Raw genomic sequence first — 111,402 nt, 5'->3', positions numbered from 1 at the left:
TTCTCCCTCAGGTCGCGGGTGACTTCGGAGTCTCCATCCCGACGGCCGGATTCCTGGTGACGGGCTACGCCGTCGGCGTCATGCTCGGCGCCCCGCTGATGACCGTCCTGGGCACCAAGATCCCCCGCAAGCGGATGCTGATGGTGCTGATGGGCTTCTTCATCGTCGGCAACCTGCTCTCCGCCGTGGCCCCCGTCTTCGCCGTCATGCTGATCGGCCGTGTGGTCGCCTCGCTCGCCCACGGCGCGTTCTTCGGCATCGGCTCGGTCGTCGCCGCCGAACTGGTCGCCCCGCAGAAGAAGGCCGGAGCGATCGCCATGATGTTCACCGGCCTGACCGTGGCCAACGTCGTCGGCGTCCCGCTCGGCACCCTCATCGGCCAGAACATCGGCTGGCGCGTGACCTTCGCGATCGTCGCCGCGCTCGGTGTCATCGGTCTGGCCGGCATCGCCAAGCTCGTACCGGACATGCCCAAGCCCGAGGGCGTGCACCTCCGGCATGAGATCGCCGCCTTCAAGAACGTGCAGGTCCTGCTCGCCATGGCGATGACCGTGCTCGGCTTCGGCGGTGTCTTCGCGGCGATCACCTACATCACTCCGATGATGACCAACGTCGCCGGATTCGCCGAGTCCTCCGTGACCTGGCTGCTCGTCCTCTTCGGACTCGGCATGGTGGGCGGCAATCTCGTCGGCGGCAAGTTCGCCGACCGCGCCCTGATGCCGATGCTGTACGTCTCCCTGGGCGCCCTCGCCCTCGTGCTCGGCCTCTTCACGGTCACCGCGCACAACAAGTTCCTGGCCGCGATCACCATCGCCCTGATCGGCGCGCTCGGCTTCGCGACCGTGCCGCCGCTGCAGAAGCGGGTCCTCGACCAGGCGTCCGGCGCCCCGACGCTCGCCTCGGCGGTCAACATCGGCGCCTTCAACGCGGGCAACGCGCTGTCCGCCTGGCTCGGCGGCATCGTGATCTCCGCGGGGCTCGGCTACACCGCCCCCAACTGGGTCGGTGCCGCCCTCGCGGCCGGCGCCCTCGTCCTCGCCGTCGTGTCGGCCGTCCTGGAGCGCCGCACGGCCGCGCCGAGCCTCGTCGTCGCGGGCGCCGGGCAGCGGCAGGCCGAGCCGGTCCACCACTGACCGCAGCCCCGGCCTCCCGGCCACCTCTGACCACTCACCGAAGCAATCCGCACCAACCAGCAGCACCTCGCAAGGAGCACCCCCTCATGACCACCCCCACCGCTGTCGCGCCCCTCACCATCGACGACGCCGAGAAGCTCGTCTCCGTCGCCCGCGCCGCCGCCGAGGCGGCCGGTGTGCCCGTCAGCGTCACCGTCCTCGACGCCGGCGGCCACCTCCTGGCCTTCCGCCGCGACGACCGCGCCGTCCTCATCTCCGGCGAGACCAGCACGCGCAAGGCGTACACCGCGCTGCAGCTCGGCGCCCCGACCGCCGACCTCGTCGACCTGGTCAAGCCGGACGGGCCGTTCCACAGCCTGCCCACCGCCCTCGACCAGCCGCTGCTGTTCATCGCCGGCGGACTCCCGGTCCACCGCGACGGCCGTCTCATCGGCGCCGTCGGGGTCGGTGGCGGTGCGCCCGAGCAGGACCACGGCTTCGCCACCGAGGCCGTCGACACCCTCGCCTGAGCCTCCTCAGGCAACAGCCGCACGCGGAGCAGTCCGCACATGGAGCAGCCCCCGAGCCCCGCATCGCGCGGGCGCCCGGGGGCTGTGCCGTGTCCGGAGCGGTCCGACTCAGCCCGCCGCGACCGTCAGCGGGGCGAACCGGCGGGTCCAGTCACCGGGCAGTTCCGGGGTGCCGTAGGTCATCACCGCGTTGAAGGCGACCCCTTCGAGGCCACGCTCCTTCACCCACGCCAGCAGCTCCTCGTGGCGTACGTCGATGTCGGTGCGCAGCGGCCGGTCCGTGCCCGCCGCCAGCGAGGCCACCAGCGCCTTCGCGGTCTCGGTGTCACGGGCGATCAGCGGGCCGACGACATGCGTGTCCATGTTGGGCCAGGCCGCCGCGTAGCCGATCAGCTCGCCGCCCTTCTCCGCCACACGCAGCTGGTCCGCGAAGGCCGGCAGCCGCGTGAGGACATGCGTGCGGTCCGGGCCGAACACCTCGGCGTCCAGACGCAGGATCGCCGAGAGGTCCTCGGCGGTGGCCGGGCGCGTGGCGACGCTGTCGCTGTGGCCGTCCGCGGTGAAGCGGCCGCGCACCATCTCGGCCCGGCCGGTGACCTTGAACCCCAGCTCCTCGTAGAGCGGCCGCCCGTTGGGCGTCGCGTGCAGCGTCAGCGGTGTCGGCCCCGCCTGCCCGACGACGTACTGCATCAGGCGCCTGCCGACCCCCTGGCGCGCATGGCGTTCGGCGACCAGGACCATGCCGATCGCGCCGAGCTCTGGCCGTCGCCCCGGCCCGTATTCGGTCACCACGCAGGCGCCGACGAGACCACCTGCGGGGTCGTCGATGCCGTAGCCGGTACCGGCACTCAGCAGCAGACCCCACTTGTGTTCTTCGCGGGGCCAACCACGGTCCTCCGAGAGGTCGGCGCAGGCGTGGAGGTCGCCGCGGGTGAGGCGGCGGATGGGCAGGTCGGAGAGGGAAGGTGTCGACACGCAGGTCAGGCTGTCGGACTTGGCCCGTGCCGTCCACCACTTTGCCCGCAGTGACCCGGTGCTTTCGGCCACGTCGGCGCCGGACGGGGCCCGCGGGCCGGGCGTCGCGAGTGTCGCGTTTCACGTGAAACACCGCGCGCGGACCGTTCCTCGCAGCCCACAGGACACCAGGAGCGGCCCAGAAGGTTAGCGTCGGCGACCATGACGCGACCGAGACTTCATCTCTTCGACCTCGACGGGACGCTGCTGCCCGGAACGACGGCGCCCGTACAGATATCCCGGCAGCTCGGTCTGGAGGCCGAGGCGCTGGCGCTGGACGCCGAGATCGGCGCGCAGCGCATCGGCCCGCCCGAGTACGCGCTGCGCATCCACGCCCTGTGGTCCCGGCTGCAGGACGCCCATGTCGAGGCCGCGTTCGAGGGGGCGCCCTGGCTGGGCGGGATCCGGGAGACCTGGGCCCGGATCCGCGAGGGCGGCGACTACTGCGCGGTCATCTCACTGTCGCCGTCCTTCTTCGTGGAGCGGCTGACGGCGTGGGGCGCGCACGCGGCGTACGGATCGCGCTTCCCGGCCGTTCCGTTCACCGAGCCCGTCGACCCCGCCGGGGTGCTCAGCGCCGCGGCCAAAGTGAAGATCGCGGACCGCCTCTGCGAAGAGCTCGGAGTGGGCCGACAGGACTGTATTGCGTACGGCGATTCGCAGTCGGACGTGGAACTCTTCGGTGCCGTTCCGGTATCCGTCGCGGTCAATGCGGATCACCATGTCGCGGGGCTCGCCACGCACTCCTATAGGGGCAGTGATCTCCGCCAGGCGTACGAATTGGTGCGGCCCGCCCGTTAATTGAACGAATTGCAGGAGTGCGCGGGCCACCGTATTCGGTGGTGGTGGGGGGAGGGGCCCGTGGCCTCGGCAGCTGCCGGTATGGTCGCTTCCGGTTTCCGTCCGAACCGGGCCGGGCCATGGCCCGGCCGGAGCCCGCGACGCACGCAGGCCGACGCAGCCTAACTGTACGGAGAGATCGAATACCGGCATTTTCCGTTATGCGTTCTGCTAATTGAGATCAGGTGGCAGGCTGCGGAGAGAAGACTGCGGACAATGTCACATTCACGCCTTACTTGTCCGTAGCGGGCCGGAATGCAGTGTTCAATGTGGCGCCGCATTGGCAGCCGAAAACGTTCGAGGCGAGGCACAGCATGGACGCTCCGACCACTGCGTCGGCCGATTCCGGTCCGGACGGCGGGAGCGGCTGGTTCCTGCCGCGCGGGACCCCGGGACCGGACACCGGCGGCCCCGCGCAGGAAGCCGCCGACGCTCACCTACCCGGGCCCCGTCCCGTGCAGGCGCTGGGCGACAACGCCTCCCCGGACGCGCTTCTCGTGCGGCGCACGATGGAGGAGATCGGGCCCGTCGCCGACCAGGCCACGTCGTACTTCTACGCGCTGCTCTTCGTGCGCCACCCGGAACTGCGCCAGCTCTTCCCCGCCGCGATGGACGCCCAGCGCGACCGGCTGCTGCGGGCGCTGCTGACCGCCGCCGAGCACATCGACAACAAACTCGTCCTCGTCCCGTACCTGAAGAACCTGGGGCGTGGGCACCGCAAGTACGGCACCCGGCCCGAGCACTACCCGGCCGTGGGCGAGTGCCTCATCACCGCACTGACCCACTACGCCCCCGCCACCTGGAGCGCGGAGGCGGAGGCCGCCTGGGTCCGTACGTACACGACGATCTCCCAGATCATGATCGACGCGGCGGCGGAGGACGAGCTGAAGGCACCCGCCTGGTGGCTCGGCGAGGTCGTCGCGCACGATCTGCGCACCCCCGACATCGCGGTGGTGACCGTACGGACCGACCATCCGTACCCGTTCCTGGCCGGGCAGTACACGACCCTGGAGACACCGTGGTGGCCGCGGATCTGGCGGCACTACTCGTTCGCCTCGGCGCCCCGCTCCGACGGGCTGCTCTCGTTCCACGTGAAGGCGGTCCCGGCCGGCTGGGTCTCCAACGCCCTGGTGCACCGGGCCCGCCCCGGCGACGTGCTGCGCCTCGGCCCGCCCGCGGGCTCCATGACGGTCGACCACTCCACCGACAGCGGGCTGCTGTGCCTGGGCGGCGGCACCGGTATCGCGCCCATCAAAGCGCTGGTGGAGGACGTCGCCGAGCACGGCGAGCGGCGCCCGGTCGAGGTCTTCTACGGCGCCCGCACCGACCACGACCTGTACGACATCGACACGATGCTGCGCCTCCAGCGGAGCCACCCCTGGCTCGCGGTCCGGCCGGTCGTGGACCAGCGGCGCCGCCTTCTGCTCCCGGACGCGGTGCGGGAGTACGGCCCCTGGAACGAGTACGACGCCTATCTCTCGGGCCCGCCCGGCATGATCCGCAGTGGGGTCGACGCCCTGCGCTCCATCGGCATCCCGGGCAGCCGCATCCGGCACGACGCGCTGGAGGAGCTCGTCGCGGCCGCGGACTGAATCGCGTACGGACAGCACGGACAGCACCGGCAGCACGGACAGCGAAGAGCCGGGCGCGGGGTCTCAGCCCAGATCGGGCGCGTGCATCGCCCGTACGCCCTCGATGTTGCCGTCCAGGTAGTGGCGCAGCGAGAGCGGCACCAGGTGGACCGAGGCGATGCCGACGCGGGTGAAGGGCACCCGTACGACCTCGTACTCGCCGCAGGGCTCGTCGATCTCGGGACCGTGTCGCTGGCCGAGGTCCATGGACTCCAGGCGGCAGACGAAGAAGTGCTGGACCTTCACGCCGGTGGCGCCACCGTCCTCGCCGATGTGCTCGACGGTGTCCACGAAGCAGGGCACCACATCGGTGATCTTGGCGCCGAGTTCCTCGTGCACCTCACGGTGCAGGGCGTCCACGACGGTCGTGTCCTCCGGCTCCACTCCGCCACCGGGAGTCAGCCAGTACGGATCGATGCCGGGCTTGGTCCGCTTGATCAGAATCAGGTCGTCGCCATCCAGCAGAACGGCGCGTGCGGTGCGCTTGACCACGGGTCGGACGGTCATGGGAGAAATGTGGCCCGACTGGTTCCACGTGAAACATTCCGCACCGCGTGCGCTCCCCCTCACGACCAGTCGACGGCAGCGCGCAGCAACCACTCGTGCGCCCGCGCGATGTGCGGCAGGGCGAGTGTGCCGGTCCGCACGACGAGGAAGTAGGTGCGCAGCGGTGGCACCGGCGGATCCAGCAGGGCGACGATCTCGCCGCTCTCCAGGGCCGGATCGCACAGATAGCGCGGCAGAACGGCGAGCCCCGCGCCCGCGATCACACAGGCCAGCACCGCCCGTAGATCGGGCACGACGACCGTGCCGGTGACGACGGGTCGGGCATCGAAGACCCCGGCCCAGTACCGCGTGACGAGGGGCAGCGATTCGTGCACCTCGACCACCGGGAACTTCTCCAGCGAGGGCGCCGCGTCGCGGTGCAGCTTTCCGGAGCCGATCCGGGCGGCCCAGCGTGGCGCGGCGACCAGGACGTGCTCCTCGTCGCAGAGCGGAGTCGCCGTGAGCAGCGGGCCCCGCGGACGGGCCGTCGTGATGGCCAGATCATGATGTCCGGCGCCGAGCCCCTCCAAGGTCTCCTCCGCGGTGCCGAAAGAGGCTCGCAGGGTGACGCTCTGGCCGTCGTCCCTGGTCAGTGCGGTGAGAGCGGGCAGGGCGCGCTCGGCGGTGAACTCGGGCGGGCCCGCGAGGTGCAGTGTGCGGACGGCGGACTCCTCGTCGAGCCCGGTCTCGGTGATCTCCACGAGGGCGTCGAGGTGCGGGGCCGCCTTGTGCGCCAGCTCGTCGCCGATGCTCGTCGGTGTCACGCCGCGCGCCTGACGCAGGAACAACGGACGCCCCAACTGCCGCTCCAGCGTGCGGATCTGGGAGGTCACCGCCGGCTGCGACAGCCCCAGCAGGGCTGCGGCGCGCGTGAAGGAACCGGCCCGATGGACCGTCACAAAGGTGCGCAGCAGGGCGATGTCCATGGCGGTGCCCCTCCCTCCCGGCCCCCGGTTCGCGCCCAACTATAAATAAGTCGATAGGTCTCTGTCGCTACCGTGATTGGACACTGACACAGAGTCAACTAGCCTTGTTTGCGCGGTTCTTCGCGCGCAGAACCGAGGACGGTCCGAGCCACGAGGGGGGAGGCTCGGACCGTCCGTTGTACGTAGCCCGGTACTAGATGGCACGTGAAATCACCGGGGAACGGATCAGTCCGTGGCCTCCTTCAGCGCACGGAGCACATCCGTCACCAGGTCCTCGGTGTTCTCGATGCCCGCGGAGAAACGGATGAACCCGTCCGGGACGGCGTCGCCGCCCCAGCGCCCGCGCCGCTCGGCGGTCGACCGTACGCCGCCGAAGCTCGTCGCGTCGTCGACCAGTGACAGGGCGTCCAGGAAACGCTCGGCCCGCGCGCGTGAGGGAAGTTCGAAGGAGACGACGCAGCCGAAGTGGCGCATCTGGCGGGCGGCGACGGCATGCGACGGGTCGTCGGGCAGCCCCGGGTGCCGCAGGCCGGTGACGTGTCCGCGCAGCGCCTCGGCCACCGCCAGCGCGTTGGCGCTCTGCCGCGCCACCCGCAGTTCGAGGGTGGCCAGCGACCGGTGGGCGAGCCAGGTCTCCATCGGCCCCGGGATCGCCCCGACGATCTTGCGCCAGCCCCGCACCGGCGCCATCAGGGCGGCGTCCGCACAGGCCACGTAGCCGAGAAGCAGATCCCCGTGGCCGGTGAGCTGCTTGGTGGCGCTGGCCACCGAGAAGTCCGCGCCGAGTGCGAGCGGGCGCTGCCCGAGCGGGGTGGCGAGGGTGTTGTCGACGGCGACCAGCGCCCCGCGCGCGTGGGCGGCGTCGACGAGCCCGCGGATGTCGCACACGTCGAGCCCGGGGTTGGACGGAGTCTCCAGCCACAGCAGCCGCGCCCCGTCCAGGACGTCCAGCTGGGCGCCACCGGCGGTCGGCGCGGTGCGCACCTCGATGCCGTACGCCGTGAGCTGTTCGCGCACCAGCGGGAAGACCTGGTAGCCGTCGGACGGCAGCACCACCGCGTCGCCCGCGCGCAGCTGCGAGAAGAGCACCGCGGAGATCGCGGCCATCCCCGAGGCGAACGCCAGACAGGAGACGTCGGAGCGACCCGGCGCCTCCAGCTCGGCGACGGCGCGCTCCAGATGGGTCCAGGTCGGGTTCTCGTCCCGCCCGTACCTGTAGGGCCCCGACACATCGCCCGGGAGGTGGAAGTGTGCGGCGAACACCGGCCCGGGAAGGGTGGGTTCGTTCTTGACCGCATCGGGCAGTCCCGCCCGTACCGCCCGTGTCCCGTCTCCCACGCTTCCCGGCTCCGTCATGCGGCTCTGCCCTCCACTGCCTCGCGCACGGCGTCGAGGAGGCCGTCGCCCGCCGCCTCGACCATCTTCAGACACTCCTCGAAGCCGTCCATGTCGCCGTAGTACGGGTCGGGGACGTCCATGTCGTCAGGGTCGGCCGCGGGATCGTAGGAGCGCAACAGCCGTACCTTCTCGGCGTCCTGCGGGGTCGGGGCGATCCGGCGCAGGGTGCGCAGATGGCCGGCGTCGAGGGCGATCACCAGGTCGAGCCGGTCGAACCAGTCGCGGCGGAACTGACGGGCCGTGTGCTCGCCGGTGTAGCCGCCCTCCTCCAGGACCCGCACGGTGCGCGGGTCGGCGCCGTCGCCCTCGTGCCAGCCATCGGTGCCCGCGCTGTCGACCTCGACGAGGCCGTCGAGCCCCGCCTCCTCGACGTACGAACGGAAGACGTGCTCGGCCATGGGCGAGCGGCAGATGTTGCCGGTGCAGACGAAACAGACGCGGAACGGTGCGGTCATGGCGGCGGCTCAGTCCTCGTCGGGCAGCACGATGTGCAGCGCCCAGGAGACCACCGAGATGATCAGGCCGCCGAGGATCGCGGTCCACAGGCCGTCGACGTGGAAGGCCAGGTCGAGCCGGCCGGCCAGCCACGAGGTCAGCAGCAGCATCAGGGCGTTCACGATCAGCGTGATCAGGCCGAGCGTGAGGAGGAAGAGCGGGAACGTCAGCACCTTCACGATCGGCTTCACGATGAAGTTGACCAGGCCGAAGATGAGCGCGACCAGCAGCAGCGTGCCGACCTTCTTGGGCGTGCTGTCGCCGGTCAGGGTGATCTTGTCGAGCACCCAGACCGCGACGGCCAGGGCGCCCGCGTTGGCGATCGTCTTGACTACGAAATTCTTCATGTGTCTGATCGTGGCAGACGGGACCGGTGGCGCGACGGGCGACGACCGGTGCGGACCGACGACGAGCGTGACGGCGAGGGCTACGAGGGCGATGAAGGCATTCCGGCTGGACGAACTGGAGGCGGAGCGGGTCGCCAACGACGGCGCGTATCTGCAGTTCCTGCGCGAGCGGAACATGTCGGTCGGGCTGTACGCGCTGGACGCGGGGGAGCACGACTCCCAGCAGCCGCACCGGCAGGACGAGGTCTACCTCGTGGTCAGCGGCCGGGCCTCGATCACTGTCGGCATGGAGACCACGCAGGTGGGAAGGGGCAGCGTGGTCTACGTCCCGGCCGGCGTCGCCCACAAGTTCCACCACATCAGCGAGGACCTGAGGGTCCTGGTCGTCTTCTCTCCGCCGGAGAGCTGACCCCGGACCCGGAGACTCCCTAAGGGTCGGGTCAGGGGAGGACAAGGGCTCCGGGGGGCCCGTTCCGGCCCGCGGCGTGCCAGCATTCAAGACAGGAAGACAGCAGGTTCCCGACAGGGGACATCGGAGGAGTCCCGCAGCGGGACAAGAAGAAGGAGCGATGGCGATGCGAGAGATATTCGCGGGCATGCCGTGGTGGGTGAAGTGGGTCGCGGTGCCGGTCATCGCCCTCGTCGTGTTCGGCGGGCTGATCGCCAGCGTCGTCGGCTTCGTGGTCTGGCTGCTCTTCAAGGTGCTGGTGTTCGCCGCGCTGGTCGGTGGACTCATCTACCTGGTCCGCCGGTTCATGGCGGGGTCCTCGTCCTCGCGCGGCAGCGACTGGTGATCTTGCGCACGAAATCCCGTGCGGGATGCGGTGGTTGTTCCGTGAGACGGTTCGCACGACCGGGGGAAGTTTCGGTTCCGGGACCGCACCAAGCGGTGGCCAAGGGTTAAAGTCCAGAATCCGACGGCTTTGCCCCCGTGAGCCCCGGGTGCGCGGGGGGACCCCACGTGCACCGGGAGTGAACCTTGGCCACGGCTGACCCCGCACCCGCCACCTCGCAGACGACGCTCATCGGCTCGGTCCAACGGGCCATGCGTCTGCTGGAAGCGGTCGCCTCGCATGAAGAAGGGGCTCCCGCCAAGCAGCTCGCCAGGGAGGCCGGCCTCGCCCTCCCCACGGCGTACCACCTGCTGCGCACGCTCACCCACGAGGGATATCTCCGCAAGGAGAAGGGCGTCTTCGTGTTCGGTGACGCGGCTGAGCGGTTGAGCAGCAGCGGAGCGCAGCAGAAACGTCGCAGCATGATCACTGAGGCGATCGAGCACTGGCGCGACACCCTCGGGGTCCCGGTCTACTTCTCGGTCTATCGCGACGGCGAGATCGAGGTGGTGGCCGTCGCCGACACCCCGGGCAACCCCGCCGTCGAGGAGTGGGCCGACTTCCGGGAGACCGGCCATGCCCACGCCATCGGCCAGTGTCTGCTCTCACAGCTCGACGAAGAGGCCCGCCTCGACCACCTCGACCGCTATCCCGCGCGGTCCATCACCCCGTACTCGGTCCGCGACGACCGCTCCCTCCTGCGCAAACTGGGCACCCTGGGGCGCATGGAACCCGTCATGGAGCGGCAGGAGTACGCGCTCGGCACGGCCTGCGCCGCGTTCCCGATCACCGTCGGATCCACCGCCGCCACTTTGGCCATTTCTGTGCCTTCCCACCAGACCGAGAAACTGCTTCCCGCCACACGCCAGTTGCAGAGAGAGATCGGAAAGCTCGTAGGGACACTCGCCTTCTCTATCAGCATCTGAAAACTCACTCCTTGTGATCCCCTGTGTACGTTGAGCAAGATGCCAGCAGCGTCAGGAAGGTCATTCCTGGCCAATCGACGGCAAGTTGACGGGGTAGGCGATGCGCGAGTCGGTACAAGCAGTTCAGGCAGAGGTCATGATGAGCTTTCTCGTCTCCGAGGAGCTCTCGTTCCGCATTCCGGTGGAGCTCCGGTACGAATCCACCGATCCGTACGCGGTGCGGCTGACCTTCCATCTTCCCGGAGACGCACCCGTGACCTGGGCGTTCGGCCGGGAACTCCTCGTCGACGGGGTCAACGGGGCGGCGGGCGACGGCGATGTACGGGTCTCCCCCGTGGAGCGGGCCGGAGGCGGGGGCACCGGCGAGATGCCGGGCGAGGTGCACATCAGGCTCCAGGTCGGCAGCGATCAGGCGCTGTTCCGGGCCGGGGTCGCGCCGATCATCGCGTTCCTCGACCGCACCGACAAGCTCGTCCCGCTCGGCCAGGAGCAGGCCCTCGCCGACTTCGAGGCCGACCTCGACGAGGCGCTGGACCGGATCCTCGCCGAGGAGCAGAGCGCCGGCTGACTCCCCAGCAGCCCGGTCCGGCATCGACGTAACGCTTCAGCAGTGCGGTGCACCCGAGCAGTACCGCCCGGCCCCCGCGTTCACGTCTTGCGCCTACGGCCCCTGCCGCCGCGTCCAGGAGCGGCCAGGGCGGGCGCCCCGGCCTCCGAGCGGTCGGCGGAGACCACCAGGGCCGCCAGCGCGGTCGTCACCGGCACGGAGGCGACCAGACCGATCGAGCCGACCAGCGTGCGGACGATCTCCTCGGCCACCAGCTCGCTGTTGGCCACGTCCATCACGCTGCTCTGAGCGATCGAGAAGAGCAGCAACAGCGGCAGCGCCGCGCCCGCGTACGCCAGCACCAGGGTGTTGACGACGGACGCGATGTGGTCGCGGCCGATCCGGATGGCCGCGCGGTACAGCCCGCGCCAGCCCATCGACGGATTGGCCTCGTGCAGCTCCCAGACCGCCGACGTCTGGGTCACTGTCACGTCGTCGAGGACACCGAGCGAGCCGATGATGACGCCCGCGAGGAGCAGGCCGCTCATGTCGATGTCCGGGTACAGGCCGTGGATCAGGCCGGTGTTGTCGTCCGTGTTGCCCGTCAGGGCGGCCCAGCCGATGAACAGCGAGCCCAACAGGCCGATCAGCAGCAGCGACACGAGGGTGCCGAGCACGGCGACGGAGGTGCGTGCCGTCAGCCCGTGGCACATGTAGAGCGCGATCAGCATGATGGCGCTCGCCCCGATGACCGCCACCACCAGGGGATTCGAGCCCTGGAGGATCGCGGGCAGGATGAAGAAGGTCAGGATCAGGAAACTGACCGCGAGGGCGACCAGCGCCATGACCCCGCGCAGGCGTCCCACCAGCACCACGGCCAGGGCGAAGATGCCGGCCAGGATCGCGATCGGGATCTTCCGGTTCACATCGGTGACCGAGTACTGGAGATTCTCCGGGGCGTCCGGCGCGTAGGCGACGATCACCTTCTGGCCCTCGTGCAACTGCCGTGGTGAGTCCGGCTGGACGACCTCCGTGAACGTACGGCCCTTGTCCTGGCCCGTGTCGACGCGGATCGTGGCGTTCTCGCAGGTGCCGGCGGCCTGTTGCTGAGCCGCTGAGCCCTTGGCCGTGGACGTGTCACCGGTCGGCGTCTGTCCCGACGCGTTCACGGACGAGCAGGGGACCTTCTCGACCTTGGTCACGGTGGCCTGCTGCGTCTGGCGGTCGAAGCCGACGCCGGTGCGCTGGTGCGGCGGGGCGCCGCCCGGCCACAGCACCGCGAGGCCCACAACCACCGCCACCGAGAAGGGAATCAGCACCGCCGCGATCACCTTGCGCAGGTGCTTCGAGACGGGCGCGGCCGGGCCGTGGCTGTGGCTGTGGGAGTGGCCGTGCCCGGCGTCGGACGGCCCGTGTCCATGAGGCGGTCGGGACGGCGGAGGCGGGGGCTGCTGGGTGCTGGTCACCGCCCGATCATCGCAAGAACGAAGGGGGCCCTCTGTTCAACGCGTCCGACATGACGCTAGCGTGGAGGCACTTTGCAAACGCGGGAGCTCGGAGCACCGGGCTGAGAGGGCGCTGACCTTCGTCCCAGCACACGTTTCACGTGAAACCGTGAAACGTGGCGTGCTGGGGAACGAACAACGCTGCGTCGACCGCCGAACCTGTTACCGGGTAATGCCGGCGTAGGGAGTAGGTCTCATGACCACAACGGACGCACGCACGCCTGCCTCCAGCCAGGGCGAGAGCCCGAACGAGGCCGGGAAGTCCATCGGCTGGCACAAGGGATACGTCGAGGGCTCGCGCCCCGACCTCCGGGTGCCGGTCCGCCAGGTGCATCTCACCAACGGGCAGTCGGTGACGCTCTACGACACCTCGGGCCCGTACACCGATCCGACCGTCGACACCGATGTCCGCCGGGGACTCGCACCCCTCCGGGAGAACTGGATCATCGCCCGCGGGGACACCGAGGAGTACGTGGGACGCCCCGTCCGCCCCGAGGACGACGGCATCAAGCACACCTCGCCGCGCGGCGGACTGCGCAACCTGGACGCGGTCTTCCCGGGCCGCCCGCGCCAGCCGCGGCGCGGCCGTGATGGCCAGGCCGTGACCCAACTCGCGTACGCGCGACGGGGCGAGATCACCCCGGAGATGGAGTACGTGGCCATCCGGGAGAACGTCGCGCCCGAGGTCGTCCGCGACGAGATCGCGGCCGGACGCGCGGTCCTGCCGGCCAACGTCAACCACCCGGAGATCGAGCCGATGATCATCGGCAAGCGGTTCCTGGTGAAGGTCAACGCCAACATCGGCAATTCCGCGGTCACTTCGTCCATCGAGGAAGAGGTGGAGAAGATGACGTGGGCGACCCGCTGGGGCGCCGACACCGTCATGGACCTCTCCACCGGCCGCAACATCCACACCACCCGCGAGTGGGTGCTGCGCAACTCCCCCGTCCCGATCGGCACCGTGCCGCTCTACCAGGCCCTCGAAAAGGTCGACGGCAGGGCCGAGGAACTGACCTGGGAGATCTACAAGGACACCGTCATCGAGCAGGCCGAGCAGGGCGTGGACTACATGACGGTCCACGCCGGCGTCCGCCTCCCGTACGTCCCGCTGACCGCCAACCGCAAGACCGGCATCGTCTCGCGCGGCGGCTCGATCATGGCCGCGTGGTGCCTCGCGCACCACAAGGAGAGCTTCCTCTACGAGAACTTCGAGGAGCTCTGCGAGATCCTCGCGGCGTACGACGTCACGTACTCGCTCGGCGACGGTCTGCGTCCCGGCTCCATCGCGGACGCCAACGACGAGGCCCAATTCGCGGAGCTGCGTACGCTCGGCGAGCTCAACTCGATCGCCAAGCGGCACAACGTGCAGACGATGATCGAGGGCCCGGGCCACGTCCCGATGCACAAGATCAAGGAGAACATCGACTTCCAGCAGGAGATCTGCGAGGAGGCGCCGTTCTACACGCTCGGCCCGCTGACCACCGATGTCGCCCCGGCCTACGACCACATCACGTCCGGGATCGGCGCCGCGATGATCGCCTGGTGGGGCACGGCGATGCTCTGCTACGTCACGCCCAAGGAGCACCTGGGCCTGCCGAACAGGGACGACGTGAAGACCGGCGTCATCACGTACAAGATCGCGGCGCACGCGGCGGACCTCGCCAAGGGGCACCCGGGCGCACAGGAGTGGGACGACGCGCTGAGCGACGCCCGCTTCGAGTTCCGCTGGGAGGACCAGTTCAACCTGGCCCTGGACCCGGACACGGCACGGGAGTTCCACGACGAGACGCTGCCGGCGGAGCCCGCGAAGACCGCGCACTTCTGCTCGATGTGCGGTCCGAAGTTCTGCTCGATGAAGATCTCGCAAGACATCCGCCGCGAACACGGCACGGCGCTGTCGGAGCGGTCCGAGATCGAGGCGGGCATGGAGCAGAAGTCGAAGGAGTTCGCGCAGGCCGGCAACCGCGTCTATCTGCCGATCGCCGACTGACGCGTACGCGCGCACGACGACGGGCTCGGGGCTGGTGCACAGTGCCCCGAGCCGAGGTCATGGCCCCGTGCTCCGCCGGAGGTCAGTCCGGCTGGTGCTCGGGGCCGCCGAAGTCCGGGCTCGAGAAGTCCGGGCTGGAGAAGCCGGCGCGCTGCCCGGTGGCGGTTCCGCCGCCGTCCGGGCTGCTGAACCCCGGCCTGTTGTAGCCGAGCTGGGGCATCCGGCCGACGGAGCCGGGGCGGCCGCCGAGCGCGCCGCCCCCTGCCGAGGGCGGGTCGGCGAGCGCCTCCCGCAGGAACGGCAGGATGCCTCGCTCGAGCAGGGCCCTGGTCCAGGCTTCCCTGGCCTGTGCCACCGCCTCGTTGGACTCGCCGTGCGCGTCGGCCTGGAGTGACGTCGCCCCGTTGCGCAGGGCCGCGAGGAGCAGGCAGACCGCCGCGACGAGGATGCCCGCCGCGGTGAGCGCGCCGAAGATCCAGCCGGTCGACAGCAGGGTGCCGGCGAAGTCCGGTGGCGGGTTGAGCATCTTCAGGATGTAGCCGACCAGCAGAAAGATCGCGGCGGCCGTCCCGGCGAGCACCGGGAAGAGGACGACGGCGACCGCGGCGATGCCGGGCCCTGTCGTCTCCGCGACTTCACTCACGGTCGCGGCGAAGCCCATCGGGCTGCCGCCGCTGGATTCCGAGGTCGTGCCGGAAGCGGTGCCTCCTTCGTGGAGTGGCTGAGGCCGCGGGGCGGTGCGCAGATCCTCGCGGACCGATATGTAGTGCTGGTACTCGCTGGCTGCCGCCGCACTGATCAGTGCGGCCGCGTTGAGCGCCATGGTGCGCAGCTGTTCGGGGTTGAGCCGCTGGCCCACTGCGGCGAGATCAGGCCGGTTCGGTGCGGTACGCAGCGCCTCATCGAGGATCCGCTCGAACTCGGGGCGGTCCTCGTTCAGCAAATGCGGAGCGCTGTTCATGTGCATCCCCCGATGCTCCGTAGGGCTTGGTGGCTCGCATGGGTACGAGCCGTCGGGCAGAAACGGAGGGGAGCCTGCTACGGATAAGCCGATGGTAGAGCTGTCACGGCACGCGGTGACAGGGGGTTTCCGGAAATTGGCCTTGTGGCCAGCCGGATCCTCCGCTTACCGCGCCTGCCCGATCAACTCTCAGATATCCATCGGCAGTTGCTGGACCAGCAGCTTTCCGGCCATGGTCACGCCGCCGTCCATGGCGATGGCGAGACCGCCCGCGTAGACGTGCGGACCCTCGACGACGGGACCGCTGTCCTCGCCGTCGCCGTCTTCGCCACCGACCTCACCGAGGAGGTACGGGATCGGGCTGTGGCCGTGCACCACGCGGCTGCCGCCGTAGGCGTCGAGCAGCTCGCGCACGGCGCCGGGGCCCGACTCCTCGTCCCGGAAGGCGAACCGCTTGGTGAACTTGCGGAACAGGTCCCAGCACTCGTCCGCGTCGTTACGCGTGAGCGTCTCGCGGATCGTGTCGTTGACCGCCTCGATCGAGTCGCCGTAGTCGAGGTAGGCGGTGGTGTCGGAGTGCATCAGCAGGTGGTCGTCCTCGATCTCGATCGCGTCGAGCCGGGACATCCACTGCAGATGCACGTCCTGGAGGCGGTCCATGTCGGACTTCTGCCCGCCGTTGAGCAGCCAGGCCGCCTGGAAGGTGGCGGTGCCCGCCCCCGAGTTGACGGGGGTGTCGGCGAAGCGCTTGGCGCCGAGCAGCAGCAGCTCGTGGTTGCCCATGAGTGCCTTGCAGTAGCCGCCCGCCGCGGCGGCCTCCGCCGAGAGCCGCATCACGAGGTCGATGACGCCGATGCCGTCCGGGCCGCGGTCGGTGAAGTCGCCGAGGAACCACAGCCGCGCGGTGCCCGCCGCCCAGTTGCCCTCGGCGTCGATCAGACCCTTCTCCTGGAGGGCGGCGATCAGCTCGTCGAGGTAGCCGTGCACGTCGCCGACGACGAACAGCGGGCCGGGTCCGTCCGTCGGCTGGGGCGCCGGCTGAGCGGGCTGAGCGGCCTCTTCCGGCACCCGGACCTGCACCGTGTCACCTCGGTTGATGACGGGCAGATCGCGCTCGGTGGGCGTGTACCCGTCGGGGAAGGCGTCGGGATTCTCCGGGCCGGGGGCGGGCTCGGTCGGCACCACGTTCGCCGGTACGTCATGGACGTACGCGGGAACGCGGAAATCACGCAGCGTCTCCGTGCGCGCTGCGGGTCCCTGACCGGCCCCCTGAGTCATCGACCCCTCCACCATTGCGCCGCCTGTGCACCGGATCGGACTGCCTGGTCGCAGCGGCCCGCGGTGTCGTGCGCCCATCATAGGAATGCGGCTCGTGCTGTGTGATGCACCAGGGGTGGTGAATCGGTGACGGGGGGCTGTTCGCCACGGATTTCTCCCGAATTGGTGCGGACTTTTCCTTGACGACTTCTCTCCGGCTCCCCACGGATCTCCGAGGATTCCGGGGCCGCCCCCGCGGGAGCGGGGGCGGCGAAAGCGGTCAGCTCTGCTTCGGGGAGCGTGGCGGACTGACCGTGGTGCGGGAAGGACGCCGTTGCGACGAGGTCCGCACGATCAGTTCCGTCGGTATCACCTGCTCGACCGGTTGGTCCGAATCGACCCCTTCGATGGCGTCGATGAGCAGCTGGACGACGGCCGTGCCGATGCGCCGCGGTTTGAGCGAGAGCGTCGTGATGGGCGGCTCGGTGTTGGAGTAGACGTTGGACTCGCTGCAGCACACCAGCAGCAGGTCGTCCGGGACGCGCAGGCCGTACCGACGGGCGGCGGCGAGCAGGTCCGTGCCGTTGGGGTCGAACAGACCGTAGACGGCGTCGGGGCGGTCGGGCCGGGCGAGCAGCCGGTCGGCGGCGACGGCGCCCGCGCACGGGTCGTGCGCGGGGTACGACTCGTAGACCGGTTCCTGCCCGACCGTCTCGCACCAGCGCAGGTACGCGGAGGTGGAGAGGTGGGTGTACGTGTCGGTGGTGGTGCCCGTGAGCAGGCCGATGCGGCGGGCGCCGGCCTCGGCGAGATGGTCGAGGATGCCGAGCACGGCGGCCTCGTGGTCGTTGTCGACCCAGGCGGTCACGGGCAGGGTGCCCGCGGGACGTCCGTCCGAGACGACGGGCAGGCCCTGGCGGACCAGCTCGCTGACGACCGGGTCGTGGTCGGAGGGGTCGATGACGACGGTGCCGTCGAGCGCGACGTTCGACCACACGTCGTGGCGTGAGGTGGCGGGCAGGATGACGAGGGCGTACCCGCGGGCGAGTGCGGCCGATGTGGCGGCCCTCGCCATCTCCGCGAAGTACGCGAATTCGGTGAAGGTGAAAGGTTCATCCCCGTACGTCGTGACAGTCAGGCCGATCAGCCCTGACTTGCCGGTACGGAGCGTTCGGGCCGCCGCGGACGGGCGATAGCCCAGTCGGTCGGCGACCTCGCGGACATGGCGTCGGGTGGCGTCGGGGAGCCGGCCCTTGCCGTTGAGTGCATCGGAGACAGTCGTGATCGAGACCCCGGCAGCGGCGGCAACGTCTCTGATGCCTGCCCGGCCCGGCCGGGTGCCTCTGCGGGTCGTCTCCGCCCGGCTCACCTGGTGCTTCCCTGCTGCTGTCATGGCGAGCCGATAGTAGGGCTCATGCGGCTGCATGGCGGGGGCGCATATGCCGGGGTTGACAGGCACGTTTCTGCAAGGTGACGAGCCGTCAATGACCATGGAATACAGGGGAGTTGAAGGTCAAGACTCTTATACGTCACTTGTCGGCACGCATGAGCCTGCCAAGTCGACGATGTTGCGAGTAGGTCTCAACTCACCTTCACGGGTGATGCGCGCCACGGCGCGAGCCACCGGCGCGCGCCAGGGCGGGGAGCGCTCCCCCTCCGTCGTACGCCTTCGAGGGGCTCCGCGAGGCGGTGGGGCCCGGCCCATTGGGGCGGGCGGCGAATCCTCTTAAGGTGAGCAGTATTGGAACGGTGGCCACAAGGAGGACTGCGGTGAGCGAGAAGTACCCCAAGCTGCGTGCGGAGCTGGAGGGGGTTCCCACCTACAAGCCGGGCAAGCCGGCCGCCACCGGGGGCCCGGCGGCGTTCAAGCTGTCCTCCAACGAGAACCCGTACCCCCCGCTGCCCGGGGTCATGGAGCAGGCGATCGCCGCGGCCGGGACCTTCAACCGCTACCCGGACATGGCCTGCACGGGCCTGATGAACGAGCTGTCCGAGCGGTTCGGCGTGCCGCTGACGCACCTGGCCACGGGCACCGGCTCGGTCGGTGTCGCGCAGCAGCTGCTCCAGGCGACCAGCGGACCGGGCGACGAGGTCATCTACGCCTGGCGGTCCTTCGAGGCGTACCCGATCATCACCCAGATCAGCGGGGCGACCTCGGTGAAGGTGCCGCTGACCGACGGCGAGGTGCACGACCTGGACGCGATGGCCGACGCCATCACCGACCGGACGCGCCTGATCTTCGTCTGCAACCCCAACAACCCCACCGGCACCGTGGTGCGCCGTGCCGAGCTGGAGCGGTTCCTCGACCGGGTGCCCTCCGACGTCCTGGTCGTCCTCGACGAGGCGTACCGCGAGTTCATCCGCGACGCCGAGGTGCCGGACGGCGTGGAGATCTACCGCGACCGGCCGAACGTGGCGGTGCTGCGGACCTTCTCGAAGGCGTACGGGCTCGCGGGGCTGCGCGTCGGGTTCGCCGTCGCCCATGAGCCGGTGGCCGCCGCGCTGCGCAAGACGGCCGTGCCGTTCGGCGTCAGCCAGCTGGCGCAGGACGCGGCCGTCGCTTCGCTGCGCGCCGAGGACGAACTGCTGGGCCGTGTGGGCTCGTTGGTGGGCGAGCGCGCCCGGGTCGTCGATGCGCTGCGGGGGCAGGGCTGGACCGTCCCCGAGACCCAGGCCAACTTCGTGTGGCTGCGGCTCGGGGAGAAGACGATGGACTTCGCGGCTGCGTGTGAGGCGGCCGGCGTGGTCGTGCGGCCGTTCGCCGGCGAGGGGATGCGGGCCACGATCGGCGAGACCGAGGCCAACGACATCTTCCTGAAGACGGCGGAGGCGTTCCGCAAGGAGCTCTAGGTCTGGGCTCCGGGCTCTGCGACCCGGGTGCCCGGCCGGAGCGGGCTCGACGCGGACCGGGCCGCCGTCGCGCACGGTCCCGAGCGTGCGCGGGTTCCCGTCGAGCCGGCCGAGCAGATCGCACGGACTCGCGAGGCGGCATGCGTCGCCTCGCGAGGTCGGTGGGGAGGCCGTAGGGGAGGGCGAGCGCGTCGCCGTCCGTCCAGAAGCCCACCGTGCCGGGTTCCACCGCCTGTCGGGCGCCGTCCCCGCGCGGGACGCCGACGCCCGTGTCGAACCCGCGTCGAAGTGGACCTCCTCGCCCCGGATGCGCGCCGTCGCGGCGAGCGGAAGTGTCGTGAGCAGGGCGCGCGTTGTCGGAGTGTCCTCGACCGTCGCCGTGAGATGTCCGGCCGGCCAGACGATGCGGATGCGGGTCTGAGGCCGTTCTGCCGTCGGCCGCGGGCGGCGAGCTCAACAATGTGTTGAATCCCCTCGGAACCCCCTTGCGGTCAGGGGGATGTGGCGTTCCTCGCAGTAAGGGGACCCCCCTTCGGATCCCGACAACCAGTACGACATAATGCTTGTGAATGTGAACGCGTTCACAAGCGTGTCCCGGTTCCTCCCGGGATTTGTGGGATTAAAGGGGCAAACTGCCGCTGTGACCACAGCGATGTAAGGAGAAGACGCAGTGGACCTGGCTCTGGCGCCGGAGACCCTGGCGCGATGGCAGTTCGGCATCACGACCGTCTACCACTTCCTGTTCGTCCCCCTGACGATCTCGCTCGCGGCGCTCGTCGCCGGGCTGCAGACCGCCTGGGTGCGCACGGAGAAGGAGAAGTACCTCAGAGCCACGAAGTTCTGGGGAAAGCTGTTTCTGATCAATATCGCGATGGGTGTCGTCACCGGCATCGTTCAGGAGTTCCAGTTCGGCATGAACTGGTCGGACTACTCCCGCTTCGTCGGTGACATCTTCGGGGCGCCGCTGGCCTTCGAGGCGCTGATCGCGTTCTTCTTCGAGTCCACCTTCATCGGGCTGTGGATCTTCGGCTGGGACAAGCTGCCGAAGAAGCTCCACCTCGCCTGCATCTGGATGGTCTCCATCGGCACCGTCCTGTCCGCGTACTTCATCCTGGCGGCCAACTCCTGGATGCAGCACCCGGTCGGCTACAAGTACAACAAGGCCAACGGACGCGCGGAGCTCACCGACTTCTGGCACGTGCTGACGCAGAACACCGCGCTCACGCAGGCCTTCCACACGCTCACCGCCTCGTTCCTCACGGGCGGCGCGTTCATGGTCGGCATCGCCGCCTTCCACCTGGCACGCAAGAAGCACATCGCCACCATGAAGACCTCGCTGCGGCTCGGCCTGGTCACCGTCGTCATCGCCGGTCTGCTCACCGCCGTCAGCGGTGACCTGCTCGGCAAGGTCATGTTCAAGCAGCAGCCGATGAAGATGGCCGCCGCCGAGGCCCTGTGGGACGGCCAGAACTCCGCGCCGTTCTCGATCTTCGCCTACGGGGACGTGAGCAAGGGGCACAACACCGTCGAGCTCTCCATCCCCGGGATACTGTCCTTCCTCGCCGACGACAACTTCAACTCGTACGTCCCCGGCATCAACGACACCAACAAGGCCGAGCAGGAAAAGTACGGGCCCGGCGACTACCGCCCGATCATCCCCGTCACCTTCTGGGCGTTCCGCTGGATGATCGGCTTCGGGATGGCGTCCTTCGCGCTCGGCATCCTCGGGCTGTGGCTCACCCGCAAGAAGTTCATGCTGCCGCAGCACATGAGGGTGGGTGAGGACGAAGTGCCGAACCTGGTGCTCTTCAAGAACAAGGCCCTCAGCCCGAAGTTCACCAAGCTCTACTGGCTCGCGGCCCTGTGGACCCTCGGGTTCCCGCTGATCGCCAACTCCTGGGGCTGGATCTTCACCGAGATGGGCCGCCAGCCGTGGGTCGTCTACGGCGTCCTGCAGACGCGTGACGCGGTCTCCCCCGGTGTCTCGCAGGGCGAGGTCATCACGTCGATGACCGTCTTCACGCTGCTGTACGCGGTGCTCGCCGTCATCGAGGTCAAGCTGCTGGTCAAGTACATCAAGGCCGGTCCGCCCGAGCTCACCGAGGACGATCTCAACCCGCCCACCAAGATCGGCGGGGACCGTGACGCCGACAAGCCGATGGCCTTCTCCTACTAGGCCCAGGGAGCTGACGAGTCATGGAACTTCACGACGTCTGGTTCGTACTCATCGCGGTCCTGTGGACCGGGTACTTCTTCTTGGAGGGCTTCGACTTCGGGGTCGGCATCCTCACCAAGTTGCTGGCCCGTGACCGCACCGAGAAGCGGGTCCTGATCAACACGATCGGCCCGGTCTGGGACGGCAACGAGGTGTGGCTGCTGACCGCCGGCGGCGCGACCTTCGCCGCCTTCCCCGAGTGGTACGCGACCCTGTTCTCCGGCTTCTACCTGCCGCTGCTGATCATCCTGGTCTGCCTCATCGTCCGCGGTGTGGCCTTCGAGTACCGGGCGAAGCGGCCCGAGGAGAAGTGGCAGACCAACTGGGAACACGCCATCTTCTGGACCTCGTTGATCCCGGCGCTGCTGTGGGGTGTGGCCTTCGGCAACATCGTGCGCGGCGTGAAGATCGACAAGAACTTCGAGTACGTGGGCAACTTCTGGGATCTGCTCAACCCGTACGCGATCCTGGGCGGCCTGGTCACCCTGACCCTGTTCACCTTCCACGGCGCGGTGTTCACCGCGCTGAAGACCCTGGGGGACATCCGGGAGCGGGCGCGCAAGCTGGCGCTCACCCTCGGCCTGGTGACCGCGGTGCTCGCGCTCGTCTTCCTGATCTGGACCCAGGTGGACAACGGCGACGGCGGCTCGCTCGCAGCGATGATCGTGGCCGTGGTCGCGCTGGTCGGTGCCATCGGGGCCAACCAGCGCGGGCGCGAGGGCTGGGCGTTCGCCCTGTCCGGCGTCACGATCGCGGCGGCCGTCGCGATGCTCTTCCTGACGCTGTTCCCGAACGTCATGCCGTCCTCGCTCAACCCGGACTGGAGCCTGACGGTCACCAACGCCTCCTCCAGCCCGTACACCCTGAAGATCATGACCTGGTGCGCCGGCATCGCGACCCCGATCGTGCTGCTCTACCAGTCGTGGACCTACTGGGTGTTCCGCAAGCGCATCGGCACCAAGAACATCGCCGATGCCGCGCACTGAGTCCTCTGGCTCGACCCGCCTGATGTGAGGGTGTGTTTCACGTGAAACCGATCGACCAGCGTCTGCTCCGGTACGCCCGGGCCACCCGCTTCTTCCTGCTCGCGGTGGTCGTTCTCGGCGCCGCCGGGGCGGGCCTGGTCATCGCTCAGGCGATGCTCGTCGCCGAGGTGGTGGTGGGCGCCTTCCAGCACGGCTTCGACGTGGGTGAACTGACCACGCCGCTGGTTCTGCTGGCGGTCGTCGCGGCCGGCCGGGGACTCGTCTCCTGGCTGACCGAGCTGGCCGCGCACCGGGCGAGCGCGGCGGTCAAGTCGGAGCTGCGGGGGCGGCTGATCGAGCGGGCCTCGCAGCTCGGTCCCGGCTGGCTGAGCGGGCAGCGCACCGGTTCGCTGGTGGCGCTCGCGACGCGCGGCGTGGACGCGCTGGACGACTACTTCTCGCGCTATCTGCCGCAGTTGGGGCTCGCGGTGGTGGTCCCGGTGGCGGTGCTCGCCCGCGTCGTCACCGAGGACTGGGTGTCGGCGGCGATCATCGTCGGCACGCTGCCCCTGATCCCGATCTTCATGATGCTCATCGGCTGGGCCACCCAGTCCCGGATGGACCGTCAGTGGCGGCTGCTCTCGCGGCTGTCCGGGCACTTCCTGGACGTGGTCGCGGGCCTGCCGACCCTGAAGGTGTTCGGCCGCGCGAAGGCGCAGGCCGACTCCATCCGCAAGATCACCGGCGAGTACCGCGCGGCCACCCTGCGCACGCTGCGGATCGCCTTCCTCTCGTCGTTCGCCCTGGAACTGCTGGCGACCCTGTCGGTCGCCCTGGTGGCCGTCACCATCGGCATGCGGCTCGTGCACGGCGAGATGGACCTCTACGTGGGCCTGGTGATCCTGGTCCTCGCGCCCGAGGCGTATCTGCCGCTGCGGCAGGTCGGGGCGCAGTACCACGCGGCGGCCGAGGGGCTCGCGGCGGCGGAGGAGATCTTCGCCGTCCTGGAGACCCCGCTGCCCGAGTCCGGCACGGGCGAGGTGCCCGCGGCCGGTGGCATCGCCTTCGACCGTGTGTCCGTCCGTTACGACGGGCGGACCGAGGACGCCGTCCACGACGTCTCCTTCGACGTCGCCCAGGGCGAGACCGTCGCCGTCGTCGGGCCCAGCGGGGTGGGCAAGTCGACCCTCCTGAGCGCCCTGTTGGGGTTCGTGCGTCCGCGCAGCGGGCGGATCCTGGTCGGCGGCTCCGACCTCGGCGAGGTGGCGCGGGAGGCGTGGCACGCGCGCGTGGCGTGGGTTCCGCAGCGGCCGCAGCTGTATGCCGGGTCGATCGCGGACAACGTACGGCTCGCGCGGCCCGGCGCCGACGACATGGCGGTGCGGGACGCGCTGCGCGAGGCCGGCGCCCTGGAGTTCGTCGACGCGCTCCCCGAAGGGGCGGCGACCGAGCTGGGCGAGGACGGGGCCGGGCTCTCGGCCGGACAGCGGCAGCGGCTCGCGCTGGCGCGGGCTTTCCTCGCCGACCGGCCCGTGGTGCTGCTCGACGAGCCGACGGCCGCCCTGGACGGCGAGACCGAGGCAGGCATCGTCGAGGCGGTGCGGCGGCTCGCCGTGGGCCGTACCGTGATCCTGGTCGTGCACCGGCCGGCGCTGCTCGCGGTCGCCGACCGGGTGGTGCGGATCGCCGAGCCGGTCGCCGCGGGGCGGACGGGTCAGGCCCTCGCCCCGGTGGCCGCGGAGAGCCTCACGGCGCCCCGGGGCACCGCCGAGGCAGGCCGGGAGACGTCTGCGGACGCGCCCGAGGGCGGACGGCACGTGCTGGCCCGGCTGCGCGCCGCGGCCCGCCCGCGCCGCTCCCGGCTCGCCCTCGCGCTGCTGCTCGGCGCGCTCGCGCTCGGCAGCTCGGTCGGCCTGATGGCGACCTCGGGCTGGCTGATCTCGCGGGCCTCGCAGCAGCCTCCTGTGCTCTACCTGATGGTCGCGGTGACGGCCACGCGCGCGTTCGGCATCGGCCGCGCCTGTTTCCGGTACGCCGAGCGGCTCGTGTCGCACGACGCCGTGCTGCGGATGCTGGCCGACACCCGGGTCGCCGTCTACCGGCGCCTGGAGCGGCTTGCCCCCGCAGGACTGCGCACCAAGCGCCGCGGCGACCTGCTGTCCCGGCTCGTCGCCGACGTGGACGTGCTCCAGGACTACTGGCTGCGCTGGCTGCTGCCCGCCTCGGTGGCCGCTCTCGTGGGCGTGGGCTCCGTGGCGTTCACCGCGTGGCTGCTGCCCGCAGCCGGGGCCGTGCTGGCCGTCGGACTGCTGCTCGCCGGGGTCGGTGTGCCGCTCCTGTCGGGCGCCGTGGCCCGCCGCGCCGAGCGGAAGCTGGCTCCCGCGCGCGGGGTGCTCGCGACCCGGGTGACCGAACTGCTCACCGGAACCGCGGAACTGACGGTCGCCGGCGCTCTGCCGCACCGGACGCGGGACGCGCGCGAGGCCGATTCCGTGCTGACCCGGATCGCCTCGCGGACGGCCACCGCGACCGCGCTCGGCGACGGCCTCACCGCGCTGATCACCGGCCTGACCGTGGCCGCCGCGGCGCTCGTCGGCGTCCAGGGCGTACGCGCCGGAGAGCTCGACGGGGTCGCCATGGCGGTGGTCGTCCTCACCCCGCTCGCCGCGTTCGAGGCCGTGCTCGGGCTGCCGCTGGCGGTCCAGTACCGGCAGCGGGTCCACAAGAGCGCTGAGCGGGTGTACGAGGTCCTGGACGCGCCCGAACCCGTACGCGAGCCCGCGCGGCCCGCACAGGCGCCGCAGGACCCCTTCCCGGTCGTCGTGCGCGATCTCGTCGCCCGGCACGAGGGCCAGGCGCGGGACGCGCTCGCGGGCGTCGACCTGACGCTCCCGCGGGGCCGCAGGGTCGCCGTCGTCGGCCCGTCCGGCTCGGGCAAGACCACGCTCGCGCAGGTGCTGCTGCGCTTCCTCGACGCGGACTCCGGGACGTACACGCTCGGCGGCACGGACGCCGCCGCCCTGGACGGCGACGACGTACGGCGCCTGGTCGGGCTGTGCGCCCAGGACGCGCACCTCTTCGACAGCACCGTCCGCGAGAACCTGCTGCTCGCCAAGAAGGATGCCGACGAGCACGAACTTCGGGCCGCGCTGGACCGCGTACGGCTGCTGGAGTGGGCGGACGCGCTGCCCGAGGGGCTCGACACTCTCGTGGGCGAGCACGCGGCGCGGCTGTCCGGCGGGCAGCGGCAGCGGCTGGCGCTGGCCCGTGCGCTGCTCGCCGACTTCCCGGTGCTCGTGCTCGACGAGCCCGCCGAGCACCTGGACCTGGAGACCGCGGACGCGCTCACCGCGGACCTGCTGGACGCCACCCGGGGCCGCACGACCGTGCTGATCACGCACCGGCTCGCCGGTCTGGACGCCGTGGACGAGGTCGTCGTGCTCGACGGCGGCCGGGTCGTGCAGCGCGGCGGCTACGCCGAGCTGGCCGCCGTGGACGGGCCGCTGCGGCGGATGCGGGAGCGGGAGGCCGAGGCGGAGCTGCCGGCCGGAGCGGGGGCCGGGCGGTGAGCGAGGCTGGTCCCCGCGGCGAACGCCGACTTTCCTCGCTAAATAGGACTAACTAGGCTCAAGGTCATGGCAGCACCTCCCGACCCCGCCGTGCCCGACCCCCACTCCATGGAGGCGGCCACCCAGGCCACGCGCAGCCTCCAGGGCCTCTCGACCGAGCTGACCGCGCGGGTGCCGCAGCTCCTCGAAGCGATGCGGTCCGTGGGGACCGGCCTGGAGCTGCACTCCACGCTGGACCGGATCTGCGAGACGGCCGCCGAGCTGGCCGACGCCCGGTACGCGGCGATCGGCGTCGTCGCGGAGGACGGCAAGGGGCTGTCGGACTTCGTCTACTTCGGCGTCGACGAGGAGACCGCCGCGCGCATCGGGCGGCTCCCCGACGGGCACCAGGGGCTGCTCGGTGCGCTCATCCAGGACCCGGAGCCGGTGCGCCTCGCGGACCTCGCCGACGACCCGCGCTCGTGCGGCTTCCCCGAGCACCACCCGCCGATGCGGACGTTCCTGGGCGTCCCCATCCGCGTCCAGGGAGATATCTTCGGCAACCTGTACCTCACGCAGAAGCGCGGCGGCGGCGAGTTCAACGACTACGACCTGAACATGGTCCGGGTGCTCGCCACCGAGGCCGGCATCGCCATCGGCAACGCGCGTCTTTACGAAGCGGCCCGTCAGCGCGAGCGGTGGATCGACGGATCGGTGGCCGTGACCACCGCGCTGCTCTCCGGCGGCGACGCCGAGGACGCGCTGCAGGTGGTCGCCGAACAGGCCCGCCAGCTGTCCGAGTCGGCAGCGGGGATCGTGCTGTTGCCCGCGGCCGAGGGCGGCATGGAGATCGTCGCCGTCGCCTCCGACCGGCCGTCCGCCGCGCTCGGCGCGATCGTCCCGCCGGAGAGCGAGATCGTCGCCGAACTCCTCGACGGACAGGCCGTGTTCATCGACGACGCGGCCGCCGACCCGCGCGTGATGACCGACATCGGGCGCAACTACGGTCCGGCGATGATGCTGCCCCTGCAGAGCGACGGCCGCGTCCTGGGGACGCTGGTGATGCCACGCGCGCGTGGCGCACGTCCGTTCAGCGAGGCGGAGCGCACGCTCGCCAGCCAGTTCGCCGCGCAGGCCGCGCTCGCGCTGATGATGGCCGAGGCGCAGCGCGACCGGGAACGGCTGGCCGTCTTCGAGGACCGCGACCGCATCGCGCGGGATCTGCACGACCTCGTCATCCAGCGCCTGTTCGCCACCGGGATGATGCTGGAGACGGCGCAGCGGCGCTCGGTCGTGCCCGAGGTGCAGGCCGGGATCGGCAAGTCCGTCGACGAACTCGACACCACCATCCAGGAGATCCGCACCGCCATCTTCGCGCTCCAGCAGGGTCCGGCCGAGGCGCCGTCCGGGCTGCGCACGCGCGTGCTGCGGGAGATCAACATGACGGCCGTGCCGCTGGGCTTCAAGCCCTCGCACCGCTTCCTGGGGCCGGTCGACACGGTCGTCGGCGAACTCACCGGCAAGAACCTCATCGCGGCCCTCAGAGAGGCCCTGTCGAACGCGTTCCGGCACGCGCGGGCCGACCGTATCGACGTCGTCGTGGACGCCGGTGTGATCCTGCCGGACGGGCGGCAGGGGGTGCGCCTGACAGTCGCCGACGACGGCGTGGGCATCCCGGAGGGCGGTCGGCGCAGCGGCCTGAAGAACCTCAAGCGGCGGGCCGAGTCGCTCGGCGGCGACAGCTGGTACGGGCCGGGCATCGGGGACGAGGGCGGCGGCACCACGGTGGTGTGGCAGGCGCCGCTGTGACCCGCCGGGTTCCCTGATTTGGCGGTACGTTTCTGCGCCGTCCGGGGCAAGCGTCGCCCCGGACGCGGGACGGCGCGGACGCAGCGGGCAGCCATCCGGGACATGCGTCCAGGACACCGCCGTTCCAGCAGCTCGTTCGTCGTACCCGCGGTGTTGTTGTGCCTGCTCCTCGCACTGGGCGGCACGCCCGCCCTCTCCGAGGAGGGCCCTGAGCCGAGCGCCCGGGTGGCCCGGCTCCTGGAGGAGGCGTCGACGGCGACGCAGCACTACGAAGAGGGGCGCAAGGCGGCGGCCGTCCAGAAGGGCAGGGCGCGGAAGATGGAGCGGCTGCTCGCGCGGGAGCGACGGGAGATCGCCGCGCTCCACGACGACCTCGGCCGGATCGCCCGCGCCCAGTACCGCAGCGGCGGCGACATCCCGCTCACGGCCCAGATGCTGCTCAGCGACCGCCCCGAGGAGCTGATGCACGGTCAACGGGCCGTCTGGCAGGCCGACCTGGCGGTCAACAACGCCGTGGACAAGAGCCGCCGTGCCGAGCACCGGCTGGCCGTCGGGCAGCGCAGGGCGACGGCCGCGTGGCACGCCCTGGAAGCGCGCAATGTGGAGCTCGCGCGCATGAAGGACGAGATCCGCAGCAAGCTGGAGACGGCGCGCCAGCAGCTGCAGAGCGAGGCGAACCAGTCGGCCGCGGCCGGCCAGTGCCGTGGCGCCGTCCGCCTCGACCAGCCCGAACTGCGCACCACGCGCGCGTGGTTGCCTCCGGTGGAGCACTACGCGTTGTCCGCGGGCTTCGACAGCGCGGGCGCCCACTGGGCCCACCGGCACACAGGCCAGGATTTCGCGGTCTCCATCGGCACCCCGGTACGGGCGGTGGGGGCCGGACGCGTGGTGAGCGTGTCCTGCGGTGGGGGATTCGGCATCGAGGTCGTCGTGCAGCACCCCGGCGGCTACTACACGCAGTACGCGCATCTGGCGGCCGCCGCCGTCGACCAGGGCCAGCAGGTGTCGGCGGGCCAGTGGATCGGCCAGTCCGGCACCACCGGCAACTCGACGGGGCCGCACCTGCACTTCGAGGTGCGGCTCACGCCGTACCTGGGGTCGGGGATCGACCCGGTGACGTGGTTCGCCGAGCGCGGCGTCAGGCTGTAGCGCGGGCCGCCAGCAGCTCCTCGATGACGCGGGCGACACCGTCCTCGTTGTTGGTCGCCGTCACGCCCGTCGCGGCCGTGAGCACGTCGGGGTGGGCGTTGCCCATCGCGTAGGAGGCGCCGGCCCAGGCGAGCATCTCCATGTCGTTGGGCATGTCCCCGAAGGCGACGACCTCCGCGGGGGAGATGCCGCGCTCCTGGCAGCACAGTTCGAGGGTGCTCGCCTTGGAGACGGTGCGCGCGCTGATCTCCAGCAGGGCGCTCGGGCTGGAGCGGGTGATGGCCGCCAGGTCGCCGACCGCCCGGCGGGCCAGCGTCAGGAACGCGTCCGGGCCGAGCTCCGGGTGGTACGCGAGCAGCTTGAGGATCGGCTGGTCGGCGGCGGAGCCCTCGGCGTGCTCGCCGCTCTCGGTGCTCTCGGCGCTCTCGGTGCTCTCGGCGAGCAGCTTCTCGGCGGGCGCGACGCTCTTGGCCGGGTCCAGGTGCAGCGGCGGGTACGCCGGCTCGTGGTGCAGTCCCCCGGTCCGCTCGACCGCGAACGACGTGCCCGGTGCCGCCGCGCGCAGGATCCGTACGACCTCCAGGGTGTCCGGCACCGTCAGCTCACGGATCTTGACGAACCGGTGCTGCCCTGGACCCCCGTGCAGATCCACCACGGCCGCGCCGTTGCCGCAGATCGCCAGGCCGTGGCCGTGGACGTGGTCGGCGACGACGTCCATCCAGCGGGCCGGGCGGCCCGTGACGAAGAAGACCTCGATACCGGCCTCCTCGGCGGCGGCGAGCGCGGCGACCGTACGAGGAGAAACGGTTTTGTCGTCGCGCAGCAGAGTGCCGTCGAGGTCCGTGGCGATCAGCCGGGGCGCGGAGAGGGCCGGAGTCCGGGGCCCAGGAGTCGGTGAGGTCACCGCACCATGGTCGCGCATATGCGCGCACGCCCGTGCGGCGGGTTGCGCAGATGAGTGCGCTACGGGCCCAGCGGCCCCACCCGTCGCACGACGACACGGAACGGTTCTGGTCCCTGTGTCAGCCGAGCCGGACGAGCGCCTCGGTGGCGATCTGTTCGAAGACCTTCTGGTCGGCCGCGAAGGCCGTGTCAGGAATCGGCCAGTGCACCACGATCTCGGTGAATCCCAGCTCACGGTGGCGTCCCGCGAAGTCCACGAACGCCTCGACGGACTCCAGCGGGCGGCCCCGGTCCGGGGTGAATCCGGTGAGCAGGACCTTGTCGAGCTCGGCCACGTCACGGCCGATGGCGTCGCAGGCCGCGGTGAGCTTCTCGACCTGTCCGCGAATGGCCTGAATCGACTGCTCGGGCGTGCCCGTCTCGAAGAGCTTCGGGTCGCCGGTGGTCACCCAGGCCTGGCCGTGGCGAGCGGCCAGCTTCAGGCCGCGCGGCCCGGTCGCGGCCACCGCGAAGGGCAGCCGGGGGCGCTGCACACAGCCCGGGATGTTCTGGGCGCCGCCCGCCGAGTAGAACGCGCCGTCGTACGAGACGCCCTCCTTCCCGTCCTCGGTGAGCAACCGGTCGAGCAGCGGCACGAACTCGGCGAAACGGTCCGCACGCGCGCGCGGGGACCACGGTTCCTGCTCGCTGTGCGCCAGGGCGGTCGCGTCGAAGCCGGTGCCGCCCGCGCCGATGCCCAGCGTGATCCGGCCGCCCGAGATGTCGTCGAGCGAGATCAGTTCCTTGGCGAGGGTCACCGGGTGGCGGAAGTTCGGCGAGGTCACGAGGGTGCCCAGGCGCAGCCGCGCGGTGGCCGTCGCGGCGGCGGTCAGCGTGGGGATCGCGCCGAACCACGGGCCGTCGCGGAACGGCACGCGCCAGGACAGGTGGTCGTACGTGTAACCCGTGTGGAAGCCGAGTTCCTCGGCCCGCACCCAGGCCTCGCGAGCGCCCTCGTGCCAACGGCGGTAGGGCAGGATCACGGTGCTCAGGCGGAGCGGGGACTGGGGCGTGCGGGCCGTGTCGGTCATGCCTGTGAGCGTATGCGGAGCGGTCGAGGGGCGCGCGGGCGGTGCCGGGGAGCGCCGGAGCTCCGGGGGCGGGGTGGGTGGCGATGCGGGCCCGGCGGTCCGGGACGCGGTGGCCGTCCCGCGTGCCGGAGGTCAGCGCACGCGGCTGCTCAGCCACCCGGTGAGGCCGATCATCGGCAGGAACTCCTTGTACGTACGGTCGCCGGGCAGCGGCACGACGAGCCGGTAGCCGGGCGGGAACCGCTTGCCCCGGACGTGGGCCAGACCGCCGTAGCAGGACCGAAGGAACGCGGGGACCTCGTCGCGCGGGACGTCGTGGAACTCGACGCCCTCGACCTTGATCAGCGCGTCGTCCTCGGGGAAGAGCCGGACGTCGATCCGTGGGGTGCCGCCCAGTTCCACATAGGCCTCGTGGGGCAGCGAGCCGTCGGGGTCGGCGGTGACGCCCACGCCCGCGTGGGAGCGGCGGGAGGTCTGGTCCGCGCCGATGTCGTGCGTGACCTCGATCTCCAGGTCGAACTCCCGGGCCACCTCACGCAGCGCGGCGACGGCCGCCTCTGTCGTGGGCAGACGGGGGTGGTGCGGGTCGTGCGGCCGGTTCGCGTGGTCCATATCTATGGATCTTGCCTCAGAGGGCTCGCCCGCGGTCCGGGTGTGTCAGGAAAAGCGGAGGTAGCGCGGGGGGACGGCGGCGGTCAGCCAGACGCCGTTGGCGCTTCGGCGGAAGGTGTGGCCGTCGCGGTGCATCGCGCCCGCGTCCACCGGCAGCACGACTGGGCGGCCGCGGCGGGCGCCGACGCGGGTGGCGGTCTCGCGGTCCTCCGACAGATGCACGTCGTGCCGGGCCATGGGGCGCAGTCCCTCGGCCCGGATCGCGTCCAGGAAGCGGGCGACGGTGCCGTGGTAGAGGTACGCGGGCGGTTCCACGGGGGTGAGGCCGAGGTCGACGTCGATCGAGTGGCCCTGGCTGGCGCGGATGCGGGTGCCCTCGATCGCGAAGCGCCGCTTGTCGTTCGTGGCGACGACGTGGTCGAGCTCGGCGCGCGTGATCCGGAACCGGTGCGCCGCCGCGGCCGCGAGCAGTTCGTCGATCTCCACCCAGCCCGCCTCGTCGGGCGTCAGGCCGATGCGTCCGGGCTCGTGCCGCAGGTGTTTCGAGAGGTACTTCGACACCTTGACGGTGCGTTGTTCGTCCATGGCGTCAGGGTGCCCGAGCCGCTCGGTAATCTCCTCCCAAATTTTCGGCTCGCATGTTTGATCCACAACCAAGTCCAGTTATCCACAGGGGAATTGGCAATTCTGTGGACAACTCACAGGCAGTAAGGTCTACTTGACCAACAAGGCGTCATTTGTCATGACTTGATGCAAGTGCGTCCAATGTCCTTGCTTGTACCTCGCGTTGGGCCGCCGCCGCAATGAACGCCGCGACGTTCTCCGGCCCAACCAGACCGCGCACGGCGCGCATTGTCTCCGCGGGCAGGGCCACCGACTGCGGCTCGTCGGCCGGTGCCGCGACCGGACCGGCCGCCAGGTGCCGGTGCAGATGACGGGTCGCGAACAACCGCATCGCGCGCGCGAGTTCGACATCCACCGACTGCTGGGCGAGCGGCCGCAGCCGGCGGACGAGCGCGGCCGCCTCCGCCGCTTCGGCGTCCGTCGGTGGCTGCGGACCGAGATAGCGCGCGAAGACGTGCTCGGTGGTGAACTCCAGGAAACGCGCGGCTATGTGCTCGACCTGTCCCCTCAACTCCCTGAGATGACCGGAGATTGCTGACAGCGGAACACCGGACGCGTACAACTCGGCGGCCACCGCGAGCTCTTGAGGGCTCGGCACGAGGAACTCGGCGTCGTTCCCCGGGTCCCGCTCCAGCACGCCCAGCTCGATCGCGTCCTGCACCGCGGCCTCGTCGGGGTCACCGCCGAACATCGCGTCGAGCTCGGCCCGGGTGATGCGCCCCGCCCGCTCGTCCGTCCACGGCTTGTCGACCTCGGCGACCAGGCCGAGCACACCGCCGAGACCGCGCCCCGCGTCCCAGGCCTCCAGGAGCTCCTTGATGGAGGCCAGGGTGTAGCCCCGGTCGAGGAGGTCGGCGATCTGGCGCAGCCGCGCCAGATGCGTGTCCGTGTACACGTTGGCCCGGCCGCGCCGCTCGGGGCGCGGCAGCAGTCCGCGGTCCTGGTAGGCCCGGATCGTGCGGACCGTGGCGCCGCTGTGGTGGGCCAGGTCCTCGATCCGGTACTCGGCGCCCGGCCGGCCCGTCCTGTCGGCCCTGTCCGGCCCGCCCTCCCGTCCCGTCACGGCCGATCGCTCTGCCACGCCCCACGCCCCTCGGTCGTACCCGGTCACACCTGTGGAAGGTCCCGGACGCCTCACGCGATCGCCGAGCGGCCGATCGCGCCCGCCGCGGCCCGCGCCGCGGGCGACACCGCCAGATACTCGACGGCCCTGCGCAGCGAACCCTCCTGCGAGGGATGGTACGACCGGCGCAGATAGCGCGGTATCGCCGCGTCCAGGTCACGCCAGGAGGGCAGCAGGCCCTTGCGCACCGCCTTGTTGTGCTCGGCCAGCGAGTAGCGCGGGCGGCCGGCGAGCTGAGGGTCGTGCCGTGCGAGGAAGGCGGCGCCCCCGAGCCCACGCGTGCGTGGGCCTGGCCGGGTGAACAGGGCCAAAGACGACGAGGAGGCCCTGAACCATCTCACTGGTGGAGCAGGGGCCCCGTACGTTGGCGCCATGTTCGGCGTCCCAGGTCGTATGGACGACGGTATCTGAGCAATAGGAGGACCTTGCAAGCCGCTAGTCGGATCGTCATTCCTTCGGGTGACGAGAAAGGTGTTCTCGACCAGGGACAGGCCCTCCTTGAAGACCTTCACGAACCAGCGCTCCCCCGCGGGCAGCAACAGATGCAGCACGTTGATGACGTGGGTGGCCGTCGGCTCGTCCGGTATCCAGTGCAGCGGCGTCGCCTCCCAGTCGAAGGAGACGCGGCGCGGAGTGATCGCGTGGTGCTCGCCTTTCGCGGGGTCCGGTGCGTCGTCGGTGCTCACAGCGGCGGCTCCAGCCGGGCGACGGCGCGCAGGGCCCTGGGGGTGAAGCGGGACATGAGGTGGGCGCCGCGGGCCTCCGGGGTGACCGGCACGACCGCCTTGCTGTGCACGACGGCGGCGAGGATCGCGTCGGCGACCTTCTCCGGCGGATAGTTGCGCAGGCCGTACAGGCGCGAGGACTTCTTCTGCCGGCGCTGCTCCTCGGCGGCGTCGGCGCCCACGAAACGGGCCGTCGCCGTGATGTTCGTGTTCACCAGCCCGGGGCAGATCGCGGAGACGCCGATGCCCCGACCGGCCAGCTCGGCGCGGAGACACTCGCTGAGCATGAGGACCGCGGCCTTGGAGGTGGAGTAGGCGGGGAGCGCCTTCGAGGGCTGGTACGCGGCCGCGGACGCGGTGTTCACGATGTGGCCGCCCTGCCCGCGCTCGGCCATCTGCCTGCCGAACAGCCGGCAGCCGTGGATGACCCCCCACAGGTTCACGTCGAGGACCTTCTTCCAGTCCTCCGGCGTCGTGTCGAAGAACGAGCCGGACAGACCGATGCCCGCGTTGTTCACCAGGACGTCGACCACCCCGTACTCGGCGGCGACCTTCTCGGCGAGCTTCTCCATGGCCTGCTCGTCCGTGACGTCGACGGTCTCCGCCCACGCCTGGGGCGCGCCGATGAGCTGGGCCATCTCGGCGGTGCGCGCGACGCTCTCGGCGTCCCGGTCGACGGCGATCACACGCGCGCCGGCCTCGGCGAACGCGAACGCGGTGGCCCGCCCGATGCCGCTGCCCGCCCCGGTGACGAGCACGAGCTGGCCACCGAACCGGTCCGCGTACTTGCCGTCGGCCACCTTCTGCTGTGCGGGCACCCCCGCCTCCTGCTCCTCGTGGGCCGTCACGAACGCGCCGATCCAGGCGGTGAGCTGATCGGGCCGGGTGCGCGGCACCCAGTGCTTGGCGGGCAGCGTGCGGCGCGTCAACTGCGGCGCCCACAGCTCCAGCTGGTCGTACAGCTTCGGCGACAGGAAGGCGTCCCCGAGCGGCGTGATGAGCTGCACGGGCGCGTGCGCGTACGCGTCGTCGCGCGGGTGGGTGAGCCGCGCCCGTACGTTGTCCCGGTACAGCCAGGCACCGTGCGCGGCGTCCGAGGGCAGGGACGCCGTCGGGTAGTCGCCGGACGGCACCCGCTCCACGCGCTCCAGGATCTTCGGCCAGCGCTTGCCGAGCGGCCCGCGCCAGGCCAGCTCGGGCAGCACGGGCGTGTGCAGCATGTACACGTACCAGGACTTGGCGCCCTGGCCGAGGAGCTGGCCCACCTTGCGGGGCGTGGGCCGCTTCATCCGCTGCTTGATCCAGTGCCCGAAGTGGTCGAGGGACGGGCCCGACATCGACGTGAAGGACGCGATGCGACCCTCGGTGCGCTTGACCGTGACGAACTCCCACGACTGCACCGAACCCCAGTCGTGCCCCACCACGTGGACGGGCTTGTCCGGGCTCACCGCGTCGATGACCGCCACGAAGTCGTCGGTGAGCTTCTCCAGGGTGAAGCCGCCGCGGAGCGGCTTGGGCGCGGTGGAGCGGCCGTGGCCGCGTATGTCGTAGAGGACCACATGGAACCCGCAGCGGTCGGCGAGCCGGGTGGCGACCTCCGACCAGACTTCCTTGGAGTCCGGGTAGCCGTGCACGAGCACGACCGTGGGCCGCGCCGCGTCCCCGGTGTTCCCCAGCTCCACCACGTTCAGCTCGACGCCGCCCGTGTGCACCGTGCGCTCGCGCGCGCCGTGGATCTTCGTCAGGTCCGTCATCAGATGCCCTCCGCCCAGCGCCGCACGTGCGGCAGATCGTCGTCCAGCCAAAAGGCGCTCTCCTCGGGGTCCTTGGAGTCCGTGACCACGAGGAGCTCCTCGAACTTGGCGCCCGTGCCCCGGAATCCGAGGTGGGGTTCCACCGCCCACAGGCCGGGCCGCGGCGGATGGTCGGAGAACTTGTACGGCGACCACAGTGGCGACCAGCCGTCCCGGTGCCCGTGCAGCGCGTCGCTCGCCAGACCCTTCAGCGACTGCGTGCCGAAGCCGAACAGCGTGGGGTTGACGCGGCGCGGCCTGACCCGGTCGACCTTGTGCGCGATCACGCCGAAGGGGTAGGCCCGGTGCCGGTTCGCATACCCCTGGCGTCCCATCAGCCGGTCGACGTCCTCGTAGATCTCCCGCAGCGTGCGCCGCTCGCGGACCTCGCGCAGGATCAGCTCCCGGTGGTCCTTGAGGTCCGAAAGGAGCTTGTCGTGCAGGGGGTTGAGGCCGAGGCAGCCCGAGTAGCCGATGTCCGCGGTGTGTCCCTTGTACACGGGGGCCATGTCGAGGATGAACGGCATCCCCGCCTCCAGCCTCCGGTTCGTGGGGAAGAACTGCAGCGGTATGCGGAAGTTCACGAACGCCGTGCGGTCCCCGAACCAGGCGAAGGGCAGATGGAACCAGTCCCGCACCCCGCGCTCGCGCAGCCACTCGCGCTGCATCCGCGCCGCCTCGCGCTCGGTCACCCCTGGCTTGAGCTGCGCCGCGACCGCTTCCGCGCACTCGTACGCGAGCGTCTGCACTTCCTTGAACCCCCGCAGCTCCGCCGAGAGTTCACGTACCACTGCTGAGGTCATGCCACCGTCCGTCCGGGTCACGGCCGCCCGGATCCCGTGACCGGGCCGTCGCCGTACGCGCTCGTAACTTGACACTGATGAATGTGACAATGGCTGACGGCGACGTCAAGAGGCCGGGGCAAGACTGTGGAAAACCCGCCGGTTGTGCACAGCGCCGCCCCCCGGGGCGGGCCGGCGCCCGCGGGGCGGCGGGCTACTCGGGGATGACCCCTACGGACCCGTAATACTCAGGTCTCATACGAGGTCGACACCCTGGTCTGACGCCTCGTGTGGCCTGCGCCACTACTTTCGAACCGTGACTGTGATCGCGACCGAAAGCCTGAGCAAGCGGTTCCCCCGGGTGACCGCGCTTGACCGGCTGACCATGGACATCGGGCCCGGGGTGACCGGACTCGTCGGGGCCAATGGAGCCGGCAAGTCCACCATGATCAAGATCCTGCTGGGTCTGTCCCCCGCCACGGAGGGCCGCGCCGAAGTGCTCGGCCTCGACGTCGCGGATCCGTCGTCGGGTCCCGCCATCCGCGAGCGGGTCGGGTACATGCCGGAGCACGACTGCCTGCCGCCCGACGTCTCGGCCACCGAGTTCGTCGTCCACATGGCGCGCATGTCGGGCCTGCCGCCCACCGCCGCCCGTGAGCGCACCGCGGACACGCTGCGCCACGTCGGCCTGTACGAGGAGCGCTACCGCCCCATCGGCGGCTATTCGACGGGCATGAAGCAGCGCGTGAAGCTGGCCCAGGCCCTCGTCCACGACCCGCAGCTGGTCTTCCTGGACGAGCCGACGAACGGCCTGGACCCGGTCGGCCGCGACGACATGCTCGACCTGATCCGCCGGGTGCACAGCGACTTCGGCATCTCGGTCCTCGTCACCTCGCACCTGCTCGGCGAGCTGGAGCGCACCTGTGACCACGTGGTGGTCATCGACGGCGGCAAGCTGCTGCGCTCCAGCTCCACCACCGACTTCACCCAGTCCACGGCGACCCTCGCGATCGAGGTCACCGACAGCGACGAACACCCGGACGGGACAGCCGCGTTGCGTGAGGCGTTCGCCCAGCGCGGCATCGAGACCAGCACCGGCGGCGAGCTGCCCGGCGCGGGGCACACGATCCTCATCACCGCGCAGGGCGACGAGACGTACGACATCGTGCGCGACGTCGTCGCCGACCTGGGCCTGGGACTCGTACGGATGGAACAGCGCAGGCACCACATCGCCGAGGTCTTCAAGCCCGTGGAGGAGCCGCAGGTCTCCGAGCGCGCCGCGGCCTGGGCGGCCACCGCCGCTCAGCGGACAGGACAGCAGGGACAGACGGGAGGGGCCGCGTGATGAGCACGGAACCCTTGAACACACAGATCCACAACATCGGCTACCGCCACTACGACGGACCGCGCCTGGGCCGCGCGTACGCCCGCCGCTCGCTCTTCTCACAGAGCCTGCGGGGCGCGTACGGCCTGGGCCGCTCGGCCAAGTCGAAGGTGCTGCCGATGCTGCTCTTCGTCGTGATGTGCGTCCCGGCGCTGATCATGGTCGCGGTCGCCGTCGCCACGAAGGCGAAGGACCTGCCGCTGGACTACACGCGCTACGCGATCGTCCTCCAGGCCGTCATCGGCCTCTACGTCGCCTCGCAGGCACCTCAGGCCGTCTCCCGCGACCTGCGCTTCAAGTCGGTGCCGCTCTACTTCTCGCGCCCCATCGAGCGCGTGGACTACGTGGTGGCGAAGTTCGCCGCCATGACCTGCGCCCTGTTCGTGCTCACCGCGGCGCCGCTGATCGTCCTCTACGTAGGCGCTCTGCTCGCCAAGCTGGACTTCACCGAGCAGACCAAGGGATTCGCCCAGGGGCTGGTGTCCGTGGCACTGCTGTCGCTGCTCCTCGCCGGGATCGGCCTCGTCGTCTCCGCCGTCACGCCGCGCCGCGGCTTCGGCATCGCCGCCGTCATCGCCGTGCTGACCATCTCCTACGGAGCGGTCTCCACCGTCCAGGCGATCGCCGACGCGCAGGACAACAGCGGCGCGGTGTCCTGGCTCGGTCTCTTCTCGCCGATCACGCTCATCGACGGCGTACAGACCGCCTTCCTCGGCGCCACGTCCGCCTTCCCCGGGGCGCACGGCCCCTCCACCGGCCAGGGCGTGGTGTATCTGCTCGTCGTCCTCGGGCTCATCGCCGGCTCCTACGGGCTGCTGATGCGCCGCTACCGGAAGGTCGGACTGTGACCGCCCACCCGTCTCCCACCGCCACCCTTCCAAAGAATGGGCCGCGCCCATGAGCACTCTTTCCATCGACCACGTCTCGCGATGGTTCGGCAACGTCGTCGCCGTCAACGACGTCACGATGACCATCGGTCCCGGCGTCACCGGCCTGCTCGGGCCCAACGGCGCGGGCAAGTCGACCCTCATCAACATGATGGGCGGCTTCCTGGCCCCCTCGAACGGGACGGTCACGCTCGACGGACAGCAGATCTGGCGCAACGAACAGATCTACCGCCACATCGGCATCGTGCCCGAGCGCGAGGGCATGTACGACTTCCTCACGGGCCGCGAATTCGTCGTCGCCAACGCGGAGTTGCACGGCCTCGGCCAGAAGGAGGCGCAGGCGGCGCTCGCCACCGTGGAGATGGAGTACGCCCAGGACCGCAAGATCCAGACGTACTCCAAGGGCATGCGGCAGCGCGTGAAGATGGCCTCCGCACTGGTCCACAACCCGTCGGTGCTGCTGCTCGACGAGCCGTTCAACGGCATGGACCCGCGCCAGCGCATGCAGCTCATGGACCTGCTGCGGCGCATGGGGGACGAGGGCCGCACGGTGTTGTTCTCCTCGCACATCCTCGAAGAGGTCGAGCAACTCGCCTCCCACATCGAGGTGATCGTCGCCGGACGCCACGCGGCCAGCGGTGACTTCCGCAAGATCCGCCGCCTGATGACCGACCGCCCGCACCGCTATCTGATCCGCTCCAGCGACGACCGGGCGCTGGCCGCCGCGCTGATCGCGGACCCGTCGACGGCGGGCATCGAAGTCGACCTGAAGGAGGGCGCGTTGCGCGTTCAGGCCGTCGACTTCGGCCGGTTCACCACGCTGCTGCCCAAGGTCGCGCAGGCGCACGGCATCCGCCTGCTCACGGTCTCGCCGTCCGACGAGTCCCTCGAGTCCGTCTTCTCTTATCTGGTCGCGGCCTAGTCACGGCACAGGAGGCCCTGATGTACGACCCCACTGTCGCCCGGCTCACCTACCGGGCCCTGCTCGGCCGCCGCCGGGCCCTCATCCTCTTCGCGCTGCCGGTGCTGCTCGTCGTGATCGCCGGACTCGTCCGCGGGCTGACCGGAGCCGACGACCAGACCGCCGTCGACGTCCTGGGCGGTTTCGCGCTCGCCACGATGGTGCCGCTGATCGGTGTCATCGCGGGGACCGGGGCCATCGGGCCGGAGATCGACGACGGCTCCGTCGTCTATCTGCTGTCCAAGCCCGTCAAACGGCCCACGATCATCTTCACCAAGCTCATCGTGGCCATCGCCGTGACCATGGTGTTCTCCGCGGTCCCGACCCTGATCGCCGGTCTGATCCTGAACGGGAACGGGCAGCAGATCGCCGTCGCCTACACGATCGCCGCCCTGGTGGCCTCCATCGCGTACGCCGCGATCTTCCTGCTGCTGGGCACGGTCACCCGGCACGCGGTCGTCTTCGGCCTCGTCTACGCCCTGGTGTGGGAGGCGCTCTTCGGCTCGCTGGTCGCCGGGGCACGCACCCTCAGCGTGCAGCAGTGGTCGCTCGCGGTGGCCCAGAAGGTGGCCGGCGGCGAGCTCGTCACCTCGGACGTCGGGCTGCCGCTCGCGACCGTCTTCCTGGTGGCCGTGACCGTGCTCGCGACCTGGTACGCGGGGCAGAGGCTGCGCTCGCTGACCCTGGCGGGGGAGGAGTAGAACCGCCTGCCCGGGCCGCTCGCGGCTCTCGGTGCGGCTCTTGATGCGGATTTCACCCTCTCGCCGGGACACTGGTGGGAGGGTGCATGTCCTTTATGCGTCTTTATGGCACCCGAGGAGGATCAGTGATGGCCGGCGATCGCGATGCGTGGGACGACGTGGTGCTGGACGCCGACTTCATACGCGAGGCGGAGACGAGCGAGCCGTCCGCGCGGGCCCGCATGCTCACCGCCCGCTGGAGCAGGGAGGCGCCGGAGCCGCAGCCGTGGCGGTCCGACGAGCCGCCCGCCGGGTGGTTCTTCAGCAAGGCGCGGCGTCGGAAGTGGCGCCGCCGATAATTCGGTGGCGGGCAACTCGGCGACGTAGCAGAGTAGTTGGTGTCACCGCGCCGGGCCCATGAGGGTGCCGGCGGCCATCCGCCGGGAGAGGAGCGCGACGATGTTGATCAGTAGTCCGTCGAGCTCCCGACAGGGCAGCCCGAGGCAGGCTCCGGAGTAGTCACTGCACTCCGTGGAGCCCCGCCCCAGGGGTGTGCTGCCCGGGGCGGCCGCTTCGAGCACGCGCCTTCTGCGGCGCGTGGGCCGCCCACCCGGAGGATTGGCCGAGTGGTAAGGCAGCGGCTTGCTAAGCCGTCGTCAGGGTTTGTCTCCCTGCGCGCGTTCGATCCGCGCATCCTCCGCGTTTTCGCTGCGCTGTGCTGGGGCGGTGTTCGGGCAGGCCTGCGGCCTGTCACGGCATCCCGCCGCGGTGCGTCCGCCCGGTGCCCGGGTGCTGGTTGTGGCGGGCCGGTCGCGCAGTTCCCCGCGCCCCTGGCGGGGCTTCGGCCCGGGCGGTCAGGCGTGGAGCAGGCGTTCCAGGACCACTGCGATGCCGTCGTCCGCGTTGGACGTCGTGATCTCGTTCGCCACTGCCTTGAGCTGGTCGTGGGCGTTGGCCATGGCCACGCCGTGGGCGGCCCAGCCGAACATCGGGATGTCGTTGGGCATGTCGCCGAACGCGATCGTGTCGGCGGCCTTCGCGCCCAGGCGGCGGGCCGCCAGCGACAGGCCCGTGGCCTTGGAGAGGCCGAGCGGGAGCAGCTCCACGATGCCCTCGCCCGCCATCGTGACGCCCACCAGATCACCGGCGACGGTGCGCGTGATCTCCGCGAGCTGGTCGTCGGAGAGGCCGGGGTGCTGCACGTACACCTTGTTGAGCGGCGCCGCCCACAGCTCCGCGACGTCCGTGAAGGGGACGGCGGGCAGGTGGCCCTCGCCGACCTGGTAGCCGGGTCCGACGATGACCTCGCCGTCGAGACCGTCACGGCTCGCGGCGAGCGCCAGCGGGCCGATCTCCGCCTCGATCTTGGCCAGCGCGAGGCCCGCGAGCTGCCGGTCGAGCGTCACCGAGGTGAGGAGCCGCTGCTCCCCCGCGTGGTAGACCTGCGCGCCCTGGCCGCACACCGCGAGCCCCTCGTACCCGAGGTCCTCCAGGATGTGGCGGGTCCAGGGCACTGCCCTGCCGGTCACGACGATGTGTGCCGCGCCCGCCGCGGTGGCCGCGGTCAGCGCGGCGCGCGTGCGCTCGGAGACCGTCTCGTCGGGACGCAGCAGCGTCCCGTCGAGGTCGGTCGCCACGAGCTTGTACGGGAAGGAAGGGGCGAGGGGAGCGGGGTGGCTCACTTGGCGTTCGGCTCCAGGGGGTGCGGGCGGCACAGGCTGAGCGGCCTGTGCCGCCCGGATCGGGCTGCGCTTACTTGGGGTCCAGGGTGGTGCGTCCCCCAAGGTACGGCCGCAGCATCTCCGGAACCCGCACCGAGCCGTCGGCCTGCTGGTGGTTCTCGAGGATGGCCACGATGGTGCGCGGGACGGCGCACAGCGTGCCGTTCAGCGTCGCCAGCGGCTGGACCTTCTTCCCGTCGCGCATCCGGACGGACAGGCGGCGGGCCTGGAAGCCGTCGCAGTTCGAGGCCGAGGTCAGCTCGCGGTACTTGCCCTGGGTGGGGATCCACGCCTCGCAGTCGAACTTGCGGGAGGCCGAGGAGCCGAGGTCACCGGTGGCGACGTCGATCACCTGGAACGGCAGCTCCAGGCCGGTCAGCCACTGCTTCTCCCACTCCAGGAGACGCTGGTGCTCGTTCTCCGCGTCCGCCGGGTCGACGTACGAGAACATCTCGACCTTGTCGAACTGGTGCACGCGGAAGATGCCGCGGGTGTCCTTGCCGTACGTGCCGGCCTCGCGGCGGAAGCACGGCGAGAAGCCGGCGTAGCGCAGCGGCAGCTGGTCCGCCTCGACGATCTCGTCCATGTGGTACGCCGCGAGCGGGACCTCGGAGGTGCCGACCAGGTAGTAGTCGTCCTTCTCCAGGTGGTACACGTTCTCGGCGGCCTGGCCGAGGAAGCCGGTGCCCTCCATGGCGCGCGGGCGCACCAGGGCGGGGGTCAGCATCGGCGTGAAGCCGGCCTCGGTGGCCTGCGCGATCGCCGCGTTGACCAGCGCCAGCTCCAGGAGGGCGCCGACGCCGGTGAGGTAGTAGAAGCGCGAGCCGGAGACCTTCGCGCCGCGCTGGACGTCGATGGCGCCGAGCGCCTCGCCGAGCTCCAGGTGGTCCTTGGGCTCGAAGCCCTCGGCACCGAAGTCGCGGATCGTGCCGTGCGTCTCCAGGACGACGAAGTCCTCCTCGCCGCCGCGCGGGACGTCGGGGTGCACGATGTTGCCCAGCTGGAGGGCGAGACGCTGGGTCTCCTCCTCGGCCTCGCGCTGGTCGGCCTCGGCGGCCTTCACGTCGGCCTTGAGGGACTCGCCCTTCTTGAGCAGCTCCGCGCGCTCCTCGGGCGTGGCCTTGCCCATGAGCTTGCCGAGCGACTTCTGCTCGGAACGGAGTTCGTCGTAGCGGAGCCCGGACGACCTGCGCCGCTCGTCGGCGGACAGGACGGCGTCGACGAGCGCGACGTCCTCTCCACGGGCGCGCTGGGAGGCGCGAACACGGTCGGGGTCCTCACGGAGCAGGCGAAGGTCAATCACCCCTCCAGGCTACCGGTGCGGGGTTCCGGCTCACGAACCGATATCCGGGTGTGGAGCTTTATGCCCTATTTGTCGGAATGTGAATTCCGGGTGGAACCGGCTCGCGCGGCCCGGGGCGGCGCGAGTCAATTAAAACCCCACTTTCCCCGCAAAGGGGCAGATGGGGTGCGCCACCTTGACCCGACTCCCTTGCCGCACACGGGACTTGGGGAGCGGTTGTCCACAGGAATGCACCACCCCGGAGGGTTATCCACAGGCTGTGAGAAAGATCTGTGGATGCCGGAAGAGGTCATTCCGAAAGCCGCATGTATCGCGAAGGATTCCCGTTCCAAACCCTCTCCATGCTCACTTTCGGGTGGAAATGCTTCACTCCAAAGAGTTGATCAAGGGAAAAGAGTGGACGAGGGGTGACGTGCGGGTCTGTGGACGGACTTGTGGGCTGTAGGCCGATTTGTCGACCATGTCGCGCCTTACTGTCGACTTGTCCCCAGGTCGAGAAGCGGACCTGTGGATAACTCTTGTGGACGAAGAAAATCCGCTGGTAGGACCGGGTGTGGAGACAGAAAGACGCCGGACCCGACGGTGGAGAACTCAGGTCCGGCTGTGGGCGCGCAGCGTCAGAACCGGCCGTCCTGGCAGCGCGCCAGCCAGTCCGAGGCGGCCACGAACTCGCTGTCCGACGTGCCGGTGCGCAGCGGCCGTACGTCCTTGGGAGCGAACCCCGCCTGCGGGTACGAGCCGAGATAGCGCACCTGGAGACACGCCCGCTTCAGGCCCATCAGCGCCTCGGCGACCCGGCGGTCCGAGATGTGGCCCTCCGCGTCGATCGCGAAGCAGTAGTCGCCGATGCCCTTCCCGGTGGGCCGGGACTGCAGCAGCATCAGGTTGACCCCGCGCATCGCGAACTGCTGGAGCAGCTCCATCAGCGTGCCGGGGTGGTCCTCGCGCTGCCAGATGACGACGGAGGTCTTGTCCGCGCCGGTCGGGGCCGCGGGCCGGGCCGGCTTGCCGACGAGCACGAACCGGGTCTGCGCGTTCGTCGCGTCGTGGATCTCGGTGACCAGCGGTTCCAGACCGTACCTCTCGGCCGCGAACTCACCGGCGAAGGCCGCGTCGAACCGGCCCTCCTGCACGAGCCGGGCGCCGTCCGCGTTCGACGCGGCGGACTCCCAGACCACGTCCTCGACCAGGTTCGCCTTCATCCAGTTGCGGACCTGCGGCTGGGCCGCCGGGTGCGCGGTGACCGTCTTGATGTCGCTCAGCTTCGTGCCGGGACGCACGAGGAGCGCGAAGGTGATGTCGAGCAGCACCTCGCGGTAGATCATCAGCGGCTCGCCCGCGACCAGCTCGTCGAGCGTGGTGGTGATGCCGCCCTCGACGGAGTTCTCGATCGGCACGAACGCGGCCTCGGCCTCGCCGCCTCGCACCGCGTCGAGCGCGGCGGGCACGGACACCATCGGGACGAGCTCCCGGGTGGCTGCTTCGGGAAGCGTGCGCAGGGCGACTTCGGTGAAGGTGCCCTCGGGGCCGAGATACGCGTAGCTGGCTGGCATGAGGTCACCCTAATGGGGCTGTACGGGACACGGCGGGCGGGCCCGGATGGCGGTCACCCCTCCAAGAGCGCCTGCCCCACGTACCCGCCCTTCTCCGCGCCGCCCGGCACCGCGAACAGGCCGCTCGACTCGTGCCGGATGAACTGCGACAGGGCGTCGCCGCGGTCGAGCTTGCGCTGCACGGGGACGAAGCCGCGCAGCGGGTCCGCCTGCCAGCAGACGAAGAGCAGGCCCGCGTCCGGGGTGCCGTCCGCGGCGATGCCGTCGTGGAAGGAGAACGGGCGGCGCAGCATCGCGGCCCCGCCGTTCTGGTCGGGGCGGCTGATGCGCGCGTGCGCGTTGATCGGGACGACGAGGTCGCCCTTCGCGTCCGTCTTGTCCAGCTTCATCTCGGACGTCTCGTCGCCGCCGGTCAGCGGGGCCCCCGTCGACTTCTTGCGGCCGATGACGTTCTCCTGCGCCGCCGTCGACAGCTTCTCCCAGTCGTCGAGGAGCATCCGGATCCGGCGTACGACCGCGTACGAACCGTTCGCCATCCACGCCGGGGACTGCGCCGACGCACCTGAGGACGGCACGAAGATGCGCTTGTCGAAGTCGGACTCGGCCGGCTTGGGGTTGTCGGTGCCGTCGATCTGGCCCATCAGATTGCGGGCCGTCATCGGCTGGGCGGTCGCTCCGGGCGAGCGGTTGAAGCCGTTCATCTGCCAGCGGACCTTGGCCGCGCCACCCGCGTCCTTCTGGATCGCGCGCAGCGCGTGGAAGGCGACGAGCCCGTCGTTCGCGCCGATCTGCACCCACAGGTCGCCGTTGCTGCGCGCCTTGTCGAGGTGGTCGGAGAAGAAGTCCGGCAGCGGGTCGAGAGCGCCGGGGCGCTGCTTCTCCAGGCCCGTGCGCGCGAAGAAGCTGTGGCCGAAGCCGAAGGTGATCGACAGCGACGAGGGACCCGCGTCCCGGGCCACGTCGGTGTCGTCGGAGGTCATCGGCTCCCCCGCCATGAGCCGCTCGGCCGTCGCCGACCAGCGGCGCATCAGGGCCGTGGCCTCCTTGCGGCCCGCGCCTGCCGCCAGGTCGAAGGCGACGAGATGGCCGCGGGACTGCATCGGCGTGGTGATGCCGGGCTGATGTTTCCCGTGAAACATCACCTCGTCCGCGCCCAGCGACGTCAACGCGTCCTGCTGATCGGGGGAGTCGGTGGAGGACGCCACGGCGTATCCCGCGCCCGCGCCGACGGCGCCCAGGGCGACGCCGGTGGCACCGGCCGTGCCGATCAGGCGGCGCCGGGTGATGCCCGACGCCGGCGGGGTGGAGGTCTCGGTACGGCTCTCGGTGTCAGCCATGGTGGTTCAGCCGATCTTCGCGTTCTGGGTGACGGTGATCTGGTCGATGTCGGAGGTGCGCACGGTCACCGCGATCTTCCAGGTGCCGGCCACGGGAATCTGGACGCCGCTCGCGCTCCAGTGGCCCGTGGCGATGTGGTCGGGGGTGACGGGCAGCGGGCCGATCTTCTTCGCCTCCAGGGTGAAGGCGACCTTCACCTCGGGGACGTCGAAGGCCTTGCCGTTCGGCCGCTGTACGTAGACGTGCATGTCGTTGTTGCCGGTGCGGCCGGGGTCGAGGTCCAGCAGGACCGTGCCCTTGCCGTCCTTGCCGCCGGTGTCGAACGGCAGCTTGAGGTTGACCGGGCCCGCCTGGGTCTGGGCGGCCGCGGTGGAGGACTTGACCTCTTCCTCGGTGCGGCCGGGCTCGGTGGAGGTCAGCACCGTGGTGACGGCGAGCAGCACCACCGCGACGCCGGCCTCGGCGAGCACGGAGCGGCGCAGCCCGAAGCGGTGCGGGTCGGCGTCGCGGACCCGCTTCTCGCGGGCGGTGGCCATCGCGGCGCGCTGACGGGCGAGCTGGGCGGCGCGCTCGGGGTCGTCGGACTTCTTGCTCCCCGACCCGGCCTTCTCGGCGCCGCCCCCGACCGTGACCGGTTCCTTCTCCTCGACGGGCGCGGCCGACTCGGAGAGCCGCCCGGTCCACCGGCGGGAGATCCACGCGATGCCGACGAGCACGGCGACGAGCCCGACCTTGACCAGGAGCAGCTGCCCGTACGTCGTTCCGGTCAGCGCCGACCAGGAGCCGACCTGCCGCCAGGACTGGTAGAGGCCGGTGGCGGCGAGCAGGACGACGCCGCAGAAGGCCACCCGCGAGAAGCGGCGCACGGCCGACGCCTCGATGGACGGCGCCCGGTAGAGCGCGACGAGCAGGGTCGTCAGACCGCCGAGCCAGGCCGCGACGGCCAGCAGGTGCAGCACGTCGACGGGCATCGCGAGCGCCGTCTGGATACCGGTCGAGGCGTGTTCGGCCATGGCCCAGGTCGCGGCGAGTCCTGCCGCGACGACGGTGCCGCCGATGGCGAGCCCGAAGGTGAGGTCCCTGACCTCCTTCGCGCTGTCGCCCCCGTCGTCGTCGCCCGCCTCCCGTGCCTCCTCGGCCCGCTTCACGTAGGCGCCGAAGAGCACCGCGATGAAGAGCGCGGCCGCGGCGAGCAGCAGCAGCCGGGAGGTGAGCGCCGCGCCGGTCTTCGTCTGCAGGACCTGGCCGAGCAGCGTCATGTCGAAGATGTCGCCGACCTTGCCCGACCCGGTGTACGAGCCGCGCATCAGCAGCAGCGCGATGGTGGCCGCGGTCAGCGCGGTCCAGCCGCCGACCACGACCCGCTGCACCGGCTTGATCGCGGCGCCGCGCGGCCAGCAGGCGAGCACGAACGCGGCGCCGCCGACGAGCAGCACGAAACCCGCGTACGAGACGTAGCGGCCGAAGCCGTAGAGGGCGCCGACGACGCCCCCGCCCGCGTTCTGGTCGGTGATCACCGCGGAGGTCTTGGAGGGGGCGCCGATGGAGAACGTATAGGCGCCCGACACGGGGTGGCTGTCGGCGGAGACGACCTGGTAGGCGACGGTGAACGTGCCGTCGGGCAGGCCCGAGTGCAGTCCCACCGTGTAGGTCGTGCCCTTGGTGTGGCCGACCTTGCCGTTGTCGACGCGCTTGCCCGACGGGTCGAGCACGCGCACCGAGCCGCCGGACATGGCGACGTCCTCGGAGAAGGTCAGCGCGATCTGGCGGGGTGCCTTCTGGACCACCGCTCCCTGCGCGGGGTCGCTCCCGGTCAGCGCGGCGTGCGCGGACGCGGGGGCGGCACCGGCCAGGAGCGCGCCGGTGACGGCGAGGAACAGCAGCACCAGGTGCCGGAAGCGGGGAGCGATGGTCTTCACGTACGGTCAGCCCCTCACTGAGACGAATGAGACGCGTGCGACGACGGGTTGTAGGTGGCGGCCTTCACCGGGAACGCGACGTCGACCGTGCCGGACTTGGCGAAGTGCAGCTTCACCGACACCTTGTCGCCTTCCTTCGGCCTGTGCTTCAGGTTCTCGAACATGAGGTGGTTGCCACCCCGTTCGAAGTCCAGGTCGCCGTCGGCGGGCACGGCGAAGGACTTCTCCTCCGTCATGACGCCGTCCTTGGTGCTGTGCATGGTGACGTCACCGGCGACGGCGCTGCTCACCGAGGTGAGGGTGTCGGCGCCGCCGCCGTTGCGCACGACGAAGAACCCGGCCGCCATGTCACCGGACGCGGGGGCGGGGATGAACGCGCCCTCGACCTTCACCTCGGGCCGCGCGGAGTCCGCGTCGGAGCCGGAGCCGCAGGCGGTCAGCGAGAGCGCGGCGGCGACGGCGAGGGCACCGAGCGTCAGCGGGGCGCGCTTCACGGCTTCTCCCCCTTGACGAGCTTGGGGAGGTCCTTGGTGTAGTCGTCGACGGTGGCGTCCTCGCCGTAGAGGACGTATCCGCCGTCGGTCTTCGGCGAGAACGCGATGACCTGCGTGCCGTGCACCGACACCAGCTTGCCGTTCTTGTCCTTCTGCGTCGGCTCGATGGAGATGCCGAGCTGCCGGGCGCCGCCCTGGATGGTGGCGAAGTCGCCGGTCAGGCCGATGAAGTCGGGGTCCTGGGCCTTGAGCCACTTGCCGAGCACGGCCGGGGTGTCACGGTCCGGGTCGGTGGTGACGAAGACGACCTGCAGCTTGTCCTGCTCGGCCTGGGGCAGCGCCTTCTTGGCGACCGCGATGTTGCTCATCGTCAGGGGGCAGACGTCGGGGCAGTGCGTGTAGCCGAAGTAGATCAGCGTCGGCTTGCCCTTGGTCCGCTCCAGCAGGTCGAACTTCTTGCCGTGGGTGTCGGTGAGGACCAGGTCCGGCTTCTCGAAGGGCTTGTCGAGGACGGTCGCGGCCTTCTGCGAACCCGCCTCGGTCGACACTTCGGTCACCGGCTTGTCGCTGTCGCCCCCGCCGCCGCAGGCGGACAGGGTGAAGGCGGCCGCCGAGACGAGGCCGACGACGGCGAGCAGGGTCTTCTTGTTGGTCGTGCGCATAGAGAAATGTCCCAGAGGTGAGAGGGCGGGCGGTTGCCGGGGCCGCCCACCGCGGCCCCGGCAACCGCCACTGATGGCTCAGCTGTTGGTACGCCGACGGCCCGCCAGGACACCGAACGCCACACCGGCGGCGCCGACGGCGATGCCGACGATGCCGAGGACGCGGGCGGTGGTGTCACTGCCGGAGGACGTGTCGGAGGAGGCGGCGGCCGTCTCCTTGTGGTCGTCCGTCGCCGAGGCGCCGGACGCGCCGTGCTCGTCGTCGGTCGCGGCCGACAGCTCCAGGGTGGGCGCCGGGTTCTCCGGCTCCTCCTGGCCCTTCTGCTGCGGCTCGATCCAGCGCACGACCTGCTTGTTGTCGTACGTCTGGATCGCCTTGAAGACGAGCTGGTCGGCGTCGGTCGGCAGCTGGCCGATGGACACCGGGAACTTCTGGAAGTAGCCGGGCTGGATCCCCTTGGCGTCACCGGAGCCGGTCGCGGTCCAGGTGACCTTGGAGACGGCCTCGGTGATCTTCTCGCCGTGCAGGGTCAGCGGCTTGTCGAGCTTCGACTTGGTGACCACGGCCTTCCAGCCCGGCACCGGCTCCGGCATCACGGAGGCGAGCGGGTGGTCGGTGGGGAAGGCGACTTCCAACTGGGTGGTCGCGGCGTCGTCGCGCTCGTTGGGGACCTTGAAGTCGACCACGGCGTAGCCGCCCTTGGCGGCGGTGCCCTCCGGCTGCACGCTCACGTGCGCGAAGGCGGGGGCGGAGACGAGGACGACGGAGGAGACGGCGGCGGCACCGACGAGAGCGGCGCGGGACATCTTCTTCATGGCAGAAAGAACTCCACGTTCAGTGGGATCCGACGAAGGGTGGGGCGCGCACCCGGACAGGCCGCATGAAGGCGGTTGTCGGTGAGAACGAGCGGGTACGCGCGCGTGCCGCACGGCACACCACACCCCACGCACTGCGCGGTGGAGCTTGCGGATGCCGTGTCAGGCGGCGAGAAGGAACGCGTCGGAGGACGGTGGCCCGCGCCGGATCACCGAGTGCTGGAGCGTCGCCGTCCACAGGGCGGGCGGCTCGGCGAACCCGGTCCGCGTCACCCGCGCGAGCAGCTCGGGAGCCCCCGGCAGCCCGGCCCGCAGCGCGCGGACGAGCGCGAGGGCCGCGCGCAGCGAACGGGTGGGCGCCGCTTCCGCGACCCCGTGCGCCGAGAGCCGCGAGAGCTCCACGACGCGCCCCAGGGCCAGATCGCCGTGGCGCAGCAGCCACCCGGCGCCGACCGCGGCGAGCAGGTGGCCGATGAGCATGGGCAGCGACGGCAGCAGCGCCATCGAGGCCCCGGCCGCGACGGCGTCGTGGTGCATGGGGGTGGACGGCACCCCGGCGTCGTCCAGGATGCGCTGCGCCTGCGCCGGGCTGAGCGCCGAGGCACCCGCCCCGCACATGAGCCGCGCGGCCCGCTCCATGACGGACGGCTGCGCGGAACCCATGGCCATGGAGGCGTGGTTCTGGCCGAGGCCGAACAGGGTGTGCAGGCCGATCTGCCCGATGCCCAGGGTGACGGCGATGCCGGCCAGCGAGCGCTCGCGCCCGGCCATCGGCAGGGCCACGCAGAAGGCGAGGAGAGAGCCGAGCCCCAGCGTCCACAGCGGCACCGTGGAGGTCGACCCGAGGACGTGCCCCGCCGCGGACAGCACGACGCAGACCGCGGCGAACACCGCGGCCCTCAGCAGCCGGAGGTCGGCCGCGCTGCGCGTGTGGGGGGCAGTCATGGCGGCCTCATCATCGCACTGGGCCGACCCGCTCCATACGGCAGGTCCACAAGGTCCCAAATCTCCCTTACCTCGCCGGACGTACCGTGCGCGTCGGCTATATGGGCGCAATCACGTCAACTCCGTGATTGCGCAAGGGCCGTGGCGGCAATACGTATCGGTATGTCGAGCCGCGCCCTGGAGGCTGGAGCATGAGCATCTGGTGGTCCCTCCATCTGCGGCGCGACGCTGCGAGCGTTCCCCTGGCCAGGCGCCTGTTCCTGGGCACCATGGAGACCGCGGGCGTCGACCCCGACGTCTGTTACGACCTGTCGGTCGCGCTCAGCGAGGCGTGTGCGAACGCGGTCGAGCACGGCGGCTCCCTGGCCGGCAGCGAGGCTTCGGGCGCCTACCGGGTCACCGCGTATCTGGACGGCGAGAAGTGCCGCATCGAAGTGGCCGATTCGGGCCCCGGTTTCCCCTCGCTGAAGGGGCGCTCCCTGACCCGTCCCGCGCCCGACCACGCGGAGAACGGCCGCGGCCTGTGCCTCATCCGCGAACTCGCCGACCACGTGCACTTCGTCAACAAGCCCGGCAGGGGCGGCGCCGTCGTCAGCTTCGACAAGATCCTCAAGTGGAAGAAGGACGCGCCGCTGGTCGCGGTGTGAATCAGGAGAGCCCCGGGCAGGACGGCCCCGGTCAGGAGAAGCGGGCGACGGCCGTCATCGTGGGCCGCATGTTGCGCACGCCGGGCACCTTGCCGAGCAGCGGCCAGACCACCCCGTAGTAGGCGCCGCGGCCGCGCGGCAGCGGCAGCTCCCGCACCTCGCTGATCGCCGGGTGCGCGGTGCGTACGCCGCTCAGCTCCCCCGCGTTCAGACCCCACGGCATCGGCGGCGTCGTGTAGCCCGCCCGGGTGCGCATCTCACCGCGCTGCGTGCGCTCGCTGAACCAGCGCGGCACCGCGTCGAAGACCAGCGCCCCGCCGCCGAACCGCTCGGCGCAGCCGGCGATCAACGTCCGCACCTCAGGCGGCCGCAGGTACATCAGCAGTCCCTGGGCGGTGATCAGCACGCCGTTCGCCGGGTCCACTTCTTCGCGCCAGGACAGATCGAGGGCCGACCGGGCGAGGGTGCGCCGCCGCTCGCCGTCCGGGAGCAGCTCGCGCCGCACCTCGGCGGTCTCGGGCAGCTCGACGCACAGCCACCGCGCCCGCCCGTTGTCGACGCGCCAGAACTGGGTCTCCAGGCCCTCGGCGAGCGTGACGACCGTGCCGTCCGGGTGGGCGTCGAGAAAGTCCCGTACGGCGTTGTCGAAGGTCCGCACGCGCAGCGCCTGCCCCTGCGCGAGGAGCGGATTGACCGCGCCGAAGGTCTCCTCGAAGGGGTAGTCGATCTTCTCGACCAGTTCGACGGCCTTCGGGTCGTCGAGGACCCGGTCCGCACGACGGGCCTCCGCCGCCCGGTGGTACAGGTTCCACAGCAGGGTCTCGGGTACGGCGCTCAACTCCATGCAGGCACCCTCTCAAAGAGCTTCGACCGACTACTGAAGAAGGGCCGCGACATACGCAGCGTATGTCGCGGCCCTTCTTCAGTAGCGGTGCGTTCGGCGAATCAGCCCTTCAGGCCGGCCATCCACGCCTCGACCTCGCCGGAGCGGCGCGGCAGCCCGTCCGACAGGTTCTTGTTGCCGTCGTCGGTGACGAGGATGTCGTCCTCGATCCGGACGCCGATGCCGCGGTACTCCTCCGGCACCGTCAGGTCGTCGGCCTGGAAGTACAGGCCCGGCTCGACGGTGAGGACCATGCCCGGCTCCAGCGTGCCGTTCACGTACGTCTCGGTGCGCGCGGCCGCGCAGTCGTGGACGTCCATGCCGAGCATGTGGCCGGTGCCGTGCAGGGTCCAGCGGCGCTGGAGGCCCAGCTCCAGGACGCGCTCGACCGGGCCCTCGACCAGACCCCACTCGACGAGCTTCTCGGCGAGCACGCGCTGCGCGGCGTCGTGGAAGTCGCGGTAGGCGGCACCCGGCTTCACCGCCGCGATACCGGCCTCCTGGGCCTCGTACACGGCGTCGTAGATCTTCCGCTGGATCTCGCTGAAGCTGCCGTTGATCGGCAGCGTGCGCGTGACGTCGGCGGTGTAGTACGTGTGCGTCTCCACACCGGCGTCGAGCAGCAGCAGGTCGCCGGAGCGGACCGGGCCGTCGTTGCGGACCCAGTGCAGGGTGCAGGCGTGCGGGCCCGCGGCGCAGATCGAGCCGTAGCCGATGTCGTTGCCCTCCACGCGCGCGCGGAGGAAGAACGTGCCCTCGATGTAGCGCTCGGACGTGGCCTCGGCCTTGTCGAGGACCTTCACGACGTCCTCGAAGCCGCGCACGGTCGAGTCGACCGCCTTCTGCAGCTCGCCGATTTCAAACGCGTCCTTCACGAGGCGGGCCTCGGACAGGAAGACGCGCAGCTCCTCGTCGCGCTCCGCGGTGACCTTGTCGGTCAGGGCGGCCTCGATGCCGGCGTCGTAGCCGCGCACGACACGCACCGGTCCCGTCGCCTCGCGCAGGGCGTCGGCGAGCTCGCGCACGTCGGACGCGGGGATGCCGTAGAGCTTCTCGGCCTCGGTCAGCGAGTGCCGACGGCCGACCCACAGCTCGCCGTCGCCGCTCAGCCAGAACTCGCCGTTCTCGCGGTCGGAGCGCGGCAGCAGGTAGAGGGTCGCCCGGTGTCCGTCGGCGACGGGCTCCATGACGAGGACGCCGTCCTCCGTCTGGTTGCCGGTCAGGTACGCGTACTCGACGGAGGCACGGAAGGCGTACTCCGTGTCGTTCGAGCGGGTCTTCAGGTTGCCCGCGGGCACCACGATGCGCTCGCCCGGAAAGCGGGCGGACAGGGCGGCACGGCGGGCCGCGGTCTCGTCGGCCTGGGCGATCGGCCGCAGGTCGTGCAGCTCGGTGTCGGCCCAGCCGGACTTCATGTTCTCGGCGAGCTCGTCGGACACGCCCGGGTAGAGGCCGTTCTTGCGCTGCTTGATGGGCTCTTCGGCCTCGGCGGCCTCCGGGTTGAGCTCCTCCGACACGGTTCCTCCTCGACACGGCAGGTCCGGTGAAATGCCCTGGATACGGCAGTGGACCCCCTCCATCGTACGAGCGTACGGAAGGGGGTCCAGGGCCGGATGACCTCTTACCGGCAGTGCCCGGACGCCTACGCGAAACGGGCCGCCAGCAGGACGACGTCCTCGTCGCTGTCGGCGGTGTCGAGCCCGTCGGGGAGCATCGCGCCCAGGATGTGGTCCGCGATGGCGCCGGGGTCCTCGCGGATCCCCTTGGGAATGCTCGCGGCGGCCGCGTGCAGCCGGGCGAAGGCGCGGTCCATGGCGTCGCCGGTGCGGCGCAGCAGACCGTCGGTGTAGAGCAGCACCGTCTCGCCGGGCTCCGGCGCGATCTCCACGCTCGGCGCCTCCCAGCAGGCGAGCATCCCGAGCGGCGCCGACAGCGTCGTCTCGGCGAACTCCGTGCGCCGCTCGCCGATCACCAGCGGCGGGGTGTGCCCGGCGCCCGCGAGAACGATCTTGCGCTGCGCCGGCTCGCAGTAGGCGAACAGGGCGGTCGCGCTGCGCGCGGGCTCGGTGAGGCGCAGCAGCAGTTCCAGGTCGGACAGGACCGCGACCGGGTCCTCGCCCTCCATGACGGCGTACGCGCGCAGGGACGCGCGCAGGCGGCCCATCGCGGCGACCGCGCTCGCGCCGGAGCCGGTGACCGAGCCGACGGCGAGCCCGAGCGCGCCCTCGGGCAGCGGCAGCGCGTCGTACCAGTCGCCGCCGCCGCGCGGCCCGGTGCGGTGGCGCACGGCGAGCTGCACATCGGCGACCCGGGGCAGCCGCGAGGGCAGCAGCTCCTCGGCGATCGTGCCCGACCACGCGCGCGTGCGCTCCAGTTCCAGGAGGCGGGCCAGGTGCTCGGTGGCGTAGGCCGCGTACAGGCCGATGAGGTGGCGCCGGCGCTCGCCCGGCTCGGCCGGCTCGTCGTAGAGCCAGACCGCGGCGCCCAGACGGCCCGCCGCCTCGGTGGCGAGCGGCAGCGCGTAACTGGCCGCGTAGCCGAGGCGGGCGGCGACCTCGCGGTGGCGCGGGTCGAGGCCGTCCTCGGAGAGCAGATCGGCGCGGGCCTCCGGGTCGGTGCTGAGACCGTCCAGGATCCGCCCGTACGACGTCGCGCCGCGCGGCACCGTCTCGATGTGCCCCAGGTCCGGCCGGGACAGGCCGAGGCCGACGGTGGTGTCCGGGCCGCGTCCGTCGCCCGGTTCCAGCACGACAAGACCGCGCCGGGCGCCCACCAGGGTGGCTCCGGCGCGCAGCAGTTCGTGCAGTGCGTCCTCCAGCGCGGCTGTGCGGGCCAGCCGTTCCGTGAGTTCGTGCAGGGTCGTGAGATCGGAGACCCAGCCGGCGAGACGGTCCTGGATGACGGCCCCTGGTGCGGCCGGCGCGGACGGTGCGCACGGGACCGCAGGCGCCGCGGGCACGGGTGCGACCGTGTGGGCGGGAGGGGGAACCTGTCCAGGAGGGGAATCGATTCCGGCCACTTTCGGCAGGCGCGGGGTTGTCATGGCTTCCGGCTTTCCGACCGGTGCATATTGCTCAATAGCATCGCAAACCCCCATGTCAGCCTGATAGCTCTGCGCCGCTAGCAATGTCTCCACATCTACACGCAGTGGAGAGGGGATGTCCAGCATTGTCCTGCGAGTATTCCTGGTGTCCGCGGTGTGCAAGTGCCTTTCGGCGTAAAGGGATCTTCGCCGTCTTCCTTGATCGACTCTTGATCTCGCAGCGATCCTGATCGTTCTAACTTGGCCAAAAAGTGACTCAGGGATCGGCCTATTGGGTTCGACTGGCATTGTTCAGCTGTGGTCACCAGAGCGTCATGGCGGTCGTGGTGGGTACGTACTCGGAGAAGACCAGGGGCAGTTGGGATCCACCCGGAACCTGGTGACGGACCCGGGCGTCATAACCTTCGACGACCGTGCCCCATCCTCCCGTGGGGGAGACGGCGAGAAATACGCGGGACGGCAAACGCCAGGCGCCGCCACCCCACGCCAGGCTTTTAAAGGACACAGCAGGCGCTCGGACTATAGGGGTTACCCCTGCCTCAGGCCGGTCGTTCCGGCCGGGGTCAGGCGCTCCAGCACGTACGCGCAGTGACTGATCGACACATGGTGTGATGTGGCCCATAGCGTTCTCTTCGGCTACGGAAAGGAACGAGCGCTCATGCGCGAGATCCTCGGAAGGCGACGCAGGCTCCTGTCCAGGCGTGACAACGGGAAGTCTGACCTGATCAGCGCGGCCCTCACGTTCGCGACAGCGTGGCGGTGGCCGGTTCTGCCGGGCATAGGGCTCGAGGCGGCGGGACGTCGTGACGGCGTCCGGTGCGCCTGCCCCGACCCGGAGTGCACGGTGCCCGGCGCGCACCCCTTCGACCCGGGACTGCTCGCCGCGACGACCGACGAGAGCATGGTCCGCTGGTGGTGGACCAACCGTCCCAAGGCGCCGATCGTGCTCGCCACCGGCGCCGCGTCCGGGGCCGGCGGGCGCGCACCCTGCGCCGTGAGCCTCCCGGCCGTCGCGGGCGCCCGCGCGCTCGCCGCGCTCGACCGCGAGGACATCCGGCTCGGCCCGGTGATCGCCACCCCCGAGCGGCTGTTCATCCTCGTGGCTCCCTACTCCATGGAGCAGCTCGGCGAGCTCCTGTACGCGCAGGACTTCGTCCCGGGCTCGCTGCGCTTCCACGGAGAGGGCGGGTACGTACCGCTGCCGCCGTCCGTCACGGGCGCGGGGCAGGTCCGCTGGGAGCGCGCTCCGCTGCCGGGTTCGGCGGCCCCGTGGGCGCCCGATGTGGAGGCCGTGGTCGACGCGGTCGTGGACGCCCTCACTCGTACGGGTGTGAGCGCGCCCGAGTTGTAGGGGATTCGGGCGCGCGGCGAGCCGCAGCGCGGGGTGTGCGCCGATATCTTCGGCGCATGCCCGCCGCGCCGCCCCTCCCCCCTTCTTCCGACCGGCCCGAGCAGGGGAACCCCCGTTCGCGCCTCCGGCTGATCGGCCTCGTCGCCGTGGTGGTGCTCACCGCCGCGCTGCCGCTGGCGGGCGCGTCCGCGGGACCGGTGGGCGACGGGCACGGCCGTCCGGTCGTCGAGCAGGCCGAGCCGGGCGAGCACGCCCGGGCCGGAGCGGCGGACAAGGTCGACGACGCACCCGACGCACCCGCCACGCCTGACGCGCCTGACACGGCAGGGCGCGCGGGGCAGCGGCAGCCCGAGGGCCCCGCGCTCCTCAAGAGCCTCGGACTCGGCCTCGCCACGGCTGCCCACTGCGGCCCGCAACTGGCCTCCCCGGACGGCGTCGAGGCGCAGACGTGTGTGCTCACCCAGGGTGAGGACACCTGGGCGCGCACCTACTACCGCAATGCGACCGGCGCGGAACTCGGCGCCGTCCTGACCCTGATGGCGCCCGGCGGACGCACGGTGCAGATCAACTGTCCGGTGGGCGCGCAGGACGAGCCCGGCCTGTGCGAGACGCCGCGGGAGCCCACGCGGGGCGGGCCGTCGCAGTACACGGCGGTGGCGGAGTACGCGGCCCGGGGAGACGGCCCGCTGATGCTGCGCTCGGGGAGCAACTCGGCGCCTTCGCAAGGGCGTTGAGGCATACCGACCGGGTCAGGACATGAAAGCGCCCGGTTGCTGGCGACGGGGGATGCACCAGCAACCGGGCTACTTGAACGGTAACAAGAGATCGGCAGTTAGCAAATTCGATCTCTTCTATTCGGACATGGATTTACCTGCAACTACTGGGAGTTGTGACCGGAGTCACCCATTCCGAATGAGGCTTTTCGGACCCTCGGCGGCTGACCGGTCGGTCAGTCCAGGGGGACCCTGTACGTCAGCTGAGTGTCACCTGTCGGTTGGTGAGCCCACCGCGCGCCCTGCGCTCGTCCGCGGTCAGCGGCGCGTCCGTGGCGAGTGCGGCGGCGAGCCGCTCGGCGAACTCGGCGGCGGGCTTCTCGATGTCACCGGCCTTGACCGAGCTCGGCAGGTCCCACACCGGCACGGTCAGGCCGTGCGCCCGGAAGGAGCCCACCAGACGCGTGCCCTCGCCGAGCGAGGACGTGCCCGCCGCGTGCAGCCGCGCGAGCGCGTCGAGAAGCTTCTCCTCGGCGTGCGGCATCACCCACCGGAGGTGGTTCTTCTCCGGCGTCTCGCACCAGTAGGCGCTCTCCACACCGCTCAGCTTCACGGTCGGGATCGCCGCGGCGTTGGCCCGCTCCAGGGAGGCGGCCACCTCGGCCGATGCGTTCTCCGAGTCCGGAACCCAGAATTCGAACCCCGTGTGCACGACCGGCTCGAAAGTGCCGTCCGGGTCGAGCACGTCCTGCAGCCGCGGTCCCTCGGCGGGGGCGCGGCGGGCCTGCACCGGGCTGCCCGTCGGGGCCTCCAGGGCGCGCAGCAGCGTGTCGGCCAGGTCGCGGCTGAGGTCGCCGGAGGACGTGTCGTTCTGCAGGCCGAGCAGGACCGAGCCGTCGTCCCGGCGCAGCGCGGGCCACGCCATCGGCAGCACGGTCGCGAGGGTCACGGACGGGACGCCCTCGGGCAGTCCGCCCTTCAGCGTCAGCTCGACCGTCGCTGCGGGCACCAGCTCGCGCAGCGCGATCCAGTCGCCCTCGCCCGCGAGGCCCTCGAAGGGGCGCTGTACGAGCTCGGTCACCGCGTGGGCGGCCTCCCGGCCGTGGCAGGCCTTGTAGCGACGGCCGCTGCCGCACGGGCACGGCTCGCGGGCACCCACCACCGGATAGTTCTCCTCGGCGCCGCCGGCGCGGGCCCCGTTGCTGACTTGCGGCTTGCCCTTGGTCTGGGGGCGCTTCTTGGCCATCTTGGGTGTCTCCCGGATACGGCGCTCTTACGTACGGGCGCGAGCCTAGCCGCTCGTACCGACACGGGTGGGACATGGCCCAAGTGCCGTCAGGGGGGCGGCCGTCAGCCGAGGTCGTCGAAGGCGTCCGCGAAGTCGAGGTCGGCCAGGTCCGCGACCGGCGGGGCCGCGATGCGCGAGGCGAAGTCGTCACGGCGGTGCGCCGCGGCCTCCGCGTGCACGTCCTTGTGGACGACCACCCAGACGGTGACCTCGCCGCGCATGCCGTCGCGCACGCCCCAGTCGTCGGCGAGCGCCGTGATGATGTTGAGCCCGCGGCCGCCGTGCGCGGTGACCGACGGGGTGGCCGGAACCGGGCGGGTCGGGCCGCCGCCGTCCGTCACCTCGACCGTCAGGCAACCGCGGTCGTCCACCCGCCACGCGGCGCGTACATCGCCCTCGCCCGCCAGCTCGTCGCCGAGCGGCCTGCCGTGCCGGCAGGCATTGCTGAGCAGTTCGGAAAGGATCAGAACTGCATCGTCGACGACCGATTCCGGCACACCGCCGATACGGAGCTGATCACGCATCCGGTGTCTTGCCTCACCCACGCCCGCAGGGCCATGGGGTACGGCCATGCTCGACGAAGAGGGCACCTCCTGTGCCACCACCAACGCCACCCCCGAGACCTCCTTTGCCCCACGCCACGGTGTGAATGCCCCACTGGACTGGACCGGAAACCGGCCAATCCGTGTGCGGTGACGCACTCGTGACGATCGAATACGGAGCGAACGCGCCGGAGCACTCCCCGTGAAGCTGTGGGGTGAAGGTGGCCGGATCCGGCCCCTGATTCAGGCCCTGCCCAGCCGGTGCAGCACGGCCGCGGGACGGTTGGTGATGATCGCGTCCACGCCGAGCCGGACGCAGAGGTCGATGTCCTCGGGCTCGTTCACGGTCCAGACGTGGACCTGGTGACCCGCGCGCGCGAGTTTCTCCACGTAAGCGGGGTTGTTGCGCAGGATCCGGATGCCGGGGCCCGCGATCCGTACGCCCTTGGGGAGGCGTCCTTCGCGGTGACGCGGCGAGACGAACTGCATCAGGTAGACCGTGGGCAGGGTGGGTGACGCCTCCTGGATGCGCAGCAGGGAGCGCGAGGAGAAACTCATCACCCTTACAGGAGAGGGCTCGTCCGGCGGCGGCGCGTCCAGGCCGAACCGCTTGAGCAGGAGCAGCAGTCGCTCCTCGACCTGGCCCGCCCAGCGGGTGGGGTGTTTGGTCTCGATGGCCAGCTCCACCCGGCGGCCCGCGTCGGCCACCAGCTCCAGGAGGCGCTCCAGGGTCAGTACGGAGGTGTCGGCCGCGCTGCCCGCCCAGTCGGGCCCCTCCTCGCTGTCCTTCCAGGAGCCGAAGTCGAGGGCGGCCAGATCCGCGAGCTCCAGGGCCGAGACCGCTCCGCGGCCGTTCGACGTACGGTTGACGCGACGGTCGTGCACGCAGACGAGATGGCCGTCCGCCGTGAGCCGCACATCGCATTCGAGGGCATCGGCGCCGTCCTCGATCGCCTTCTTGTAAGCGGCCAGCGTGTGCTCGGGGGCGTCCTCCGAGGCACCGCGGTGGGCGACGACCTGGATGCGTTGCTGTCGTGCGTGGGTCACCGCGTCATGGTGCCACCGCGCGGCCGGCCGGCGAGAAAGTTCGGCCTTGCGGATGCGTCCGTTTCGTCGGACATAAAGGATGTCATCGGGTGCACAGGAACGTCTTATGGTGCCCTGACGTCCCGTGGGAAAAGCTGACGGCGTACAACAGCACAACTGGACCGTGACAGGACCATGCCGGGACGGCGAGTGACGGCGGACGTGCCGAGATCGCTGAACAGATCGAAGTGGGCTGTGACAATCAAGAGCGATCGCAATGGATCGCGCCTGATCGCTTCAGTCCGAAGTGGATCGGGTACCCGCAAAGCCTGACCGGCGACACGACAGCCGTGGATCGAGGAGAGAAAGCTGTGAGCACCGAGAACGAGGGCACTGCGGTCCCCCCGGCCCCGTCCGCACCTCCCGTGCCGGTGGACGCTCCCGCTGCTCCCGCACCGGCCCCTGCGGAGCCCGCCCCGTCGGCCCACCAGGGTGCGGGCCACGACAGCATGGCGAGCCACGGAGCGGCGCACGGTGAGCAGGGAGCGCCCGCCGTGGGCGGCCCCGCGCCCGTGGGCGACTGGCCGCCCCCGCCGCCGGTCGTCCCCGCGTACGCGACGGGCGGTGGCGGTGCACCGGGCGGTGGCGGCTCCTCGTGGGGCGGTGGCGGCGGCGACGGTTCCGGGTGGGGCGACTCCTACCAGCAGCCACAGCCCAAGCCGGGCGGCCGGCGCGGCGGTCTCGTCGCCGGGATCATCGCGGCCGCGCTGGTCGCGGGCGTCGTCGGCGGCGGCGTCGGCTACTGGGCCGCGGAGCGCAACGACAACGGCGGCACCGGCTCCACCACCGTCTCCGCCTCGACCCCCGCGGACGTCAAGCGGGACCCGGGCACCGTCGCGGGGGTGGCCGCCTCGGCGCTGCCCAGCACGGTCACCATCGAGGCCGAGGGCAGCAACGGCGAGGGCGGTACGGGCACCGGCTTCGTGTACGACAAGGAAGGCCACATCCTCACCAACAACCACGTGGTGGCGGAGGCCGTCGACGGCGGCAAGCTGTCGGCGACGTTCTCGAACGGCAAGAAGTACGACGCCGAGGTGATCGGTCACGCGCAGGGCTACGACGTCGCCGTCATCAAGCTCAAGAACGCGCCGAACAACCTCAAGCCGCTCACTCTCGGCAACTCCGACAAGGTCGCCGTCGGTGACTCGACCATCGCGATCGGCGCGCCCTTCGGCCTGTCGAACACGGTGACCACGGGCATCATCTCGGCCAAGGACCGCCCGGTCGCCTCCAGCGACGGCACGAGCGGCAGCAAGGCCTCGTACATGAGCGCCCTGCAGACCGACGCGTCGATCAACCCGGGCAACTCCGGCGGCCCGCTGCTCGACGGCAGCGGCCACGTGATCGGCATCAACTCCGCCATCCAGTCCGCGTCCAGCGGCGGTCTCGGCGGTTCGGGCCAGTCCGGCTCGATCGGTCTCGGCTTCGCCATCCCGATCAACCAGGCCGACATGGTCGCCCAGCAGCTGATCAAGACCGGTCAGCCGGTCTACCCGGTCATCGGTGCCACGGTCTCCATGGAGGAGGGCACCGGCGGCGCGAAGATCACCCAGCAGGGCGCCGGCGGCTCCGCGGCGGTCACGCCGAACGGCCCGGCGGCCAAGGCGGGCCTCAAGCCCGGCGACACCATCACCAAGCTCGACGACACGGTGGTCGACTCCGGCCCGACCCTGATCGGCCAGATCTGGACGCACAAGCCCGGTGACACCGTGAAGCTCACCTACACGCGCGGCGGCAAGGAGCACACCGTCGACGTGACCCTCGGCGAGCGCAAGGGCGACAGCAACTGACGGACCCGCCATCCGGACCCGCTACCCTGGTCCCGCGTCGCACCACGCGAGCGACGCGGGGTGGGTTGCCCGAGCGGCCTAAGGGAACGGTCTTGAAAACCGTCGTGGCGAGAGTCACCGTGGGTTCAAATCCCACACCCACCGCGCAGGTTGAAGGCCCCTGACCAGGAACATCGGTCGGGGGCCTTCGTCGTGCGCGCTGCCCGTGGGTGACCGTGATTCCCCGTGAGTCCCCGGTCTATCGGGCACGTGAGGGGCACGATCGTGGGCCATGTGTGGGCCAGCAGATCCACGCGGTCTGAACAGGTTGTCAGTGCCGCGTGAGAGCCTCCCGGGCATGAGCTACGACTTGGCTGTCTGGGAAGGCGAGAGACCTGCGGACGGCAAGGCTGCCGCGCAGATCTTCCGGGACCTCTATGACCACTACATAGACACCGACGTTGATCACCCGCCGAGCGCCCTTATCGCCGCATACGTCGCCGGACTGCTCGACCGCTGGTGCGACTTGACCGAGGACGAAGACGAGACGTCGCCCTGGTCAACCGGGCCCTTGATCGGCGAGGCAAGCGGCCCGTTCATCTACTTCCCGATGGTCTACAGCATGGCCGAAGAAGCCTCCGCCTTCGCGGCGTCACTGGCGCAGTCCATGGGCCTGGTCTGCTTCGATCCTCAGCACAACATGTTGAGGCCCTCATGAGGCCCTCGACGACTGGAGGGAGAGCGAGCGATCACATCCCACCCTGACCCACCACCTACCCCAGCTCCCATCCCGTCCGCCGTCGACCCACACGCATGTGGAGCGGGCGTGGTTCATGGCGTCCAGGTGGAGCGCGCCACTGTACGAACGACCTGGACGCCATGGGCCGCGTCTGCTCGGCTCTGCCTGGGTCGACGGTGGACGGGATGGGAGCCCACCACGCTCACCACGGTGTGCCCGCGGCCGGGAACGGCGCCCCCTCCCACCCGGTGCCGGCCGATCCCCCGCCGGAGGCATCGTCTGTGACCGTGAGCCGCGAACGTGTCGGGGGCTCGACTCATGACCTCCGGGCCAATCCACAGTGGGCGGGCGTCGGCGCAGCGGGGCGGAGCGGGCCGAAGGCAGGAGCGGCAGCCCAGCGGAGCCGGGAAGCCCGCCCGGCGGAGCGGAGCGCAGCCGGGTGCTTGATGAGGTAGAGAAACTTGTAACACCTCATGGCCGGTATCGGGCTTGGGGACGCTTGAGCCTCCGTGGTGGTCTGGAGACACGGCTTACGGCTCGGGGGTGGAATGGGCTCTGTTCAGGGAGATTTGGCGCGTAACCGTCCCGGCGATGCGGTGCGGCGAAAGATCCGGGAACTCCAACCGAATGCTGTGCGGCGGCTGCTTGATCGCTGGTCTCGTGACTCGGAAATCCGGTCCTGGGCGGACGGGCTCGTGGGAGAGCGGGTCACTGGCCGCCGGCTGGACCGACTTGAGCGGCACGGATGGTTTGTGCTGCATGCCGTGCAGTGGGCGAGCGGCGCCGACATCGACCATCTGCTGATCGGTCCTGCGGGGGTCTTCACCATCAACACCAAACGGCACAAGGGCAAGGTCGTTTGGTACGGGGATCACGCCATCACGGTCAATGGATCTTCCACCCGCTACATTGCGATCAGCCAGGCGGAAGCGCGGCGGGCCGCAAAGGTGTTGTCCCGAGCTTGTGGGTTCGCGGTCTCAGTCAGACCGGTGATCTCGGTGGTGCACGCGGCCAAGATCACCGTCAAGGGCGCTGCTCCCCCGGTGTTGGTGCTCCCGGTGACAGACCTTCCTAGGGTGCTGACGGGCCTGTCACCGGTCTTGTCCTCGGACCAGACCGCCCGGATCTACGACGTCGCGCGGGACCCTCGGACCTGGGCCTGATCGGTCCGCCTTCGTCGGGTCAGCCCAGGGCGTCCGCGCGTTCCGCGAGTGCTCGTAGATCGTCGGAGGCCGCACGTCCGGCCACGAGGATCAGTTCCCTGATCACGTCTCGTGCTGCGATGTGCGTCCGGATCATCTCCGGCGCCAACTCCTCCGCGGCAAGCAGGTAGCTCAGGGCGTCGCCGAAGTGCCGCCGCTGTGCATGGGCTCGTCCGAGATCCATGAGGAGCCGCGCTCGGCGTTCCACGGACAGGTTGCTTGCGTCCAGGTTCTCGCCGATGTCGAGAGCTTCGCCGGCGTCGCCCAGGTCGACGGCTGTGGACACGGCCTGGATCTCCACGTTCGTCGGGCCGAACTCCAAGTTGAAGTCGTTCCGATCCTCTCCGAGCTGAGCCGCGACCTCCCGCGCCTTGTTGATCTGTGTGCGCGCGGTCGTGCGTTCGCCGGCTCGTGCGTGGATGAGTGCGAGCATCAGATGCAGCGAACCGAGCACAGAAAGGTGCTGTGGCGTCGGCTCGTGCTCTTCGACGTAGCGCTGAAGTGCGTTCACAGCCAGGGTCGTTGAGTGTTCTGCCTGGTCAAGGTGCTTCAGTCGCACGAAGGCGTGGGACAGGCGGTAGATGCCTGCGAAAACTCCGAGCGGTTCGCCGGAAAGCTCCGCCTCGCGAATGGCGCGGTCGGCGGCCACCCATGCCGCGTCAGCTTCGTTCTGCCGGACGAAGGCGGCCGCAAGTGCCTGGTACGTGCGGGCGTTCAGCCAGTGCAGCTCATTGCGGAACTCCTCGGGGGCGACCCTCGTCGCTCGTTCCAGCCGGGGCAGCAGCGGCCCGAGAGCAGCACTCAGTTCCGCGAACTGGTCCGTGTGCGTCAGTTCCCAGATGCGCTCTGCCGCAGCTCGGAGATCCTCCATGGCTGTGGGGCGGAAGTCTTCCCGGGGGGTGAGGAGAACGTCCACCGCTGGGTGCCCGGAGAGGATCAGACGGGCCTGATCAAGGTCGTTGGTCTCGGTGTGCGCGGCTGGCTCCGGCTCAGCAGCCGCGGGGGCGTCGGGCTGGAGAACCTGGAGCGGCACGCCCAAGCCATCCGCGAGTAGGCGCAGCACATCCAGGCGATTGACCGGCTGGATGCCTCGCTCCACTTGAGACAGCCAGCTCGACGTTCGACCGATCTCGGCCGCCAGCTCGCTCTGGGTCAGACCTCGCTGCTTACGCAGGTCGGCCACCTTCGCGCCGAATACGCGCCGCTCCTCGGAACTCACTGCTGAACTGCCACCTTCCCCGCGATCGCATCGAGGAACGTCACCTCGACACCGGCAAGGTACTGCTCGCGCTCAGCCAGGAAGTGCTTGGTGTGCGGCTGCGCCTCATGGGCGTCGAACGCGGCGCGGTCGGCGTACAGCTCGTAGAACACGCGCACCAACGGCTCGTCGGTGGGCGTGTGCGTCACATAGGTGAGCGTGCCCGGCTCGTTGCCCTTGATCCCCTCAAGCGTGCGCGCACACAACGCGTCGAAGGCCGTAGCGGCCTCCTCGTCGTGCAGCGTGAAGCGGACTACTAGGCCGAATCCCTCGCTCATGTGCACTCCTCTCAGTCGCAGCCAGTCTCTCAGGACTTCAGAGTTCCTGCGAGTAGCAGTTTCTCTTGACTCGCAGAAAAACTGTGAGTACGTTCGTAGTGAAGCTGCTACTCGACGTGTTCGGGTGGCCAACTCCCATGTACAGGAGGCAAGTTCATGCCGTCCTTCAAGATCGACCTCTCGACCGCCGTGGTCTTCGTGGCCACTGCGCCGGCGCCGAAGCTGGCGAACAAGGCGACGGGCGAGCGGGCCATCGACCGTGAGACGAACGCGCCGCTGTCGACCGTGGGCCTGCTGGTCTCGGACGAGGGGGAGGGGAACCTCTACCAGGTGACCGTCCCGGAGACGGGCATCCCCGACGGGCTCGCGCCGGGCATGCCGGTCGCGGTGACCGGGCTCAAGGCCCGGGACTGGGAGAACGAGTTCAACGGCCAGAAGCGTCACGGGATCTCGTTCCGCGCGATCGCGCTCACCCCGGGGGCCTGATCATGGCTGACCTGACCATGTGGTTCGAGGGCGCGGGCGTCTTAGCGGGCGCCGGCGGTATCGGCTACGCGAAGGTTCGCGCGCCGCGTGCGTACTGGACGTTGGTGGGTCTGCCGGTCGCCCGGATCCGGTTCGCCACGCAGTACCGGGCCACCATGGATGTGTGCGGGCTGACGGTGCGGCCGTCGGGTCTGCGGGCGTTCATGGCCCGCAACCTCGCCCGGTCCGAGGTGCAGCCGGTTCCGCCGAAGGTTCGCCGGGTGCGCGCCACCTCGACCGGGCTCCGGGTCACGCTGCGGCTGCCCGCCGGCCTGGAGCCCCTCGACATCGCGGCCGCCTCCGAGCGGCTGCGGCACGCCTGGGGCGTCCATTCGGTGCACGTGAGGGCGACCAAGCCGGGCTTCGTCGAACTGCGCATGACCGGGTACGACGTCCTGCGCCGGGTCCGGATGCCGCGCAAGGCCCAGCCTCACGATCTGGTGGTGCCGGTCGCGCTGCGCGATGACGGGATGGCCTTCGAGCGGGACTACCGCAAGGTGCCGCACGCACTGACCCTGGGTGCGAACCAGTCCGGCAAGTCCATGTACCAGCGCAATCTGATCAAGGGGCTGGCTCAACTGCCGGTCGCCCTGGTCGGGATCGACTGCAAGCGCGGTGTCGAGCAGTCCCGGTACGCCGATCGTCTGTCGGCTCTCGCGACGAACCCGGATGATGCCGCCTCGCTGATCGACGTCCTTGTTGCGGAGATGGAGGACCGTTTCGACCTGCTCGCCAAGCACGGCGCCTCCGACATGTGGGCCCTGCCCGAGCAACTGCGGCCGGCGCCCGTCGTGGTCCTGGTCGACGAGATCGCGGAACTCTTCCTGATCGCCTCCAAGTCGGACGAGGCCCGCCGCGAGCGCATCGTGACCGGACTGATCCGGCTCGCCCAGCTCTCCCGCGCGGTCGGCATCTACTTGGAGATCTGCGGGCAGCGCTTCGGCTCCGAACTCGGCAAGGGCGCGACCATGCTCCGCGCCCAGCTCACGGGCCGGGTCGTGCACCGCGTCAACGACAAACAGACGGCGGAGATGGGGCTGAACGACGTCGCCCCGGACGCGGTACCGGCCGCCTCGCTGCTCCCGGCCGATCGCCCCGGGCAGGCCGTCGCGGCGGACTCCTCCGGCGGCTGGGCCCGCATCCGCACCCCGCAGACCAGCGAGGCCGACACCGTGGCCACCTGCCGCGCCTTCGCCCACCTGGCCCCGGACCTTCCGGCCCTGGACCCGTTCCGGCCGACGCCCGTTCCGGCGCCGACGCTGATCATCCCGCCGATGCCGAAGCACGCGCCGGCGACTCCCTGACCTCCCCGCCCCACCCGGTTGGCGTGACCGCCTCGCGCCAGGTCCCTACCCCGCCCATGCCTGAATCCGAGAGGAGACCGACGCCATGTGCCCGACCTGCGCCGACCTCGCCATCACGTCCGCCCTCATCTCCGATCTGAGCGATTACGCCAACACCCCGGGCGCCGACGCGGAGTTCGTCGACGTGACCGCGTACGGGCTGATCATCTCGCTGTACGCCACGGGGGAGACCCCGCTGTACCCGCCGCCCGGCCACGACTACCCCCGCCCGATCGGCTGACCGCTGTGGCGGCGAAGAAGAAGACCGGGGCCAAGCCTGCCGCGTGCCGCACCTGCAAAGGCACCGGAGAGGTCTCCGTCCCGGTCCGCGTCGGCCGCAAGCGCCGCGTCGCCGGAGCGCAGACCGGGATGTGCCTGGCCTGCCTCGGCTCGGGCGACGCGCCCACCGACTGAACCGCCGGGGCCGGGCGGCCGGACACCGATCCCCGCCCGCTCCCGGCTCAACGCCCGAAGGAGGTGACCGACATGAGCCGCTCGATCCGCCCGGACGCCGTCCTCATCCAAGCCGTGATCGCCGGGGCCCTGTCCTTCGCCCACCTGCACGACCTTGCCTCCGCAGCCGGACAGACCGGATGGAAGGCATGGGCCTACCCCGTCTCCGTCGACCTGCTCTTGGTCGCCGCCTGGCGCCGGCTGCGCGTCGCCCGCCGGGACCGCTCGGCCTGGACCTGGTTCTTGATCGCGCTGTTCGCCTCGCTCGGCGCCAACATCGCCACCGCCGGACTCCTCGACCTGAAGCACGTCCCGGCCTGGCTGGGCATCCTCGTCGCCGGCTGGCCCGCGCTCGCGTTCCTCGGCGGCACGCTCTTGGTCCACTCACCCACTGAACCGACCCCCGTGCCGGAACCTGCCTCGTCTCCCGTGCCGGTCGCCGAACCGACCGACGTGCCCGAAGTCGAGGTGCATCGTCCAGACGAAACCGGCTCGGAGGTACCGGAGTTGGTCCCGGCCGCGCCGGAACCTGCCCCGGCGCCGAAGACCCCGGCTGTCCCCCCGGCCTTGCTCGATCACGCCCGAAAGATCGCCGACACCCACGCGGCATCGACAGGAACCCCGATCGCCCCCGAGACCCTGCGGGCTCGCCTGGGACTGCCCGCCCCAATGGCCGACGCCATCGCCGCCCATCTCCAACTCACCTGATCAGAAAGGAAGAACGCGTCATGACCGAGTACCGACGCTTCCGCGACGTCCGCAAGATCGGGCCCGTCCAGGTCGCCAGTTTCTACGACGGACGCGGACGCGACCGCCACACCGCCGCGTGCACCGCCCCGCGCTGCGACTTCTCCACCGAGTACAACAACCGCTCTGCCGCCGAACTCGCCGCCCGCACCCACCGCTGCACGGCCTAGGAGGCCTCGTGGACGTCCCGCTCTGGCTCGCCCTGCTCGCCGTCGGGGTGCTGGGCCTCAAGCTCACCCGCCCGCCGTGGTGGCTCGTGATCCTGCTTCTGCTGGGCGGCTACCTCATCGCCGGCAGCTTCCTCGGTCCGGCCGTCGACTCCCTCATCAACTGACCACTACTGAAAGGAGGTTCAGGCCGTGCTCACGCCCAAGATCCCAGTGAATCAGCAACCGACCGGCGAGATCGTCCCGCTGAGCGGAAGCATCGTCGACCAGAGCACGCATGGCACGACTGCCTGTCACTGCCAGAGCCACACTCCGGCGCAGGCCACATCCGCTAGGCCCACGGTGCAGCTCACCCCCGGCTCGATCGCCCTGCTCGTCGGCGGCGGCACCGCGGCCGTGCTCGTCATCGGCGCCGTGCTGGTCTCCATGCTCCTCGCCGTCGCCATTACCGCCAGCTCGCTCGCGATCACCGCACTCGTCATCCGCTCCATCCTCAACCACGAAAGGAAGCACTGACCATGGGTTTCTTCAAGCGCCAGGAAGTCGACCACTACGAGGCGGACCGCGCTCTCCAGGCGGAGAAGCGTCGGGGTAGCCAGGAGCTCAACGCCATCCGCGACCGGATCGGCGACGGCACCGCCACGGACCAGGACTACAAGATCTTCCGCAAGGTCACGGGCATCAAGCGCTCGGAGCTCTAAATGCCGCCCGGGGCGGCCTCTACCGCCAAGTATCCGCCGCCCCGGACGGCTCCACCCTCCAGATCCCACGGACCCGAAAGGGAAGTCCCATCATGGCCCAGCTCACCCCTGCCCGCGCACGGATCTGCCCCGCCTGCGACGGCTTCGCCTCCGTCAAGGTCACCCTCGGCGGCCGCGACCGCCGCGGACACCTGCGCACCATCACCGCCCACTGCCCGGCCTGCCACGGAACCGGCACCGCACGACCGGCACGCACCGCCCGGATCGAGGTGGCGGCGTGAACTCCGTAACCCTGCACGCGCACTTGGCCACTGAGACCGAGTACGTGATCCGCGTCTTTGGCGGCGACCACCACGACGCGCGGGACCCCTTCGTCAGCCTCCGTGTCGGCGACGGACAAGACATGGACATCGTGTTCATCGTCGATGTCGACGCAGCCGAATCCCTCCGTGGACTCGCGCAGGCCGCCAACGCAGCCGCCGATCTCCTGGCTGACCGGTCCGCGGCGGTGGCCGATGTCTGATCTCACTCCCACGTCTGAGCGTCCGGGCCTGCACGTCAGCAAGCCCTCACCCTCCGATCCCGCCACCGGATCCGCGGTCTGCCACTGCGGCGCCTCCGCCACCGCCACGGGTGACGCGCAGGTCAAGGCACTGGTCGACGGCTGGACAGCAAACCACGGCTCCGCCCACAACCAGACAGGACGGTGACGATGGCTGCTCCCGTCATCGCGGCGGGCCTGGACCCGGCGACCCTCACCGACGTGCTGAGGGTCGCCGGGTCCCCCGGCTTCGACCGCCTCCAAGACCAGATCCGCCGAACCGGCGGCTGCACCGACCCCATCCACCTCCAGGGCTCGACCGTCACCCGCGACCGCGCCACCGGACAGGTCCTCTACAGCTACTCCACCGACGCCGAACCGAGCGGCAAGCTCCGCATCGCGTGCGGCAACCGCCGCGCCTCGCGCTGCCCCGCCTGCGCCTGGACCTACGCGGGTGACACCTACCACCTGATCCGCGCCGGCCTCGTCGGCGACCCGGACAAGGGCACCCCGCACACCATCCGCGATCACCCCCGCGTCTTCGCTACCCTCACTGCACCCAGCTTCGGCCCCGTCCACAACCGGCCTGGCACCCGGCCTTGCCGCTGCGGCACCCGACACCCGGACGACTCGCCCGCGTTGGGCACCCCGCTCGACCCGAACACCTACGACTACGCGGGCGCGGTGCTGTGGAACAACCACGCCTCCGAACTCTGGCGCTACTTCACGATCTATCTGCGCCGTGAGATCGCCGCTCGCGCTGGCCTGACCCAGAAGGCTGCCCGCGAGCAGTCCAAGGTGTCCTTCGGCAAGGTCGCTGAGTACCAAAAACGCGGCGCCGTGCACTTCCACGCCGTGATCCGCTTCGACGGACCCGAAGGACCCGACACCCCGCCCCCGCACTGGGCCAGCGTTGCCCTGCTCACCGACGCGATCCAGGCCGCCGCCGCCCGCGCCCAAGTCGATGTCCCGCCCGTCGGCGAACACCCGGCCCGGGTCCTGCGCTGGGGCACCCAACTCGACGTCCGCCCCATCAAGGCGTTCGACGACGGGGCAGAGGTCACCGAACAGGCCGTTGCCTCCTACGTCGCCAAATACGCCACGAAGGCAGCCGAGACGACCGGCACCGTCGACCGCCGCGTCGGCAACAGGGAAGCCCTCGTCCTCCTCGACGTGCCCGACCACCCGCGCCGGCTCATCGAGGCATGCATGGACCTGCACGCCGACTACCCGGATCGCAAGCTCCGCGACTGGGCCCACATGCTCGGCTTCCGCGGTCACTTCTCCACGAAATCCCGTCGCTACTCGACGACCCTCGGCGCCTTGAGGCAGGTCCGTGCCGACTACCGCGCCGCCCAGCAACGCGCTTCCTTGGGCCTGCCTGACCCGGACGACAGTCCCGAGGCGACGACGCTCACGCTCGCCCACTGGACCTACGCCGGTCACGGCCACACCCCCGGCGAATCCTGGCTCGCCGCCATCATCCGCCGCGACATCGAGCAAAACCGAGAGGCCGCCCGCGAAGAACGCACCACCGACGCACTGATCGAAGGGGAGGCGTGGTGACGATGGAACGTCTGTTGACCGTGCAGCAAGCCGCCGAAGCGCTCGGTACCGGAGTCCGGTTCCCGCGCCGGCTCATCGAGGAGCGGCGCATCACCTTCGTGAAGGTCGGTCGGCACGTTCGAATCCCGGAAGGGGCCCTGGCGTCCTTCATCACGGAGCACACCGTGGAGCCGGTCGCCGTGACCTACCGGAGGGCCGCGTAATGGCTGGAAAGCGCAAGTCCCGCCGGAACTTCGGCCGTATCCGCAAGCTGCCCTCCGGTCGCTTCCAAGCGCGCTATCCGGGCCCTGACGGCGTGCTCCGCCCCGCGGACCGCACGTTCGCCACGACGACGGACGCCGGTCGGTGGCTCGACAAGAAGCGCATCGAGATCGAAGACGGCCGGTGGCTCGACCCCGCCGAAGGGCAGACGACGGTACGCGATTGGTCGGCGCGCTGGCTGGCCGCGGTCTCCCCGCAGCTCAAGCACAAGACCCAAGCCACGTACCGGTCTCTGATCAACTCCCTGATCAATCCGGCACTCGGCGACCGGGAGCTGTCGAGCCTGCGGCCCATCACGGTCACGGAATGGGTCGGCTCGATGCGGACCAAGGGGCTCAGCGCGTCCCGCATCCGGCAGGCATACCGAGTGCTCTCGCAGATCACGCAGTCCGCCGTCGACAACGACATGATCCCGGTGACGCCATGCCGGAGTGTGAAGCTCCCGCGAATGCCCCAGACCGAGCCGCACATCCTGACCCCGCTCGAAGCGTCCCGGGTGGTGCGGAGCGCGGCCGAGCCCCATGACCTGCTGATCGCGCTCCTCGCGTACGCGGGCCTGCGCGTCGGTGAGGCGTTCGCCCTCCGCCGCGTCGACATCGACGCAGCCGGCGGCTTCGTTCTCGTGGATGAGAACCTCGCCGAAGCGAACGGCAAACTGGTCTTCGACACCCCGAAGTCGCACCAGAAGCGGCTGATCCGCGTCGGCCCGACCCTCGCCAAGCGGCTCGGGAAGTACCTGGAAACCCTCCCCGGCGGGGATGACGCGCTCCTCTTCACCACGCCTGCGGGCAAGCCCCTGCGCTACAACCAGTGGCGCAAGGCGTACTTCGACCCTGCCGTGTCGGCGGCTGGCCTGACCGACGTGACCCCGCATGATCTCCGGGCCTCGCATGGAACCTGGGTCGCCGACAAGTACGGCGTCATGACCGCCGCGCATCGGCTCGGGCACTCGAACGCGAGCGTCACCACCCGGCACTACGCCCGGCCGGTTGCCGGTCGTGATGATCAGGTGGCCGAAGCGTCGGACTCCTGGATGAGCGGGCACGATCATGAACCGGGGGCACGTAGCGGGCACGACGACGATGACGACGGGTCCTCCGGGGCTCTCGTACCTGTCTGACCTGCGGCGGAGATCCCACCGCCCATGATCGGCGAGAGATCTTGAAAACCGTCGTGGCGAGAGTCACCGTGGGTTCAAATCCCACACCCACCGCATAGTCGAGAGCCCCCGGCCGGACCCCGGCCGGGGGCTCTCGGCCGTTCACGGGGGCCGGGGATCGGGAGATCCCGGGCGACGTGTTCAGGCGCCGGCCGTGAGGCGGGCCGCCGAGGCGATCGTGGAGCGGGCCTCGCGTTCGGAGAGGCCGGTGCGGACCGCGGCGTCGGTCAGGGCGTCGGCGAGGGTGTCACCGAGCCCGTTCTCGTAGGCGCGGCAGGCCGCCCAGAAGAGACGGGTGTTGCGCTGCCCCTCGTGGGCGCCGAGCACGAACTGCACGAGCCCTGCGCCGTGTTGGCCGCTCGGGCCGGGCCCGGGGTGGTGCGGCCGGGGCGGGGGCGTGAGCAGCCGCAGCAGCGTGGGCGGGCACGGCGCGGGCGGCAGGTGCGCGGTGCCGGGCACCGTGCTGTAGACGCCGTGCTCGGTGCGTGAGCCGGGGCCCACCAGGTAGCCGCCCGCGCCGCGGATGTCGATGCCGGGGGCGAGCCGGCCCGCCGAGTTGGGCACGACGACGTCCGGCGGACCGGACAGCCACAGGTGGCGGCCGCCGCTCGGGGTGGCCACGACCACCGTCTCCGGGATCGTGAACAGATGCCGTAAGGCCAGCTCGCGCAGCGCGGCGGAGGAGTCGGTCCCGGTCTTGGTGTCCAGGTCGACGCCGATCAGGTGGTGCGGCGCAAGCCCGCACGCGATCCCGTACCCGGTGGCCCTGGGCGCCGCGGCGAACAGGGCGCGGATCCGGCGCGGGTCGGTCGTCGCGTCGTACACGCCATGACCCGGCAGCCCGCATTCGCCGTGGCAGCGGGGCGCCGACGGAGGGTCGTCGCGGTGCGGGGAGGGCAGCGCCGGGAGCTTGGTGCGCGACAGCGGGATCACGGCGAGCCCGCGCTCGGCCGCGGAGAGGGCGTGCGCGAGAGCCAGGGTCGCGAGGGGCGCGGAGGGCGAGGACGGTCCGGCGTGCGTGCGGCGGGCGGGGTTCCGATCGGTGGTGGCCATGCCCTCATTTTCGTACGAGTGTTCGAAAGAGGGAAGGGGGCTGCTCCGAACGGGGTGCCGATTTACCAAAAATGTGCTGAAACGCTTCACCGTATGGGAGGGCTGGGGCGTGATCGTCCGAAGTAGCGGGTTCGCGGCTGAGCTGCGGTTTTGTGGGCGTGAAGCATGTTTATCGACTTGTCCTCACGCTTGCGTGTGAAGAGAGGCTTCTGGGGTGGTTCGCCGGGGATTCGGTGGGCAACTCTGGTCTCGCGACGTCGTGAACATCGCTGAGGCGGTCGGCCAACTGCCTTGGTGCAACCCGTACTTCCTGGGATGCCGGACCCCCGTCCGAGCTCCCGTGCGTACTTCCTTCTGGAGGAATAGACATGGCTTCCATCCGTACCGCCCGCGTCATCGCCGCCGTCGCCGCCCTGCCCCTGGCCGCCGCCCTCTTCTCAGGGGTGGCGATGGCCGACAACGGCTCGTTCGCGGACAACGGATCGAACGCGGGCGTGGCGACGGTCAGCGGCAGTGGTGTCGGGCACGACAACAACGGAAACTCGTCCACCACGCAGCAGCAGGCCGTGGGCAGCGGCGCCTCGAACCAGAGCAACACGGCTCAGGTGAACGGCTCGGCCTTCACGGCGATCGACCAGTCCAACGAGAACATCGCGGTGAACTTCACCGAGCTGTGGTGAGGTCCCGGCTCCTGCGAGCCGGGAGTCCTTCTTGGGGTGTGTGACAGTCTGCGCGGCGGTGCTCCGGCACCGCCGCGCAGGCGTTTTCCCGGGGGTGCGCGGCGTGCCCGATCTCTTGACACCCACCGGTATCTGACGGACAGTCAGAAACCCTTGTCGCTCCGAGGTCAGTCCCCTGGAGGGCCGCCGCCGTGCACCTCGCCCCCACCGACCGCCAGCGCGAGCTGCGCGGCCGACTCCGCGAACGCTTCCGTACGTTGATGCCGCAGGGCCCGCCCGCCGCCGACGACCCGGCGGCGCAGCGCAGGGTGCTGCGCCGCATCGGCGCCGAAGGGCTGCTCGGCCTCGGCTGGCCCGTGGAGCACGGCGGGCAGGGGCGCGGCCCCGACGAGCAGTTCGTCTTCTTCGACGAGGCTTACCGCGCGGGCGCGCCGGTCTCCATGGTCACGCTGAACACCGTGGGTCCCACGCTGATGAAGTACGGCACCGAGGAGCAGAAGAAGTACTTCCTGCCGCGCATCCTCAGCGGCGACGTCGTCTTCGCGATCGGCTACAGCGAGCCGTCGGCGGGCACCGATCTCGCGTCGCTGCGCACGCGCGCGGTGCGGGACGAGGCGAGCGGCGCCTGGCTGATCGACGGGCAGAAGGTCTTCACGTCGAACGCGCAGAACGCCGACTGGATCTGGCTCGCCTGCCGCACCGACCCGGAGGCGCCCAGGCACCAGGGCATCTCGATCATCCTGGTGCCGACGGACGCGCCCGGGTTCTCGTGGACCCCGATCGAGACCGTCGGCGGGCTGACCACGACGGCCACGTACTACGACGGCATCCGCGTCCCCGCCTCGAACCTGGTCGGTGAACTCCACGGCGGCTGGGGGCTGATCACCAATCAGCTCAATCACGAGCGGGTCGCGCTCGCCGCGATCGGGATGCAGGCCGAGGATTTCTACGAGGCCGTGCTCGCCGCCGCCCGTACACCCGATCCGGTGACAGGCGAGCGGCGCATTGACGCGCCTTGGATTCGTTCCGCACTGGCCGAGGCGCATGCCCGGCTGGCGGCAACGCGCCTGCTCAACTGGCGTTTGGTGGGGGATGTGGGGGCGGGCGGGCCGGCCCCCGGGGACGCCAGCGGGGTGAAGTTCGCGGGAACGGAATCCGCGGTCGAGACGTATCGACTGTGTCAGCAGATAGCGGGCGAAGCCGGGTGGGTGCGGGCCGGATCGCCGGGGGCGTTCGGGGCGGGGGGCGGTGATCTCGCCGTGGGGGACGGGGAGTTGGAGCGGATGAACCGGGCGGCGCAGATCAACACGTTCGGCGGCGGGGTGAGCGAGGTGCAGCGGGAGATCGTGGCCACCATGCGGCTCGGGATGAAGCGGGGGAAGCGGTGAAGAGCGTCACCGAGAGCGGACACGCGGATGTGTACGGGGAGTTGAAGACGTTCGAGGGGCGGATCGCGGCGACCGCGGCCGAGGGCAAGGACCCGGTCAACGCGCCGATGATCCGGCACTGGTGCGAGGCGATGGGCGACACCAGTCCCGCGTACGAGGGCCCGGACGCGACAGCGCCGCCGACGATGCTTCAGGCCTGGACGATGGGCGGCCTGTCCGGGTACGAGGGGCGCTCACCGGCCCATGACGAGCTGTTCGCGCTGCTCGACGGGGCGGGGTTCACCTCGGTCGTCGCCACCGACTGCGAGCAGGAGTATCTGCGGCCGCTGCGGCCCGGTGACGTGATCACGTACGACTCGGTGATCGAGTCGGTGTCGCCGCTGAAGACGACGAAGCTGGGCACGGGGCACTTCGTCACGACGCGGATGGACGTCAGGGTGGACGGGCAGCTGGCGGGGACGCACAAGTTCCGGATCCTCAAGTACGCGCCTGCGCGCGGTAAGTACGCGCCCGCGCGTGGTGGTGCGAAGAAGCCGGGCGCGGCGCCCGGGAAGCTGCGTCCGCGGCCCGTGGTGAACCGGGACAACGCCGGGTTCTGGGACGGCGTCGCCGAGCACCGCCTGCTCATCCAGCGCTGCACGGGGTGCGGGACGCTGCGCTTCCCCTGGCTGCCGGGGTGCAACGGGTGCGGAGGCCAGGAGTGGGACACCGTCGAGGCGAGCGGCGAGGGCACGGTGTTCAGCTACGTCGTCATGCACCACCCGTCCTTCCCCGCCTTCACGGTGTCCGATGATGCCGCTGACGCGGCGGGGCCCTACGCGGTCGGCCTGATCGAGCTCGCGGAAGGCGTGCGGATGGTCAGCAACGTGGTCGGGGTGCCGTACGACAAGGTGCGGATCGGGCTGCCGGTGCGACTCGAGTTCCTGCGGGCGGACGAGGAGTTGGAGCTGCCCGTGTTCCGCGTCGTCGACGGCTCCGTCGGGGGAGGCGAGGGCTGACATGGACTTCACTCCCACGGCCGAGCAGGACGCGGCGCGTGAGCTGGCCGCGCGGATCTTCGGCGACCTGTCCACACCGGAGCGGCTCGCGGGCCTCGGCGGCGGTACGGACGCCGAGCTGTGGAAGGCGCTGGGCGACGCGGGCCTGGCCGGCGCCGTGGAGGAGACCGGGCTGCTCGGCCTGGTCCTGATGCTGGAGGAGCAGGGCAGGACGACGGCGCAGGTGCCGTTCGCGGCGAGCTGTGTGTTCGGGCTGCTCGCGGTGGCCGCGCACGGCACACAGGAGCAGCGCGAGCGGCTGCTGCCGGGGTTCAGGGACGGTTCGGCCGTGGCGGCGGGGGCGTTTCCTGCCCGTACGGGGATCATGGTGGCTGCCGCGGACACGACCGGGCGGGCGCGGCTGAGCGGGGCCGTGCCGTGGGTGCCCTGGCTGCGGGACGCCACGCACGTCCTGGTGGCGGTGCGCGAGCATCCGGGATCCGGAAAAGTTGTCCACAGCCTGTGGATGGTGAAAGCGGCCGACGTGCGGTGCGAGCCGGTCGAGCTGACCGCGCCCTGGTCGGCGGGGCGGCTGGTGCTCGACGGCGCGCCGGCGGAGCGGATCGGCGGCCCCGGCGCGTACGGGGACGTCCTCGCGGCGGCGCGCACCGCGTTCGCCGGACTGCAGGCCGGGGTCTGCGCGGGCTCGCTGCACCGGGCCGTGGCGTACACGAACGAGCGGGAGCAGTTCGGCCGCCCGCTCGCGGCCAAGCAGGGCGTCCAACTCCGCGCCGCGGAGGCCCATATGGACGTCGAGGCGATCCGGGTCACCGCGTACGAGGCGGCCTGGCGGCGCGACGAGGGGCTCGCGTACGACGGACATGCGCTGACCGCGGCCTGGTGGGCCTGCGAGGCCGGTCGGCGCGTGGTGCACACGGGCCAGCATCTGCACGGCGGCATGGGCGCCGATCTGGAGCATCCCGTGCACCGGCACTTTCTGTGGGGGCGTCAGCTCGACGGCCTTTTCGGCGCGGCCCCCGAGATCCTGGCGGAACTGGGCGATGTGATCGCGGCTGGAGGTGAGGTGGCATGAAGGCGGGTGAGGAGCTGGCACCGCTGGAGATCCCGGTGACGCGGACGCTGATCGTCGCCGGTGCGATCGCGTCCCGGGACTACCAGGACGTGCACCACGACGCGGAGCTGGCCCGGCAGAAGGGCTCCCCCGACATCTTCATGAACATCCTGACGACGAACGGTCTGGTGGGCCGCTACATCACCGACCACTTCGGCCCGCACGCCGTGCTGCGCAAGGTCGCGATACGGCTGGGCGCGCCCAACTACCCGGGCGACACCCTGGTGTTGAGCGGGGAGATCGTCGACGTGGAGACGGACGCGGCCGGCGGCGGGGACACGGCGCAGGTGCGGATCGTGGGCAGGAACGGGCTCGGGAACCACGTGACCGGCACGGTCACCGTCACGGTCCCGGCCGCCGCGGGCGTGGGGGAGTCGTCATGAGCGTACGGAACAGGGACTCCCTGGGCGGGCGGGCGGCGATCGCCGGGATCGGTGCCACCGAGTTCTCCAAGGACTCGGGCCGCAGCGAGCTGAAGCTGGCGGTGGAGGCGGTGCACGCGGCCCTCGACGACGCGGGGCTCACACCGGGCGACGTCGACGGCATGGTCACGTTCACCATGGACACCAGCCCGGAGATCACCGTGGCGCAGGCCGCGGGCATGGGCGAGCTGTCCTTCTTCTCGCGGGTGCACTACGGGGGCGGCGCGGCCTGCGGGACCGTGCAGCAGGCGGCTCTCGCGGTGGCGAGCGGGGTGGCCGAAGTCGTGGTGTGCTACCGGGCGTTCAACGAGCGGTCCGGCCGGCGCTTCGGCTCGGGCGTGCAGCACCGGGAGCCGTCGGCGGAGGGCGCGGCGCTCGGCTGGTCGCTGCCGTTCGGGCTGCTCACCCCGGCGTCCTGGGTGGCGATGACGGCGCAGCGCTATCTGCACGCGTACGGGCTGACCCCCGAGGCGTTCGGCCATGTCGCCGTCGTGGACCGCAAGTACGCGGCGACGAACCCGGCGGCCTACTTCTACGGTAAGCCGATCACGCTCGCCGACCACGCAGCGTCCCGCTGGATCGTGGAGCCGCTGCGGCTGCTCGACTGCTGCCAGGAGACCGACGGCGGGCAGGCGATCGTGGTGACGAGCGTGGAGCGGGCCCGCGATCTGCCGCACCCGCCCGTCGTGATCAGGGCGGCGGCGCAGGGCGCGGGGCGCGGGCAGGAGCAGATGACCAGCTTCTACCGGGACGATCTGACGGGGCTGCCCGAAATGGGCGTCGTGGCACGGCAGTTGTGGCGCTCGGCCGGGATGGGCCCGGACGACATCGACGTGGGGATCCTCTACGACCACTTCTCGCCGTTCGTGCTGATGCAGCTGGAGGAGTTCGGGTTCTGCGGGGCCGGGGAGGCGGCCGGTTTCGTCGCCGAGGAGCGGCTGCCGCTCAACACCCACGGCGGACAGCTCGGGGAGGCGTATCTGCACGGGATGAACGGGATAGCGGAGGGCGTGCGCCAGGTGCGCGGCTCGGCGGTGAACCAGATACCCGGCGCGGTGACGGCGCTCGTCACGGCGGGCACCGGGGTCCCCACATCGGGTCTGATTCTGGGGTCGGACGGCTGAACCGGGCGCGTGTCCCCGGCCCCGGCGCACACGAGGCCCCTTCACTCGGCCCATGTACCGACAAAAAGTGATCATGGGACTTGTGGTGTTCCTGGTGCTCCTGGCGGGGCCCGGCGGCGGCCTGCCCGAGGCCACGGCGTCGGGACGGGCGGCGGTGGCGGGACGGGCGGTGGCGGGGGCGGCCGGATCCGCGCCCTGGAGCGCCCCGGTGCGCACCTTCCGCGGCTGGGCCTTCGACATCTGTCAGGCGCCACCGCGGGACACGATGCGGCGCTGGAAGAGGTCCGCCTATCGCGCGGTGGGCGTCTACTACGGCGGCCGCGGCCGGTTCTGCCGCCACCAGCGGAACCTGAGCCACGGCTGGCTGCGCGCGGTGGACCGGATGGGGTGGCGGGTGCTGCCGGTGTACGTGGGATCGCAGTCGCCCTGCGTCGGCGCCCGCCACAAGAAGGGCCTGGAGATCGGGCGGAAGCCGTGGCGGCAGGGCGTGCGGGAGGGGCGGGACGCGGCGCGCAGGGCCGGGGCGCTCGGCATCCGGCCGAGCAGCCCGCTCTACCTCGACATGGAGGCCTACGCCTACGGCAAGCCCGGCAAGGAGGGCTGCGCGCACCGGACGCTGTCCTTCGTGCGGGGCTGGGACAAGGAGGTGCGCCGGCACGGCTATGTGCCCGGCTTCTACAGCAGCGCCGGTTCGGGGGTGCGGCACATGGAGGCGGCCCGGCGGGCCGGGGTGCCGGACCTGCCGTCGGTGATGTGGTTCGCGCGCTGGCACACCAGGCCCCGCCTGGACCGGGAGCCCGCGCTGAGGCGGGCCGCGTGGCACCCGGAGCGCCGCATCCACCAGTTCGCGGGCAATGTGAAGGAGCGGCACGGCGGGCGCACCCTGGTGATCGACAAGAACCTGGTGCACGCGCCGGTGGCACGCATCCGCTGAGCCGTGCGGGGTACCCGCGCGGCGGGGTTCTCAGGGCCGAACCCTCAGGGGCCCTCATCCCCTCCTCCACCTTCAGGAGGTGGGGTTACCACCCCTCCTACAACCTGAGGCGGACGTCGCTTCGGGACCTCCGGCCGATCCCTGGGAGGAGGGTGCGCTCATAGCGTGGATCCATGACCGCAACCCTGGCGTCTGTCTGCCCCAGCGCACCGGAGCCGGCGACGCGTACCCGCACCGGAGCCCGCACCGCGAACCCCGCGGGAGCCCGCACCGCGAACCCCGCGGGAGCGCGCACCGGGGCCCATGCCGCGCGTCCGGCGCACGCCGCGCATCCCTCGTATCCGTCGTTCGCCTCCTACGTGCGGGCCCGTCAGCCCGTGCTGCTGCGCACCGCACGGTCGCTGACCGCGAACCCGTGCGACGCCGAGGACCTGCTGCAGACCGCGCTCACGAAGACGTACGTCGCGTGGGACCGGATCGAGGACCACCGGGCCCTCGACGGCTATGTGCGCAGGGCCCTGCTGAACACACGCACGTCGCAGTGGCGCAAGCGCAAGGTCGACGAGTTCGTCTGCGACGAGCTGCCCGAGCCGCCGGTGGTGCCCGCGGGGGACCCGGCCGAGCAGCAGGCGCTGCACGACGCCATGTGGCGCGCCATCAAGAAGCTGCCCGCGCGGCAGCGGGCGATGGTCGTGCTGCGCTACTACGAGGATCTGAGCGAGGCCCAGACGGCCGAGGTGCTCGGCGTCTCCATCGGCACGGTCAAGAGCGCGGTGTCTCGGGCGCTCGGCAAGCTGCGCGAGGACCCGGAGCTGCGCCCCTCGCACGCCTGACCTCAACGGAGCCAGGGCGGCACGCGGTGATCGATCATTCCCGGAGGTAGTGACATACCGCGCGGTATGCGGTGAGAATCGGCGGAACCCTACTGCTCCGTAGCGCCCACCGGGAGGACGCCGTGCTGAGCACGATGCAGGACGTACCGCTGACCGTGACCCGCATTCTGAATCACGGGGTGCGCGTGCACGGCGCCTCGCAGATCACGACCTGGACGGGCGAGGGCGAGCCGCACCGCCGTACGTTCGCCGAGGCCGGGGCACGCTCCGCTCAGCTGGCGCATGCCCTGCGCGACGATCTCGGCGTCCAGCGGGACGACCGGGTGGCGACGCTGATGTGGAACAACGCCGTCCATGTCGAGGCGTACTTCGCCATCCCCTGCATGGGCGCCGTGCTGCACACCCTCAACCTGCGGCTTCCGGCCGACCAGCTGACGTGGATCGTGAACCACGCCGCCGACCGCGTGATCATCGTCAACGGTTCGCTGCTGCCGCTGCTCGCCCCCTTGCTGCCGGGGCTCCCCACGGTCGAGCACATCGTCGTCTCGGGCCCGGGCGACCGCTCCGTGCTCGACGGCGCCCGCGCCCAGGTCCACGAGTACGAGGACCTCATCGCCGGGAAGCCGACCGCGTACGACTGGCCGGAGCTGGACGAACGCCAGGCCGCCGCCATGTGCTATACCTCCGGCACCACCGGCGACCCCAAGGGTGTCGTCTACTCGCACCGCTCCATCTACCTGCACTCCATGCAGGTCAACATGACCGAGTCGATGGGGCTCACGGACGCCGACACCTCACTCGTCGTCGTGCCCCAGTTCCACGTCAACGCCTGGGGACTGCCGCACGCCACCTTCATGACCGGCGTGAACATGCTGATGCCGGACCGGTTCCTGCAGCCCGCGCCGCTCGCCGAGATGATCGAGACCGAGCGGCCCACGCACGCCGCCGCCGTCCCCACCATCTGGCAGGGCCTGCTCGCCGAGCTGCGCGCCAAGCCCCGCGACGTCTCCTCCCTCACCCAGGTCACCATCGGCGGCGCGGCCTGTCCGCCGTCGCTGATGAAGGCGTTCGACGAGCTGGGCATGCGCGTCTGCCACGCCTGGGGCATGACGGAGACGTCCCCCCTGGGCACCGTCGCCCGTCCCCCGGCCCACGTCGAGCCGGGCAGCGACGAGGAGTTCGCCTACCGCCTCACCCAGGGCCGCTTCCCGGCCGGTGTCGAGGCGCGCCTGAGCGGACCCGGCGGCGAGATCCTGCCCTGGGACGGCGAGTCCGCGGGCGAGCTGGAGGTGCGTGGCAACTGGATCGCGGGCGCCTACTACGGCGGCTCCGACGGCGAACCGCTGCGCCCCGAGGACAAGTTCAGCGAGGACGGCTGGCTCAAGACCGGCGACGTCGGCACCATCAGCCCCGACGGCTTCCTGACCCTCACCGACCGCGCCAAGGACGTCATCAAGTCCGGCGGCGAGTGGATCTCCAGCGTCGACCTGGAGAACGCGCTGATGTCCCACCCCGATGTCGCCGAGGCCGCCGTCGTCGCCGTGCCCGACGACAAGTGGGGCGAGCGGCCGCTCGCCACCGTCGTGCTGAAGGAGGGCGCGAGCGCCGACTTCGAGACGCTGCGCGCGTTCCTCGCCGAGAAGGTCGCCAAGTGGCAGCTGCCCGAGCGCTGGACGATCATCCCCGCCGTCCCGAAGACCAGCGTCGGCAAGTTCGACAAGAAGGTGCTGCGCAAGCAGTACGCGGACGGCGAGCTGGACGTCACCAAGCTCTGATGCCGCGTTTGCCGTGAAGACGCGTTTGCTGTGAAGACGCGTTTGCCGTGAAGACGTGTTTCACGTGAAACAGGAAGGGGCGGCCCGAACGGGCCGCCCCTTCCTGTCAGTTGATCCGGTCGACGCTAGTTGGTGCCGATCTTCGCCAGCAGGTCCACGATCCGCCCCTGCACCTCGCTGCTCGTCGAGCGCTCCGCGAGGAACAGCACCGTCTCCCCCGCCGCGAGCCGCGGCAGGTCGGCGTTGTCCACGGCGGCGGTGTAGACGACGAGCGGCGTGCGGTTCAACTGCCCGTTCGCACGCAGCCAGTCGATGATGCCCGCGCGGCGACGGCGCACCTGGAGCAGATCCATGACCACCAGGTTCGGCCGCATCTGCGCCGCGAGCGTCACCGCGTCCGCGTCGGTCGCGGCCCGCGCGACCTGCATCCCGCGCCGCTCAAGGGTCGCGGTGAGCGCGAGCGCGATCTCCTCGTGCTCCTCGATCAGCAGGACGCGCGGCGGGTGCTGCTCGCTGTCGCGCGGCGCGAGCGCCTTCAGGAGCACGGCCGGGTCGGCCCCGTACGCGGCCTCGCGCGCCGCCTGTCCCAGGCCCGCGGTCACCAGGACCGGCACCTCGGCGGCGACGGCTGCCTGGCGCAGCGACTGCAGCGCGGTGCGGGTGATCGGTCCGGTCAGCGGGTCGACGAAGAGCGCGGCGGGGAACGCCGCGATCTGCGCGTCGACCTCCTCGCGGGAGTGCACGGTCACCGGGCGGTAGCCGCGGTCGCTCAACGCCTGCTGCGTCGTCACGTCCGGCGCGGGCCACACCAGGAGGCGGCGCGGGTTGTCCAGCGGCTCCGGCGGCAGCTCGTCGTCCATCGGCAGCGGCTGCGGCCGGTTGGCGACCTCGACCGCACCGCCCGGACCGTCGAGCGGCTCGGGGCCCTCGTCCGCGTCCTGGTCGGGAGCTCCTATCGCGTAGGCCCGGCCGCCGCCCTCGGACGCGTTCATCGACGCCATCAACGGCGGCTGGGGCGCGGGCTGCGGCTGCGGGTGCGGACGGGCGCCCGTCGCCCCCGGGGCCGGGGTGCCCTGCGCCGGGGTCTGCGCGGAGGCACCGGCCTCCGGCTGCCCCTGCCGGTTGGACAGCTTGCGCCGCCGCCCCGAACCGAGTGACTGCCCACCGAGTGACTGCCCGCCGAGCGACTGGCCCTCCTGCGGCTGCGGCACGCCCTGCGCGGGCGTCGCGCCGGGCCGCGGCGGAACCTGCTGCCCGCTCTGCTGCTGGGCGATCTGCCGCCCGAACGGCACGCCCTGGCCCAGGGTGCGCACGCTGAACGCGCGGCCCTGCGTCGAGTTCGTGTCGCCCGTCGGCGCGGCCGGACCCTGCGGGGCCTCGGCCGGCAGCGGCTGGGCCGCGCGCGGCCGGGACGGCTGTCCCGTCGGCGTGGGCGTGCCCTGCGCGGGCGTGCTCTGCGCCGGATGCGGCTGCGGCGGGGTGTGGTCCTGCGTCGCGTCGTGCTCCGCCGAGGCGTGCTGCTGCTCGTCGGGCCGCGGCTGCGGCTGCGCGCCGGTGTCACCCTGCTGCTCGTCCTGCGCGGCCTGGGCGCTCTGCGGCTGCGCGTTGCTGCGCGGGTGCTCCGAATTCTGTGGGGCCTGCGGGTTCTGCGGGGCCTGCGGGTTCTGTGCCTGTACGTCGCCGGGGCCGGGCTGCGCCTGCGGCTCGGTGGCCCGCGGGGCGCGGTCGGCCTGCGCGGGCGGCAGCGCGAACGCCTCGCGCGGTCCCGCCTGCTCCGCGGGTGCGCCCGGAGCCGTGGCCTGCGCGGCACCGAGCGCACGCCGTGCCCGCCGTCCCGACGGCTGCGCCGAGGCGCCCGCGAGCTCCAGCTCGCTGCCCTGGCCCTGCTCACCGGGTGCGGCGGCCGACGGCAGCGCGGGCAGCGCGGGCTGCTCCTGGGGCTCGGCACGCCGGGCCCTGCGGCCGGTCGGCGCGGGCACGCCCTGCGGCGGCACGGTGTCGCCCAACGCCGGGGAGCCCGCCGCGTGTTCGGCGGCGGTCACCACGGAGCCCTCGGCGGCCGTGCCGGTCGACGCGGGCCGCGCCCGGCGCCGTCCGGTGCCACTGGCGGCCGGGGGCCCGTCCTGCGGCCCCTCGTCGACGGCGGCGGGCAGCTCGGCGGCTCCCGTGTCCGGGTTCTCCTCTGCGGCACGCCGTCCGCGGCGCCGCCCGGTGCCCCCGGAAGCGGCGGCGGCCGCGGCCTCGCCGGGCAGCCCGCTCTCCAGGAACGAGTCGACCGAGGGCCCCGAGGCCCGGCGCGCCCGCCGCCGCCCGCCGCCCGTGGTCGCGTTGGCCTGCGGGGGCACGCTCGGCGCGGCCTCGGCCGCGGGCGGCTCCACAGCCTCGACGATCTCGGCCGGAGCCGCGGGAACCGCCCCGGCGCCGGTGCCGATCGGCACTTCGAGGACGTACGCGCTGCCGCTCATCCCCGGCACCTCGTGCGTCTGCAGCACACCGCCGTGCGCCCGCACGATGCCGCGGACGATCGGCTCGTGCACCGGGTCGCCCCCGGAGTACGGCCCGCGCACCTCGATGCGCACGCTGTCGCCGCGCTGCGCGGCGGCGACCACCACGGTGTTGTCGATGTAACCGGCGCCCGGAGCGGGCACGCGCGCGTTGCCGGTCGCGTCGATCCCCGCGACGTCGGCGATCAGGTGCGCGAGAGCGGTGGCGAGCCGGCCGGCGTCCACCTCGGCCTCGATCGGCGGCGCGTGCACGGCGAACTGCACGCGGCCCGGCCCGATCAGCTCGACGGCCCCGTCGACACCGGCGGCCACGACGGCGTCCAGCATCACGTTCGTCCGGGCGAGCGCGCTGCCGCCCTCGTCCAGCGTCTGATAGGCGAGCACGTTGTCGACGAGCGTCGTCATCCGCGAGTAGCCGGCGGCCAGGTGGTGCAGTACCTGGTTGGCCTCGGGCCACAGCTGGCCCGCGTCGTCGGCGGCGAGCTGGCCCAGCTCGCGGCGCAGCTCCTCAAGGGGGCCGCGCAGCGACTGCCCGAGCACGGCGAGCAGCTGCGAGTGCCGCGCGGCCAGGGCCTCGAACCGGTCCTTCTCGCGCTCGGCGAAGGCGGCGCCGCGCTCACGCTCGGCGGCCAGCTCCTCGGTGTGCTGCTCGCGCGTCTCGGCGAGTTCGGCGGCCAGCTCGTCGCGGACCCGCGTGAGCTCGGCGTCCCGCTCGGCACGCTCCTGCTCGGCGGCCTCGTCGCGCCGGGCGATCTCCGCGGCGTGCTCGTCGACCAGCTTGTCGTAGGGGCGGCGGTCGGTGAAGGTCATCACGGCGCCGACCAGTTGGTCACCGTCGCGCACCGGCGCCGTCGTCATGTCGACGGGCAGCTTCTCGCCGCTCTTGGCCCACAGGACCTGCCCGCGCACCCGGTGCTTGCGCCCGGAGCGCAGGGTGTCGGCGAGCGGCGACTCCTCGTACGGGAACGGCTCACCGTCGGCCCGCGAGTGCAGCACGAGCCCGTGCAGCTCCTGGCCGCCCAGGTCACTGGCCCGGAACCCGAGGATCTGCGCCGCGGCGGGATTGACGAGCACGATCCGCCCGTCGGTGTCCGTCCCGACGACACCTTCCGAGGCGGCCCGCAGAATCATCTCGGTCTGCCGCTGGGAACGCGCCAGCTCGGCCTCGGTGTCGACCGTGCCCGACAGATCACGCACGACCAGCATCAACAGCTCGGCCCCGCTGTAGCCACCGCCCCCGCTGCCGTACGGGTCCACGGCGTCCCGCGCACCGTCGGCGAGATTGGCGCTGGTGACCTCGACGGGGAACTCGCTGCCGTCGGTGCGGCGGGCGACCATCCGCGTCGGCTTGGTGCGCCCGCGCTCGTCGGTGACCGTGTCGGGGCGGCGCATCGAGCCCGGGATCAGCCGGGAGTCGAACTCCGGCAGCAGATCCAGCAGTCCGCGACCCACGAGCGCCGTGCCCGGCGCCTCGAAGGCCTCGAGGGCGATCGAATTGGCGTTGACGACGGTCCCGTTGGTGTTGACCAGCACCAATGCGTCCGGGAGCGCATCGAGTATGGCTGCGAGGCGAGCAGCGCCTCGGGATGGCCTGCTGCTCACGACGACGCTTCCTCCCTGATTACCGCTTTACCGCGACGTGCTGACCGACTCGGCCATCTTGCCGCGCGGCGCACAACGTGTCACGGGAGGGAGTCTACGGGCACCGGTTGCGCTCGCGACCCCGGATGAGAGGGAGCCCACGTAGAGGCCCACGAAGAGGATGTGGGGATCGGAAGGTGAGGGTGTGACCGATGGACCCAGGGTCACGGGGCGGTAGCAGGCAGCACGGGTTCGATCCGGTGCCAGCGCGCGATCTCGCAGCCGTCGGTCAGCTTGTACGAGGCGTCGACGGGGCGCCCGTGCCAGGTTCCGGTGATACGGGCGGTGGCGTCGCCGCCGTACTGCATCGTGCAGTTCGTCCCGGCCGGCACCGGCGCGAACGGATCGATGCCGCCGTTCTCCACCCTGTCGAGCTGCGCGCAGGCGGCGCCCGGGTCGGGGTGGCTGCCTCCTGCGGGCCCGCACCGCAGGTCGTGGGTGCCGTCGTTCCCGTTCCCCGAGTCGGTGACGGTGACGGTCAGCCGGTCGGGCCCGGCGCCGTCCAGGGCGCTGAAGGGGCGGGGCGGCAGCTGCCTCGGGCCCGTGTCGGCGTGCGAGGCCGTGGGCAGGGCCGCGAGCGCGGCGACCGAGACGGCGGACGTGACCAGGACACGGTGGGAGAGGCGGCGCAGCAACATGCCGTGCCTAACGTTCCCGGCGCCGCGACGTTGCGGCCCTCGAAGGGCTTTGCCCTGCGGCCTGCCCTCCTAGTACCGTGGGAGCCGATTGGTGACACGGCGCTCAGCTGTGTCATCATCTGCACGCAGCCGCTCGCGCTCGCGCGGACGGATGTGTTGGAGGCGTCGCCTAGTCCGGTCTATGGCGCCGCACTGCTAATGCGGTTTGGGACTTAAATCCCATCGAGGGTTCAAATCCCTCCGCCTCCGCAGCAAGACCCGAAGCCCCGGTCCACCAGGACCGGGGCTTCGGCGCTTCCCGGACCCGCCCGGCCGCGGGCCCCGAGCTCACGGCGGGTGCGTTTTCGCAGGTCACAAGGGGTGCGGCAATCGGATTTCACATGACGGCGGCAGTCATGTAATGTTCTTCCTGTCGCCGGGACAGGCCGAAAGGCCGGGAACGGAAGACAAGAACAAAAGAAAAAACAAGCACTCGTAGCTTAACGGATAGAGCATCTGACTACGGATCAGAAGGTTGCAGGTTCGAATCCTGCCGAGTGCACACAAGGCCGAGGCCCCGGAGAGATCCGGGGCCTCTGGCGTTTTCTCAGGCGGTGCCGGCGTGGTGGCTGGTGCGGCTGATGAGTGTGGTGAGGGTGGCCGTTGCCGCCCACGTGCCCAGGAGGACCATGACGACGCCGACCATGAAGAGGCCGCTGGCGTCGTCCGACCAGTCGTAGGCGGCCGCCGCGGTGAGGGCGGCGGTGGTGCCGAGGGTGGCCGGGCCCGGGTGGTGGCGGGAGGCCGACCAGTAGACGGGGATCAGCACGGTCACGACCAGGCCGATCACCTGCCAGGCCGCGTAGGGGCCGGTCGTCGAGCCGTCGGGGTGCACGTCGCGGTGCTGGTCCCAGCCCAGCCAGAGGGCCCAGGCGGCGAGGGCCGTCGCGGCGGGGACGAGGGCTGCGGTGACGGGCCGGATGCGGTGGCGTTCTTCCATGGGGACGAGTCTGGTCCCGGGCGGCGCGGGCGGGGAGAGCGCGCGTGCTCAGAGCGGGGTGAGTACCTGTACCCGGCGTGGTCGGCATTGTCAGTGGGGTGCGCCATGCTGGCCGTATGACGTGGTGGTGCACCGGGATGCGGTGGCGTGGGGACGGGCCGGTCATGGGGTGGACGGGGGACGGCGGGGGTGGTGAGCGCGAGAGTGCCGTGCGGTTCGGGGAGGAGCTGGCGTTCCGGGTCGCGGGGGCGCGGCGCTGTCTCGGCGTGTGGCGCGGCGGACGGCGCACCGCGTGCCCGGGGTGGGGCACCGTGCCCGTGCGGGGGACGCGGGCGCAGTGTGCCGAGTGCGCCGGGATCGACCGGGCGCAGTCCGTCGCCGCCGACACGATGGCGGACGACCCGCGGCCGTACCACGTGTATCTGGCCTGGTTCGGGGACGGGCTCGTGAAGGTGGGGATCACGGGGGTGGCGAGAGACAGCGCGCGGCTGCTGGAGCAGGGGGCCCTTTCCTTCACGTGGCTGGGGCAGGGGCCGCTCATGGCGGCGCGGCGGGCCGAGGAGCTGCTGCGCGTGGCGCTCGGGGTGCCGGACCGGATCCCGTACGAGAGCAAGCGGCTGGTGCGCGGGGCCGGGACGCGGGGCGCTGAGGACGAGTTGGGCGCGGCGCACCGGATCGCCGTGGGTCTTGAGGGGTGGCCCGAGTCGTTGGCGCGGCTGCCGTGCCAGGTGGTCGGGCACGGGGAGGTGTTCGGGCTCGGGGCGGTGGACCGGGTGGACGCCGTCGTGAGCGGGCTCGGCGAGGGGGACGTGGTCGCGGGGCGGGTGGTGGCCGCCGCGGGGCCCGATCTGCATCTCGTGGAGCCCGACGGGCGGCGGCTCGTGGTGGATACGCGGCTGTTGGCCGGATGGCCGCTGGAGCGAGGGCCGGGCGACGGGGCGGGCCGGGGGCCCGAGGTGCGGGACGTGCCCGGTGTGCAGGGCGGGTTGTTCTAGGGCCTGTCGTGACGACCGTGCCCAGGAGGGGCGTGGGGGCGGGCCGGGTGACCGGAGGGTCAAGTCTTCGATCCCGTACGGCAAGAGGAGGGGGAGAGGGGTGGACAGCGGGGGCGGTGCGGGTGACCGTGGGTGGCATGAGTGATCACGCCGATGCGCCTGTCGCACCGTTGCCCGCCTTCGAACTGCCCTATTACGTCGTGGTGTTCACGTCCGTGCGGACGGAGGGGGACCGCGGGTACGGGGCGGTCGCCGACCGGATGGACGAGCTCGTGACGGAGATCCCCGGGTATCTCGGGCACGAGTCCGCGCGGAATCCCGGCGGGCTCGGGATCACCGTCGGTTACTTCCGGGACGTCGCCGCCATCGAGGAGTGGCGGTCGGTGGCTGCCCACCGGGACGCGCAGAAGCAGGGGCGCGACGCGTGGTACGAGGCGTACAGCGTGCACGTCGCCAAGGTCGAGCGCAGCCACGGGTTCGCGCGTGTGTAGCCGGGGCGAGGAAATGGGAGCGGGAGAGGGAGAGGGGGCGGGTGCGGACGAGAGTGCGCTCGTCGCGGAGTTCGTCGCGCGGTACGGGTTGCCGGGGCTCGTCGATGTGCACACGCACTTCATGCCCGAGCGCGTGCTGCGCAAGGTGTGGGCGTACTTCGACGCCGTCGGGCCGCTGACCGGGGTCGAGTGGCCCATCACGTACCGCGAGGAGGAGGACCGACGGGTCGCGCGGATGCGGGAGTTCGGGGTGCTCGCCTTCACGTCGATGCTCTATCCGCACAAGGCGGGGATGGCGGAGTGGCTCAACGGATGGGCCGCCGACTTCGCCCGCAGGACGCCCGGCTGTCTGCGGACCGCGACGTTCTTCCCCGAGCCGGGCGCGGAGGCGTACGTGCGGCGGGCGGTCGAGGACGGGGCCCGGGTCTTCAAGGCGCATGTGCAGGTGGGGGCGTACGACCCGGCCGATCCGCTGCTCGATCCGGTGTGGGGCGTGCTGGCCGAGGCCGGGGTGCCGGTCGTGACGCACTGCGGCTCCGGGCCCGCGCCCGGCAAGCACACCGGGCCCGGCCCGATGGAGGCGGTGCTCGCCCGCCATCCGCGGCTGCGGCTCGTCGTCGCGCACATGGGGATGCCGGAGTACACGGAGTTCCTGGACCTGGCCGAGCGCTACCGAGAGGTGCGGCTCGACACGACGATGGCGTTCACCGACTTCTCCGAGCGGCAGGCGCCGTTCCCCGCCAGGGAGTTGGGGCGGCTCGTCGATCTCGGGGACCGGATCCTGCTCGGCAGCGACTTCCCCAACATCCCCTATCCGTACGTCCATCAACTGGAGGCCGTCGAGCGGCTCGGCCTGGGTGCGGAGTGGATCCGGGCGGTCTGTCACGGGAACGGGGCGAAACTGTTCCTTCCTGACCTTTGAGCGGGATTTGCGGCTCTGACCTGATGTCTTGTCAGGTGTGGCAGGCATCCTGAGAGGCGCCTGTGAATTTCTCAGGGTATTCACAGGTAAGGAAAAGGGTGCTCTCAGAGGGCCGCAGCATGGTTGCAACATGACCGCGACCTCGCCCCAGGGGCGTACCGAACTGCTGAGGCCGGACGGGAGCCCCGTCCGGGTGCTTGTCGTGGACGACGAGCAGTCGATCACCGAGCTGTTGTCCATGGCCCTGCGCTACGAAGGCTGGCAGATCCGCAGCGCCGGGGACGGTGCCGGAGCCGTGCAGACCGCACGCGAATTCCGGCCCGACGCCGTCGTGCTCGACATGATGCTGCCCGACATGGACGGACTGAGCGTGCTCGGGCGGCTCCGCCGTGAGCTGCCGGACGTGCCTGTGCTCTTCCTGACCGCCAAGGACGCCGTCGAGGACCGGATCGCGGGGCTGACGGCCGGTGGCGACGACTACGTCACCAAGCCGTTCAGCCTCGAAGAGGTCGTCGCGCGGCTGCGCGGGCTGATCCGCAGGACCGGCGCCGCCGACCGGCGCAGCGACTCCGTGCTCGTCGTGGGCGATCTGATGCTCGACGAGGACAGCCACGAGGTGTCGCGGGGCGGGACCAACATCCACCTGACCGCCACCGAGTTCGAGCTGCTGCGCTTCCTCATGCGCAACCCGCGGCGCGTGCTCAGCAAGGCGCAGATACTCGACCGGGTCTGGTCCTACGACTTCGGCGGGCAGGCCAATGTCGTCGAGCTGTACATCTCCTACCTGCGGCGGAAGATCGACGCGGGCCGCGAGCCGATGATCCACACCCGGCGCGGCGCCGGGTATCTGATCAAGCCGGCTGCCACGACGGTGTCGTGAGGCGCGGGCGGCAGGTGCGGCGGGGGCCGCGGACCTTGCGTACGCGGCTCGTGGTGTCGGCGATCGCCCTGATCGCCGTCGTCGCGGCCGTCATCGGGACCGTCACCACGATGGCGTTCAGCAGTTCGTTGTACGACCGGCTCGACTCCGACCTCACCTCGATCGCCAAGCGCGCCGAGGGCAGCCAACAGCCCGTCAGGCCCGGCGAGGGCGTTCCGCAGCACGATCAACAGCCCGACGACCTCGACGTCGACCAGAAGCTGCGGTTCGTGGTCGGCGGCGGGTCGCCGAGGAACACCGTCGGTGCCGTCCTGGACGACGGCTCCGTCAGCGCTTCCGCGCGTGGCACGGGCGGCTTCGAGACCGCCGAGCTCACCAGCGAGCAGCGGAGCGAGCTCGCGACCGTGTCCGAGGACGGCGCCCTGCACAGCGTCGACCTGACCGACCTCGGTACGTACCGGGTGAAAGCGGTGCACAGCGTCGACGGCGACACCATAGTGGTGGGCGTCCCGGCCGCCCAGGCCCAGGACACCGTCCAGACCCTGATCCTCGTCGAGCTCTCCGTCACCTTCGCCGGCCTCGTCGCCGCCGGTATCGCCGGCGCCGTCATCGTCGGCGTCAACCTGCGCCCCCTGCGCCGGGTCGCCGCGACCGCGACCCGTGTCTCCGAACTTCCGCTCCACAGCGGTGAAGTGACCCTCTACGAACGTGTCCCCGACGCCGAGGCCGACCCCGGGACCGAGGTCGGTCAGGTCGGAGCCGCGCTCAACCGGATGCTCGATCACATCCACGGGGCGCTGCACGCGCGGCAGGAGAGCGAGACGCGCGTACGGCAGTTCGTGGCGGATGCCAGTCATGAGCTGCGCACGCCGCTCGCGTCCATCCGCGGATACGCCGAACTGACCCGGCGCGGGCGGGAGGACGTCGGGCCCGACACCCGGCACGCCCTCACCCGCATCGAGTCCGAGGCGGACCGGATGACCGGCCTCGTCGAGGACCTGCTCCTTCTCGCGCGGCTCGATGCAGGGCGCCCCCTCTCGTACGCGCCGACCGACCTGTCCCCGCTGGTCATCGACGTGCTCAGCGACGCCCGTGCGGCGGGCCAGCAGCACAACTGGCGGCTCGAACTGCCCGAGGAACCGGCGACCGTGCTCGCGGACTCCGCGCGGCTCCAGCAGGTGCTCGTCAACCTGCTCGCCAACGCCCGTACCCACACACCCCCGGGGACCACGGTCACCGCACGCGTGCACCGGCACGGCCCCTGGGTCTGCCTCGACGTGCAGGACGACGGGCCGGGCATCCCGGCGGAGTTGCTGCCGCATGTCTTCGAGCGGTTCGCGCGCGGAGACTCCTCGCGGTCCAGGAAGGCGGGTTCGACGGGGCTCGGGCTCGCCATCGTGCAGGCCGTCGCCGCAGCTCACGGCGGTGTCGTGACCGTCGACAGCAGGCCAGGGCGGACCGTTTTCACCGTGCGTCTGCCGGCCTGCGAAGAGCCCGTCAGCGCCCTTCCCGCGGGCTTCGACGAGTCCTTCGTATCCGCACAGCCGTACTCACAGGCGGAGCCAAGCTTCACCACACAGCCCTGACAGGGGGGTTGGCGAATGTCGATGGCATGCGAACCGACTCTTCTCCGGGCATCGACCCCACCGCCGCGAAGCTCGGCGCGCTGCCTGCGCGGGAGCACCTCCCCGCGGGCAGCGGTAGCGGCGACGGCAGCGTGCCTGTCCTCGATGTCGTCGTCCCCGTCCACAACGAGGAGAAGGATCTGGGTGCGTGCGTGCACAGACTCCACGCCCACCTGGTCCGCACCTTCCCCTACCGCTTCCGCATCACGGTCGCGGACAACGCCTCCACCGACACCACCCCGCAGGTGGCGCACCGGCTGACCACCGAGCTGCCGGGAGTGGGCTACTTCCGCCTGGAGCAGAAGGGCCGCGGGCGCGCCCTGCGGGCCGTGTGGTCGGCCTCCGACGCGCCGATCCTGGCGTACATGGACGTGGACCTGTCCACCGACCTGAACGCGCTGCTGCCGCTTGTCGCGCCGCTGATCTCCGGGCACTCCGACCTCGCCATCGGGTCGCGGCTCTCCCGGTCCTCGCGCGTGGTGCGCGGCCCGAAGCGGGAGTTCATCTCGCGGGCCTACAACATGATCCTGCGCGGTTCGCTGCAGGCACGGTTCTCCGACGCCCAGTGCGGCTTCAAGGCGATCCGGCGCGATGTCGCGCAGGTGCTGCTGCCGCTGGTCGAGGACACCGGCTGGTTCTTCGACACGGAGATGCTCGTCCTCGCCGAGCGGGCGGGGCTGCGGATCCACGAGGTGCCCGTCGACTGGGTCGACGACCCGAACTCGACCGTGCACATCGTGAAGACGGCGACCGACGACCTCAAGGGCGTGTGGCGCGTCGGACGCGCGCTCGCCACCGGCTCGCTGCCGCTGGACCGGCTCGCCCGGCCGTTCGGCGACGACCCGCGCGACCGTCAACTCCCCGGTGTGCCCAAGGGCCTCGCCCGGCAGCTCGTCGGCTTCTGTGTCGTGGGCGGTCTGTCGACGCTCCTCAACCTGGCGCTGTACTCCGGCTTCCGTACGTTCGCCGGGGTGCAGCCGGCCAACGCGCTCGCGCTGCTCGTCTGCGCGTTCGTCAACACCGCCGCCAACCGCCGGCTGACCTTCGGGATCCGCGGCCGCGACAAGGCCGTCCGCCATCAGGCGCAGGGCCTGGTCATCTTCGGCATCGGGCTCGCGCTCACCAGCGGATCGCTGGCCGCCCTGGACGCGGCGTCCGCCCATCCCGCGCACTCCACCGAACTGGCCGTGCTGATCGCGGCCAACCTCGCGGCGACCGTGCTGCGGTTCCTGCTCTTCCGGGCCTGGGTGTTCCCGGGCGAGCGGGCCACTTCGGTCACTCAGGCCGCCCCGAGCGTCTCCACCCCCGTACCGAATCCTCAGGTTCCGCAGGCCTGGGACGACGCCACCGTGCCGATGACGCCGGTGCGCGGGCACGACCCTCACCTCGACCCCAGGAATCAGCGATGACCACGACAGAGACACCGACAGTGAGCCCGGCCACCGGGCCGCCGCTCGCGGCCGACCGTGCCGGTGGCCACGGCCGCCCGAAGGACAGGTTCCCGCGGCGCGTGTGGCGCGGACGGCCCGAGGACGCGCGCTGGGTGCGCCCGGCCTTCCTCGGACTGCTCCTCGTCATCGGCCTCGCCTACCTCTGGAACCTCTCCGCCTCCGGCTACGCCAACTCCTTCTACTCGGCGGCCGTGCAGGCGGGCAGCGAGAGCTGGAAGGCGTTCTTCTTCGGCTCGTCCGACGCGGCGAACGCCATCACCGTCGACAAGCCGCCGGCCGCGCTGTGGCCCATGGCCCTGTCGGTCCGGCTCTTCGGCCTCAACTCGTGGGCGATCCTGGTCCCCGAGGTGCTGATGGGCATGGCCACGGCCGGTGTGCTGTACGCGGCCGTGCGCCGCCGGTTCAGCGCCGCCGCGGGCCTGATCACCCTGGCCGTGTTCGCGACGACGCCGGTCGCCGCGCTGATGTTCCGGTTCAACAACCCGGACGCGCTGCTCGCGCTCCTCATGACCGTCACGGTCCACTGCGTGGTCCGCGCCATGGAGCGGGGCCGCACCAAGTGGCTGGTGTGGGCGGGCGTCACCGTCGGCTTCGCCTTCCTCGCCAAGACGCTGCAGGCCTTCCTGATCCTGCCGCCGCTCGCCGTGCTGTACGCGGTCTTCGCGCCGGTCCGGGTGCGCAGGCGCTTCGGCCAGCTGGCCCTCTCGGCGGTCGCGATGATCGTCGCGGGCGGCTGGTGGGTGGCCGTCGTCGAGCTGTGGCCCGCGTCCTCGCGGCCGTACATCGGCGGCTCCCAGAACAACTCGTTCCTCGAACTCACCTTTGGCTACAACGGACTCGGCCGGATCAACGGCGAGGAGACCGGCAGTGTGGGCGGCGGCGGTGGCGGTACCGGCACCGGCCAGTGGGGCGAGACCGGCCTGGGCCGGATGTTCAACTCCGAGATCGGCGGCCAGATCTCGTGGCTGCTCCCGGCGGCGCTGATCCTGCTCCTCGCGGGCACCGTGCTGACCTGGAAGGCGAAGCGGGCCGACACGGCGCGCGCCGCGTTCCTCGCGTGGGGCGGCTCGCTGGTCACCACCGCGCTGATCTTCAGCTTCATGGCCGGCATCTTCCACCAGTACTACACGGTGGCCCTGGCCCCTTACATCGCGGCCGTCGTCGGCATGGGCGTCGCCGTGCTGTGGGAGGAGCGGGCCCGGATCGCCTGGTCCATGACGCTCGGGGCGACCATCGCCGTCACCGCGGTGTGGTCGTACGTGCTGCTCGGGCGGACGCCCGACTACCTGCCGTGGCTGCGCTGGGCCGTGCTGACCGGCGGTCTCGCGGCCGGGCTCGGGCTCGCGCTCGCCGGACGCCTGAACCGTCGACTGGCGCTCGGCGCGGCCGGGCTCGGCCTCGTCGCGTCGCTGGCGGCGCCGACCGCGTACACCCTCTCCACGCTGAACACCGGGCACACCGGGTCGATCGTCACGGCCGGTCCTTCGGAGGCCGGCTCGATGGGGAGGGGCGGCGGTCCCGGTGGGGGCGGTGGCGGTGGCCAGGGCGGCCAGGGCGGCCGGATGGGGCAGATGGGGCAGCCTCCGACCGGTGGTACCGGCAACGGCAACCAGCAGGGTGGCGGGTTCCCCGGTGGCGGGATGCCCGGCCAGAGCAACAACGGCCAGAACAGCAATGGCCAGGGCAGCAACGGCCGGACCAGCAACGGCCAGAGCCAGAACCAGCAGCAGGGCGGCACCATGCCCGGCGGCGGTATGGGGGAAGGCGGGGCCGGCGGCGGTGGCGGTTTGGGCGGTCTGCTCAACGGTGCCGAGGTCAGCTCCAAGGCCAAGAAGCTCCTGGAGAAGAACGCCGAGGACTACACCTGGGCGGGGGCGACCGTCGGTTCGCAGAACCAGGCCGGCTACCAGCTCGCCACCGGCGATCCGGTGATGGCGATCGGCGGGTTCAACGGTACGGATCCGTCGCCGACGCTGGCCCGGTTCAAGCAGTACGTCGAGGACGGCAAGATCCACTACTTCATCGGGAGCGGATCCGGCGGCGGCATGGGCGGGGCGAGCTCCGGCACGGCGTCCAAGATCACGAAGTGGGTCGAGGCCAACTTCAAGAAGGTCACCGTCGGGTCGGCCACGTTCTACGACCTGACGCAGCCGAAGAGCTGACCCTTCTTCCTCCCCACCCCGCCCCTTCCCGGAAGTGACGCTGCGCGTCCGGGGAGGGGCGGGGTTCTTCTGGGTCTCGCGTGCGGCGGGGGGCGGCGGGCGGGGGCCGGTCGCGCCCCGCGGCGCGGGCCGCTGACGGACACGGCCCGCGCCCTGTCAGGGGCAGCTACCTGCGTACCGCCACATCCGCCACCACCGGCCGATGGTCCGAAGCCACTGCCTCGGGTCCGACGGTGGCGTCCCGGACCGTCACGCCCTCCCCCACCGCCACGTAGTCGATCCGCTTCACCGGCGCCTCCGCCGGGTACGTGAGGCCGTTCGTCGGACCGGCGTCCGTCAACTCCCGCCACAACGGGGCCAGTTCCGGGGCGGCGGGCTCCGCGTTGAAGTCGCCGAGGAGTATCTGGCGGGCCCCCGGCACGGCTCCGCGTTCCTGCGCCATGATCCGGCGCGTGTCCGCGACCTGGGCCACCCGTACCGACGGGTCCGCGCGGTAGTCGAGATGGGTCACGAAGATCTGCAGGGGGACGCCCCGCACCTTCAGGGTCACCTCGCCGAAGCCGGGCGCGAGTGCCGGGACGGGGTTCGGGTCCTGCGTCGACAGGCGGGTGATCTCGTGGTTGACCGCCGAACGGATCGGATACCGGGACAGCACCGCGACCCCGAACTCCCGGCGCGGCTCCCCGGCCTGCACCGGGTCGAGGCTGTAGATCGGCGCGAACGACACCCGCATCCCGAGCCGGTCCGCGAGCTCCCGGGCCACGTCCAGGTTCTGGCTGCGCGCGCCCCAGTGCACGTCCACCTCCTGGAGGCCGATCACATCCGCGTCCAGGGCGCGCAGCGCGGCCGCCTGGCGGTCGAGGTCGAAAACGTTGTCAGCGCCGGCACCGGCATGGATGTTGTACGTGGTGATGCGCAGCGGCACCGAGGGCCGCTGACCGCCCAGCGCGGCGGCCGGAGCCGCCGTGACCAGGGTCAACACAGCGACGGACAGGGCGAGTCGGGGGAGTACTCGGGTTCGTCTCGGCATGGCCGAACGGTATGCCGAAAACCCGCTTGTACACCGTAAGAGTCTCCCCTTACGGTGTACAGCAACACCACCCCCCAGGTTCCCGACAGGAGACCGAATGACGGCGACGACCGCCGAGAACGCACACAGCCAGGAGACCCCGGCCGGAGGCCACCCGCAGCGCTGGATCATCCTCGGCGTCATCTGTCTCGCCCAGCTGACCGTGCTGCTCGACAACACCGTCCTGAACGTCGCGATCCCCTCCCTCACCCGGGAACTGCACGCGTCGACGTCCGACATCCAGTGGGTGATCAGCGCCTACTCGCTCGTCCAGTCCGGGCTGCTGCTCACCGCGGGCAGCGCCTCCGACCGCTACGGGCGCAAGAAGATGCTGGCGGCCGGTCTCGTCCTGTTCGGCATCGGCTCCCTGGTCGCCGGACTCGCCGACTCCACCGGGCAGTTGATCGCCGCCCGCGCCGGCATGGGCGTCGGCGGCGCGCTCCTGATGACCACCACCCTCGCGGTCGTCGTGCAGATCTTCGACGACGCGGAGCGGGTCAAGGCGATCGGCCTGTGGGCCACCGTCAACTCGCTCGGCTTCGCCGTCGGACCGCTGCTCGGCGGCGTGATGCTCGACCACTTCTGGTGGGGCGCGATCTTCCTCATCAACATCCCGGTCGCGGTCATCGGCCTCGCCGCCGTCCTGGCCCTCGTACCGGAGTCGAAGAACCCGCAGGGCGACCGGCCCGACCTGCTCGGCGCGCTGCTCTCCACGATCGGCATGACCGGCGTCGTCTACGCGATCATCAACGGCCCCGACCAGGGCTGGACCTCGACGACCACCCTCGTCTCCGCCGGGATCGGCCTCGTCTTCATGGCGGCGTTCGTGACGTGGGAGCTGCGCATCCCGTACCCGATGCTGGACATGCACTTCTTCCGCAACCAGAAGTTCACGGGCGCGGTCTCCGGGGCGATCCTGGTCGCGTTCGGCATGGGCGGCTCGCTCTTCCTGCTCACCCAGCACCTCCAGTTCGTGCTCGGCTACGGGCCGTTGGAGGCGGGCCTGCGCACGGCGCCGCTGGCGCTCACCGTCGTCGCCCTCAACCTCACGGGCCTCGGCGCCCGGCTGGTGCCCAGACTGGGCACCCCGCTGACCATCGCCATCGGCATGACCTGCATGGCGGCGGGGCTCGCCGCGATCGCCCTGCTCGGCGGGGACAACTATGGCGGGATGCTGACCGGTCTGGTCGTCATGGGCGCGGGCATCGCGCTCGCCATGCCGGCCATGGCCAACGCCATCATGAGCGCGATCCCGCCGGAGAAGGCGGGCGTCGGCGCGGGGGTGAACGGCACGCTGGCCGAGTTCGGCAACGGGCTCGGGGTCGCCGTCCTCGGCGCGGTCCTGAACGCCCGGTTCGCGGCGCTCGTGTCCGTCTCCGCGGCCTCCCTCCCGGCGGCGCTCGCGGCCGCCGACTCGGCGGGCGAGAAGGCCGCGATCGCGGACGCCTTCTCCTCGGGCCTGGAGACGAGCCAGCTCGTCGGGGCCGTCGCCGTACTCGTCGGCGGACTGCTCGCCGCGGCGTTGCTGAAGCGGGCGGAACGGGCAGACTCAAGCGCGGTGGCTGCCTAGGCAGGACCTCCTGGGCAGGCCCTAGCATCAAGACGGGCGGACGGACGGATTCCGCGGGGTGACCCGGGGGCCGTCCGCTCCGCCCGAGTACGTCAACTCCTGGGAAGGTGCGCCATGGTGAAGCCAGCGCGGGTGAGTGTGTGGCTGGAGCAGGACAAGCCCGCGCGCAGCCGGCGCAGTGAACAGCCCAGCGGTCTCGACCGTGACCGCATCACCGAGGCCACGGTGAAACTGCTCGCCGCGGAGGGGCTCGCCAAGTTCTCCATGCGGCGGCTCGCCGGTGAGCTCGGCGTCACGGCGATGTCCGTCTACTGGTACGTCGACACCAAGGACGACCTCCTCGAACTCGCCCTGGACCGGGTGTTCGGCGAGATCCGGACCGGTGACGACGAGGCGGCGGACGACGACTGGCGCGTGCAGGTGCGCAGGCTCGCCACCGCGTACCGGGCGCTGCTCGTGCGCCACCCCTGGATCTCCCCGCTGGTCGGCAACTACCTCAACATCGGGCCGAACGCGCTGGAGTTCGCCGCCGCGGTGCAGCGCGTCTTCGCCCGCACCGGGTTGCCCACGGCGGCGCAGCGCGGCGCCATCGCCAGCGTCATGCAGTTCGTGTACGGGTACGGGACCGTCGAGGGGCACTTCCGTCAGCGGTGCGCCGATGTCGGCATGACGCAGGACGAGTATTTCCGCAAGACGATGAGTGCGTTCACGGCGCCTGCCGAGATGCCGGAGATGATGCGGCATGCCGAGGAGACGATGGCGCAGGTGGAGGCGGGGGAGACGGTGGACCAGGTCCGTGACGTCGACTTCCAGATCGCCCTCGATCTCCAGATCGCGGGCATCGACGCCTTGGTGTCCCGCCGGCCGTAGCCCCACCCCGGAGCCTTGGGCCATCTGCCGCCGAGCCGCGCCGCCTTGGGCCATCTGCCGCCATGGGCGGCAGGGCGGGCACGGCGGCACCCCGGCGCGGGGCGAGCGCTCAAACCGGCCTCCGGCTCGGCCCGGCCCGCGCCCCTACGGGGCACGACCTCAGCTGGGCTACGAGCTGAGGCGGGCGGGGAAACCGCCGGTGGCCACCGGCCCCCACCGCTCCGGTGTGACCCGGATGATGGACTTGCCCTGCTTCACCATCGCCTCCCGGTACTCGTCCCAGTCCGGGTGCTCCCCCGAGATGTTCCGGAAGTACTCCACGAGCGGCTCCACGGAGTCGGGCGAGTCGATGACCTCGGCCGAGCCGTCGATCTGCACCCAGGGACCGTTCCACTCGTCACTGAGCACCACCACACTGACGCTCGGGTTCCGCTTGGCGTTGCGGGTCTTGGCCCGCTCCGGGTACGTGGAGACGACGATCCGCCCGGCATCGTCGACCCCGCAGGTCAGCGGTGAGGCCTGCGGGGTGCCGTCGGCACGGGCGGTGATGAGGAGGGCGCGATGACGCGGACGTACGAAGTCCAGCAGTTCGTCGAGCGAGACACGGGTGTTGGACGCGATGTTCGAAGCCATGCGCCCGAGCCTAGTTACTCGTCGCGTCACATGCTGGGCAGCGAGTCCCCCTGCACGGCCTGGACGTCGAGCTCCACCTTGAGCGTCGCGCCGATCGCCGCGATCCCGGCCTGCACGACCTGGTTGTAGTTCATGGCGAAGTCCTCGCGCTTGAGCTCCGCGGTCGCCTTGAACGCGGCCCGGGTGCCGCCCCACGGGTCGGCGCCGGTGCCGAGGTAGCTCAGATCGAGGTCGACCTGGCGGGCGACCCCGTGCATGGTCAGCTCGCCGTGGACCGTCCAGCGGTCCTGGCCCGCCGGGGTCAGGCCGGTCGAGCGGTAGGTGATCTCCGGGTACGACTCGACGTCCAGGAAGTCGGCGGACTTCAGGTGCCCGTCGCGCATCCCGTTGCCGGTGTCGATGGACGCCGACCTGATCACGGCCTCGACCCGCGACTTCTCCACGTCCTGCGCGATGTCGATGCGCGCGGAGAAGTCGGTGAAGCGGCCGTGCACGGACGTGATGCCGAGGTGCTGGGCGGTCGCGGCGACGGCGGAGTGCGCCGGGTCGACGGTCCACGGTCCGGGCGGCGGCAGCTCGGCCCCGCCCTGCCGGGCCAGGACGACGGTGCCGACATCGGCCCGGCCGGTCGCGGTGACCAGCGCGGTGGAGGCCGCGGGGCCGTACCCGACGGCGGTCACGATCACGGTGTAAGGACCCGGGGTGAGAGCGGACGCGTCGTGCACGGCCCCCTCGTCGTCGGCCTCGGCCCGCAGCACCTGCGCACCGGTCATGTCGGTCACCGTGACGACGGCGTGCGGCAGAGCCCACCCGTCCCGCGTCCGGATCCGCGCACTGAGTCCCATGGTCTCCACATCTCCTAGCTCAAGTTCTCACGCACGTAGGGGAGTTGTGTACATCCCCTACGCGAAGGGGCCCCGGCCCGTGCGGCGTCTCGGCCGTCCCCTGCCGTTGACGACGCCACCGGGTCCGGGGCCCTTTTCCCACAGCCGGGCGGACGGTGCGGTTCACGTCTCCGCTCGAAGCGCGAGCCGCACCGTCCTTGTCGCCCGGGGTCGGTTACTCGCCGGGGTGGGCGAGTTCGATGTCGTGGCCCTCGACGCCACTGCCGTTGACGGCGAGGCCCGTGGCCACCGGCGGGTAGCCGGTCGCGATCACCGTGTACTCGCCGCCGTCCAGGTCGGTGAAGGCGTACGCGCCGTCCTCACCGGTGGTGGCGGTGGCGACCACGTTGCCCGCCGCGTCGACGAGCGTGACCCGCGCGTCGTTCAGCGGACGGCCCGCGGCGCGGATCGTGCCCTGCACCTGGGAGCCCGAGTTGAGCTCGACCTCGACCCGGGTGACGCCCGTGCCGCCGACCTCGACGGGCAGCGCCAGCGGACGGTGCCCGGCCGCGTTCACGGCCACGGTCACCGGGCCCGGCACCAGGTCGGCGAAGGTGAACTCGCCCTCCTGGCCGGAGAGTCCGGTGGCCAGCACGTCGCCGCGGACGTCGGTGACGATGACCATGGCGCCGATGACCGGGGCCTTGGTCTCCGCGGCCTTCACGACACCGCTCAGACCGCTGGTGCCGCTGAGCAGGATGTCGTACGAGACCGGTTCCTCACCGACGACGACCGTGGAGGCCTGCGGCTGGTAGCCGTCGGCCGAGGCGATCAGCACGTACGAACCGGCGCCGGGGGCGTCGACGGCGTACGAGCCGTCGCCCTGGGCCACCGCGCGGCCCAGCTGCCGTCCCCCGAGGGAGATCAGCGTGACCGCGGCGCGCGCCACCGGGGCCGACTCGGCGCCGCGGACGAAACCGCGGACCGGGATGCCGCCACCGGTGGTCTGCGCGGGGATGTCCGACCCGGTGACCGAGGCGACGGCCGCGAGCGGCTGGGTCCGGGTGTCGGTCGAAGCGGCGGGCTCACTCGCGCCGACCAGGCTCGGCACCTTCTGCTCGGCGGCCGGCGTGGCCGGCACGACGGGCGCGGCGGCCTCGGCGGGGGCGCCGGCGGCCTCCTTGGCCTGCTCCAGGGCTCCGGACGTACGCAGCGGAACCTCCTTGATGAAGAGCGTGACGATCAGCGCGAGGAACGCGATCGGCGCGACGTACAGGAAGATGTCACCGATGCCGTGGCCGTAGGCGGCCTCCAGCCAGGTGCGGACCGGGGCGGGCAGCGCGTCCATGACGGGCAGCGAGCTGCCGCCGGCGGCCTTCGCGGCCGCGGCCTGCGACTGCGGGTCGAGCTGGCCGATGGAGTCCTTGGCGTAGTGCGCGATACGGGTCGTCATGACCGAGCCGAGCGCCGAGACGCCGACCGCGCCACCGAGGGACCGGAAGAAGGTCACCACGGAGGAGGCCGAACCGAGATCCTTCGGCGCGACCTGGTTCTGCGTGGACAGCACGAGGTTCTGCATCATCATGCCGACGCCGAGACCCATCAGCGCCATGAAGATCGCCAGACGCCAGTAGGGGGTGTCGTAGCGCATGGTGCCGAGCAGGCCCAGGCCCGCGGTCAGGAAGACACCGCCCGCGACCAGCCAGGCCTTCCACTTGCCGGTCCGGGTGATGACCTGGCCGGAGACCGTGGAGGAGACGAACAGACCGGCGATCATCGGGATCGTCATGACACCCGACATCGTCGGCGTCTTGTCCCGCGCCAGCTGGAAGTACTGCGAGAAGTAGACGGTGCCCGCGAACATCGCGACACCGACGAACAGCGAGGCGATGGAGGCGAGGGTGATGGTGCGGTTCTTGAACAGGCGCAGCGGGATGATCGGCTCGCTCGCCTTGGACTCGACGAGCAGGAAGATCAGCGCGAGCACGATCGCGCCGCCGACCACCGTGCCGGTCTGCCACGACATCCAGTCGTACTTGTCGTCGGCGAAGGTGACCCAGACGAGCAGCAGGCAGACGGCCGCCGTGATGAAGAAGGCGCCGGCCCAGTCGACCTTCACCTTCCGCTTGACCACGGGCAGGTGCAGCGTCTTCTGGAGCACGATCAGCGCGATGAGCGCGAAGGGCACACCGACGAAGAGGCAGTAGCGCCAGCCGAGCCACTCGGTGTCGGTGATGACACCGCCCAGCAGCGGGCCGCCGACGGTGGCGACGGCGAACGTCGCGCCCAGGTAGCCGGAGTAACGTCCGCGCTCACGCGGGGAGATCATCGCGGCCATGATGATCTGCGCCAGGGCCGAGAGACCACCGGCGCCGATGCCCTGGATGGCACGGGCCGAGATCAGCATCGCCGGGTTCTGTGAGAAACCGGCGACGACGGAGCCCACCACGTAGACGATCAGGGCTATCTGGACCAGGGCCTTCTTGCTGAAGAGGTCGGCCATCTTGCCCCACAGGGGCGTGGTCGCCGTCATCGCGAGCAGCGAGGCCGTGACGACCCAGGTGTAGGCGGACTGGCCGCCGCCCAGGTCGCCGATGATCTTCGGCAGGGCGTTGGAGACGATCGTCGACGAGATGATGGCGGCGAACATGCCGAGCAGCAGCCCGGACAACGCCTCCATGATCTGCCGGTGCGTCATGGGAGCGCCGGAGTCGGGAGCGGCGCTCCCGTGCTTGGCATGGCTGCCCCGCACACCAGCCGGTGTGGATGTTGCCATGGGATTCCTTCTCTTACGTCTTACGCGGGCGTACGGGTGGTCCGGCAGTCGCCGAAGCTCTCGCGCAGCCTGGTCATGAGCGTGATCAACTGGCTGACCTCGTCATCGCTCCAGCCGGCAAGCCGGTCGGCGAGCAACTGCGTGGTGCGCACGTTGAGTTCGGCGATCTGCGCCCTGCCCTCGTCGGTGAGGCGCAGGATGCGGGAGCGTCGGTCGGCGGGGTCGGGGTGGCGTTCGATCCAGCCCCGGTCGGCGACATGGGCGACGTGCCTGCTCGTCACGGACATGTCGACGGCGAGCAGCTCCGCCAGCCGGCTCATCCGCATCTCGCCGTACCGGGCGAGCAGCGTGAGCACAGCGGCCGAACCGGCCGGACAGTCGTGCGGCAGGATCCGTGCCATGTCCCGCTTGACGGCGCCGACGGCGCTGAGCTGTCGCGCCAGTTCGTCGTAGTGACGCTGTGCGGCCACGGCACCTCCTGACCCAAACCTTATTTGTTGCTTAGAGCAACCATAGAAGCAGTTGGTTGCCGCAGGCAAACGAAAAGGGGCCTTCGACCCTAAAAACTAGGCAAACGTCCGGGTCGTAAGGTGTAAAGCCGCAGCTCAAGTGGGCTGTGAGCGACCTGTGGCGCCTGTGGCGCCGATTCGCTAGGGTCCTTCCCCATGGCACACAACCCCCAGGGCCCGGGCCCCGAAGGCAACTACGACCCCGCGGGCAGCACCCAGATGTTCCGCGCCTTCGTCGACGAGGGCGGTACTCCTACTCCGCGTGCGCAGGCGGCTCCGGCGAAGTCCGGCCCCGGTGCGGGACTGATCGTCGGCATCGTGGTCGCGGTCGTCGTGATCGCGGCGGTGGCCTGGCTGGCGCTCAAGTAGCGCACGGCCGCGGCCGATGGGCGCCGGTCGAGGCCGGCCCAGGCCGGGAGGGAAGTCGGGCGGCCGGTGACGGAGTGCCGCCTCACTTCCACCGCACGGAGACGTCCCGCGTCTCCACGTGCATCCCGAGAGGTACGCGCCAGGAGTCGACGCACACCTTCCACGTCTTCTCCTTCTTCTCCCCGGCGCCGATGGGCACGGGGAGTTCCTCGGTGGACTCGACCGTCGCCCAGTCGACCCCGAGCGCGCCGATGATGTGCGTCTCGAAGGTGACCGTGCCCGAACGCACCGCGCTGCCACCGGAGTTGCGCAGCGTCAGGGTCACGTCCTGACACCAGCGCTCGTCGGCGTCCTTGAGCACGGGCTCGCTCACCTTGAGGGCGGCGGGTCCCGCGGGCGAGGCCGAACCCCCGCTGCCGGGCTGTGCGTGGGAGACCGAACCGCTGGGCGTACCGGGCGAGTCGACGCCCGTACCGCCGCTCCCGCTGCCGGCGCCCTCACCGGAACCGGAATCAGCGCCGGAGCCGGAATCAGGACCGGAGCCGGACCCGGACCCGGAAGAGCCGTCGCCCTCGGCGCCCGCGCCCTTCCCGTCCGCCGCGCCCGCACCCGAGCGCGCGCTCTTGCCCTTGCCGTCGCCCCTGCCCGTGCCCGACGCCGACCCGGACGGTCCCGCCGCGTCCGAGTCCAGGGGCACGTACTCCACCTTTCCGGTGGGGGCGACGCTGTCGCCGGGTGCGCTGGACGTTCCCGCGGCGCCCACGGCGACGTACTTCGAGGGCCCGCCGTCTCCGCCGAAGGCGACGGCCGCGGCCCCGCCGAGTCCCACGACGGCGGCCGAGGCGACCCCGGCGGCGATGCCTCTACGTCCTCGTATCCAGGTCCGCAGCATCGCGCCAGTGTGTCTGACGGTCCGTCAAATAGGAACCCCGGGGAAGCCCCGCAGCGGCGCGGGGCTCCGGTCAGTCCGCGATCAGCCCCTCGCGCAGCTGGGCCAGCGTGCGCGTGAGCAGGCGCGAGACGTGCATCTGCGAGATGCCGACCTCCTCGCCGATCTGCGACTGCGTCATGTTCGCGAAGAAGCGGAGCATGATGATGCGGCGCTCGCGCGGCGGCAGCTTCGCGAGCAGCGGCTTGAGGGACTCCCGGTACTCGACGCCCTCCAGGGCCGTGTCCTCGTACCCGAGCCGGTCCGCGAGCGAGCCCTCGCCGCCGTCGTCCTCGGGGGCCGGGGAGTCCAGTGAGGACGCCGTGTACGCGTTGCCCACCGCCAGGCCGTCGACGACGTCGTCCTCCGAGACGCCGAGCACCGCGGCGAGCTCGGGCACGGTCGGCGAGCGGTCCAGCTTCTGCGCGAGCTCGTCGCTGGCCTTGGTGAGGGCCAGACGCAGCTCCTGGAGGCGGCGCGGCACCCGCACCGACCACGAGGTGTCGCGGAAGAACCGCTTGATCTCGCCGACCACGGTCGGCATCGCGAACGTCGGGAACTCGACCCCGCGCTCGCAGTCGAAGCGGTCGATCGCCTTGATCAGGCCGATGGTGCCGACCTGGACGATGTCCTCCATCGGCTCGTTGCGGCTGCGGAAGCGGGCCGCCGCGTACCGCACCAGCGGCAGGTTGAGCTCGATCAGGGTGTCGCGGACGTAGGCGCGCTCGGGGCTGTGCTCATCGAGCGAGGCGAGCCGCAGGAACAGGGAGCGGGACAGGGTGCGGGTGTCGATGGAACCAGACGAACCAGCGGAACCAGCTGAGCCGGATGAACCGGTCGAACCGGCTGACGCCGACGTCCCGGGGGTCTCCGAGGCCGGAGCGGGAGCCGGGGCCGGAACAGGAACAGGCGTGTCGGGCGAGAGCGTGAGCACCTTCGAGCTGCCCTGGTCTGCGGACATGCCACCCCCTTGAGGTCGCGGACGGTCGCGGCGGGCGCTCCCGTCAGGTAGGAGCGCAGCCTCCACCTGAATACCGGACGTGAGGCTGCGCCAAACGCGGTTCCAGCAGAATGTCACATGTCGGCAACACGCTGTAGTGACATGTCGACATGGATGGGGCGAATCCGCGCAGGAAACAGGGGGTGTGGTCGAAGGTGACCGCGTTTCTGTCGAGAAATCCCGGCGAGAGTGGTCTACCCGATTCAGCTACGCATCGATCCTGTTTGCGGATCGAAGTCGGGCGAAGCTGCGGGCGAGGAGCCTTGACACATGCATCTGTGAAACACCCAGTTCGGCGCTGATCTGCGACTGCGTCAGGTTGTTGTAGTACCGCAGGAGCAGGATCCGCTGCTCCCGCTCGGGCAGCTGCACGAGCAGATGCCGTACGAGGTCGCGGTGTTCGACGCCGTCCAGTTCCGGGTCCTCGTAGCCGAGCCGGTCGAGCAGCCCGGGCATCCCGTCGCCCTCCTGCGCGGCCTCCAGGGAGGTCGCGTGGTACGAGCGTCCGGCCTCGATGCAGGCGAGCACCTCGTCCTCGCCGATGCGCAGCCGCTCGGCGATCTCGGCGGTCGTCGGGGACCGCCCGAAGGCCGTGGTCAGGTCCTCCGTCGCGCTGTTGACCTGCACCCACAGCTCGTGGAGGCGGCGCGGGACGTGCACGGTCCGCACGTTGTCGCGGAAGTACCGCTTGATCTCGCCGACCACGGTCGGCATCGCGAAGGTCGGGAACTGCACACCGCGGTCCGGGTCGAACCGGTCGATGGCGTTGATCAGCCCGATGGTGCCGACCTGGACGACGTCCTCCATCGGCTCGTTGCGGCTGCGGAAGCGGGCCGCCGCGTACCGCACCAGCGGCAGGTTCGCCTCGATCAGGGCGCCGCGCACCCGTGAGTGCTCGGGGCTGCCCGGCAGCAGGTCCTTGAGCTGAGCGAAGAGCACCTGGGTGAGGGCCCGGGTGTCGGCGCCGCGCGTGCTCTTCACGGGCGGCGCCTCTGTGGGCGCGGCCGCTGCGGGCGCCGCCGCGGCGGGCGGTGCCTCTACGGGCGGTGCTTCTACGGGCGGTGCTTCTTGAGGCGCAGTACTGGCCGGCACGGTCAACCCCACCTCTGTTTCCGTCAACTCATCGGTCAAAAGCGGTCATAGCATCACAAGACATGTGCACTGTGTGCAAGCACCGCATAACTACGTGTTGAAGGGCCAGTTGGGGACCGGTTGGGGGTGGGAGACGTCAAAAAGCCCCTCACCGTTCCGGTGAGGGGCCGCTCGATCGTGTGACGCGCAGGGGGCTCAGAACGCGTAGTCGGCGATCACCCACGTGGCGAACTCACGCCACAGGGCGACGCCCGCCTGGTGGGCCGGGTGCTCCAGGTACCGCTTGAGGGCGTCCGTGTCCTCGACCGCCGAGTTGATCGCGAAGTCGTACGCGATGGGGCGGTCGGTGATGTTCCAGTCGCACTCCCAGAACGTCAGCTCCGGGATCTGGCCGCCGAGCGCGCGGAACGCCGCGACGCCCTCGACCACGCGGGGCTCGTCACGGCTCACGCCGTCGTTGAGCTTGAACAGGACCAGATGGCGGATCACGGCTGAGTTCTCCCTCGGGGCTACTTGCCGCCGTTGGCGACCCAGGTCATGAAGTCCCCGATGGCCTGCGCGGCGGACGATACGCCTTCGAACCCTATCTGGACGTAGTCGGCGGCCTTGGCAGGGTCCGTGATGATCACGTAGAGCACGAACACGATCACCACGAAGAGCCCTATTTTCTTCGGATCCATCGCGCCCGGCCTCCCCGTTGTTGCCCCTGTTGCCCCTGTTGCCGGGCGCGAGTCTAACGTGACGCTCCCTCACCTGACCTTTAAGGACCAACGGCCCCCGGTTCCAGGCCCTTTGCCGCCGTCCGATGGTGCTCCTGTGGCGCAGGATTAGTGGTGAGCCCGGAGGGTCTGGCAGGAATCCGAAGGGCAGGGACGAGACCCCGACTGCGGGGTCCGCGCCGCGCTTCCCCCCTGATGCGGCGCGGGCTTACGGGTGATCGTCCTCATCGGGGGAAGCGGTTTGTCCCCCCGATACCGCTTCCCCCGACCAAGCGGGAGAAGGAGAGCCCCGGCGCCGTGGGTCAGGCGCCGGGGCTCTTCGCATGCGCCCCCGAAGGGGTTCGGACACAGGCTTTCAACTTGTTCCTTAACCTCCGGCCCGGCCATATCGTCACTCTTTGGAGTGATCGCAGGGTATGAAGTGGCCTTCCTCGTGATCCTGAACTCTGCGACGAGATACCGGAGTTCACCAGGAAGGCCGTGCGG

Annotated in this window: 110 protein-coding genes, 4 tRNA genes, 1 pseudogene and 1 riboswitch (1 of these 116 only partly in view); of the genes and pseudogenes, 64 read left to right on the top strand and 51 right to left on the bottom strand. The window is 70.9% G+C overall.

The features are described from left to right. Together J3486_RS36700 and J3486_RS36695 are read left to right on the top strand one after the other, a co-directional pair. A protein-coding gene (locus tag J3486_RS36700; RefSeq protein ID WP_207828142.1) for an MFS transporter crosses the window boundary here: on the top strand, window positions 1–1,133 show its 3' portion. The gene continues 73 nt to the left of window position 1, outside the view; 1,133 of the gene's 1,206 nt are visible here — the last part of the coding sequence; its start codon lies beyond the left edge, outside the window; the stop codon is at window positions 1,131–1,133. Between the two features lie 86 nt (window positions 1,134–1,219). Next, window positions 1,220–1,642 (top strand): heme-binding protein, encoded by a 423-nt coding sequence (locus J3486_RS36695; RefSeq protein WP_207828141.1) that lies wholly within the window; start codon window positions 1,220–1,222, stop codon window positions 1,640–1,642. Window positions 1,643–1,750: 108 nt separating this feature from the next. Here J3486_RS36695 and J3486_RS36690 read toward each other — a convergent pair whose 3' ends face one another. Further along, window positions 1,751–2,617: a GNAT family N-acetyltransferase gene (locus tag J3486_RS36690; protein WP_207828140.1), complete on the bottom strand. Its 867-nt coding sequence runs from the start codon at window positions 2,615–2,617 to the stop codon at window positions 1,751–1,753. A gap of 201 nt (window positions 2,618–2,818) precedes the next feature. Between J3486_RS36690 and J3486_RS36685 the strand changes: the two genes are divergently transcribed. Both J3486_RS36685 and J3486_RS36680 read left to right on the top strand, forming a co-directional pair. After that, window positions 2,819–3,457 carry an HAD family phosphatase gene (locus J3486_RS36685; RefSeq protein ID WP_207828139.1) on the top strand — a complete coding sequence of 213 codons (639 nt, stop codon included), beginning with the start codon at window positions 2,819–2,821 and terminating at the stop codon, window positions 3,455–3,457. Between the two features lie 353 nt (window positions 3,458–3,810). Then, the gene (locus J3486_RS36680; protein ID WP_207828138.1) at window positions 3,811–5,088 is read left to right on the top strand and encodes a globin domain-containing protein; all 1,278 of its coding nucleotides are present in this window, start codon (window positions 3,811–3,813) and stop codon (window positions 5,086–5,088) included. 63 nt (window positions 5,089–5,151) lie between these two features. On the opposite strand, the gene J3486_RS36675 is transcribed toward J3486_RS36680, so the two are convergent. The 5 genes from J3486_RS36675 to J3486_RS36655 all read right to left on the bottom strand — a co-directional run bounded on the left by J3486_RS36675 (window position 5,152) and on the right by J3486_RS36655 (window position 8,839). Beyond that, entirely contained in the window at window positions 5,152–5,634 is a 483-nt protein-coding gene (locus tag J3486_RS36675; RefSeq protein ID WP_207828137.1) for an NUDIX domain-containing protein, read from the bottom strand. A 59-nt stretch (window positions 5,635–5,693) separates the two neighbouring features. Beyond that, window positions 5,694–6,599 carry a LysR family transcriptional regulator gene (locus J3486_RS36670; RefSeq protein WP_207828136.1) on the bottom strand — a complete coding sequence of 302 codons (906 nt, stop codon included), beginning with the start codon at window positions 6,597–6,599 and terminating at the stop codon, window positions 5,694–5,696. 225 nt (window positions 6,600–6,824) lie between these two features. Further along, window positions 6,825–7,955, bottom strand: a complete 1,131-nt coding sequence (locus J3486_RS36665; RefSeq protein WP_207828135.1) for a cystathionine gamma-lyase — start codon at window positions 7,953–7,955, stop codon at window positions 6,825–6,827. After that, window positions 7,952–8,452, bottom strand: a complete 501-nt coding sequence (locus tag J3486_RS36660; protein ID WP_207828134.1) for a low molecular weight protein-tyrosine-phosphatase — start codon at window positions 8,450–8,452, stop codon at window positions 7,952–7,954. Before J3486_RS36660 ends, J3486_RS36665 begins: the two co-directional genes overlap by 4 nt. 9 nt (window positions 8,453–8,461) lie before the next feature. Next, window positions 8,462–8,839, bottom strand: coding sequence for a phage holin family protein (locus tag J3486_RS36655; RefSeq protein WP_207828133.1), 378 nt, complete (start codon window positions 8,837–8,839; stop codon window positions 8,462–8,464). A 91-nt stretch (window positions 8,840–8,930) separates the two neighbouring features. Between J3486_RS36655 and J3486_RS36650 the strand changes: the two genes are divergently transcribed. The 4 genes from J3486_RS36650 to J3486_RS36635 all read left to right on the top strand — a co-directional run bounded on the left by J3486_RS36650 (window position 8,931) and on the right by J3486_RS36635 (window position 11,166). Beyond that, a complete protein-coding gene (locus J3486_RS36650; RefSeq protein ID WP_207828132.1) occupies window positions 8,931–9,248 on the top strand; it encodes a cupin domain-containing protein in 318 nt (105 codons plus the stop codon). Window positions 9,249–9,414: 166 nt separating this feature from the next. Beyond that, window positions 9,415–9,633 carry a DUF5326 family protein gene (locus tag J3486_RS36645; RefSeq protein ID WP_207828131.1) on the top strand — a complete coding sequence of 73 codons (219 nt, stop codon included), beginning with the start codon at window positions 9,415–9,417 and terminating at the stop codon, window positions 9,631–9,633. Window positions 9,634–9,818: 185 nt separating this feature from the next. Next, window positions 9,819–10,598 (top strand): IclR family transcriptional regulator, encoded by a 780-nt coding sequence (locus tag J3486_RS36640; RefSeq protein ID WP_267878273.1) that lies wholly within the window; start codon window positions 9,819–9,821, stop codon window positions 10,596–10,598. Window positions 10,599–10,698: 100 nt separating this feature from the next. Beyond that, on the top strand, window positions 10,699–11,166 hold the full coding sequence (locus J3486_RS36635) for an SsgA family sporulation/cell division regulator (protein WP_207828130.1): 468 nt from the start codon (window positions 10,699–10,701) through the stop codon (window positions 11,164–11,166). A gap of 80 nt (window positions 11,167–11,246) precedes the next feature. Here J3486_RS36635 and J3486_RS36630 read toward each other — a convergent pair whose 3' ends face one another. Further along, window positions 11,247–12,611 carry a YibE/F family protein gene (locus tag J3486_RS36630; protein ID WP_207828129.1) on the bottom strand — a complete coding sequence of 455 codons (1,365 nt, stop codon included), beginning with the start codon at window positions 12,609–12,611 and terminating at the stop codon, window positions 11,247–11,249. A 70-nt stretch (window positions 12,612–12,681) separates the two neighbouring features. Continuing rightward, a riboswitch (TPP riboswitch) is annotated at window positions 12,682–12,854 on the top strand. Between J3486_RS36630 and thiC the strand changes: the two genes are divergently transcribed. Further along, a complete protein-coding gene (thiC, locus tag J3486_RS36625; RefSeq protein WP_229379184.1) occupies window positions 12,847–14,640 on the top strand; it encodes a phosphomethylpyrimidine synthase ThiC in 1,794 nt (597 codons plus the stop codon). (Overlaps the previous riboswitch by 8 nt.) An 82-nt stretch (window positions 14,641–14,722) precedes the next feature. Here the strand turns inward: thiC and J3486_RS36620 are convergent, their stop codons facing one another. The 3 genes from J3486_RS36620 to J3486_RS36610 form a co-directional block, all read right to left on the bottom strand. Next, window positions 14,723–15,607: a hypothetical protein gene (locus J3486_RS36620; RefSeq protein WP_207828128.1), complete on the bottom strand. Its 885-nt coding sequence runs from the start codon at window positions 15,605–15,607 to the stop codon at window positions 14,723–14,725. A gap of 183 nt (window positions 15,608–15,790) precedes the next feature. After that, the gene (locus J3486_RS36615; protein WP_207828127.1) at window positions 15,791–16,879 is read right to left on the bottom strand and encodes a metallophosphoesterase; all 1,089 of its coding nucleotides are present in this window, start codon (window positions 16,877–16,879) and stop codon (window positions 15,791–15,793) included. 259 nt (window positions 16,880–17,138) lie between these two features. Beyond that, window positions 17,139–18,251: a LacI family DNA-binding transcriptional regulator gene (locus J3486_RS36610; RefSeq protein WP_207828126.1), complete on the bottom strand. Its 1,113-nt coding sequence runs from the start codon at window positions 18,249–18,251 to the stop codon at window positions 17,139–17,141. 377 nt (window positions 18,252–18,628) lie between these two features. Here J3486_RS36610 and hisC point away from each other — a divergent pair, with 377 nt between their 5' ends. Beyond that, a complete protein-coding gene (gene hisC, locus J3486_RS36605) occupies window positions 18,629–19,708 on the top strand; it encodes a histidinol-phosphate transaminase (protein WP_207828125.1) in 1,080 nt (359 codons plus the stop codon). 57 nt (window positions 19,709–19,765) lie between these two features. On the opposite strand, the pseudogene J3486_RS36600 reads toward hisC, so the two are convergent. Beyond that, window positions 19,766–20,113, bottom strand: a pseudogene (locus J3486_RS36600) (hypothetical protein); the annotation flags it as partial. Window positions 20,114–20,378: 265 nt separating this feature from the next. Between J3486_RS36600 and J3486_RS36595 the strand changes: the two are divergent. The 5 genes from J3486_RS36595 (at window position 20,379) to J3486_RS36575 (ending at window position 29,394) form a co-directional block, all read left to right on the top strand. Further along, on the top strand, window positions 20,379–21,884 hold the full coding sequence (locus J3486_RS36595) for a cytochrome ubiquinol oxidase subunit I (RefSeq protein WP_207828124.1): 1,506 nt from the start codon (window positions 20,379–20,381) through the stop codon (window positions 21,882–21,884). 20 nt (window positions 21,885–21,904) lie between these two features. After that, the gene (cydB, locus tag J3486_RS36590) at window positions 21,905–22,909 is read left to right on the top strand and encodes a cytochrome d ubiquinol oxidase subunit II (protein WP_207828123.1); all 1,005 of its coding nucleotides are present in this window, start codon (window positions 21,905–21,907) and stop codon (window positions 22,907–22,909) included. A 41-nt stretch (window positions 22,910–22,950) separates the two neighbouring features. Then, complete coding sequence (cydD, locus tag J3486_RS36585) at window positions 22,951–26,457, top strand: thiol reductant ABC exporter subunit CydD (RefSeq protein WP_207828122.1); 3,507 nt, start codon at window positions 22,951–22,953, stop codon at window positions 26,455–26,457. A 66-nt stretch (window positions 26,458–26,523) separates the two neighbouring features. After that, window positions 26,524–28,245 carry a GAF domain-containing sensor histidine kinase gene (locus J3486_RS36580; protein WP_207828121.1) on the top strand — a complete coding sequence of 574 codons (1,722 nt, stop codon included), beginning with the start codon at window positions 26,524–26,526 and terminating at the stop codon, window positions 28,243–28,245. 102 nt (window positions 28,246–28,347) lie between these two features. After that, window positions 28,348–29,394, top strand: coding sequence for a M23 family metallopeptidase (locus J3486_RS36575; RefSeq protein WP_207828120.1), 1,047 nt, complete (start codon window positions 28,348–28,350; stop codon window positions 29,392–29,394). Here the strand turns inward: J3486_RS36575 and J3486_RS36570 are convergent. The 8 genes from J3486_RS36570 to J3486_RS36530 all read right to left on the bottom strand — a co-directional run bounded on the left by J3486_RS36570 (window position 29,384) and on the right by J3486_RS36530 (window position 37,047). Continuing rightward, the gene (locus J3486_RS36570) at window positions 29,384–30,316 is read right to left on the bottom strand and encodes an HAD-IIB family hydrolase (protein WP_207828119.1); all 933 of its coding nucleotides are present in this window, start codon (window positions 30,314–30,316) and stop codon (window positions 29,384–29,386) included. The genes J3486_RS36575 and J3486_RS36570 overlap by 11 nt on opposite strands. Before the next feature lie 100 nt (window positions 30,317–30,416). Next, a complete protein-coding gene (locus J3486_RS36565; RefSeq protein WP_207828118.1) occupies window positions 30,417–31,367 on the bottom strand; it encodes an LLM class flavin-dependent oxidoreductase in 951 nt (316 codons plus the stop codon). A 132-nt stretch (window positions 31,368–31,499) separates the two neighbouring features. Next, a complete protein-coding gene (locus J3486_RS36560; protein ID WP_207828117.1) occupies window positions 31,500–31,979 on the bottom strand; it encodes a hypothetical protein in 480 nt (159 codons plus the stop codon). Between the two features lie 45 nt (window positions 31,980–32,024). After that, complete coding sequence (locus J3486_RS36555; protein ID WP_207828116.1) at window positions 32,025–32,564, bottom strand: RNA 2'-phosphotransferase; 540 nt, start codon at window positions 32,562–32,564, stop codon at window positions 32,025–32,027. A 148-nt stretch (window positions 32,565–32,712) separates the two neighbouring features. After that, a complete protein-coding gene (locus J3486_RS36550; protein WP_207828206.1) occupies window positions 32,713–33,666 on the bottom strand; it encodes a MerR family transcriptional regulator in 954 nt (317 codons plus the stop codon). Window positions 33,667–33,737: 71 nt separating this feature from the next. Continuing rightward, the gene (locus tag J3486_RS45290) at window positions 33,738–34,412 is read right to left on the bottom strand and encodes a metal-dependent hydrolase (protein ID WP_374194812.1); all 675 of its coding nucleotides are present in this window, start codon (window positions 34,410–34,412) and stop codon (window positions 33,738–33,740) included. After that, window positions 34,409–36,205 carry an SDR family oxidoreductase gene (locus J3486_RS36535; protein ID WP_207828115.1) on the bottom strand — a complete coding sequence of 599 codons (1,797 nt, stop codon included), beginning with the start codon at window positions 36,203–36,205 and terminating at the stop codon, window positions 34,409–34,411. The genes J3486_RS45290 and J3486_RS36535 overlap by 4 nt, the downstream gene beginning before the upstream one ends. After that, window positions 36,205–37,047 (bottom strand): M24 family metallopeptidase, encoded by an 843-nt coding sequence (locus J3486_RS36530; protein WP_207828114.1) that lies wholly within the window; start codon window positions 37,045–37,047, stop codon window positions 36,205–36,207. Before J3486_RS36530 ends, J3486_RS36535 begins: the two co-directional genes overlap by 1 nt. 301 nt (window positions 37,048–37,348) lie before the next feature. On the opposite strand from J3486_RS36530, the gene J3486_RS36525 reads away from it, so the two are divergent. From J3486_RS36525 to J3486_RS36505, 5 genes are all read left to right on the top strand, one after another. Next, the gene (locus tag J3486_RS36525) at window positions 37,349–38,371 is read left to right on the top strand and encodes an ABC transporter ATP-binding protein (protein ID WP_207828205.1); all 1,023 of its coding nucleotides are present in this window, start codon (window positions 37,349–37,351) and stop codon (window positions 38,369–38,371) included. Next, window positions 38,371–39,258: an ABC transporter permease subunit gene (locus J3486_RS36520; RefSeq protein WP_207828113.1), complete on the top strand. Its 888-nt coding sequence runs from the start codon at window positions 38,371–38,373 to the stop codon at window positions 39,256–39,258. Before J3486_RS36525 ends, J3486_RS36520 begins: the two co-directional genes overlap by 1 nt. 49 nt (window positions 39,259–39,307) lie before the next feature. Next, window positions 39,308–40,219 carry an ABC transporter ATP-binding protein gene (locus J3486_RS36515; protein WP_207828112.1) on the top strand — a complete coding sequence of 304 codons (912 nt, stop codon included), beginning with the start codon at window positions 39,308–39,310 and terminating at the stop codon, window positions 40,217–40,219. 20 nt (window positions 40,220–40,239) lie between these two features. Then, window positions 40,240–40,959, top strand: a complete 720-nt coding sequence (locus tag J3486_RS36510; protein ID WP_207828111.1) for an ABC transporter permease — start codon at window positions 40,240–40,242, stop codon at window positions 40,957–40,959. A 128-nt stretch (window positions 40,960–41,087) separates the two neighbouring features. After that, the gene (locus J3486_RS36505; RefSeq protein WP_207828110.1) at window positions 41,088–41,297 is read left to right on the top strand and encodes a hypothetical protein; all 210 of its coding nucleotides are present in this window, start codon (window positions 41,088–41,090) and stop codon (window positions 41,295–41,297) included. A 42-nt stretch (window positions 41,298–41,339) separates the two neighbouring features. Here the strand turns inward: J3486_RS36505 and J3486_RS36500 are convergent, their stop codons facing one another. After that, complete coding sequence (locus tag J3486_RS36500) at window positions 41,340–41,519, bottom strand: hypothetical protein (protein WP_207828109.1); 180 nt, start codon at window positions 41,517–41,519, stop codon at window positions 41,340–41,342. 31 nt (window positions 41,520–41,550) lie between these two features. Here J3486_RS36500 and J3486_RS36495 point away from each other — a divergent pair. After that, window positions 41,551–41,638: transfer RNA gene (locus J3486_RS36495), tRNA-Ser, on the top strand. 154 nt (window positions 41,639–41,792) lie between these two features. Here the strand turns inward: J3486_RS36495 and J3486_RS36490 are convergent. From J3486_RS36490 to J3486_RS36450, 9 genes are all read right to left on the bottom strand, one after another. Then, complete coding sequence (locus J3486_RS36490; RefSeq protein WP_207828108.1) at window positions 41,793–42,620, bottom strand: HAD family hydrolase; 828 nt, start codon at window positions 42,618–42,620, stop codon at window positions 41,793–41,795. 70 nt (window positions 42,621–42,690) lie between these two features. Continuing rightward, window positions 42,691–43,962, bottom strand: coding sequence for a serine--tRNA ligase (serS, locus tag J3486_RS36485; RefSeq protein WP_207828107.1), 1,272 nt, complete (start codon window positions 43,960–43,962; stop codon window positions 42,691–42,693). 617 nt (window positions 43,963–44,579) lie between these two features. Continuing rightward, a complete protein-coding gene (pheA, locus tag J3486_RS36480; protein WP_207828106.1) occupies window positions 44,580–45,515 on the bottom strand; it encodes a prephenate dehydratase in 936 nt (311 codons plus the stop codon). A 53-nt stretch (window positions 45,516–45,568) separates the two neighbouring features. Beyond that, entirely contained in the window at window positions 45,569–46,852 is a 1,284-nt protein-coding gene (efeB, locus tag J3486_RS36475) for an iron uptake transporter deferrochelatase/peroxidase subunit (RefSeq protein ID WP_207828105.1), read from the bottom strand. Window positions 46,853–46,858: 6 nt separating this feature from the next. Then, window positions 46,859–48,772: a copper resistance protein CopC gene (locus J3486_RS36470; protein WP_207828104.1), complete on the bottom strand. Its 1,914-nt coding sequence runs from the start codon at window positions 48,770–48,772 to the stop codon at window positions 46,859–46,861. Between the two features lie 14 nt (window positions 48,773–48,786). Beyond that, window positions 48,787–49,266: a copper chaperone PCu(A)C gene (locus J3486_RS36465; protein WP_207828103.1), complete on the bottom strand. Its 480-nt coding sequence runs from the start codon at window positions 49,264–49,266 to the stop codon at window positions 48,787–48,789. Then, the gene (locus J3486_RS36460; protein WP_207828102.1) at window positions 49,263–49,928 is read right to left on the bottom strand and encodes an SCO family protein; all 666 of its coding nucleotides are present in this window, start codon (window positions 49,926–49,928) and stop codon (window positions 49,263–49,265) included. The genes J3486_RS36465 and J3486_RS36460 overlap by 4 nt, the downstream gene beginning before the upstream one ends. Before the next feature lie 78 nt (window positions 49,929–50,006). After that, window positions 50,007–50,744, bottom strand: coding sequence for a YcnI family protein (locus J3486_RS36455; RefSeq protein ID WP_207828101.1), 738 nt, complete (start codon window positions 50,742–50,744; stop codon window positions 50,007–50,009). Between the two features lie 162 nt (window positions 50,745–50,906). After that, complete coding sequence (locus J3486_RS36450; protein ID WP_207828100.1) at window positions 50,907–51,689, bottom strand: hypothetical protein; 783 nt, start codon at window positions 51,687–51,689, stop codon at window positions 50,907–50,909. Window positions 51,690–51,880: 191 nt separating this feature from the next. Here J3486_RS36450 and J3486_RS36445 point away from each other — a divergent pair, with 191 nt between their 5' ends. Beyond that, on the top strand, window positions 51,881–52,336 hold the full coding sequence (locus J3486_RS36445) for an ATP-binding protein (protein WP_207828099.1): 456 nt from the start codon (window positions 51,881–51,883) through the stop codon (window positions 52,334–52,336). Window positions 52,337–52,367: 31 nt separating this feature from the next. Here the strand turns inward: J3486_RS36445 and J3486_RS36440 are convergent, their stop codons facing one another. From J3486_RS36440 to J3486_RS36430, 3 genes are all read right to left on the bottom strand, one after another. Beyond that, window positions 52,368–53,180: a class I SAM-dependent methyltransferase gene (locus J3486_RS36440; protein WP_207828098.1), complete on the bottom strand. Its 813-nt coding sequence runs from the start codon at window positions 53,178–53,180 to the stop codon at window positions 52,368–52,370. Between the two features lie 101 nt (window positions 53,181–53,281). Further along, complete coding sequence (locus J3486_RS36435) at window positions 53,282–54,799, bottom strand: aminopeptidase P family protein (RefSeq protein ID WP_207828097.1); 1,518 nt, start codon at window positions 54,797–54,799, stop codon at window positions 53,282–53,284. A 62-nt stretch (window positions 54,800–54,861) separates the two neighbouring features. Beyond that, entirely contained in the window at window positions 54,862–56,388 is a 1,527-nt protein-coding gene (locus J3486_RS36430) for a PP2C family protein-serine/threonine phosphatase (RefSeq protein WP_207828096.1), read from the bottom strand. A gap of 532 nt (window positions 56,389–56,920) precedes the next feature. On the opposite strand from J3486_RS36430, the gene J3486_RS36425 reads away from it, so the two are divergent. Together J3486_RS36425 and J3486_RS36420 are read left to right on the top strand one after the other, a co-directional pair. Further along, entirely contained in the window at window positions 56,921–57,613 is a 693-nt protein-coding gene (locus tag J3486_RS36425) for a bifunctional DNA primase/polymerase (RefSeq protein WP_207828095.1), read from the top strand. Window positions 57,614–57,669: 56 nt separating this feature from the next. Then, on the top strand, window positions 57,670–58,347 hold the full coding sequence (locus J3486_RS36420; RefSeq protein WP_229379183.1) for a hypothetical protein: 678 nt from the start codon (window positions 57,670–57,672) through the stop codon (window positions 58,345–58,347). Window positions 58,348–58,585: 238 nt separating this feature from the next. Here the strand turns inward: J3486_RS36420 and J3486_RS36415 are convergent, their stop codons facing one another. The 3 genes from J3486_RS36415 to J3486_RS36405 all read right to left on the bottom strand — a co-directional run bounded on the left by J3486_RS36415 (window position 58,586) and on the right by J3486_RS36405 (window position 61,203). Next, window positions 58,586–59,572 (bottom strand): DUF5926 family protein, encoded by a 987-nt coding sequence (locus tag J3486_RS36415; protein WP_207828094.1) that lies wholly within the window; start codon window positions 59,570–59,572, stop codon window positions 58,586–58,588. A gap of 104 nt (window positions 59,573–59,676) precedes the next feature. Beyond that, window positions 59,677–60,315, bottom strand: coding sequence for an ATP-binding protein (locus J3486_RS36410; RefSeq protein ID WP_207828093.1), 639 nt, complete (start codon window positions 60,313–60,315; stop codon window positions 59,677–59,679). An 84-nt stretch (window positions 60,316–60,399) separates the two neighbouring features. After that, window positions 60,400–61,203, bottom strand: a complete 804-nt coding sequence (locus tag J3486_RS36405) for a glycerophosphodiester phosphodiesterase (protein WP_207828092.1) — start codon at window positions 61,201–61,203, stop codon at window positions 60,400–60,402. Window positions 61,204–61,553: 350 nt separating this feature from the next. Here J3486_RS36405 and J3486_RS36400 point away from each other — a divergent pair, with 350 nt between their 5' ends. From J3486_RS36400 to J3486_RS36385, 4 genes are all read left to right on the top strand, one after another. Beyond that, window positions 61,554–63,032: a S1C family serine protease gene (locus J3486_RS36400; protein WP_207828091.1), complete on the top strand. Its 1,479-nt coding sequence runs from the start codon at window positions 61,554–61,556 to the stop codon at window positions 63,030–63,032. A 59-nt stretch (window positions 63,033–63,091) separates the two neighbouring features. After that, window positions 63,092–63,176 (top strand) — tRNA-Ser (locus J3486_RS36395). 193 nt (window positions 63,177–63,369) lie between these two features. After that, a complete protein-coding gene (locus J3486_RS36390; RefSeq protein ID WP_207828090.1) occupies window positions 63,370–63,729 on the top strand; it encodes a hypothetical protein in 360 nt (119 codons plus the stop codon). A 569-nt stretch (window positions 63,730–64,298) separates the two neighbouring features. Then, the gene (locus J3486_RS36385) at window positions 64,299–64,913 is read left to right on the top strand and encodes a nuclease-related domain-containing protein (RefSeq protein ID WP_207828089.1); all 615 of its coding nucleotides are present in this window, start codon (window positions 64,299–64,301) and stop codon (window positions 64,911–64,913) included. Window positions 64,914–64,932: 19 nt separating this feature from the next. Here the strand turns inward: J3486_RS36385 and J3486_RS36380 are convergent, their stop codons facing one another. Continuing rightward, window positions 64,933–66,171 carry a helix-turn-helix domain-containing protein gene (locus tag J3486_RS36380; RefSeq protein WP_207828088.1) on the bottom strand — a complete coding sequence of 413 codons (1,239 nt, stop codon included), beginning with the start codon at window positions 66,169–66,171 and terminating at the stop codon, window positions 64,933–64,935. Next, window positions 66,168–66,488 (bottom strand): putative quinol monooxygenase, encoded by a 321-nt coding sequence (locus J3486_RS36375; RefSeq protein WP_207828087.1) that lies wholly within the window; start codon window positions 66,486–66,488, stop codon window positions 66,168–66,170. Before J3486_RS36375 ends, J3486_RS36380 begins: the two co-directional genes overlap by 4 nt. Before the next feature lie 156 nt (window positions 66,489–66,644). Between J3486_RS36375 and J3486_RS36370 the strand changes: the two genes are divergently transcribed. The 15 genes from J3486_RS36370 (at window position 66,645) to J3486_RS36305 (ending at window position 73,912) form a co-directional block, all read left to right on the top strand. Continuing rightward, entirely contained in the window at window positions 66,645–66,974 is a 330-nt protein-coding gene (locus J3486_RS36370) for a hypothetical protein (RefSeq protein ID WP_207828086.1), read from the top strand. Window positions 66,975–66,976: 2 nt separating this feature from the next. Beyond that, a complete protein-coding gene (locus J3486_RS36365; RefSeq protein WP_207828085.1) occupies window positions 66,977–68,317 on the top strand; it encodes an FtsK/SpoIIIE domain-containing protein in 1,341 nt (446 codons plus the stop codon). Between the two features lie 85 nt (window positions 68,318–68,402). Continuing rightward, on the top strand, window positions 68,403–68,597 hold the full coding sequence (locus tag J3486_RS36360; protein WP_207828084.1) for a hypothetical protein: 195 nt from the start codon (window positions 68,403–68,405) through the stop codon (window positions 68,595–68,597). 5 nt (window positions 68,598–68,602) lie between these two features. Next, the gene (locus J3486_RS36355) at window positions 68,603–68,770 is read left to right on the top strand and encodes a hypothetical protein (protein WP_207828083.1); all 168 of its coding nucleotides are present in this window, start codon (window positions 68,603–68,605) and stop codon (window positions 68,768–68,770) included. 72 nt (window positions 68,771–68,842) lie between these two features. Beyond that, on the top strand, window positions 68,843–69,517 hold the full coding sequence (locus J3486_RS36350) for a DUF2637 domain-containing protein (RefSeq protein WP_207828082.1): 675 nt from the start codon (window positions 68,843–68,845) through the stop codon (window positions 69,515–69,517). 20 nt (window positions 69,518–69,537) lie between these two features. Further along, complete coding sequence (locus tag J3486_RS36345; protein ID WP_207828081.1) at window positions 69,538–69,726, top strand: mobile element transfer protein; 189 nt, start codon at window positions 69,538–69,540, stop codon at window positions 69,724–69,726. A gap of 8 nt (window positions 69,727–69,734) precedes the next feature. Then, window positions 69,735–69,890 carry a hypothetical protein gene (locus J3486_RS36340; RefSeq protein WP_207828080.1) on the top strand — a complete coding sequence of 52 codons (156 nt, stop codon included), beginning with the start codon at window positions 69,735–69,737 and terminating at the stop codon, window positions 69,888–69,890. A 25-nt stretch (window positions 69,891–69,915) separates the two neighbouring features. Then, window positions 69,916–70,239: a SpdD-like protein gene (locus J3486_RS36335; RefSeq protein ID WP_207828079.1), complete on the top strand. Its 324-nt coding sequence runs from the start codon at window positions 69,916–69,918 to the stop codon at window positions 70,237–70,239. A gap of 2 nt (window positions 70,240–70,241) precedes the next feature. Further along, entirely contained in the window at window positions 70,242–70,424 is a 183-nt protein-coding gene (locus J3486_RS36330; RefSeq protein WP_207828078.1) for a hypothetical protein, read from the top strand. Between the two features lie 92 nt (window positions 70,425–70,516). Then, the gene (locus J3486_RS36325) at window positions 70,517–70,705 is read left to right on the top strand and encodes a hypothetical protein (protein WP_207828077.1); all 189 of its coding nucleotides are present in this window, start codon (window positions 70,517–70,519) and stop codon (window positions 70,703–70,705) included. Window positions 70,706–70,728: 23 nt separating this feature from the next. Beyond that, window positions 70,729–70,947 (top strand): hypothetical protein, encoded by a 219-nt coding sequence (locus J3486_RS36320; RefSeq protein ID WP_207828076.1) that lies wholly within the window; start codon window positions 70,729–70,731, stop codon window positions 70,945–70,947. After that, window positions 70,940–71,134, top strand: coding sequence for a hypothetical protein (locus J3486_RS44495; RefSeq protein WP_229379180.1), 195 nt, complete (start codon window positions 70,940–70,942; stop codon window positions 71,132–71,134). Before J3486_RS36320 ends, J3486_RS44495 begins: the two co-directional genes overlap by 8 nt. A 2-nt stretch (window positions 71,135–71,136) precedes the next feature. Next, window positions 71,137–72,531: a replication initiator protein RepSA gene (repSA, locus tag J3486_RS36315; RefSeq protein ID WP_207828075.1), complete on the top strand. Its 1,395-nt coding sequence runs from the start codon at window positions 71,137–71,139 to the stop codon at window positions 72,529–72,531. A gap of 2 nt (window positions 72,532–72,533) precedes the next feature. Continuing rightward, the gene (locus J3486_RS36310) at window positions 72,534–72,734 is read left to right on the top strand and encodes an excisionase family DNA-binding protein (RefSeq protein WP_207828074.1); all 201 of its coding nucleotides are present in this window, start codon (window positions 72,534–72,536) and stop codon (window positions 72,732–72,734) included. After that, entirely contained in the window at window positions 72,734–73,912 is a 1,179-nt protein-coding gene (locus tag J3486_RS36305; RefSeq protein ID WP_207828073.1) for a site-specific integrase, read from the top strand. Before J3486_RS36310 ends, J3486_RS36305 begins: the two co-directional genes overlap by 1 nt. Before the next feature lie 180 nt (window positions 73,913–74,092). On the opposite strand, the gene J3486_RS36300 is transcribed toward J3486_RS36305, so the two are convergent. After that, window positions 74,093–75,004 (bottom strand): bifunctional DNA primase/polymerase, encoded by a 912-nt coding sequence (locus tag J3486_RS36300; protein ID WP_229379179.1) that lies wholly within the window; start codon window positions 75,002–75,004, stop codon window positions 74,093–74,095. Between the two features lie 368 nt (window positions 75,005–75,372). Between J3486_RS36300 and J3486_RS36295 the strand changes: the two genes are divergently transcribed. From J3486_RS36295 to J3486_RS36255, 9 genes are all read left to right on the top strand, one after another. Beyond that, a complete protein-coding gene (locus J3486_RS36295; RefSeq protein ID WP_207828072.1) occupies window positions 75,373–75,684 on the top strand; it encodes a hypothetical protein in 312 nt (103 codons plus the stop codon). A gap of 191 nt (window positions 75,685–75,875) precedes the next feature. After that, window positions 75,876–77,072, top strand: a complete 1,197-nt coding sequence (locus J3486_RS36290) for an acyl-CoA dehydrogenase family protein (RefSeq protein WP_207828071.1) — start codon at window positions 75,876–75,878, stop codon at window positions 77,070–77,072. After that, window positions 77,069–78,070 carry a bifunctional MaoC family dehydratase N-terminal/OB-fold nucleic acid binding domain-containing protein gene (locus tag J3486_RS36285; protein WP_207828070.1) on the top strand — a complete coding sequence of 334 codons (1,002 nt, stop codon included), beginning with the start codon at window positions 77,069–77,071 and terminating at the stop codon, window positions 78,068–78,070. The genes J3486_RS36290 and J3486_RS36285 overlap by 4 nt, the downstream gene beginning before the upstream one ends. 1 nt (window position 78,071) lies before the next feature. Further along, the gene (locus tag J3486_RS36280) at window positions 78,072–79,142 is read left to right on the top strand and encodes an acyl-CoA dehydrogenase family protein (protein ID WP_207828069.1); all 1,071 of its coding nucleotides are present in this window, start codon (window positions 78,072–78,074) and stop codon (window positions 79,140–79,142) included. After that, on the top strand, window positions 79,139–79,564 hold the full coding sequence (locus J3486_RS36275; RefSeq protein WP_207828068.1) for a MaoC family dehydratase: 426 nt from the start codon (window positions 79,139–79,141) through the stop codon (window positions 79,562–79,564). Before J3486_RS36280 ends, J3486_RS36275 begins: the two co-directional genes overlap by 4 nt. Further along, window positions 79,561–80,727 carry a lipid-transfer protein gene (locus tag J3486_RS36270; protein WP_207828067.1) on the top strand — a complete coding sequence of 389 codons (1,167 nt, stop codon included), beginning with the start codon at window positions 79,561–79,563 and terminating at the stop codon, window positions 80,725–80,727. Before J3486_RS36275 ends, J3486_RS36270 begins: the two co-directional genes overlap by 4 nt. A 52-nt stretch (window positions 80,728–80,779) precedes the next feature. Then, the gene (locus tag J3486_RS36265; RefSeq protein WP_207828066.1) at window positions 80,780–81,661 is read left to right on the top strand and encodes a DUF1906 domain-containing protein; all 882 of its coding nucleotides are present in this window, start codon (window positions 80,780–80,782) and stop codon (window positions 81,659–81,661) included. Window positions 81,662–81,834: 173 nt separating this feature from the next. Beyond that, window positions 81,835–82,494: a SigE family RNA polymerase sigma factor gene (locus J3486_RS36260; RefSeq protein WP_207828065.1), complete on the top strand. Its 660-nt coding sequence runs from the start codon at window positions 81,835–81,837 to the stop codon at window positions 82,492–82,494. 122 nt (window positions 82,495–82,616) lie between these two features. Continuing rightward, window positions 82,617–84,269: a long-chain fatty acid--CoA ligase gene (locus J3486_RS36255; protein ID WP_207828064.1), complete on the top strand. Its 1,653-nt coding sequence runs from the start codon at window positions 82,617–82,619 to the stop codon at window positions 84,267–84,269. Window positions 84,270–84,394: 125 nt separating this feature from the next. Here J3486_RS36255 and J3486_RS36250 read toward each other — a convergent pair whose 3' ends face one another. Together J3486_RS36250 and J3486_RS36245 are read right to left on the bottom strand one after the other, a co-directional pair. After that, entirely contained in the window at window positions 84,395–88,375 is a 3,981-nt protein-coding gene (locus J3486_RS36250; RefSeq protein WP_207828063.1) for a PAS domain-containing protein, read from the bottom strand. A gap of 203 nt (window positions 88,376–88,578) precedes the next feature. Continuing rightward, window positions 88,579–89,052, bottom strand: a complete 474-nt coding sequence (locus J3486_RS36245) for an SSI family serine proteinase inhibitor (RefSeq protein ID WP_207828062.1) — start codon at window positions 89,050–89,052, stop codon at window positions 88,579–88,581. Window positions 89,053–89,210: 158 nt separating this feature from the next. On the opposite strand from J3486_RS36245, the gene J3486_RS36240 reads away from it, so the two are divergent. Both J3486_RS36240 and J3486_RS36235 read left to right on the top strand, forming a co-directional pair. Continuing rightward, window positions 89,211–89,301, top strand: a tRNA-Ser gene (locus J3486_RS36240). A gap of 219 nt (window positions 89,302–89,520) precedes the next feature. Beyond that, window positions 89,521–89,593 (top strand) — tRNA-Arg (locus J3486_RS36235). 45 nt (window positions 89,594–89,638) lie between these two features. On the opposite strand, the gene J3486_RS36230 is transcribed toward J3486_RS36235, so the two are convergent. Then, window positions 89,639–90,031: a hypothetical protein gene (locus J3486_RS36230; protein ID WP_207828061.1), complete on the bottom strand. Its 393-nt coding sequence runs from the start codon at window positions 90,029–90,031 to the stop codon at window positions 89,639–89,641. 164 nt (window positions 90,032–90,195) lie between these two features. Here J3486_RS36230 and J3486_RS36225 point away from each other — a divergent pair, with 164 nt between their 5' ends. The 7 genes from J3486_RS36225 (at window position 90,196) to J3486_RS36195 (ending at window position 98,557) form a co-directional block, all read left to right on the top strand. Continuing rightward, complete coding sequence (locus J3486_RS36225; RefSeq protein WP_229379178.1) at window positions 90,196–91,026, top strand: DUF2797 domain-containing protein; 831 nt, start codon at window positions 90,196–90,198, stop codon at window positions 91,024–91,026. A gap of 137 nt (window positions 91,027–91,163) precedes the next feature. Further along, the gene (locus J3486_RS36220; RefSeq protein WP_207828060.1) at window positions 91,164–91,517 is read left to right on the top strand and encodes an antibiotic biosynthesis monooxygenase; all 354 of its coding nucleotides are present in this window, start codon (window positions 91,164–91,166) and stop codon (window positions 91,515–91,517) included. Window positions 91,518–91,530: 13 nt separating this feature from the next. Continuing rightward, entirely contained in the window at window positions 91,531–92,439 is a 909-nt protein-coding gene (locus J3486_RS36215; protein WP_207828059.1) for an amidohydrolase family protein, read from the top strand. Between the two features lie 130 nt (window positions 92,440–92,569). After that, window positions 92,570–93,319: a response regulator transcription factor gene (locus J3486_RS36210; RefSeq protein WP_307805088.1), complete on the top strand. Its 750-nt coding sequence runs from the start codon at window positions 92,570–92,572 to the stop codon at window positions 93,317–93,319. Window positions 93,320–93,354: 35 nt separating this feature from the next. After that, window positions 93,355–94,905, top strand: a complete 1,551-nt coding sequence (locus J3486_RS36205) for a cell wall metabolism sensor histidine kinase WalK (protein WP_229379177.1) — start codon at window positions 93,355–93,357, stop codon at window positions 94,903–94,905. Between the two features lie 26 nt (window positions 94,906–94,931). Beyond that, window positions 94,932–96,353: a bifunctional glycosyltransferase family 2/GtrA family protein gene (locus tag J3486_RS36200; protein WP_207828058.1), complete on the top strand. Its 1,422-nt coding sequence runs from the start codon at window positions 94,932–94,934 to the stop codon at window positions 96,351–96,353. After that, a complete protein-coding gene (locus J3486_RS36195; RefSeq protein WP_207828057.1) occupies window positions 96,350–98,557 on the top strand; it encodes a glycosyltransferase family 39 protein in 2,208 nt (735 codons plus the stop codon). The genes J3486_RS36200 and J3486_RS36195 overlap by 4 nt, the downstream gene beginning before the upstream one ends. Window positions 98,558–98,723: 166 nt before the next feature. Here J3486_RS36195 and J3486_RS36190 read toward each other — a convergent pair whose 3' ends face one another. After that, the gene (locus tag J3486_RS36190) at window positions 98,724–99,587 is read right to left on the bottom strand and encodes an endonuclease/exonuclease/phosphatase family protein (protein ID WP_207828056.1); all 864 of its coding nucleotides are present in this window, start codon (window positions 99,585–99,587) and stop codon (window positions 98,724–98,726) included. Between the two features lie 97 nt (window positions 99,588–99,684). On the opposite strand from J3486_RS36190, the gene J3486_RS36185 reads away from it, so the two are divergent. Both J3486_RS36185 and J3486_RS36180 read left to right on the top strand, forming a co-directional pair. Then, entirely contained in the window at window positions 99,685–101,196 is a 1,512-nt protein-coding gene (locus J3486_RS36185; RefSeq protein WP_207828055.1) for an MFS transporter, read from the top strand. Window positions 101,197–101,310: 114 nt separating this feature from the next. Then, window positions 101,311–102,066: a TetR/AcrR family transcriptional regulator gene (locus J3486_RS36180; RefSeq protein ID WP_207828054.1), complete on the top strand. Its 756-nt coding sequence runs from the start codon at window positions 101,311–101,313 to the stop codon at window positions 102,064–102,066. 168 nt (window positions 102,067–102,234) lie between these two features. Here J3486_RS36180 and J3486_RS36175 read toward each other — a convergent pair whose 3' ends face one another. The 4 genes from J3486_RS36175 to J3486_RS36160 form a co-directional block, all read right to left on the bottom strand. Continuing rightward, a complete protein-coding gene (locus J3486_RS36175; protein WP_207828053.1) occupies window positions 102,235–102,699 on the bottom strand; it encodes a PPOX class F420-dependent oxidoreductase in 465 nt (154 codons plus the stop codon). A 26-nt stretch (window positions 102,700–102,725) separates the two neighbouring features. Beyond that, window positions 102,726–103,544: a YceI family protein gene (locus tag J3486_RS36170; protein WP_207828052.1), complete on the bottom strand. Its 819-nt coding sequence runs from the start codon at window positions 103,542–103,544 to the stop codon at window positions 102,726–102,728. 214 nt (window positions 103,545–103,758) lie between these two features. Next, window positions 103,759–106,299 carry an MFS transporter gene (locus J3486_RS36165; protein WP_207828051.1) on the bottom strand — a complete coding sequence of 847 codons (2,541 nt, stop codon included), beginning with the start codon at window positions 106,297–106,299 and terminating at the stop codon, window positions 103,759–103,761. A 20-nt stretch (window positions 106,300–106,319) separates the two neighbouring features. Further along, window positions 106,320–106,769: a MarR family transcriptional regulator gene (locus tag J3486_RS36160; RefSeq protein WP_207828050.1), complete on the bottom strand. Its 450-nt coding sequence runs from the start codon at window positions 106,767–106,769 to the stop codon at window positions 106,320–106,322. A 195-nt stretch (window positions 106,770–106,964) separates the two neighbouring features. Here J3486_RS36160 and J3486_RS36155 point away from each other — a divergent pair, with 195 nt between their 5' ends. After that, the gene (locus J3486_RS36155; protein ID WP_207828049.1) at window positions 106,965–107,177 is read left to right on the top strand and encodes a hypothetical protein; all 213 of its coding nucleotides are present in this window, start codon (window positions 106,965–106,967) and stop codon (window positions 107,175–107,177) included. Window positions 107,178–107,259: 82 nt separating this feature from the next. On the opposite strand, the gene J3486_RS36150 is transcribed toward J3486_RS36155, so the two are convergent. The 5 genes from J3486_RS36150 to J3486_RS36130 all read right to left on the bottom strand — a co-directional run bounded on the left by J3486_RS36150 (window position 107,260) and on the right by J3486_RS36130 (window position 110,877). Further along, window positions 107,260–108,069 carry a hypothetical protein gene (locus J3486_RS36150; RefSeq protein ID WP_207828048.1) on the bottom strand — a complete coding sequence of 270 codons (810 nt, stop codon included), beginning with the start codon at window positions 108,067–108,069 and terminating at the stop codon, window positions 107,260–107,262. Window positions 108,070–108,139: 70 nt separating this feature from the next. Continuing rightward, window positions 108,140–109,066, bottom strand: a complete 927-nt coding sequence (locus tag J3486_RS36145) for an RNA polymerase sigma factor SigF (protein ID WP_207828047.1) — start codon at window positions 109,064–109,066, stop codon at window positions 108,140–108,142. A gap of 246 nt (window positions 109,067–109,312) precedes the next feature. Beyond that, window positions 109,313–110,236, bottom strand: a complete 924-nt coding sequence (locus J3486_RS36140) for an RNA polymerase sigma factor SigF (RefSeq protein ID WP_207828046.1) — start codon at window positions 110,234–110,236, stop codon at window positions 109,313–109,315. Window positions 110,237–110,392: 156 nt separating this feature from the next. Continuing rightward, window positions 110,393–110,686 carry a Dabb family protein gene (locus J3486_RS36135; protein ID WP_207828045.1) on the bottom strand — a complete coding sequence of 98 codons (294 nt, stop codon included), beginning with the start codon at window positions 110,684–110,686 and terminating at the stop codon, window positions 110,393–110,395. A 20-nt stretch (window positions 110,687–110,706) separates the two neighbouring features. After that, on the bottom strand, window positions 110,707–110,877 hold the full coding sequence (locus J3486_RS36130; protein ID WP_207828044.1) for a hypothetical protein: 171 nt from the start codon (window positions 110,875–110,877) through the stop codon (window positions 110,707–110,709). Window positions 110,878–111,402: the final 525 nt, after the last annotated feature.

The organism is Streptomyces sp. VRA16 Mangrove soil (genome assembly GCF_017377775.1).
Taxonomy (GTDB): domain Bacteria; phylum Actinomycetota; class Actinomycetes; order Streptomycetales; family Streptomycetaceae; genus Streptomyces.
Note: the sequence above shows the minus strand (reverse complement) of the source record. Positions and strands in the feature narration are given on the sequence as shown.

Coding starts and splice junctions, on each gene's coding strand:
- J3486_RS36695 (WP_207828141.1), top strand. CDS start 1,220: ATGACCACCCCCACCGCTGTCGCGCCCCTCACCATCGACGACGCCGAG.
- J3486_RS36685 (WP_207828139.1), top strand. CDS start 2,819: ATGACGCGACCGAGACTTCATCTCTTCGACCTCGACGGGACGCTGCTG.
- J3486_RS36680 (WP_207828138.1), top strand. CDS start 3,811: ATGGACGCTCCGACCACTGCGTCGGCCGATTCCGGTCCGGACGGCGGG.
- J3486_RS36675 (WP_207828137.1), bottom strand. CDS start 5,634: ATGACCGTCCGACCCGTGGTCAAGCGCACCGCACGCGCCGTTCTGCTG.
- J3486_RS36670 (WP_207828136.1), bottom strand. CDS start 6,599: ATGGACATCGCCCTGCTGCGCACCTTTGTGACGGTCCATCGGGCCGGT.
- J3486_RS36665 (WP_207828135.1), bottom strand. CDS start 7,955: ATGACGGAGCCGGGAAGCGTGGGAGACGGGACACGGGCGGTACGGGCG.
- J3486_RS36660 (WP_207828134.1), bottom strand. CDS start 8,452: ATGACCGCACCGTTCCGCGTCTGTTTCGTCTGCACCGGCAACATCTGC.
- J3486_RS36655 (WP_207828133.1), bottom strand. CDS start 8,839: ATGAAGAATTTCGTAGTCAAGACGATCGCCAACGCGGGCGCCCTGGCC.
- J3486_RS36650 (WP_207828132.1), top strand. CDS start 8,931: ATGAAGGCATTCCGGCTGGACGAACTGGAGGCGGAGCGGGTCGCCAAC.
- J3486_RS36645 (WP_207828131.1), top strand. CDS start 9,415: ATGCGAGAGATATTCGCGGGCATGCCGTGGTGGGTGAAGTGGGTCGCG.
- J3486_RS36635 (WP_207828130.1), top strand. CDS start 10,699: ATGCGCGAGTCGGTACAAGCAGTTCAGGCAGAGGTCATGATGAGCTTT.
- thiC (WP_229379184.1), top strand. CDS start 12,847: ATGACCACAACGGACGCACGCACGCCTGCCTCCAGCCAGGGCGAGAGC.
- J3486_RS36620 (WP_207828128.1), bottom strand. CDS start 15,607: ATGCACATGAACAGCGCTCCGCATTTGCTGAACGAGGACCGCCCCGAG.
- J3486_RS36615 (WP_207828127.1), bottom strand. CDS start 16,879: ATGACTCAGGGGGCCGGTCAGGGACCCGCAGCGCGCACGGAGACGCTG.
- J3486_RS36610 (WP_207828126.1), bottom strand. CDS start 18,251: ATGACAGCAGCAGGGAAGCACCAGGTGAGCCGGGCGGAGACGACCCGC.
- cydB (WP_207828123.1), top strand. CDS start 21,905: ATGGAACTTCACGACGTCTGGTTCGTACTCATCGCGGTCCTGTGGACC.
- J3486_RS36580 (WP_207828121.1), top strand. CDS start 26,524: ATGGCAGCACCTCCCGACCCCGCCGTGCCCGACCCCCACTCCATGGAG.
- J3486_RS36575 (WP_207828120.1), top strand. CDS start 28,348: ATGCGTCCAGGACACCGCCGTTCCAGCAGCTCGTTCGTCGTACCCGCG.
- J3486_RS36570 (WP_207828119.1), bottom strand. CDS start 30,316: ATGCGCGACCATGGTGCGGTGACCTCACCGACTCCTGGGCCCCGGACT.
- J3486_RS36565 (WP_207828118.1), bottom strand. CDS start 31,367: ATGACCGACACGGCCCGCACGCCCCAGTCCCCGCTCCGCCTGAGCACC.
- J3486_RS36560 (WP_207828117.1), bottom strand. CDS start 31,979: ATGGACCACGCGAACCGGCCGCACGACCCGCACCACCCCCGTCTGCCC.
- J3486_RS36555 (WP_207828116.1), bottom strand. CDS start 32,564: ATGGACGAACAACGCACCGTCAAGGTGTCGAAGTACCTCTCGAAACAC.
- J3486_RS36535 (WP_207828115.1), bottom strand. CDS start 36,205: ATGACGGACCTGACGAAGATCCACGGCGCGCGCGAGCGCACGGTGCAC.
- J3486_RS36530 (WP_207828114.1), bottom strand. CDS start 37,047: ATGACCTCAGCAGTGGTACGTGAACTCTCGGCGGAGCTGCGGGGGTTC.
- J3486_RS36520 (WP_207828113.1), top strand. CDS start 38,371: ATGAGCACGGAACCCTTGAACACACAGATCCACAACATCGGCTACCGC.
- J3486_RS36515 (WP_207828112.1), top strand. CDS start 39,308: ATGAGCACTCTTTCCATCGACCACGTCTCGCGATGGTTCGGCAACGTC.
- J3486_RS36510 (WP_207828111.1), top strand. CDS start 40,240: ATGTACGACCCCACTGTCGCCCGGCTCACCTACCGGGCCCTGCTCGGC.
- J3486_RS36505 (WP_207828110.1), top strand. CDS start 41,088: ATGGCCGGCGATCGCGATGCGTGGGACGACGTGGTGCTGGACGCCGAC.
- pheA (WP_207828106.1), bottom strand. CDS start 45,515: ATGCCAGCCAGCTACGCGTATCTCGGCCCCGAGGGCACCTTCACCGAA.
- efeB (WP_207828105.1), bottom strand. CDS start 46,852: ATGGCTGACACCGAGAGCCGTACCGAGACCTCCACCCCGCCGGCGTCG.
- J3486_RS36460 (WP_207828102.1), bottom strand. CDS start 49,928: ATGCGCACGACCAACAAGAAGACCCTGCTCGCCGTCGTCGGCCTCGTC.
- J3486_RS36455 (WP_207828101.1), bottom strand. CDS start 50,744: ATGAAGAAGATGTCCCGCGCCGCTCTCGTCGGTGCCGCCGCCGTCTCC.
- J3486_RS36450 (WP_207828100.1), bottom strand. CDS start 51,689: ATGACTGCCCCCCACACGCGCAGCGCGGCCGACCTCCGGCTGCTGAGG.
- J3486_RS36445 (WP_207828099.1), top strand. CDS start 51,881: ATGAGCATCTGGTGGTCCCTCCATCTGCGGCGCGACGCTGCGAGCGTT.
- J3486_RS36440 (WP_207828098.1), bottom strand. CDS start 53,180: ATGGAGTTGAGCGCCGTACCCGAGACCCTGCTGTGGAACCTGTACCAC.
- J3486_RS36435 (WP_207828097.1), bottom strand. CDS start 54,799: ATGGAGGGGGTCCACTGCCGTATCCAGGGCATTTCACCGGACCTGCCG.
- J3486_RS36430 (WP_207828096.1), bottom strand. CDS start 56,388: ATGCTGGACATCCCCTCTCCACTGCGTGTAGATGTGGAGACATTGCTA.
- J3486_RS36425 (WP_207828095.1), top strand. CDS start 56,921: ATGCGCGAGATCCTCGGAAGGCGACGCAGGCTCCTGTCCAGGCGTGAC.
- J3486_RS36420 (WP_229379183.1), top strand. CDS start 57,670: ATGCCCGCCGCGCCGCCCCTCCCCCCTTCTTCCGACCGGCCCGAGCAG.
- J3486_RS36415 (WP_207828094.1), bottom strand. CDS start 59,572: ATGGCCAAGAAGCGCCCCCAGACCAAGGGCAAGCCGCAAGTCAGCAAC.
- J3486_RS36390 (WP_207828090.1), top strand. CDS start 63,370: ATGAGCTACGACTTGGCTGTCTGGGAAGGCGAGAGACCTGCGGACGGC.
- J3486_RS36385 (WP_207828089.1), top strand. CDS start 64,299: ATGGGCTCTGTTCAGGGAGATTTGGCGCGTAACCGTCCCGGCGATGCG.
- J3486_RS36375 (WP_207828087.1), bottom strand. CDS start 66,488: ATGAGCGAGGGATTCGGCCTAGTAGTCCGCTTCACGCTGCACGACGAG.
- J3486_RS36370 (WP_207828086.1), top strand. CDS start 66,645: ATGCCGTCCTTCAAGATCGACCTCTCGACCGCCGTGGTCTTCGTGGCC.
- J3486_RS36365 (WP_207828085.1), top strand. CDS start 66,977: ATGGCTGACCTGACCATGTGGTTCGAGGGCGCGGGCGTCTTAGCGGGC.
- J3486_RS36360 (WP_207828084.1), top strand. CDS start 68,403: ATGTGCCCGACCTGCGCCGACCTCGCCATCACGTCCGCCCTCATCTCC.
- J3486_RS36350 (WP_207828082.1), top strand. CDS start 68,843: ATGAGCCGCTCGATCCGCCCGGACGCCGTCCTCATCCAAGCCGTGATC.
- J3486_RS36345 (WP_207828081.1), top strand. CDS start 69,538: ATGACCGAGTACCGACGCTTCCGCGACGTCCGCAAGATCGGGCCCGTC.
- J3486_RS36330 (WP_207828078.1), top strand. CDS start 70,242: ATGGGTTTCTTCAAGCGCCAGGAAGTCGACCACTACGAGGCGGACCGC.
- J3486_RS36325 (WP_207828077.1), top strand. CDS start 70,517: ATGGCCCAGCTCACCCCTGCCCGCGCACGGATCTGCCCCGCCTGCGAC.
- J3486_RS44495 (WP_229379180.1), top strand. CDS start 70,940: ATGTCTGATCTCACTCCCACGTCTGAGCGTCCGGGCCTGCACGTCAGC.
- repSA (WP_207828075.1), top strand. CDS start 71,137: ATGGCTGCTCCCGTCATCGCGGCGGGCCTGGACCCGGCGACCCTCACC.
- J3486_RS36310 (WP_207828074.1), top strand. CDS start 72,534: ATGGAACGTCTGTTGACCGTGCAGCAAGCCGCCGAAGCGCTCGGTACC.
- J3486_RS36305 (WP_207828073.1), top strand. CDS start 72,734: ATGGCTGGAAAGCGCAAGTCCCGCCGGAACTTCGGCCGTATCCGCAAG.
- J3486_RS36300 (WP_229379179.1), bottom strand. CDS start 75,004: ATGGCCACCACCGATCGGAACCCCGCCCGCCGCACGCACGCCGGACCG.
- J3486_RS36295 (WP_207828072.1), top strand. CDS start 75,373: ATGGCTTCCATCCGTACCGCCCGCGTCATCGCCGCCGTCGCCGCCCTG.
- J3486_RS36280 (WP_207828069.1), top strand. CDS start 78,072: ATGGACTTCACTCCCACGGCCGAGCAGGACGCGGCGCGTGAGCTGGCC.
- J3486_RS36275 (WP_207828068.1), top strand. CDS start 79,139: ATGAAGGCGGGTGAGGAGCTGGCACCGCTGGAGATCCCGGTGACGCGG.
- J3486_RS36270 (WP_207828067.1), top strand. CDS start 79,561: ATGAGCGTACGGAACAGGGACTCCCTGGGCGGGCGGGCGGCGATCGCC.
- J3486_RS36265 (WP_207828066.1), top strand. CDS start 80,780: ATGTACCGACAAAAAGTGATCATGGGACTTGTGGTGTTCCTGGTGCTC.
- J3486_RS36260 (WP_207828065.1), top strand. CDS start 81,835: ATGACCGCAACCCTGGCGTCTGTCTGCCCCAGCGCACCGGAGCCGGCG.
- J3486_RS36245 (WP_207828062.1), bottom strand. CDS start 89,052: ATGTTGCTGCGCCGCCTCTCCCACCGTGTCCTGGTCACGTCCGCCGTC.
- J3486_RS36230 (WP_207828061.1), bottom strand. CDS start 90,031: ATGGAAGAACGCCACCGCATCCGGCCCGTCACCGCAGCCCTCGTCCCC.
- J3486_RS36225 (WP_229379178.1), top strand. CDS start 90,196: ATGGGGTGGACGGGGGACGGCGGGGGTGGTGAGCGCGAGAGTGCCGTG.
- J3486_RS36220 (WP_207828060.1), top strand. CDS start 91,164: ATGAGTGATCACGCCGATGCGCCTGTCGCACCGTTGCCCGCCTTCGAA.
- J3486_RS36215 (WP_207828059.1), top strand. CDS start 91,531: ATGGGAGCGGGAGAGGGAGAGGGGGCGGGTGCGGACGAGAGTGCGCTC.
- J3486_RS36210 (WP_307805088.1), top strand. CDS start 92,570: ATGACCGCGACCTCGCCCCAGGGGCGTACCGAACTGCTGAGGCCGGAC.
- J3486_RS36200 (WP_207828058.1), top strand. CDS start 94,932: ATGCGAACCGACTCTTCTCCGGGCATCGACCCCACCGCCGCGAAGCTC.
- J3486_RS36195 (WP_207828057.1), top strand. CDS start 96,350: ATGACCACGACAGAGACACCGACAGTGAGCCCGGCCACCGGGCCGCCG.
- J3486_RS36190 (WP_207828056.1), bottom strand. CDS start 99,587: ATGCCGAGACGAACCCGAGTACTCCCCCGACTCGCCCTGTCCGTCGCT.
- J3486_RS36185 (WP_207828055.1), top strand. CDS start 99,685: ATGACGGCGACGACCGCCGAGAACGCACACAGCCAGGAGACCCCGGCC.
- J3486_RS36180 (WP_207828054.1), top strand. CDS start 101,311: ATGGTGAAGCCAGCGCGGGTGAGTGTGTGGCTGGAGCAGGACAAGCCC.
- J3486_RS36175 (WP_207828053.1), bottom strand. CDS start 102,699: ATGGCTTCGAACATCGCGTCCAACACCCGTGTCTCGCTCGACGAACTG.
- J3486_RS36170 (WP_207828052.1), bottom strand. CDS start 103,544: ATGGGACTCAGTGCGCGGATCCGGACGCGGGACGGGTGGGCTCTGCCG.
- J3486_RS36165 (WP_207828051.1), bottom strand. CDS start 106,299: ATGGCAACATCCACACCGGCTGGTGTGCGGGGCAGCCATGCCAAGCAC.
- J3486_RS36155 (WP_207828049.1), top strand. CDS start 106,965: ATGGCACACAACCCCCAGGGCCCGGGCCCCGAAGGCAACTACGACCCC.
- J3486_RS36150 (WP_207828048.1), bottom strand. CDS start 108,069: ATGCTGCGGACCTGGATACGAGGACGTAGAGGCATCGCCGCCGGGGTC.
- J3486_RS36145 (WP_207828047.1), bottom strand. CDS start 109,066: ATGTCCGCAGACCAGGGCAGCTCGAAGGTGCTCACGCTCTCGCCCGAC.
- J3486_RS36130 (WP_207828044.1), bottom strand. CDS start 110,877: ATGGATCCGAAGAAAATAGGGCTCTTCGTGGTGATCGTGTTCGTGCTC.